The 113,603-nt window shown below is 62.6% G+C and carries 106 protein-coding genes, 1 other RNA gene and 1 pseudogene (2 of these 108 cut by a window edge); 42 read left to right on the top strand and 66 right to left on the bottom strand.

Annotated features, from left to right (window positions below):
• Positions 1-885: the 3' portion of an efflux RND transporter periplasmic adaptor subunit gene (locus tag ABOC32_RS08230; RefSeq protein ID WP_426810685.1), read on the top strand. Its footprint begins 264 nt before the window's first position; 885 of the gene's 1,149 nt are visible here — the last part of the coding sequence; its start codon lies beyond the left edge, outside the window; it ends in the stop codon at positions 883-885.
• A gap of 12 nt (positions 886-897) precedes the next feature.
• Positions 898-3,942: a multidrug efflux RND transporter permease subunit gene (locus tag ABOC32_RS08225; RefSeq protein WP_426810684.1), complete on the top strand. Its 3,045-nt coding sequence runs from the start codon at positions 898-900 to the stop codon at positions 3,940-3,942.
• A gap of 169 nt (positions 3,943-4,111) precedes the next feature.
• Here ABOC32_RS08225 and ABOC32_RS08220 read toward each other — a convergent pair whose 3' ends face one another.
• The 5 genes from ABOC32_RS08220 to colR form a co-directional block, all read right to left on the bottom strand.
• Positions 4,112-4,345, bottom strand: coding sequence for a hypothetical protein (locus tag ABOC32_RS08220; RefSeq protein WP_016498076.1), 234 nt, complete (start codon positions 4,343-4,345; stop codon positions 4,112-4,114).
• Complete coding sequence (locus ABOC32_RS08215) at positions 4,345-5,043, bottom strand: lipopolysaccharide kinase InaA family protein (RefSeq protein ID WP_016498075.1); 699 nt, start codon at positions 5,041-5,043, stop codon at positions 4,345-4,347. Before ABOC32_RS08215 ends, ABOC32_RS08220 begins: the two co-directional genes overlap by 1 nt.
• A 6-nt stretch (positions 5,044-5,049) precedes the next feature.
• The gene (locus ABOC32_RS08210) at positions 5,050-5,730 is read right to left on the bottom strand and encodes a class I SAM-dependent methyltransferase (RefSeq protein ID WP_426810683.1); all 681 of its coding nucleotides are present in this window, start codon (positions 5,728-5,730) and stop codon (positions 5,050-5,052) included.
• Between the two features lie 108 nt (positions 5,731-5,838).
• On the bottom strand, positions 5,839-7,149 hold the full coding sequence (locus ABOC32_RS08205; RefSeq protein WP_086975417.1) for a sensor histidine kinase: 1,311 nt from the start codon (positions 7,147-7,149) through the stop codon (positions 5,839-5,841).
• Positions 7,139-7,822, bottom strand: a complete 684-nt coding sequence (gene colR, locus ABOC32_RS08200) for a two-component system response regulator ColR (RefSeq protein WP_016488935.1) — start codon at positions 7,820-7,822, stop codon at positions 7,139-7,141. The genes ABOC32_RS08205 and colR overlap by 11 nt, the downstream gene beginning before the upstream one ends.
• Positions 7,823-8,005: 183 nt before the next feature.
• Here colR and ABOC32_RS08195 point away from each other — a divergent pair, with 183 nt between their 5' ends.
• A complete protein-coding gene (locus ABOC32_RS08195) occupies positions 8,006-8,734 on the top strand; it encodes a phosphatase PAP2 family protein (protein WP_426810682.1) in 729 nt (242 codons plus the stop codon).
• A 187-nt stretch (positions 8,735-8,921) separates the two neighbouring features.
• Here the strand turns inward: ABOC32_RS08195 and groL are convergent, their stop codons facing one another.
• From groL to ABOC32_RS08170, 5 genes are all read right to left on the bottom strand, one after another.
• A complete protein-coding gene (gene groL / locus ABOC32_RS08190) occupies positions 8,922-10,565 on the bottom strand; it encodes a chaperonin GroEL (RefSeq protein WP_016498071.1) in 1,644 nt (547 codons plus the stop codon).
• Positions 10,566-10,613: 48 nt separating this feature from the next.
• Positions 10,614-10,907, bottom strand: a complete 294-nt coding sequence (locus tag ABOC32_RS08185) for a co-chaperone GroES (RefSeq protein ID WP_003260750.1) — start codon at positions 10,905-10,907, stop codon at positions 10,614-10,616.
• 243 nt (positions 10,908-11,150) lie between these two features.
• On the bottom strand, positions 11,151-11,612 hold the full coding sequence (locus ABOC32_RS08180) for an FxsA family protein (protein ID WP_086975413.1): 462 nt from the start codon (positions 11,610-11,612) through the stop codon (positions 11,151-11,153).
• A 65-nt stretch (positions 11,613-11,677) separates the two neighbouring features.
• Positions 11,678-12,409, bottom strand: a complete 732-nt coding sequence (locus ABOC32_RS08175) for a HugZ family protein (RefSeq protein ID WP_019473888.1) — start codon at positions 12,407-12,409, stop codon at positions 11,678-11,680.
• A 202-nt stretch (positions 12,410-12,611) separates the two neighbouring features.
• On the bottom strand, positions 12,612-13,622 hold the full coding sequence (locus tag ABOC32_RS08170; RefSeq protein WP_426810681.1) for a DUF481 domain-containing protein: 1,011 nt from the start codon (positions 13,620-13,622) through the stop codon (positions 12,612-12,614).
• Positions 13,623-13,774: 152 nt separating this feature from the next.
• On the opposite strand from ABOC32_RS08170, the gene ABOC32_RS08165 reads away from it, so the two are divergent.
• Together ABOC32_RS08165 and ABOC32_RS08160 are read left to right on the top strand one after the other, a co-directional pair.
• A complete protein-coding gene (locus ABOC32_RS08165; protein WP_426810680.1) occupies positions 13,775-14,128 on the top strand; it encodes an MGMT family protein in 354 nt (117 codons plus the stop codon).
• A 43-nt stretch (positions 14,129-14,171) separates the two neighbouring features.
• Positions 14,172-15,719, top strand: coding sequence for an AmpG family muropeptide MFS transporter (locus tag ABOC32_RS08160; protein ID WP_016498066.1), 1,548 nt, complete (start codon positions 14,172-14,174; stop codon positions 15,717-15,719).
• A 135-nt stretch (positions 15,720-15,854) separates the two neighbouring features.
• On the opposite strand, the gene ABOC32_RS08155 is transcribed toward ABOC32_RS08160, so the two are convergent.
• The 3 genes from ABOC32_RS08155 to ABOC32_RS08145 form a co-directional block, all read right to left on the bottom strand.
• Positions 15,855-17,099: an MFS transporter gene (locus tag ABOC32_RS08155; protein ID WP_426810679.1), complete on the bottom strand. Its 1,245-nt coding sequence runs from the start codon at positions 17,097-17,099 to the stop codon at positions 15,855-15,857.
• A 227-nt stretch (positions 17,100-17,326) separates the two neighbouring features.
• Positions 17,327-18,169: a mechanosensitive ion channel family protein gene (locus ABOC32_RS08150; protein ID WP_234227685.1), complete on the bottom strand. Its 843-nt coding sequence runs from the start codon at positions 18,167-18,169 to the stop codon at positions 17,327-17,329.
• Between the two features lie 114 nt (positions 18,170-18,283).
• Positions 18,284-18,769, bottom strand: coding sequence for a YajQ family cyclic di-GMP-binding protein (locus ABOC32_RS08145; RefSeq protein ID WP_426810678.1), 486 nt, complete (start codon positions 18,767-18,769; stop codon positions 18,284-18,286).
• A gap of 100 nt (positions 18,770-18,869) precedes the next feature.
• Here ABOC32_RS08145 and ABOC32_RS08140 point away from each other — a divergent pair, with 100 nt between their 5' ends.
• From ABOC32_RS08140 to ABOC32_RS08130, 3 genes are read left to right on the top strand one after another with little or no spacing between them, the layout of a single operon-like run.
• The gene (locus tag ABOC32_RS08140; protein ID WP_426810677.1) at positions 18,870-19,787 is read left to right on the top strand and encodes a putative 2-dehydropantoate 2-reductase; all 918 of its coding nucleotides are present in this window, start codon (positions 18,870-18,872) and stop codon (positions 19,785-19,787) included.
• Between the two features lie 38 nt (positions 19,788-19,825).
• Positions 19,826-21,850 carry a sensor histidine kinase gene (locus ABOC32_RS08135; RefSeq protein WP_426810676.1) on the top strand — a complete coding sequence of 675 codons (2,025 nt, stop codon included), beginning with the start codon at positions 19,826-19,828 and terminating at the stop codon, positions 21,848-21,850.
• 1 nt (position 21,851) lies between these two features.
• Positions 21,852-22,418: a cob(I)yrinic acid a,c-diamide adenosyltransferase gene (locus tag ABOC32_RS08130; RefSeq protein WP_426810675.1), complete on the top strand. Its 567-nt coding sequence runs from the start codon at positions 21,852-21,854 to the stop codon at positions 22,416-22,418.
• A 139-nt stretch (positions 22,419-22,557) separates the two neighbouring features.
• On the opposite strand, the gene ABOC32_RS08125 is transcribed toward ABOC32_RS08130, so the two are convergent.
• The 4 genes from ABOC32_RS08125 to secA all read right to left on the bottom strand — a co-directional run bounded on the left by ABOC32_RS08125 (position 22,558) and on the right by secA (position 28,425).
• Positions 22,558-23,502, bottom strand: a complete 945-nt coding sequence (locus ABOC32_RS08125; RefSeq protein WP_426810674.1) for a Nudix family hydrolase — start codon at positions 23,500-23,502, stop codon at positions 22,558-22,560.
• Positions 23,499-24,131: a glutathione S-transferase family protein gene (locus ABOC32_RS08120; protein WP_426810673.1), complete on the bottom strand. Its 633-nt coding sequence runs from the start codon at positions 24,129-24,131 to the stop codon at positions 23,499-23,501. Before ABOC32_RS08120 ends, ABOC32_RS08125 begins: the two co-directional genes overlap by 4 nt.
• A 145-nt stretch (positions 24,132-24,276) precedes the next feature.
• Positions 24,277-25,494: a bifunctional glutamate N-acetyltransferase/amino-acid acetyltransferase ArgJ gene (gene argJ, locus ABOC32_RS08115; protein WP_043198048.1), complete on the bottom strand. Its 1,218-nt coding sequence runs from the start codon at positions 25,492-25,494 to the stop codon at positions 24,277-24,279.
• 195 nt (positions 25,495-25,689) lie between these two features.
• Positions 25,690-28,425 (bottom strand): preprotein translocase subunit SecA, encoded by a 2,736-nt coding sequence (gene secA / locus ABOC32_RS08110; protein WP_426810672.1) that lies wholly within the window; start codon positions 28,423-28,425, stop codon positions 25,690-25,692.
• A gap of 389 nt (positions 28,426-28,814) precedes the next feature.
• Here secA and ABOC32_RS08105 point away from each other — a divergent pair, with 389 nt between their 5' ends.
• Positions 28,815-29,270: a DUF721 domain-containing protein gene (locus ABOC32_RS08105; RefSeq protein ID WP_426810671.1), complete on the top strand. Its 456-nt coding sequence runs from the start codon at positions 28,815-28,817 to the stop codon at positions 29,268-29,270.
• A 52-nt stretch (positions 29,271-29,322) separates the two neighbouring features.
• Here ABOC32_RS08105 and lpxC read toward each other — a convergent pair whose 3' ends face one another.
• The 18 genes from lpxC to rsmI all read right to left on the bottom strand — a co-directional run bounded on the left by lpxC (position 29,323) and on the right by rsmI (position 48,772).
• Positions 29,323-30,234: a UDP-3-O-acyl-N-acetylglucosamine deacetylase gene (gene lpxC, locus ABOC32_RS08100; protein ID WP_016498054.1), complete on the bottom strand. Its 912-nt coding sequence runs from the start codon at positions 30,232-30,234 to the stop codon at positions 29,323-29,325.
• A 112-nt stretch (positions 30,235-30,346) separates the two neighbouring features.
• Positions 30,347-31,543 (bottom strand): cell division protein FtsZ, encoded by a 1,197-nt coding sequence (gene ftsZ / locus ABOC32_RS08095; RefSeq protein WP_016488958.1) that lies wholly within the window; start codon positions 31,541-31,543, stop codon positions 30,347-30,349.
• 55 nt (positions 31,544-31,598) lie between these two features.
• Positions 31,599-32,861, bottom strand: coding sequence for a cell division protein FtsA (ftsA, locus tag ABOC32_RS08090; protein ID WP_016488959.1), 1,263 nt, complete (start codon positions 32,859-32,861; stop codon positions 31,599-31,601).
• 14 nt (positions 32,862-32,875) lie between these two features.
• Positions 32,876-33,745 carry a cell division protein FtsQ/DivIB gene (locus ABOC32_RS08085; protein ID WP_016498051.1) on the bottom strand — a complete coding sequence of 290 codons (870 nt, stop codon included), beginning with the start codon at positions 33,743-33,745 and terminating at the stop codon, positions 32,876-32,878.
• Positions 33,746-33,750: 5 nt separating this feature from the next.
• Entirely contained in the window at positions 33,751-34,707 is a 957-nt protein-coding gene (locus tag ABOC32_RS08080; RefSeq protein WP_426810670.1) for a D-alanine--D-alanine ligase, read from the bottom strand.
• Complete coding sequence (gene murC, locus ABOC32_RS08075; RefSeq protein WP_426810669.1) at positions 34,704-36,152, bottom strand: UDP-N-acetylmuramate--L-alanine ligase; 1,449 nt, start codon at positions 36,150-36,152, stop codon at positions 34,704-34,706. The genes ABOC32_RS08080 and murC overlap by 4 nt, the downstream gene beginning before the upstream one ends.
• Entirely contained in the window at positions 36,145-37,224 is a 1,080-nt protein-coding gene (gene murG, locus ABOC32_RS08070; RefSeq protein WP_426810668.1) for an undecaprenyldiphospho-muramoylpentapeptide beta-N-acetylglucosaminyltransferase, read from the bottom strand. The genes murC and murG overlap by 8 nt, the downstream gene beginning before the upstream one ends.
• Positions 37,214-38,428, bottom strand: coding sequence for a putative lipid II flippase FtsW (ftsW, locus tag ABOC32_RS08065; RefSeq protein WP_016488963.1), 1,215 nt, complete (start codon positions 38,426-38,428; stop codon positions 37,214-37,216). The genes murG and ftsW overlap by 11 nt, the downstream gene beginning before the upstream one ends.
• Complete coding sequence (gene murD / locus ABOC32_RS08060; protein ID WP_426810667.1) at positions 38,425-39,771, bottom strand: UDP-N-acetylmuramoyl-L-alanine--D-glutamate ligase; 1,347 nt, start codon at positions 39,769-39,771, stop codon at positions 38,425-38,427. Before murD ends, ftsW begins: the two co-directional genes overlap by 4 nt.
• 6 nt (positions 39,772-39,777) lie before the next feature.
• Positions 39,778-40,860 (bottom strand): phospho-N-acetylmuramoyl-pentapeptide-transferase, encoded by a 1,083-nt coding sequence (gene mraY, locus ABOC32_RS08055; RefSeq protein WP_016498046.1) that lies wholly within the window; start codon positions 40,858-40,860, stop codon positions 39,778-39,780.
• Positions 40,860-42,227: a UDP-N-acetylmuramoyl-tripeptide--D-alanyl-D-alanine ligase gene (locus tag ABOC32_RS08050; protein ID WP_426810666.1), complete on the bottom strand. Its 1,368-nt coding sequence runs from the start codon at positions 42,225-42,227 to the stop codon at positions 40,860-40,862. Before ABOC32_RS08050 ends, mraY begins: the two co-directional genes overlap by 1 nt.
• Entirely contained in the window at positions 42,220-43,710 is a 1,491-nt protein-coding gene (locus ABOC32_RS08045) for a UDP-N-acetylmuramoyl-L-alanyl-D-glutamate--2,6-diaminopimelate ligase (RefSeq protein WP_426810665.1), read from the bottom strand. Before ABOC32_RS08045 ends, ABOC32_RS08050 begins: the two co-directional genes overlap by 8 nt.
• The gene (locus ABOC32_RS08040) at positions 43,707-45,455 is read right to left on the bottom strand and encodes a peptidoglycan D,D-transpeptidase FtsI family protein (protein WP_176393830.1); all 1,749 of its coding nucleotides are present in this window, start codon (positions 45,453-45,455) and stop codon (positions 43,707-43,709) included. The genes ABOC32_RS08045 and ABOC32_RS08040 overlap by 4 nt, the downstream gene beginning before the upstream one ends.
• Complete coding sequence (gene ftsL, locus ABOC32_RS08035) at positions 45,455-45,748, bottom strand: cell division protein FtsL (RefSeq protein ID WP_043198029.1); 294 nt, start codon at positions 45,746-45,748, stop codon at positions 45,455-45,457. Before ftsL ends, ABOC32_RS08040 begins: the two co-directional genes overlap by 1 nt.
• A complete protein-coding gene (gene rsmH / locus ABOC32_RS08030) occupies positions 45,745-46,692 on the bottom strand; it encodes a 16S rRNA (cytosine(1402)-N(4))-methyltransferase RsmH (protein WP_426810664.1) in 948 nt (315 codons plus the stop codon). Before rsmH ends, ftsL begins: the two co-directional genes overlap by 4 nt.
• A complete protein-coding gene (mraZ, locus tag ABOC32_RS08025) occupies positions 46,689-47,144 on the bottom strand; it encodes a division/cell wall cluster transcriptional repressor MraZ (RefSeq protein WP_019439042.1) in 456 nt (151 codons plus the stop codon). Before mraZ ends, rsmH begins: the two co-directional genes overlap by 4 nt.
• A gap of 309 nt (positions 47,145-47,453) precedes the next feature.
• Positions 47,454-47,829: RNase P RNA component class A (gene rnpB, locus ABOC32_RS08020), an RNA gene on the bottom strand.
• A 67-nt stretch (positions 47,830-47,896) separates the two neighbouring features.
• Entirely contained in the window at positions 47,897-48,772 is an 876-nt protein-coding gene (gene rsmI / locus ABOC32_RS08015; protein ID WP_306378438.1) for a 16S rRNA (cytidine(1402)-2'-O)-methyltransferase, read from the bottom strand.
• Between the two features lie 186 nt (positions 48,773-48,958).
• Between rsmI and ABOC32_RS08010 the strand changes: the two genes are divergently transcribed.
• The 5 genes from ABOC32_RS08010 (at position 48,959) to ABOC32_RS07990 (ending at position 52,784) form a co-directional block, all read left to right on the top strand.
• Positions 48,959-50,776, top strand: a complete 1,818-nt coding sequence (locus ABOC32_RS08010) for a penicillin-binding protein activator (RefSeq protein WP_426810663.1) — start codon at positions 48,959-48,961, stop codon at positions 50,774-50,776.
• Positions 50,776-51,147 (top strand): YraN family protein, encoded by a 372-nt coding sequence (locus ABOC32_RS08005; protein ID WP_426810662.1) that lies wholly within the window; start codon positions 50,776-50,778, stop codon positions 51,145-51,147. Before ABOC32_RS08010 ends, ABOC32_RS08005 begins: the two co-directional genes overlap by 1 nt.
• A gap of 86 nt (positions 51,148-51,233) precedes the next feature.
• Positions 51,234-51,827 (top strand): phosphoheptose isomerase, encoded by a 594-nt coding sequence (locus ABOC32_RS08000; RefSeq protein WP_012274070.1) that lies wholly within the window; start codon positions 51,234-51,236, stop codon positions 51,825-51,827.
• Entirely contained in the window at positions 51,824-52,402 is a 579-nt protein-coding gene (locus ABOC32_RS07995) for a BON domain-containing protein (RefSeq protein WP_197888787.1), read from the top strand. The genes ABOC32_RS08000 and ABOC32_RS07995 overlap by 4 nt, the downstream gene beginning before the upstream one ends.
• 163 nt (positions 52,403-52,565) lie before the next feature.
• Entirely contained in the window at positions 52,566-52,784 is a 219-nt protein-coding gene (locus tag ABOC32_RS07990) for a YgdI/YgdR family lipoprotein (protein WP_043198021.1), read from the top strand.
• 51 nt (positions 52,785-52,835) lie between these two features.
• Here the strand turns inward: ABOC32_RS07990 and ABOC32_RS07985 are convergent, their stop codons facing one another.
• The 7 genes from ABOC32_RS07985 to rplM form a co-directional block, all read right to left on the bottom strand.
• On the bottom strand, positions 52,836-53,264 hold the full coding sequence (locus ABOC32_RS07985; RefSeq protein WP_426810661.1) for a ClpXP protease specificity-enhancing factor: 429 nt from the start codon (positions 53,262-53,264) through the stop codon (positions 52,836-52,838).
• Positions 53,265-53,274: 10 nt separating this feature from the next.
• Complete coding sequence (locus tag ABOC32_RS07980) at positions 53,275-53,898, bottom strand: glutathione S-transferase N-terminal domain-containing protein (RefSeq protein ID WP_086975373.1); 624 nt, start codon at positions 53,896-53,898, stop codon at positions 53,275-53,277.
• A 117-nt stretch (positions 53,899-54,015) separates the two neighbouring features.
• Positions 54,016-54,795 (bottom strand): cytochrome c1, encoded by a 780-nt coding sequence (locus ABOC32_RS07975; RefSeq protein WP_426810660.1) that lies wholly within the window; start codon positions 54,793-54,795, stop codon positions 54,016-54,018.
• Positions 54,795-56,006 (bottom strand): cytochrome b, encoded by a 1,212-nt coding sequence (locus ABOC32_RS07970; RefSeq protein ID WP_003251825.1) that lies wholly within the window; start codon positions 56,004-56,006, stop codon positions 54,795-54,797. The genes ABOC32_RS07975 and ABOC32_RS07970 overlap by 1 nt, the downstream gene beginning before the upstream one ends.
• The gene (petA, locus tag ABOC32_RS07965) at positions 56,006-56,599 is read right to left on the bottom strand and encodes a ubiquinol-cytochrome c reductase iron-sulfur subunit (RefSeq protein WP_043198014.1); all 594 of its coding nucleotides are present in this window, start codon (positions 56,597-56,599) and stop codon (positions 56,006-56,008) included. The genes ABOC32_RS07970 and petA overlap by 1 nt, the downstream gene beginning before the upstream one ends.
• Before the next feature lie 262 nt (positions 56,600-56,861).
• Entirely contained in the window at positions 56,862-57,254 is a 393-nt protein-coding gene (gene rpsI / locus ABOC32_RS07960; RefSeq protein WP_003260797.1) for a 30S ribosomal protein S9, read from the bottom strand.
• Between the two features lie 14 nt (positions 57,255-57,268).
• Complete coding sequence (gene rplM / locus ABOC32_RS07955) at positions 57,269-57,697, bottom strand: 50S ribosomal protein L13 (RefSeq protein ID WP_003251819.1); 429 nt, start codon at positions 57,695-57,697, stop codon at positions 57,269-57,271.
• A gap of 258 nt (positions 57,698-57,955) precedes the next feature.
• On the opposite strand from rplM, the gene ABOC32_RS07950 reads away from it, so the two are divergent.
• Positions 57,956-58,996 carry an NADP(H)-dependent aldo-keto reductase gene (locus ABOC32_RS07950; RefSeq protein WP_426810659.1) on the top strand — a complete coding sequence of 347 codons (1,041 nt, stop codon included), beginning with the start codon at positions 57,956-57,958 and terminating at the stop codon, positions 58,994-58,996.
• 290 nt (positions 58,997-59,286) lie between these two features.
• Positions 59,287-60,207, top strand: coding sequence for a GlxA family transcriptional regulator (locus ABOC32_RS07945; RefSeq protein ID WP_169725191.1), 921 nt, complete (start codon positions 59,287-59,289; stop codon positions 60,205-60,207).
• 33 nt (positions 60,208-60,240) lie between these two features.
• Here ABOC32_RS07945 and zapE read toward each other — a convergent pair whose 3' ends face one another.
• The 3 genes from zapE to ABOC32_RS07930 all read right to left on the bottom strand — a co-directional run bounded on the left by zapE (position 60,241) and on the right by ABOC32_RS07930 (position 63,510).
• Entirely contained in the window at positions 60,241-61,335 is a 1,095-nt protein-coding gene (zapE, locus tag ABOC32_RS07940) for a cell division protein ZapE (RefSeq protein ID WP_016498030.1), read from the bottom strand.
• A gap of 164 nt (positions 61,336-61,499) precedes the next feature.
• Positions 61,500-62,849 (bottom strand): tryptophan--tRNA ligase, encoded by a 1,350-nt coding sequence (locus ABOC32_RS07935; RefSeq protein WP_426810658.1) that lies wholly within the window; start codon positions 62,847-62,849, stop codon positions 61,500-61,502.
• A 25-nt stretch (positions 62,850-62,874) separates the two neighbouring features.
• Positions 62,875-63,510 carry an alpha/beta hydrolase gene (locus ABOC32_RS07930; protein ID WP_426810657.1) on the bottom strand — a complete coding sequence of 212 codons (636 nt, stop codon included), beginning with the start codon at positions 63,508-63,510 and terminating at the stop codon, positions 62,875-62,877.
• 135 nt (positions 63,511-63,645) lie between these two features.
• Between ABOC32_RS07930 and ABOC32_RS07925 the strand changes: the two genes are divergently transcribed.
• Complete coding sequence (locus ABOC32_RS07925; RefSeq protein ID WP_234227703.1) at positions 63,646-64,083, top strand: ZapG family protein; 438 nt, start codon at positions 63,646-63,648, stop codon at positions 64,081-64,083.
• 57 nt (positions 64,084-64,140) lie between these two features.
• Here ABOC32_RS07925 and ABOC32_RS07920 read toward each other — a convergent pair.
• Both ABOC32_RS07920 and ABOC32_RS07915 read right to left on the bottom strand, forming a co-directional pair.
• Positions 64,141-65,360 (bottom strand): IS3 family transposase gene (locus ABOC32_RS07920; RefSeq protein WP_426809509.1). Its coding sequence is split into 2 segments (ribosomal slippage): positions 64,141-65,012 and positions 65,012-65,360, totalling 1,221 coding nucleotides; the frame shifts between segments, so codons are not numbered across the junction.
• 200 nt (positions 65,361-65,560) lie between these two features.
• Entirely contained in the window at positions 65,561-66,757 is a 1,197-nt protein-coding gene (locus ABOC32_RS07915; protein WP_426810656.1) for a methionine gamma-lyase, read from the bottom strand.
• Positions 66,758-66,884: 127 nt separating this feature from the next.
• Here ABOC32_RS07915 and ABOC32_RS07910 point away from each other — a divergent pair, with 127 nt between their 5' ends.
• The 4 genes from ABOC32_RS07910 (at position 66,885) to ABOC32_RS07895 (ending at position 68,716) form a co-directional block, all read left to right on the top strand.
• On the top strand, positions 66,885-67,364 hold the full coding sequence (locus ABOC32_RS07910; RefSeq protein ID WP_016488989.1) for an Lrp/AsnC family transcriptional regulator: 480 nt from the start codon (positions 66,885-66,887) through the stop codon (positions 67,362-67,364).
• A gap of 114 nt (positions 67,365-67,478) precedes the next feature.
• Entirely contained in the window at positions 67,479-67,799 is a 321-nt protein-coding gene (locus tag ABOC32_RS07905) for an S-type pyocin (protein WP_426810655.1), read from the top strand.
• Positions 67,793-68,059 (top strand): bacteriocin immunity protein, encoded by a 267-nt coding sequence (locus ABOC32_RS07900; RefSeq protein WP_426810654.1) that lies wholly within the window; start codon positions 67,793-67,795, stop codon positions 68,057-68,059. Before ABOC32_RS07905 ends, ABOC32_RS07900 begins: the two co-directional genes overlap by 7 nt.
• Before the next feature lie 12 nt (positions 68,060-68,071).
• Entirely contained in the window at positions 68,072-68,716 is a 645-nt protein-coding gene (locus ABOC32_RS07895; RefSeq protein WP_426810653.1) for an RES family NAD+ phosphorylase, read from the top strand.
• A gap of 30 nt (positions 68,717-68,746) precedes the next feature.
• Here the strand turns inward: ABOC32_RS07895 and ABOC32_RS07890 are convergent, their stop codons facing one another.
• The 4 genes from ABOC32_RS07890 to ABOC32_RS07875 form a co-directional block, all read right to left on the bottom strand.
• Positions 68,747-69,379 (bottom strand): hypothetical protein, encoded by a 633-nt coding sequence (locus ABOC32_RS07890; protein WP_426810652.1) that lies wholly within the window; start codon positions 69,377-69,379, stop codon positions 68,747-68,749.
• 191 nt (positions 69,380-69,570) lie between these two features.
• On the bottom strand, positions 69,571-71,472 hold the full coding sequence (gene cysN / locus ABOC32_RS07885) for a sulfate adenylyltransferase subunit CysN (protein ID WP_426810651.1): 1,902 nt from the start codon (positions 71,470-71,472) through the stop codon (positions 69,571-69,573).
• A 15-nt stretch (positions 71,473-71,487) separates the two neighbouring features.
• Positions 71,488-72,405 (bottom strand): sulfate adenylyltransferase subunit CysD, encoded by a 918-nt coding sequence (cysD, locus tag ABOC32_RS07880; protein ID WP_003251799.1) that lies wholly within the window; start codon positions 72,403-72,405, stop codon positions 71,488-71,490.
• A gap of 277 nt (positions 72,406-72,682) precedes the next feature.
• Positions 72,683-73,441: a Nif3-like dinuclear metal center hexameric protein gene (locus tag ABOC32_RS07875; protein ID WP_426810650.1), complete on the bottom strand. Its 759-nt coding sequence runs from the start codon at positions 73,439-73,441 to the stop codon at positions 72,683-72,685.
• Positions 73,442-73,609: 168 nt separating this feature from the next.
• Between ABOC32_RS07875 and algW the strand changes: the two genes are divergently transcribed.
• Positions 73,610-74,770 (top strand): Do family serine endopeptidase AlgW, encoded by a 1,161-nt coding sequence (gene algW / locus ABOC32_RS07870; protein ID WP_086975350.1) that lies wholly within the window; start codon positions 73,610-73,612, stop codon positions 74,768-74,770.
• Between the two features lie 119 nt (positions 74,771-74,889).
• On the opposite strand, the gene ABOC32_RS07865 is transcribed toward algW, so the two are convergent.
• From ABOC32_RS07865 to ABOC32_RS07850, 4 genes are all read right to left on the bottom strand, one after another.
• Positions 74,890-75,654, bottom strand: a complete 765-nt coding sequence (locus ABOC32_RS07865; RefSeq protein WP_016498022.1) for an amino acid ABC transporter ATP-binding protein — start codon at positions 75,652-75,654, stop codon at positions 74,890-74,892.
• Between the two features lie 10 nt (positions 75,655-75,664).
• Positions 75,665-76,762 carry an amino acid ABC transporter permease gene (locus ABOC32_RS07860; protein WP_426810649.1) on the bottom strand — a complete coding sequence of 366 codons (1,098 nt, stop codon included), beginning with the start codon at positions 76,760-76,762 and terminating at the stop codon, positions 75,665-75,667.
• Positions 76,763-76,772: 10 nt separating this feature from the next.
• Entirely contained in the window at positions 76,773-77,951 is a 1,179-nt protein-coding gene (locus ABOC32_RS07855) for an amino acid ABC transporter permease (RefSeq protein ID WP_426810648.1), read from the bottom strand.
• Between the two features lie 67 nt (positions 77,952-78,018).
• Positions 78,019-79,047 (bottom strand): amino acid ABC transporter substrate-binding protein, encoded by a 1,029-nt coding sequence (locus tag ABOC32_RS07850; protein WP_043197986.1) that lies wholly within the window; start codon positions 79,045-79,047, stop codon positions 78,019-78,021.
• A gap of 332 nt (positions 79,048-79,379) precedes the next feature.
• Between ABOC32_RS07850 and ABOC32_RS07845 the strand changes: the two genes are divergently transcribed.
• On the top strand, positions 79,380-80,036 hold the full coding sequence (locus tag ABOC32_RS07845; RefSeq protein ID WP_426810647.1) for an alpha/beta hydrolase: 657 nt from the start codon (positions 79,380-79,382) through the stop codon (positions 80,034-80,036).
• A 100-nt stretch (positions 80,037-80,136) separates the two neighbouring features.
• Positions 80,137-81,600: an ATP-dependent RNA helicase RhlB gene (gene rhlB / locus ABOC32_RS07840; RefSeq protein ID WP_426810646.1), complete on the top strand. Its 1,464-nt coding sequence runs from the start codon at positions 80,137-80,139 to the stop codon at positions 81,598-81,600.
• Positions 81,601-81,761: 161 nt separating this feature from the next.
• On the opposite strand, the gene moaE is transcribed toward rhlB, so the two are convergent.
• The 5 genes from moaE to ABOC32_RS07815 all read right to left on the bottom strand — a co-directional run bounded on the left by moaE (position 81,762) and on the right by ABOC32_RS07815 (position 85,980).
• Positions 81,762-82,208, bottom strand: coding sequence for a molybdopterin synthase catalytic subunit MoaE (gene moaE, locus ABOC32_RS07835; protein WP_426810645.1), 447 nt, complete (start codon positions 82,206-82,208; stop codon positions 81,762-81,764).
• Positions 82,209-82,210: 2 nt separating this feature from the next.
• On the bottom strand, positions 82,211-82,456 hold the full coding sequence (locus ABOC32_RS07830) for a MoaD/ThiS family protein (protein ID WP_426811580.1): 246 nt from the start codon (positions 82,454-82,456) through the stop codon (positions 82,211-82,213).
• Positions 82,456-82,926 (bottom strand): cyclic pyranopterin monophosphate synthase MoaC, encoded by a 471-nt coding sequence (moaC, locus tag ABOC32_RS07825; protein WP_426810644.1) that lies wholly within the window; start codon positions 82,924-82,926, stop codon positions 82,456-82,458. Before moaC ends, ABOC32_RS07830 begins: the two co-directional genes overlap by 1 nt.
• 251 nt (positions 82,927-83,177) lie before the next feature.
• Positions 83,178-84,572: a PhoH family protein gene (locus tag ABOC32_RS07820; RefSeq protein ID WP_234227717.1), complete on the bottom strand. Its 1,395-nt coding sequence runs from the start codon at positions 84,570-84,572 to the stop codon at positions 83,178-83,180.
• Positions 84,573-84,843: 271 nt separating this feature from the next.
• Positions 84,844-85,980, bottom strand: a complete 1,137-nt coding sequence (locus ABOC32_RS07815; RefSeq protein ID WP_426810643.1) for a polysaccharide deacetylase family protein — start codon at positions 85,978-85,980, stop codon at positions 84,844-84,846.
• Between the two features lie 137 nt (positions 85,981-86,117).
• Here ABOC32_RS07815 and yaaA point away from each other — a divergent pair, with 137 nt between their 5' ends.
• From yaaA to ABOC32_RS07740, 15 genes are all read left to right on the top strand, one after another.
• A complete protein-coding gene (yaaA, locus tag ABOC32_RS07810; RefSeq protein WP_426810642.1) occupies positions 86,118-86,897 on the top strand; it encodes a peroxide stress protein YaaA in 780 nt (259 codons plus the stop codon).
• Positions 86,898-87,992: 1,095 nt separating this feature from the next.
• Positions 87,993-89,309 (top strand): nucleotide sugar dehydrogenase, encoded by a 1,317-nt coding sequence (locus tag ABOC32_RS07805; RefSeq protein ID WP_426810641.1) that lies wholly within the window; start codon positions 87,993-87,995, stop codon positions 89,307-89,309.
• Between the two features lie 74 nt (positions 89,310-89,383).
• Positions 89,384-90,865 (top strand): glycosyltransferase family 2 protein, encoded by a 1,482-nt coding sequence (locus tag ABOC32_RS07800; RefSeq protein WP_426810640.1) that lies wholly within the window; start codon positions 89,384-89,386, stop codon positions 90,863-90,865.
• Between the two features lie 37 nt (positions 90,866-90,902).
• The gene (locus ABOC32_RS07795; RefSeq protein ID WP_426810639.1) at positions 90,903-92,069 is read left to right on the top strand and encodes a PilZ domain-containing protein; all 1,167 of its coding nucleotides are present in this window, start codon (positions 90,903-90,905) and stop codon (positions 92,067-92,069) included.
• Positions 92,070-92,081: 12 nt separating this feature from the next.
• Positions 92,082-93,614, top strand: a complete 1,533-nt coding sequence (gene algK / locus ABOC32_RS07790; RefSeq protein ID WP_426810638.1) for an alginate biosynthesis TPR repeat lipoprotein AlgK — start codon at positions 92,082-92,084, stop codon at positions 93,612-93,614.
• Positions 93,611-95,089 carry an alginate export family protein gene (locus tag ABOC32_RS07785; RefSeq protein ID WP_426810637.1) on the top strand — a complete coding sequence of 493 codons (1,479 nt, stop codon included), beginning with the start codon at positions 93,611-93,613 and terminating at the stop codon, positions 95,087-95,089. Before algK ends, ABOC32_RS07785 begins: the two co-directional genes overlap by 4 nt.
• Before the next feature lie 22 nt (positions 95,090-95,111).
• The gene (gene algG / locus ABOC32_RS07780) at positions 95,112-96,671 is read left to right on the top strand and encodes a mannuronan 5-epimerase AlgG (protein ID WP_426810636.1); all 1,560 of its coding nucleotides are present in this window, start codon (positions 95,112-95,114) and stop codon (positions 96,669-96,671) included.
• A gap of 13 nt (positions 96,672-96,684) precedes the next feature.
• Positions 96,685-98,124 (top strand): alginate O-acetyltransferase, encoded by a 1,440-nt coding sequence (locus ABOC32_RS07775; RefSeq protein WP_426810635.1) that lies wholly within the window; start codon positions 96,685-96,687, stop codon positions 98,122-98,124.
• 8 nt (positions 98,125-98,132) lie between these two features.
• Positions 98,133-99,236 (top strand): mannuronate-specific alginate lyase, encoded by a 1,104-nt coding sequence (locus ABOC32_RS07770; protein WP_426810634.1) that lies wholly within the window; start codon positions 98,133-98,135, stop codon positions 99,234-99,236.
• Positions 99,237-99,451: 215 nt separating this feature from the next.
• Complete coding sequence (locus ABOC32_RS07765) at positions 99,452-100,909, top strand: MBOAT family O-acyltransferase (RefSeq protein WP_426810633.1); 1,458 nt, start codon at positions 99,452-99,454, stop codon at positions 100,907-100,909.
• 10 nt (positions 100,910-100,919) lie between these two features.
• Positions 100,920-102,077, top strand: coding sequence for an alginate O-acetyltransferase (locus tag ABOC32_RS07760; RefSeq protein ID WP_426810632.1), 1,158 nt, complete (start codon positions 100,920-100,922; stop codon positions 102,075-102,077).
• Positions 102,078-102,097: 20 nt separating this feature from the next.
• Positions 102,098-102,745 (top strand): alginate O-acetyltransferase AlgF, encoded by a 648-nt coding sequence (locus tag ABOC32_RS07755; protein WP_426810631.1) that lies wholly within the window; start codon positions 102,098-102,100, stop codon positions 102,743-102,745.
• A 34-nt stretch (positions 102,746-102,779) separates the two neighbouring features.
• Positions 102,780-104,234, top strand: coding sequence for a mannose-1-phosphate guanylyltransferase/mannose-6-phosphate isomerase (locus ABOC32_RS07750; protein WP_426811579.1), 1,455 nt, complete (start codon positions 102,780-102,782; stop codon positions 104,232-104,234).
• 141 nt (positions 104,235-104,375) lie between these two features.
• Positions 104,376-104,840, top strand: coding sequence for a hypothetical protein (locus ABOC32_RS07745; protein ID WP_016489021.1), 465 nt, complete (start codon positions 104,376-104,378; stop codon positions 104,838-104,840).
• Positions 104,841-104,990: 150 nt separating this feature from the next.
• A complete protein-coding gene (locus ABOC32_RS07740; RefSeq protein ID WP_426810630.1) occupies positions 104,991-105,803 on the top strand; it encodes an SDR family oxidoreductase in 813 nt (270 codons plus the stop codon).
• Between the two features lie 130 nt (positions 105,804-105,933).
• Here ABOC32_RS07740 and ABOC32_RS07735 read toward each other — a convergent pair whose 3' ends face one another.
• The 4 genes from ABOC32_RS07735 to ABOC32_RS07720 form a co-directional block, all read right to left on the bottom strand.
• Positions 105,934-107,385, bottom strand: a complete 1,452-nt coding sequence (locus tag ABOC32_RS07735; protein ID WP_426810629.1) for an efflux transporter outer membrane subunit — start codon at positions 107,383-107,385, stop codon at positions 105,934-105,936.
• Positions 107,382-108,443, bottom strand: a complete 1,062-nt coding sequence (locus tag ABOC32_RS07730; protein ID WP_426810628.1) for an HlyD family secretion protein — start codon at positions 108,441-108,443, stop codon at positions 107,382-107,384. Before ABOC32_RS07730 ends, ABOC32_RS07735 begins: the two co-directional genes overlap by 4 nt.
• 28 nt (positions 108,444-108,471) lie before the next feature.
• Entirely contained in the window at positions 108,472-110,013 is a 1,542-nt protein-coding gene (locus ABOC32_RS07725) for an MFS transporter (protein WP_426810627.1), read from the bottom strand.
• A gap of 116 nt (positions 110,014-110,129) precedes the next feature.
• A complete protein-coding gene (locus ABOC32_RS07720; RefSeq protein ID WP_234227732.1) occupies positions 110,130-111,035 on the bottom strand; it encodes a LysR family transcriptional regulator in 906 nt (301 codons plus the stop codon).
• A gap of 269 nt (positions 111,036-111,304) precedes the next feature.
• Here ABOC32_RS07720 and ABOC32_RS07715 point away from each other — a divergent pair, with 269 nt between their 5' ends.
• A complete protein-coding gene (locus ABOC32_RS07715; protein WP_426810626.1) occupies positions 111,305-111,757 on the top strand; it encodes a universal stress protein in 453 nt (150 codons plus the stop codon).
• Between the two features lie 264 nt (positions 111,758-112,021).
• Here ABOC32_RS07715 and ABOC32_RS07710 read toward each other — a convergent pair.
• Positions 112,022-112,133, bottom strand: a pseudogene (locus ABOC32_RS07710) (efflux transporter periplasmic adaptor subunit); the annotation flags it as partial.
• Between the two features lie 109 nt (positions 112,134-112,242).
• On the opposite strand from ABOC32_RS07710, the gene ABOC32_RS07705 reads away from it, so the two are divergent.
• Together ABOC32_RS07705 and ABOC32_RS07700 are read left to right on the top strand one after the other, a co-directional pair.
• Entirely contained in the window at positions 112,243-112,569 is a 327-nt protein-coding gene (locus tag ABOC32_RS07705; RefSeq protein ID WP_014859917.1) for a type II toxin-antitoxin system PrlF family antitoxin, read from the top strand.
• Complete coding sequence (locus ABOC32_RS07700; RefSeq protein WP_232889195.1) at positions 112,566-113,033, top strand: type II toxin-antitoxin system YhaV family toxin; 468 nt, start codon at positions 112,566-112,568, stop codon at positions 113,031-113,033. The genes ABOC32_RS07705 and ABOC32_RS07700 overlap by 4 nt, the downstream gene beginning before the upstream one ends.
• Positions 113,034-113,082: 49 nt before the next feature.
• On the opposite strand, the gene ABOC32_RS07695 is transcribed toward ABOC32_RS07700, so the two are convergent.
• Positions 113,083-113,603: the 3' portion of an efflux RND transporter periplasmic adaptor subunit gene (locus ABOC32_RS07695; protein WP_234227734.1), read on the bottom strand. It continues 340 nt past the right edge of the window; 521 of the gene's 861 nt are visible here — the last part of the coding sequence; its start codon lies beyond the right edge, outside the window; the stop codon is at positions 113,083-113,085.

The following is a 113,603-nucleotide window of genomic DNA, read 5'->3' as shown; positions in this document are numbered from 1 at the left end:
CAGCAGGTCAAGGCCGGGCAACTGCTGCTGCAACTCAACGACGACCAGGAAACGGCCCTGCTTGGCACCGCCCAGGCCGACCTGGGCCTGGCCAAGGTCGATTTTGGTCGTGGCAGCCAACTGGTCGGCGACTCGGCCATCTCCCGGGGCGAGTTCGATCGCCTTAGCTCCCAGTACCGCCGAAACCAGGCGGTGGTCGAGCAGCTCAAGGCGCAGAAGATCAAGAAGAGCATCAACGCCCCGTTCAGCGGCACCATCGGCATCCGCCAGGTGGACATCGGCCAGTACCTGGCCGCCGGCACGATGATCGCCACCCTGCAGGACACCTCCAGCCTGTACGTGGACTTCAACGTACCGGAACAGGCCCTGCCGAAGTTGAGCCTGGGCCAGCAGGTGCTGTTGCAGGTAGCCGCCTACCCGGGCCAGACCTTCCCCGCCAGCCTCAGCGCCATCAACCCCAAGGTCGAAGAAACCACGCGCAACCTGCTGGTGCGTGCCACCTTGGCCAACCCCGACGGCAAGCTGCTGCCAGGCATGTTCGCCAACCTGCTGATCCTGCTGCCCAACCCGCAACCGCAAGTGGTAGTGCCGGAAAGCGCCATTACCTACACCCTGTACGGCAACTCGGTGTACGTCGCCGCGCCGAAGAAGGACAAGGACGGCAAGCCGGAAACCGACGACAAGGGCCAACCCCACCTGGTCGCCGAACAACGCACGGTGCAGACCGGCGAGCGCCGCGACGGCGTGGTGGTGGTCAGCAAGGGCCTGCAAGCCGGCGAACAGGTGGTTACCGCCGGGCAACTGAAGCTCACCCCGGGCGCCGCGATCCGCATCGGCCAGGACAAAGCCCTCAAGCCCGAACAGGGCGCGCCGGGCAAGGACTGACAGGAGGCTGGCATGGCGTTTACCGATCCGTTCATCCGTCGCCCGGTACTGGCCAGCGTGGTCAGCCTGCTGATCCTGCTGCTGGGCTTCCAGGCCTGGAACAAGCTGCAGATCCGCCAGTACCCACAAATGGAAAACGCCCTGATCACGGTAACCACCGCTTACCCCGGGGCCAACGCCGAGACGATCCAGGGCTACATCACCCAGCCGCTGCAGCAAAGCCTGGCCAGCGCCGAAGGCATCGACTACATGACCTCGGTGAGCCGGCAGAACTTCTCGATCATTTCCATCTACGCGCGCATCGGCGCCGACAGCGACCGGCTGTTCACCGAGCTGCTGGCCAAGGCCAACGAAGTGCGCAACAAACTCCCTCAGGACTCCGAAGACCCGGTGCTGAGCAAGGAGGCCGCCGATGCCTCGGCGCTGATGTACGTCAGCTTCTACAGCAAGGAAATGAGCAACCCGCAAATCACCGACTACCTGTCACGGGTCATCCAGCCCAAGCTGGCCACGTTGCCAGGCATGGCCGAGGCGGAGATTCTCGGCAACCAGGTGTTTGCCATGCGTATCTGGATCGACCCGGTGAAGCTGGCCGGCTTCGGCCTGTCGGCCACCGACGTGACCAATGCCGTACGCCGCTACAACTTCCTCTCTGCTGCCGGTGAGGTAAAAGGCGAATACGTGGTCACCAGTATCAACGCCAGTACCGAGCTGAAGTCGGCCGAAGCGTTCGCCGCCTTGCCGGTCAAGACCAGCGGTGACAGCCGCGTGCTGCTGGGCGATGTGGCGCGGGTAGAGATGGGCGCAGAAAACTACGACACGGTCAGCTCGTTCGACGGCACGCCATCGGTGTATATCGGTATAAAGGCCACCCCGGCCTCCAACCCGCTGGACGTGATCAAGGAAGTGCGGCGCATCATGCCCGAGCTGGAAAGCCAGCTGCCCTCGGCGCTGAAGGTGTCGATCGCCTACGACGCCACGCTGTTCATCCAGGCCTCCATCGACGAAGTGATCAAGACCCTCGGCGAAGCGGTGCTGATCGTCATCGTGGTGGTGTTCCTGTTTCTCGGGGCGCTGCGCTCGGTGCTGATCCCGGTGGTGACCATTCCGCTGTCGATGATCGGCGTGCTGTTCTTCATGCAGATGATGGGCTACTCGCTCAACCTGCTGACCCTGCTGGCCATGGTCCTGGCCATCGGCCTGGTGGTGGACGATGCCATTGTCGTGGTGGAGAACATCCACCGGCACATGGAAGAAGGCAAGTCGCCGTTCGATGCGGCCCTTGAGGGCGCCCGCGAGATCGCCATGCCGGTGGTGTCGATGACCATCACCCTGGCCGCCGTGTATGCCCCCATCGGCTTCCTCACCGGGCTCACAGGGGCGTTGTTCAAGGAGTTCGCCCTGACCTTGGCCGGGGCAGTGGTGATCTCCGGCATTGTAGCCCTCACCCTTTCACCGATGATGTGCGCCCTGCTGCTGCGGCAGGAGCAGAACCCCAGCGGCCTGGCCCATCGCCTGGACCAGATCTTCGAGCGCCTGAAGGTGCGCTACCAGCGCCTGCTGCACGCCACCCTCGACAGCCGGCCGGTGGTGTTGGTGTTTGCCGTGATCATCCTGTGCCTGATCCCGGTGCTGCTCAAGTTCACCCAGAACGAACTGGCGCCCAATGAGGACCAGGGCGTGATCTTCATGATGAGCAGCTCGCCGCAGCCGGCCAACCTCGATTACCTCAACGCCTATACCGACCAGTTCACGCCGCTGTTCAAGGCCTTCCCCGAATACTACTCATCGTTCCAGATCAACGGCTTCAATGGCGTGCAGACGGGTATTGGCGGCTTCCTGCTCAAACCCTGGAACGAACGCGAGCGCACGCAGATGGAGCTGTTGCCACTGGTGCAGGCCAAACTGGAAGAAATCGGCGGCCTGCAGATTTTCGGCTTCAACCTGCCCTCACTGCCCGGCACCGGTGAGGGCTTGCCGTTCCAGTTCGTGATCAATACCGCCGGCGACTACCCGGCACTGCTGGAAGTGGCCCAGCGCATCAAGACGCGTGCCCAGGAATCGGGCAAGTTCGCCTTCCTCGACATCGACCTGGCCTTCGACAAGCCCGAAGTGGTGGTCGATATCGACCGGGCCAAGGCGGCGCAGATGGGAGTGTCGATGGACGCCTTGGGCGGCACGCTGGCAACCTTGCTGGGCGAGGCGGAAATCAACCGGTTCACCCTGGAAGGACGCAGCTACAAGGTGATAGCCCAGGTCGAGCGGCTGTACCGTGACAACCCCGGCTGGCTGAACAACTACTACGTGAAGAACGACCAGGGCCAACTGCTGCCGCTGTCGACCCTGATCACCCTCACCGACCGCGCCCGCCCGCGCCAGCTCAACCAGTTTCAGCAGTTGAACTCGGCGATCATCCAGGGCGTGCCCATGGTCAGCCTGGGCGAAGCGCTGAAGACGGTGCAGGACATCGCCCGCGAAGAGGCCCCGGAAGGCTTCGCCTTCGACTACGCCGGCGTGGCCCGCCAGTACGTTCAGGAAGGCAGCGCGCTGTGGGTTACATTCGGCCTGGCACTGGCGATCATCTTCCTGGTGCTGGCAGCACAGTTCGAAAGCTTCCGCGACCCGTTGGTGATCCTGGTGACGGTGCCGTTGTCGATCTGCGGGGCGCTGCTGCCGCTGTTCCTGGGCATATCGAGCATGAACATCTACACCCAGGTCGGGCTGGTGACGTTGATCGGGCTGATCAGCAAGCACGGCATCCTCATCGTCGAGTTCGCCAACCAGCTGCGTGAGGAACGCGGCCTGAGCGTGCGCGAGGCGATCGAGGAAGCGGCGGCGATTCGCCTGCGGCCGGTGCTGATGACAACGGCGGCGATGGTGTTCGGCATGGTGCCGCTGATTCTGGCGACCGGCGCCGGGGCGGTCAGCCGTTTTGACATCGGGACGGTGATTGCCACCGGAATGTCGATTGGCACGCTGTTTACCTTGTTTGTGCTGCCCTGTATCTACACCCTGTTGGCACACAAGACGAAAGCCAAGGAGCCTGCCATAGCCTGAACCTGCCTCTTCGCGGGCTTGCCCGCTCCCACAGGTAGGGCACCGCCTCTGAAACGGGTGCAGTACCTGTGGGAGCGGGCAAGCCCGCGAAGAGGCCGGCGAGACAGGCACAAAAATGCCAGAGGCCCCGCGATTGCGGGGCCTCTGGCGTTTCTAGCTCACACCGGGTTCAACCAAATGGCCGCAACCCTTGACGCAGGCCGAACAGGAACAGCAAAAGGTCCTGGTCCGGCGCGACCTGTGCCTGCTGCTGCGGTTTCGCTTCCCGCGGCAACGCGCACTGGTCGGCCATCTCAGCCTTGCTGAACACGGTCGGCCTCGGCTCTTCCCACGCAGCCACCGCCACGGTGGTCACCGCCAGGCCTGCTACCAGGAACAAAGCTCGAGCTATTTCTAGTTTCATTACCCTAACCCTTTGACAGCGCTGCCAAACGCCATCTTGTAAAAGTAGAGCAGCGTCTGCCATTCCGCGTCATTGAGCGACGAATGGCGGCGCAGCTGGCGCAGGTCGTTACCTGCCGCACGCTGGCAGCTGATACGCCGCCGGCACTTTTCCAGGTCCAGCAGCGCCACTTCGACGCGCGCTTGCTCGCCTTCGCCAATCACCTTGATGAATACGTGCTTGCCATACAGGCAACCGTGCTGCCAGTGCCCCAGGTGCATGCGCGCCAGGTTGTCCGCCAGGTCCTTGAGCATGCGCTCATGCACCACCTGCGGATAACGCTCACGGGCACCTTCGGCATGCCAGTTGTCGAGCTCGATAAAGCCGTCCAGTGCTTCGCTCACCAGCAGCGCACGCCACTGGTGGTCGGCATCGCGTTCGGCACCACAGAAGACGATGCGCGGTACACGCACGCCCAGTTGCTCGAAGCTGTTCAGTGCATCGAGTTCACGCAATACGGTCGGCCGGCCAAAAGGGTGCAGCAGGCTGCGGTAGATATGCCCGACCTGACGCTTGGCATACAGCAGCTTGCCATTGGCATCGTTGAGGCGTTGCACACCACTTTCGCCACCACGGCGCTGGTTAGGTTCCTCGACCCACTCGCCTTGCTGGCGCCAGTAAAAATCGAACCGCGACTCCCCTTTCTGGGCTACAGCCATCAAACACTACCCCTTACGCAATACGTAAACCCGCCACATGGCATAGAACGGCAGGAAGTCGAGGCGTTCCTGGATTCTGAAGCCTGCGGCCCTGAATTCTTCTTCGACCGTTTCGGCCGGTAACACGAAACGGTTCTGGTAATTGTCCTGTTCGGCCTTGGCACTGCGACGCTCTTCCAGTTTTTTCCGGCGCCACGCCTTGAAGTTGCCATCCACCCACAGTGACAGAATCACACTATCACGGCTAACCCGCTGAAATTCCGAAAGAATGGTCTTTCTGTGGGCAGATTCGCCAATGTGGTGGAACAGGCGCATACAGAAAATGCTGTCCACCGAGTTGTCCGGCAGGTCGATGGCAAACGCAGAAGTCTGCAAAGGGCGTACCCGCGCCACCACTTCTGGCGGTTGCGCGGCGCACGCTGTCTCGATCATCGCTTCGGAGTTGTCGGCGCCGATGATGACCCGGTTGGGTTTTTCTGCCAGCAGCGGCCAGAAGCGGCCGGCACCGCAGGGCAGGTCCAGTACCAGGCCAGGCTCGCCAGCCAATGCCAGGGCGCGACGCGCCAATTGCTCATCTCGCTTGTGGGAAAGGCGTCGCGCCAGGCCGTCCTGGTGCTTGAGAAAGTACTCACGGGCATGGTCTTTGTCGTACTTCTCGGAAAATTCAAGCTTGATGGGGCTACGCATTGGGCATCTCCTGACTCCAGTGCCGCTCACCTTAGGTAAACAAGCGTTGGAATCAGGTCATGCCAATGTGAAAAAAATGTTGCGCGCCAATTGACCTGTTACAAACCATTACTCGGCCATGCCGTCCAGGTCGCCTTTGGCCGCGGTATTGCTCAGGTCGACCTGGAAGCGGCACCCATGCGGCAAGGTGGACGTGAGGGTAACGCGCCAGCCCTGGTCATCACAGATCCGCTGCACCAGCGAAAGCCCAAGCCCCAGGCCCTCGCCTCGCCGTTCATCGCCGCGTACGAACGGCTTGAACATCGCTTCGCGCTGCTCTTCGGGGATGCCTACGCCGCTGTCCTCCACACTGAAGCCGTTGGCTTCAAGGCTCAGGCGGATATAGCCGCCGTCTGTGTAGTGCGCAGCATTGCGCAGCAGGTTGCCCATCACCGATTGCAGGAACGTGGCGTTGTACAGCACCGGGCTCGCACTGATGCGGCCATCGAAGTACAGGGTAAGGCCCTTCTGCTCGATGGTGTCGCGCCACACGCCGATCAGTTCATCGGCCACTTCGCGAAGGGTCGCCTGCGAGGCCACCGCGCCCTCGTCACGCTGCGCCCGCGCCAGCATCAGGAACGTCTTGACCAGTTCGCGCATTTCTTCCGTGGCCCGCGCCACCCGCTCCACCTGGCTGCGCGCGCGGGTGTCGAGGTTGGGGTTTTCCATCAGCAGTTCGCAGGAGGTTGCCAGCACCATCAACGGTGTACGCAGCTCATGGCTGACGTCACTGGTGAACAGCCGCTCGCGGGTCAGCGCGTCGCGCAGGCGGCCCAGGGTGTCATCGAAGGCCACTGCCAGCTGGCCGACTTCGTCCGCGGCATAGTCCGGTGCCAACGGCGGGGCCAGGCCCAGCAGCTGGTCGCGGTGACGCACCTGGCGGGCCAGGCGGATCACCGGCGCCATCACCCGGCGCGCCACCAGCCAGCCGAGGATGACGGCCAGCACCAGGCTGAGCACGAAGCCCACCACGACCACCGCGAACAGCACCCGCTCACGCTCTTCGAAGTCGCTCTGGTCCTGCAGCAGCACATACCGGCGGCCATCGACGATCTCGACCATGGCGTGGTACGACAGCTGGTCGCGAAATACCTCATGGAAGCCGCGGTCGAGGTGGCGCAGGTCCTTGGGCAGCTCGAAGTCGTCACGCCCGCCGCTGAAGTAGAACAGCTGATCGGGACGGGGCCGGTGGCTCCAGTCACCGACGCTGTCCATGCGTAGCAGGCGCTGCAGGTCACCGCCCAATACCGAGGAAATCAACCGCTCTTCGACCAGGTGCACAGTGGCAACGATGCCGAAGGCGAACGCCCCGGCCACCAGCGCGCTCATCAAGGCAAAGGCGATGATGATGCGCTGGGCAAGGCTTTGCTTAAACTCCATCGCGGCCCTCGGCGAGGCGATAGCCGACGCCATGGACGGTATGCAGCAACGGTTTCTCAAACGGTTTGTCGATCACCTGGCGCAGCTGGTGCACATGGCTGCGCAGGCTGTCGCTGTCGGGGCAATCGTCGCCCCACAAGGCTTCTTCCAGCACTTCGCGGCGCAGCACGTGCGGGCTTTTCTGCATCAGCACTGCCAGCAGCTTGAGGCCGACCGGGTTGAGCTTGAGCAGGCGGCCCTGACGGGTAACCTCCAGGGTGTCGAGGTCGTAGCTGAGGTCGGACACCTGCAGCGTACGGCGCCCGCCGCCCTGGGCACGGCGCAGCACCGCTTCGATGCGCGCCGCCAGCTCCGACAGGGCGAACGGCTTGAGCAGGTAGTCGTCGGCACCGGAGCGGAAGCCTTGCAGGCGGTCGTCCAGCTGGTCGCGGGCGGTAAGCATGATCACCGGCGTGTCGCGGCGGGCGTCTTCACGCAGGCGCTTGCACAGGGTGTAGCCATCGATGCCGGGCAGCATGATGTCCAGCACGATCAGGTCGTAGTGTTCGGTGGCAGCCAGGTGCAGGCCGGACAAGCCATCCTGGGCGCAGTCGACGGTGTAGCCCTTCATGCCCAGGTAATCGGCCAGGTTGGCCAGGATATCGCGGTTGTCTTCAACCAAAAGAATGCGCATCGGTTTCTCCTGTGCGGCGCTTCTCGCTGTGGTGCGCGGCAGGCGCAGCTTAAGGCCTATGCCTGCACGGTGCCAGCCCCCGGAGAAATTCACCGCACTTGACGGTTTTTTCACTGATCCTTCACGGACACAGGATAGCGGGCAGCCGACAATGCCCGATCTTTTTCGTGCCCTGGAGCCGTCATGCAGCAACGAACCCGCCCTCGCCCAATCAACTACTGGCTGTACCTGGGCATCCCCTTGGCGACCGCGCTGGCCTTGATCCTGCTGGAGCTGACTTCGGTCGACATGGATGTGGCCAAGCTGTTCTTCGACCCCGCTGCCGGGCAGTTCATTGGCCGCCACAGCTACTTGCTGGAAAACATCCTGCACGACCGGGTCAAACAGGGGGTGATCTTGCTGGGGGTGTTGTCGCTGCTGACGTTTGCCGCCAGTTTCTTCTGGAAGCGCCTGTTCGGCTGGCGCCGCGAGCTGGGCTGCCTGGTGCTGGCACTGGGGCTGTCCACGGCGTTTGTCACGCCGCTGAAAAAGGTCACCCAGGTGCAGTGCCCGTGGAGCCTGACCCAGTTTGGCGGCACGGAAACCTACAGCAAGCTGCTGGAGCCACGGCCAGCTACCGACAAGGCCGGGCTGTGCTGGCCGGGTGGGCATGCAGCGACCGGGTTCTGCCTGTTCGGCCTGTTCTTCATGTTGCGTGATCGCAAGCCGCGTCTGGCACAGGTGGCGTTTGGGGTGGCGTTGATAGCGGGGTCGGTGCTGTCGGTAGGCAGGATGATGCAGGGCGCGCACTTCCTGTCGCACAACGTGTGGACGGCGGTGTTCTGCTGGTTGATCGGGTTGGGGTCGTATTACCTGGTTCTGTATCGCCGGGGCGTGGTGGAAGCGCCAGCTGTCGAACGTAGCGTCGCCTGACAGAGGGGCCGCTTTGCGGCCCATTCGCAGCACAAGGCTGCTCCTACAAGGGTACGCGTCGGTGCGGGACTGTACGCGATCCCTGTAGGAGCAGCCTTGTGCTGCGAAGAGGCCGCAACAGGAAAACAAAAAAAGCCCCGGTTCTCACGAACCGGGGCTTTTTGATGGTGCAGGGGGTAAGGCTGGCTTACATCATGCCGCCCATGCCACCCATGCCGCCCATGTCTGGCATGCCGCCGCCAGCTGGGGCTTCGCTCGGAGCGTCAGCAATCATGGCTTCGGTGGTGATCATCAGACCGCCGATCGAAGCAGCAGCTTGCAGGGCCGAACGGGTGACCTTGGCTGGGTCCAGGATGCCCATCTCGATCATGTCGCCGTATTCGCCGGTAGCAGCGTTGTAACCGAAGTTACCCGAACCTTGCTTGACCTTGTCAGCGACAACGCTTGGCTCGTCGCCGGCGTTGGCAGTGATCTGGCGCAGTGGCGCTTCAACAGCGCGACGCAGCAGGGCGATACCGACGTTCTGGTCTTCGTTGTCGCCTTTCAGGTCAACGATCGCGTTCAGGGCGCGAACCAGGGCAACACCACCGCCAGGCACCACGCCTTCTTCAACGGCTGCACGGGTAGCGTGCAGGGCGTCTTCAACGCGGGCTTTCTTCTCTTTCATTTCAACTTCGGTGCCGGCACCGACCTTGATCACGGCAACACCGCCAGCCAGCTTGGCCAGACGCTCTTGCAGCTTCTCACGGTCGTAGTCCGAGGAAGTCTCTTCGATCTGGGCACGGATCTGCTTGACGCGAGCCTGGATGTCATCTTCAACGCCAGCGCCGTCGATGATGGTGGTGTTTTCCTTGGACAGGATGACGCGCTTGGCGTTACCCAGGTGCTCCAGGGTAGCGGTTTCCAGGGACAGGCCGATTTCTTCGGAGATGACCTGGCCGCCGGTCAGGACAGCGATGTCCTGCAGCATGGCCTTGCGGCGGTCGCCGAAGCCTGGAGCCTTGACCGCTGCAACCTTGACGATGCCGCGCATGTTGTTGACTACCAGGGTAGCCAGCGCTTCACCTTCAACGTCCTCGGCAACGATCAGCAGTGGGCGGCCGGCCTTGGCAACGGCTTCCAGAACTGGCAGCAGCTCACGGATGTTGGAGATCTTCTTGTCGACCAGCAGCAGCAGCGGGCCTTCCAGCTCGGCAACCATGGTGTCCGGCTTGTTGACGAAGTATGGCGACAGGTAGCCACGGTCGAACTGCATGCCTTCTACGACGGACAGTTCGTTGTCCAGGCCCGAGCCTTCTTCAACGGTGATCACGCCTTCTTTACCGACTTTTTCCATGGCTTCGGCAATGATGTTGCCGATGGAATCGTCAGAGTTGGCGGAGATGGTGCCTACCTGGGCGATGGCCTTGGAGTCGGCGCATGGCTTGGACAGGTTCTTCAGCTCGGCGACAACAGCGGCGGTAGCCTTGTCGATGCCGCGCTTCAGGTCCATCGGGTTCATGCCGGCAGCGACGGCTTTCAGGCCTTCGTTGACGATGGCCTGAGCCAGAACGGTAGCGGTGGTGGTGCCGTCACCGGCAGCGTCGTTGGCCTTGGAAGCCACTTCCTTGACCAGCTGGGCGCCCATGTTTTCGAAGGCGTCTTTCAGCTCGATTTCTTTGGCGACGGAAACGCCGTCCTTGGTGATGGTTGGCGCGCCGAAGCTCTTGGCCAGTACCACGTTACGGCCTTTCGGGCCCAGGGTCGCTTTTACCGCGTCAGCCAGAACGTTGACGCCAACCAGCATTTTCTTACGAGCGGAATCGCCGAACTTTACGTCTTTAGCAGCCATGATCGTTTAATCCTTGGAATTCTTTGGAGTAACGGGAAGTCGGGGAAATCAGCCTTCGATGACGGCGAGGATTTCGTTCTCGGCCATGACCAGCAGGTCTTCGCCATCGACTTTCACGGTGTTGCTGCCCGAGTAAGGGCCGAATACCACTTTGTCACCCACTTTCACGGCCAGCGCGCGAACTTCGCCGTTGTCCAGGATGCGACCGGTGCCGACGGCAACAACTTCGCCGCGGTTTGGTTTTTCAGCGGCCGAACCCGGCAGGACGATACCGCCAGCGGTTTTCGATTCTTCTTCGCTGCGGCGGATAACGACGCGGTCATGCAGAGGACGAAGCTTCATTGTCGATCTCTCCCAAATTGTGGTTTTCATCGGCCGGTATCGACACCGGCGGGTTGATGCTGTCCGGCGTAGCCGGGAGGTGGCCCGCAATGGGCGAACCACCTGTGTCATGTCTGGCGTTGCCACCAGAAACCTTGCGGTGACCACATACATGAGGCCGCCATATTCAATTACAAGGCTTGATAGACAAAATTTTTGATCCGGCTGAAAAAGACCGGGGCCGCTTGCGCGGCCCCGGGGGTTTTACTTGTCGCGGCGCTCGTACTCGCCTTCGATCACGTTTGGACGGTGGCCACCCTCACGCGGCTGCGCCTGGAACGGGTCATCCTGAAAGGCTCGCTGGCGCATGGCCTGGGCCTCGGCACGCTCGCGCATCTTGCGCGCGGCCAGCCGGCGGGTGAACGGCAGCAGGCACAGCAGGCCCAGCACGTCGCTGATGAAGCCTGGCAGCAGCAGCAGGCCGCCACCGACGGCCAGCATCATGCCCTGGAACATGTCCTCGGCAGGCAACTCGCCGCGCTGCAGGCTTTCACGGGCGCGCAGTGCGGTGGCCAGGCCGGCCACCCGCATCACCAGCACACCCAGGGCGGAGCCAGCGATGATCAGCAGCAGTGCCGGGAAGAAACCGATTGCCGCGCTGACCTTGACGAAGACGAAAAGCTCCAGCACAGGAAAAATCAGAAACAGCAGTAGAAAAGCACGCATCAAGGGTTCCTCGACGGAAGATAACCTTCCAATAAGACCTCAAATGGATGCCGGCGCTCCGGATTTCAACCCTCGACTTGCGTCGCAACCGGCCATTGGTCGGCCCGAGCCAGCAATACCAAGGCTTCCCGGACTTGTGTCGGCGTGTTGCAAGTAGCCGGAAAAGGCAACCAGTGCACGGCCTGACCGATGCGCAGGTGCATGCCTTCGCTGTCCACCCCAGCCATCTGCGCCGGTGCATGCCGTGGCAGGTCGGTCAGTTCGACGTAGTGAGCAATGGCGTTGGCGTGATCGCTGTTCATGTGTTCGACCATGCTCGCCTCCGCCTTGCCGGCGAACGGGTTGGCCAAGGTCACCTGGTCGAGCCAGTGGATCGCGCCAAAGCCACCAATGTAGCGGTGACGTACTGGCTGCAGCACCCAGAAGTCGAAGTCGTGGGCCTTGTGGTAGTTGGCGGCGTCCGGGAAATAGCGGTAGTAGCGCTCGGCAGCCGCTTCGACAGCGGCCTCGTCGACCAGCTTGTGCGCTTCGGCCATCACGGTCAGGCGCCCTACGGCCTGCACATCTTCGGCCTCACGCTCACCCACCAGCAGCGAGCACTTGGGGTCTTTCTGCAGGTTGTGGGTGTGTTGGGCGATGCGGCTGATGAGGATCAGCGGGTTGCCGTTGGCATCGAGACAATACGGCACGACCGAGCCGAACGGGTAGCCGGGCATCGACTTGGAATGGGTCGAGAGCACGCCGCGGTATTCCTTGAGCAGCAGTTCCCGGGCTGGGCGGATGGCATTGGTACTCACTGAGAGCGCTCCTGGCGGCAGACTGGATGGATGACAAGATAAGCATTATCAGCTAGCTGTGCCACTAACCTGCATGTGCATCCAATCGCCTGTAGGAGCAGCCTTGTGCTGCGAAGAGGCCATCAGCCTCACAGAATGCAGTTTGCCGGGCCGGCCCTTTCGCAGCACAAGGCTGCTCCTACAGGAGTTTGCGCAAAACGCCTTACCAGGTAACGCCGAACCCTGCGGTGTAGCGGGTCTTGTCCAGGTCACTTTCACGCGTACCGGTGATGATGTCCTTCTCCGCCTTGAGGTTGAGCGAGGCCCACTCGGTGACCTTGTAGCGCAGGCCAACCTCGGCATCCAGCGAGTAGTCGGCCACGCCGCCCAGCGGCTTGGCGAACTCGCCGTTGGTGAACAGCTGCACGTTCTTGCCGATCAGGTAACGGGTGTAATCCCACTTCACCGCTGCGGAATAGAAGTTGTCCTTGCCGCCGTCCTGGTATTCGAAGTCGGTGCGGTTGATCAGCGAACCCAGCGAGAACGCCCCCAGCTCATCGTCCCAGAACTGGTAACCCGGGCCGGTACCGACAGTGCGCTGGCGGGCCAGGTCTTCGATGCGGTCACGCTTGTATTCCGCACGCCCCTGCCAGAACCACTTCTCGGTGATGAAGCGGTCCAGGGCGTACTCGGCGCTCCAGTTGTCGGTGGTGGTGACGTCGTCCTTGGTCTCGCGGTTGTATTCGCCTTCGGCATTGTGCCGCCAGCGGCCATGGCGGGCGGTGGTCTTGAAGCCTACGTCGTAATCGTCGGTGTCGTTCTCGGCGCGCTTGTAGTCCAGCGCCACATCGACGTTGCCTTTCCACACGAAGTCCTCCACCAGGGGCCTGGGCTTCATGATCTGCTCGATGCTGGCCAGCTCCACGGTCTTGGGCGCTTCGCCATTGGCCAGGGTTACCTTGCCAGGCTCGGCAGCTTTCAGGGACTTGGCTTTTTCACCGGTGTAGGCGTCTTGCTTGACCAGCATTTCCTGGTCGCTTTCCAAGGTCTGGACCTGTTTCCAGTCCAGCGCGATGGACCCGCCATAGGGGGTTTCCAACAGCAGCTTGCCGCCGTCGAAGACTTTGATCTTGCCGCTAAGCCGGTCACCGTTCTTCATCCACACGGTATCGGCCAACACCGGGGAGGCACACAAGGAAGCAGCTAGCAGGCACAACAAGGATCTAGAATACATAGGCGGACTACGGGTTCGATTTGACAAAAAAGCCGGGCATTATCCAGATACCGACGACCAGAGCAAGGACAGACCGAGCACATGCCATTGAGTTCAACTCTCATTTGCCCTCACCTCCGGTCCGGTTTCATCTACAGCCCAAGGGGGGCGTGATGTCTGATGGATATGAGCACGTGCTTGATTCCGCCGAGGGCCGACGAACGGCGCTATATTCAGTATTGGGGCAGGTCCCGCCGGGCAAGGTGGTCAGTTATGGCCAACTGGCCGAACTGGCGGGGCTTGGCCGTGCGGCGCGCTGGGTTGGGCGAACGCTCGGTCAGTTGCCTGCGGACACACGCCTGCCTTGGCACCGGGTGCTCGGCGCGGGTGGTCGGTTGAGCCTTGGACTGGGCACCCGATCAGGGGATGAACAACGAGCGCGACTGCGCGCGGAGGGTGTGAATGTAACCAACAATCGTGTGGATATGACGCGCCATGGCTGGCGCCCAATGGAGCACAGCGGTTAGAGTGCGCGCTTTGTTTTCGCAAACTTGAGGCAGATGTTGGCCCATGCCCCGTAAAACCTGGCGCGCTGCGCTTGCTGCCTATGCCAGCCCGTCAACCTTGGTACTTTTGCTGCTTGGTTTCGCCGCCGGCCTGCCCTACATGCTGGTGTTCTCGACCCTGTCCGTGTGGTTGCGCGAAGCCGGCGTTGCCCGCGAGACCATTGGTTATGCCAGCCTGATCGGCCTGGCCTACGCCTTCAAGTGGGTGTGGTCGCCGCTGCTCGACCAATGGCGCCTGCCGCTGCTCGGCGGCCTGGGGCGCCGGCGTTCGTGGTTGCTGCTGTCGCAAGCGCTGGTGGTGGTCGGGCTGGTGGGCATGAGCCTGTGCGACCCGCAACAGCATCTGTCGTGGTTGATCGCCATGGCGGTACTCGTAGCGTTCGCCTCTGCCACCCAGGATATCGCCGTCGACGCCTATCGCCTGGAAATCGCCGACGACCAACGCCAGGCCGCGCTTGCCGCCAGCTACATGGCCGGCTACCGGGTGGCTGCGTTGCTCGCAACGGCCGGCGCACTGTTCTTCGCCGAGTGGTTCGGCTCCACCGGTTTCAGCTACCTGCACAAAGCCTGGGCCGGCACCTATGTGATGTTCGGGGTGATGATGCTGCCCGCCCTGTTCACCACGCTGGTCATGCGCGAGCCGCCAGTGCCGATGCGCACCCAGTTGTCGGCAGCCCGCTATGGCCTGGTGCACCAGCTGGCGTCGGTGTTCGTGCTGATCATCCTGCTGGTGTCGGTACCGGCCAGCTTTACCCAGATGTTCAATACCGGCTGGTCCAGCGTCATTTCCGGTGATGCCACACCGCTCGACCTGCTACTGGAAGACCGCGCCTTCCTGCGCCTGATCCTCTATGTGCTGCTGAGCTGGGCGTGCCTGTCCAGCCTGGGCCGCCGCGGCCTGGCCCCGGTGCTGACCCCGGTCAACGACTTCATCACCCGCTACCGCTGGCAGGCCCTGCTGCTGCTTGGCCTGATCGCCACGTATCGCATGTCGGACACCGTGATGGGCGTGATGGCCAACGTGTTCTACATCGACATGGGCTTCACCAAGGACCAGATCGCCAGTGTCAGCAAGATCTTCGGCCTGATCATGACCCTGGTCGGCGCCGGGGTCGGCGGGCTGCTGATCGTGCGCTTCGGCATCATGCCGATCCTGTTCATCGGCGGTGTGGCCTCGGCCGGCACCAACATCCTGTTCCTGATGCTGGCCGACATGGGGCCGAACCTGGAAATGCTGGTGGTGACCATCTCGCTGGACAACTTCAGCTCCGGCATGGCCACGTCGGCCTTTGTGGCCTACCTGTCGAGCCTGACCAACCTGAAGTTCTCGGCGACGCAGTACGCGCTGCTCAGCTCGATCATGCTGCTGTTGCCGCGGCTGATCGGCGGGTATTCAGGGGTGATGGTGGAGAAGTTCGGCTACCACGACTTCTTCCTGATCACCGCATTGCTCGGCGTGCCTACGCTGATTCTGATCGCCCTGCAGTGGCGTCAGGAGGCTGGCCGGGGTACGCCGGTGGCAGAGGATAGTTCAGCGGCCGAGCGGCCCTGAGAGGCTTCTATAGCCTGTACCGGCCTCTTCGCAGCACAAGGCTGCTCCTACAGGTACACCACAGCGTTCAGAACCTGTGATGTGCTTGTAGGAGCAGCCTTGCGCTGCGAAGAGGCCGGTACAGGCAATCAAGGATTACTGAGCAACAGCCCCCTCATCAGGCCGCCCACCTACGACAAACCACAGCGGCCACAACGCCAAAGCCCCCGCCACACCAGCCGCCAAGGCAAAGTGCAACAAGCTGGCCCCGGCGCCGATCATCGCCAGCACCGCCCCGCCCAACCCCAGCAAGGCAATGGTGATCATCCCCAGCATGGCCGAGACCAGGCCTTTGCTCTGCTCGCTGGAGAACAGCGTCATGCGGTACAGCACCGCGTTGGCCACACCCAGCCCCAGCGCGTACAGCGACATGCCCGCCACCACACTGGTAACGCTCGGCCAGTACCAGGTCGCCAGCACCATCAGGCACAGGCCGGCCAGGTAGGGCCACAGCGCACCCCGCACCAGGGCCGGCAGCGGGTAGCGGTCGGCGATGCGGTTGATGATCAGGTTACCGAGAATCAGCCCGCCAAACACCGGCAGCTGCCACAAGGCGTACGCCATCGTGCTCAGCCCCTCATCGTGGATGAGCAACACCGGCGACAGGCCGATCCAGCCAATCAACGGCAAACCGACCAGGCCCAAGGCAGCGCTGCCAGCGACAAAGCGGCGGTTGGCCAGCAACTGTGCGTAACCTGCCAGCAGTGGCATCAGGTGAATCGGCGTGAACGCCAGGCGCGAGCCGTCTCGGCGTTCCACACCAAGGGTTTCCGGCATCAGGCGGTACAACAGCCCCCAGACCAGCACTGCGCCGATGGCAAAGGCCACGAACAGCCAGCGCCAGTCCAGCCACTGCAGCAGCAAGGTGCCCACCAGCGGCCCGAGCAGCGGTGACAGCAAGGCGATGTTGGCCAGCAAGGCCATCATGCGCACGGCGTCAGCCTCGCTGAAGGCTTCGTTCAGGGCGGGATAGCTGACGGTGACCACAAAGCCCAGGCCGATGCCCTGCAGCAGACGCAGCAGGTTGAACAGGCCAATGTCGTGGGCCCAGAAGCTGGCCAGGCAAGCCAGGCCGAAGAATGCGCAGCCAACCAGCAGCAGCGGGCGCCGCCCATAACGGTCGGCCAACGGGCCGATCAACCATTGCAGTACCACGCCCCCCAGCAGGTACAGGTTGAGGGCATGGGGAATGTATTCGGGGCTGGCGTTCAGGTCGCCGACCACCACCGGCATGGCCGGCATGACGGCGTCGCTGGCCAGGTAGGTGAGCAGCTCGAACAGGGCCAGGGTCAGGCCGAACAGCAAGGCGCGCAGGGGGGTGATGTACAGCAGTGGTTTCATGATGGGGGTATCGGGTGTGGCAGGTGGGGTCAGGCTATATGCCAGAAATGGCCAGGGTTTGCTGTGAACAAGTGTAAATAGGGCTGGAAAAGCCGGGGCCGCGCTGCGCCCCTTCGCGGGCTTGCCCGCTCCCACAAGTCCTGCACCGTTCTCGGGTTCGGCGCTTGACCTGTGGGAGCGGGCAAGCCCGCGAAGGGGCGCAAAGCGGCCCCGGCCACACGACGGAATTACTGCGCTGCAGTCTCCTGCACCACACGGATCACCCGCTGCGGAAACGGAATGTCGATCCCTTCGGCCTTCAACCGGTCACGCGCATGCTCGTTGAGCATGAACATCACGTCCCAGTAATCGGACGTCTTGGTCCACAAACGCAGCGAGACGGTAATCGAGCTGTCGCCCAGCGTCGCCACGACCGCCTGCGGTGCCGGGTCTGGCAGAACACGCGGGTCCTTGGCCAGCTCCAGCAACACGTTGCGGGCCTTTTGCAGGTCGGCCTCGTAGTCCACGCCCACGTCGAACACCACCTTGCGCGTCGGCTGGCGGTTGGTGTTGGTGATGATGCCGTTGGACAGGCTGCCGTTAGGCATGATCACCGTCTTGTTGTCACCGGTACGCAACACGGTGTGGAAGATCTGGATGCTGTCTACAGTACCGGACACACCCTGCGCTTCGATCCAGTCACCGATGCGGAACGGGCGGAACATCAGAATCAGCACACCGCCGGCGAAGTTCGCCAGGCTGCCCTGCAAGGCCAGGCCGATGGCCAGGCCAGCGGCACCGATTGCGGCGACGAACGAAGTGGTCTCGATGCCGATCATCGATGCCACGCTGACCATCAGCAGCACCTTCAGCACGATGTTCGCCAGGGTGCTGATGAAGCCCTGCAGCGCCAGGTCGGCGTTGCGCAGGCCAACCAGCTTGCCGAGGCGGGCGCTGACCCTGTTGATGATCCACCAGCCGACCGCCAGGGTCAGCAGCGCCAGCAGCACACGGCTGCCGTATTCCATGATCAAAGGGATCCAGGTTTGCGATTGGCGGACCAGCTGATCGACTTCAGCGTTCAAATCCATGTTCATCTCCTGATGCCGAACGGCATGTACTCGGTAAAACTGGCCGCAGGCATTTCACCGGCCATGGACCCCATGGACATCATTAGGCCATTGGGGTTCCGGGCGGTCCCTGCATCAGTCGCGGAAGTTGTTGAACTGCAGCGGCATGTCGAATTCCTTGGTGCGCAGCAGGGCAATGGCTTCCTGCAGGTCGTCACGCTTCTTGCCGGTTACACGCACCTGCTCGCCCTGGATGGCGGCCTGTACTTTCAGCTTGCCATCCTTGATGGTGGCAACGATCTTTTTCGCCAGGTCCTTGTCGATGCCTTCGCGGAACTTGGCTTCCTGCTTCTTTTCCTTGCCGGAAGGGTACGGGTCCTTGGTTTCCAGGCATTTCACGTCGATCTTGCGCTTGACGAGCGCCAGGCGCAGGATCTCCAGCATCGCTTCGAGCTGGAACTCTTCCTCGGCGGTAAGCAGAACGGTCTGATCCTTGTCCTTGAACTCGAAGGTGCCCTTGCCCTTCAGGTCGTAACGGCGATCAAGTTCCTTGATGGCGTTATCAACGGCGTTCTGCACTTCGTGCTTGTCCAGTTCCGATACCACGTCGAACGAAGGCATGGTTGTTCTCCAAAAAATAAAGCGCGCTCGGTCTGAAGATGGAGCACGCTGAGTTAGACGGTTAAAATGCGGGCTCATTATAACGGGTTGCGAAACGCATATGAGCAGCACCTGGCATATTCTCGGCGCCGGCAGCCTCGGCAGCCTGTGGGCCTGCCGCCTGGCGCGCGCGGGCAAGGCCGTGCGCGTGATACTGCGTGACGGGCAACGCCTGCAGGCCTATCAGCAGGCCGGCGGCCTGACCCTGGTCGAACAGGACCAGCCCCGCCACTACGCCATCCCCGCCGAAACCGCACAGGCGCAGGGCCCCATCCATCGCCTGCTGGTGGCCTGCAAGGCCTACGACGCGGCGCCGGCCATTGCCGGCGTGGCACCGCGGCTGGCCGAGGGCGCCGAAGTGCTGTTGCTGCAGAACGGCCTGGGCAGCCAGGACCAAGTGGCCGACCTGGTGCCCCACGCACGCTGCATCTTCGCCTCCAGCACCGAAGGGGCCTTTCGCGAGGGAGACTGGCAGGTGCGCTTTGCCGGCCACGGTTTCAACTGGCTGGGCGACCCACGCAACCCTGCAATGCCCGCCTGGTTCGATGACCTGCACGAAGCCGGCATCCCTGCCGAATGGACCGTGGATATCCTCACCCGCCTATGGCGCAAGCTGGCCCTCAATTGCGCCATCAACCCGCTGACCGTGCTGCACGAATGCCAGAACGGCGGGCTGCTGGGGCACCTGGGTGAAGTCGATGCGTTGTGCGCCGAACTGGTCCAGTTGCTGCGGCGCTGTGGCCAGCCGGAAGCGGCAGATGAGTTGAGCGAAGAAGTACAGCGGGTGATCCTTGCCACCGCAGCCAACTACTCTTCCATGTACCAGGACGTGCGCGCGGGCCGACGCACCGAGGTGCACTACCTGCTCGGCCATGCCTGCCGTGCGGCCGGGCGCCATGGCCTGCAAGTGCCACTACTGGAACGCTTGCACCAGCGCCTGGTCGATAACTTGCGCACGCGTGGCTTGCCCTGCGACTGACGCGGCCCTTTCAACCGGATACGGACATTGCCTAGCCCATGACCTTGCGCCAACGCCTGGAAAACCTCCCGGTCGGGCAGAAACTGCTGGCGGCCCTGCTGGTGTTGCTGGTGACCATCCTGCTGGTGGCCAACCTCACCTTCATCAGCGCCGCCTACTGGATCACCCAGGAGAGCATGGCGCCGCAGGCACTGCAGACCATTGGCCGGCTGGTGGCCAACCCACAGCTTGCGGCCCGCGCCGGCGACACCCCGGAAACCGCCACCGCCCTGCTCAAGGAACTGGACAGCTACACGCCGCTGCGCGCCGCCGCCGTCTACGGTGGCGATGGGCGCCTGCTGGCGCAGTTGCAGCATGGCGAGCCGCTGGCCCTGCCCAAGCGTTTTCGCAACATCGACGGCTGGCGCCTGATGGAGTTTCGCAGTACCCAGCTGATCCGCATACCGCGCGACGCCAACCCGCCGGCGCACTTGCTGCTGGTGGCCAGCAGCGAGCTGCCCACGGCGTTCTACACCGGCACGCTCAGCGCCAGCCTGGGCATCCTGGTGTTCAGCATCCTGCTGTGGATTGTGGTCGCCCGGCAGATCAAACGCCTGATCACCCAGCCGATCAACCAGCTCGAAGAGCTCAGCCGCCAGGTCACCCGCGAAGAGAGCTATGCCTTGCGCGCCAGGCGCGGCAACGACGATGAAATCGGCAGCTTGGCCGAAGCCTTCAACACCATGCTCACGCGCATTGAGGGCCGCGAGCAGCAGCTAAAGCGCGCGCGCGACGAATTCCAGAGCGCCTACGACCAAGCCCAGGGCCTGGCCGAAGAAACCCGTCACACCAACCGCAAGCTTGAGCTGGAAGTGCAGGTACGCAGCAAGATCGAGAAAAAACTCACAGGCTTCCAGAACTACCTCAACAGCATCATCGACTCGATGCCCTCGGCGCTGATCGCCCTCGACGAACAGCTTTATGTGACCCAGTGGAACAACGAAGCCACGGTACTTTCCGGTACACCACTGGACGAAGCGCTGAACCAGCCGGTGTTCATCGCCTTCGAGCCGCTCAAGCCGTTCTTGCCGCAGTTGAAGGAAACCGTGGAAAAGCACCGGGTGGCGAAGATCGAGCGGGTCACATGGCCCAAGGACGACGACCTGCGCCACTACGCCCTGACCTTCTACCCGCTGACCGGCGGTGGCGGGCGCGGCGTGGTCATCCGCATCGACGACATTACCCAGCGCCTGTCGCTGGAAGAGATGATGGTGCAATCCGAGAAGATGCTCTCGGTCGGTGGCCTGGCGGCGGGCATGGCCCACGAGATCAACAACCCGCTGGGCGCCATCCTGCACAACGTGCAAAACATTCGCCGGCGCCTGTCGCCCGAGCTGCCGCGCAACCAGGAGCAGGCCGAAGAACTGGACATCGACCTGGCCACGGTCAACCGCTACCTGGAAAGCCGCGAGGTACCCCAGCTGCTCGATGGTATTCAGCAGGCCGGCGCCAGGGCAGCGAAAATCGTCACCCACATGCTCAGCTTCAGCCGCCGCAGCAACCGCCAGCTGGCGCCGTGCGACCTGCCGGCACTGATCGACCAGGCGGTGGACATTGCCGGCAATGACTTTGACCTGACCATCGGCTTCGACTTCAAGGGCCAGGCCATCGTGCGCCAGTTCGACCCGGAACTGGGCCCCGTGCCCTGCACCGCCAACGAACTGGAACAGGTACTGCTGAACCTGCTGAAAAACGCGGCGCAGGCCATCCACGTGCGGCCACAGCCCAGCGAGCCCGGGCGCATCACCCTGCGCACCCGGCTAAACCCGCCATGGGCGGAAATCCAGGTCGAGGACAACGGCGTCGGCATGCCCGAGGCCGTGCGCAAGCGCACCTTCGAGCCGTTCTTCACCACCAAGGAAATCGGCCAGGGCACTGGCCTGGGGCTGTCAGTTTCGTATTTCATCATCACCAACAACCACAAGGGGCAGATGGAAGTGCAGTCCACGCCCGGCCAGGGCACCTGCTTTACCCTGCGCCTGCCCCTCGTCCAGCCGGCGACGCCGGCCAACACGGAGAAGTGACATGGGCTATCGCCTGTCGAAGATCTACACACGCACCGGCGACAAGGGCGAAACCGGCCTGGGCGACGGACGCCGGGTGCCCAAGGACCACCCGCGGATCGAGGCGATTGGCGAGGTGGACAGCCTGAACAGCCAGTTGGGCCTGCTGCTGGCGGGCCTGGACGAGCAAGGCCTGGACGAGGTGAGCGCCGTGCTGGTGCCGTGCCAGCACCGCTTGTTCGACCTGGGCGGTGAGCTGGCGATGCCGAGTTACCAGGCGTTGACCCTGGCAGAGGTGGAGCGCCTGGAGGCGGCCATCGATGTGTGGAACGAAGAGCTGGGGCCGTTGAAGAACTTCATCTTGCCCAGTGGTTCGGCGCTGGTGGCGCAGGCGCATGTGTGCCGCAGCCTGGCGCGCAGTGCCGAGCGGCGGTGCCAGCAGCTGAATGCCGTGGAGCCACTGGAAGGCGTTGGGTTGGCGTATATCAACCGGCTTTCGGATCTGCTGTTTGTGGCGGCGCGGATCATCGGACGGCGCCAAGGGGTGGCTGAGGTTTTGTGGCAGCCTGCCGAGAAACCGAAAGGCTGATATTTCTGGGGCTGCTTTGCAGCCCATTCGCGGGCTCGCCCGCTCCCACAGGTACTGCGCAGGCTTAGAGCTTGTGAGTTTCCTGTGGGAGCGGGCAAGCCCGCGAATGGGCCGCGCAGCGGCCCCTGTTACAGGCGACTCAGGCCTCGGGCCAGAACGCCCGGATCCCGGCTACACCCTGCGCCCCGGCTTCCCAGGCCTGCTGGCGCTCACCCGGCCCTACCCCACCCAGCAGGTAAACCGGCTGGTTGAACCCGGCAATCAACCGCTGCGCCTCATCCCACCCCAGCGGCACCGCCTCGGGGTGAGTCTGGGTTGCCTGCACCGGCGACAAGGTGACAAAGTCCACGCCCATCTGCTCGGCCAGCGCCAGCTCCTCGGCGCTATGGCAGGACGCCGCCAGCCAGCGCTCCTTGGGGAACGGCCTGCCCTTGGCAGCGTACTTGCGCAGTTGCGCGGCCGTCAGGTGCCAACCGGCCGACGGGAAATCTCCCAGCCATTCCAGCGGCCCCTTGAGCATCAGTTGCGCTTTGCCCCCACACAGCCCTACGGCATCCACCGCCACATCGCGGTACTTGGGGTCGTACATGTCCGGCGCGCGCAACTGGATCAGGCGAATACCACTGGCCACCGCCTTCTGGATGCCCTTGAGCATCTGCGGCACTTCCAGGCCATCCGGAGTAATCAGGTATTGGTCCGGCAGACGCGCCGCAGCCACGATCGGCTTGTTGGCCTCGGGGAACTCGAATTGCGCCAGGTCCCGTGGCGACACCCATTCCAGCGGCTGCCCTTCTGCGCCATGAGGTTCGCCCGTGAACGCGTCGACCTCGCGCACGTCCAGCAGCACCTGTTTGTCCGGGTAGTCATGGCTGACCTTGATCAGCGCACGCGAGCGGGTCACCTCGATGCCCAGTTCCTCGCGCAGCTCACGGGCCAGCGCCGCTTCCACGCCTTCGCCCTCTTCCACCTTGCCACCGGGAAACTCCCACAGGCCGCCCTGGTGCTGGGTATCGGCCCGGCGTGCAATCAGAATGCGCCCGTCAGTACCGCGAATGACTGCCGCTACAACATGTATCCGTTTCACCCTTCACGCTCCGCCAGGCCGGCCTGCTGCCAAGCCTTGAAGGCTGGCCACTGATAAATGGTTTCGATGTAGGCTGCCGCCTCTGCCGGCACCTCCACGCGGTAAGTGCGCAGGCGCACGGCCACCGGGGCGAAGAAGGCGTCGGCCAGGCTCGGTTTGCCGAACAGGAACGGGCCGCTGTCCTTGGCCACCACGCGGCATTCGGACCACAGCGCGACGATACGGTCGATGTCGACCTGCACGTCCAGCGGCACATCGTCCAGGGCCTGGTCACGCGACAGGTCGAACGGCATGGCACCGCGCAGGGCAAAGAAACCGCTGTGCATCTGTGCACACGCCGAACGGGCCTGGGCGCGGGCGGCTACGTCGACAGGCCACAGCTGGGCATCGGGGTGCTGTTCGTTGAGGTATTCGGCGATGGCCAGGGAATCGGCGATCACACCGTGCCCGGTCTTGAGCAACGGCACCTTGCCGGTGGAGGAAAAAGCGAGCATGCGCTGACGGGTATCAGGCTGATTGAGCTTGATCAGGGTTTCTTCGTAGGCCACGCCGGCCAGCTCGAGGGCCAGGGCGCCACGCAGCGACCAGGAGGAATACAGCTTGTCGCCGATGATCAGGTGATAGCTCATGGTTCGGCTCCATGGGTTTGGAATTTTGGGGCTGCTTTGCAGCCCAATCGCGACACAAGGCCGCTCCCACAAGGTCCTGCGAACACCGCCCCATGTGGGAGCGGCCTTGTGTCGCGATTGGGCCGCAACGCGGCCCCATTTTCGATCAGGTACGGTACTCGGCGTTGATCTTCACGTACTCGTGGGACAGGTCGGTGGTCCAGATGGTTTCGCTGCACTGGCCACGGCCCAACTCGATGCGGATGGTGATCTCTTCCTGGGCCATCACGGCCGAGCCCTGTGCTTCGGTGTAGCTCGGGTCACGGCCGCCTTTGCTGGCGATGCACACGCTGTCCAGGTACACGTCGATCAGGCTTACATCCAGTTCCGGCACACCAGCACGGCCAACGGCGGCCAGGATGCGGCCCCAGTTCGGGTCGGAGGCGAACAGTGCGGTCTTGATCAGTGGCGAGTGGGCCACGGCGTAGCCGACGTCCAGGCATTCCTGGTGGTTGCCACCACCGTTGACCTGCACGGTCACGAACTTGGTGGCGCCTTCGCCGTCACGGACGATGGCCTGGGCCACTTCCATGCACACTTCGAACACGGCCTTTTTCAGCGCTTCGAACAGCGCACCGCTGGCTTCGGTCACTTCCGGCAGGTTGGCCTTGCCAGTAGCGATCAACATGCAGCAGTCGTTGGTCGAGGTGTCGCCATCGATGGTGATGCGGTTGAACGACTTGTTGGCGCCGTCCAGCATCAGGTCCTTGAGCACCGCCGGGGCAACCTTGGCGTCGGTGGCGATGTAGCCGAGCATGGTGGCCATGTTCGGGCGGATCATGCCTGCACCCTTGCTGATGCCGGTGACGGTAACAGTCACGCCATCGTGCTGAAACTGACGGCTGGCGCCCTTGGGCAGGGTATCGGTGGTCATGATGCCGGTAGCGGCTTCAGCCCAGTGGTTTTCCGACAGGTTGTCGAGGGCGGCCTGCAGTGCACCTTCGATCTTCTCGACCGGCAGTGGCTCGCCGATCACGCCGGTGGAGAACGGCAGTACCGACTCGGCTGGCACGCCAGTCAGCTCGGCCAGCTTGGCGCAGGTACGTTCGGCAGCGGCCAGGCCTGGCGCGCCGGTACCGGCGTTGGCGTTACCGGTGTTGGTCAGCAGGTAGCGCACGGTGCCCTGTACACGTTGCTTGGACAGGATCACCGGCGCTGCGCAGAAGGCGTTGAGGGTGAACACGCCAGCCACGCTGGAGCCTTCGGCACAGCGCATGACCACCACATCCTTGCGCCCCGGGCGCTTGATGCCGGCAGAAGCGATGCCGAGTTCAAAACCCGGAACCGGGTGCAGGGTGGGCAAAGGACCAAGACCAACAGCCATTAGAGCGCTCCTAGAAAAACGGTGAAATGATGATGGAAGAGCGGGGCCGCTTCGCGCCCCATTCGCGGCACAAGGCCGCTCCTACAGGGACATCGCAACCATTGGGTCGGGCGCGGTCCCTGTAGGAGCGGCCTTGTGCCGCGAATGGGCCGCAAAGCGGCCCCCGGTTTGTCACGTTACAGCCAATGAATCAGATCACTCGATCTGCCCGTGGCAATGCTTGAACTTCTTGCCCGAACCACACCAGCACGGCTCGTTGCGGCCCAGCTTCTGGTCGTTGCGCACTGGCGCTGCGGCGACCGCCACTTCGACGCCCTCCTCGCTCAGTTGCTCGCTTTCCAGGCCCGGTGCTGGGGCATGCTGGAACTGCATGCGGCTGGCCAGTTCCTCGGCCTCGCGACGCAGGCGGGCTTCTTCTTCGATCGGATCTTCGCGGCGAACCTGAACGTGGGACAGCACGCGGATGGTGTCGCGCTTGATCGACTCGAGCAGCTCCTGGAACAGGCTGAACGACTCGCGCTTGTACTCCTGCTTCGGGTTCTTCTGCGCATAGCCACGCAGGTGAATACCATGACGCAGGTGGTCCATGGTCGACAGGTGGTCTTTCCACAGGTCGTCCAGCACGCGCAGCAGGATCTGCTTCTCGAAGGTCCGCAGGGCGTCGATACCGGCCTGGTCTTCCTTCTCGGTGTAGGCGGTGGTGATCTCGTTCAGCAGCTTCTCGCGCAGGGTTTCCTCGTAGAGGTGATCGTCCTCGTCGAGCCACTGCTGGATCGGCAGCTTCATGGCGAAATCGCTGGCCAATGCCGCTTCCAGGCCGACCACATCCCACTGCTCGGGCAGCGACTGCGGCGGGATGTGCTGGCTGATGGTAGCGTCCAGTACTTCCTGGCGGAATTCGGCGATGGTGTCGCCGATGTTCTCGGCGGCCAGCAGGCTGTTGCGCATGTGGTAGATCACCTTGCGCTGCTCGTTGGCCACGTCGTCGTATTCGAGCAATTGCTTACGGATGTCGAAGTTGCGGCCTTCGACCTTGCGCTGGGCCTTCTCGATGGCGTTGGTGACCATGCGGTGTTCGATGGCCTCGCCCGATTGCATGCCCAGTGCCTTCATGAAGTTCTTCACCCGGTCAGAGGCGAAGATACGCATCAGGCTGTCTTCCAGCGACAGGTAGAAGCGGCTGGAACCCGGGTCACCCTGACGGCCCGAACGGCCACGCAGCTGGTTGTCGATACGGCGCGATTCATGGCGCTCGGAAGCGATCACGTGCAAGCCGCCCGACTCGATCACTTGCTGGTGACGTTTTTGCCAGTCGGACTTGATCTGGGCGATCTGTTCGGGGGTCGGGTTTTCCAGGGTGGCCACTTCGGCTTCCCAGTTACCGCCCAACAGAATGTCCGTACCACGGCCGGCCATGTTGGTGGCGATGGTCAGTGCGCCTGGGGCACCGGCCTGCGCGATGATCTCGGCTTCCTTCTCGTGGTACTTGGCGTTCAGTACCTTGTGCTCGATGCCTTCCTTGAGCAGCAGGTTCGACATGTGCTCGGAGGTTTCGATGGTGGCAGTACCCACCAGCACCGGGCGGCCGTGGGTCATGCTTTCCTTGATGTCGGCAATGATCGCGGCGTATTTCTCATCGGCGGTCAGGTACACCAGGTCGTTGAAGTCTTTACGTGCCAGCGGCTTGTTCGGCGGGATCACCATCACGTTGAGGCCGTAGATGGACTGGAACTCGAACGCTTCGGTGTCGGCGGTGCCGGTCATGCCGGACAGCTTGGTGTACAGGCGGAAGTAGTTCTGGAAGGTGGTCGACGCCAGGGTCTGGCTCTCGGCCTGGATATTCAGGTTCTCTTTCGCTTCGATGGCCTGGTGCAGGCCCTCGGACAGGCGACGGCCCGGCATGGTACGGCCGGTGTGCTCGTCGATCAGCAGGACCTGGCCGTCCTGGACGATGTACTCGACGTTGCGGTGGAACAGCTTGTGCGCGCGCAGGCCAGCGTAAACGTGGGTCAGCAGGCCCAGGTTGTGCGAGGAGTACAGGCTCTCGCCCTCGGCCAGCAGGCCGGCCTGGGTGAGCATTTCTTCGATGAACTGGTGACCGGCTTCGTTGAGCTCGACCTGGCGGCTCTTCTCGTCGATGGTGAAGTGGCCTTCCTGGGTGACCTGGCCTTCGACCTCTTCGATGTGCTGGGTCAGGCGCGGGATCAGGCGGTTGATCTCGATGTACAGCTTGGAGCTGTCCTCGGCCTGGCCGGAGATGATCAGCGGGGTACGCGCTTCATCGATGAGGATGGAGTCGACTTCGTCGATGACCGAGAAGTTGAGCTCACGCTGGAACTTCTCTTCCTGGCTGAACGCCATGTTGTCGCGCAGGTAGTCGAAACCGAATTCGTTGTTGGTGCCGTAGGTAATGTCGGACGCATAGGCGGCGCGCTTTTCCTCAGGCGGCTGGAAGGCCGAAACGATACCGACCGACAGGCCGAGGAACTCGTACAGCGGGCGCATCCAGTTGGCGTCACGGCGGGCCAGGTAGTCGTTGACGGTGACCACGTGCACGCCCTTGCCGGACAGTGCGTTGAGGTACACGGCCAAGGTACCGACCAAGGTCTTGCCTTCACCGGTGCGCATTTCTGCGATCATACCCTCGTGCAGGGTCATGCCACCGATCAGCTGCACATCGAAGTGGCGCATGCCCATTACGCGCTTGCCGGCCTCTCGGGCCACGGCGAAGGCTTCAGGCAGCAATTGGTCCAGTGTCTCGCCTTTGGCCAAGCGCTCCTTGAACTCTGCGGTCTTGCCCCGCAGTTGCTCGTCGGAGAGGGCCACCATCTTCTCTTCGAAGGCATTGACGATACTCACCGTCTTGAGCATGCGTTTCACTTCACGCTCGTTCTTGCTTCCAAAAAGTTTTTTTAACAAAGGCGCAAACATATCGGCAGGATCTTCCACACGTAGGGATGGAGGGCGGCCCCATGAGTCGCCCGTGCAGCCCTGAGGCCGCATGCGAACGAGCATTCTACCCGGAAACGATGGTGAGGAAAGTGGTGGATTTCCACGATGCTATTACAGCGTTTTGGCAGGGGCCTGTCTTAGATAGGGGCATTTTCCCTGAGTTCAAGGCTTGGCAACATGAAAGCTATCGAGAACCAGTCTTATCTTCTGTTGCCTGTGCCGGCCTCTTCGCGGGTGAACCCGCTCCCACAGGTTACCTCTGTCTTCAAGGTAGCGCCGTACCTGTGGGAGCGGGTTTACCCGCGAAGAGGCCAGTGCAGGCTATAAGAGGTGTTAAACTGCCAACTTGTAACTGCTTGCGTACCCCCATGGCCTACAAACCCTCCCCTGCCCAGCCGCCCTCCGCATTGCTGCGCCAGGTGCGCCCGCTGCGCCTGCTGCTGAACCAGGCCGAGCGCCTGGAGCACCTGCAGCGCCTGCTGGAAAGCCAGCTGCAACCGGCTGCCCGCGAACACTGCCATGTGGCGTCGTGGCGCGATGGCACTTTGTTGCTGGTGGTTACCGACGGCCATTGGGCAACCCGCCTGCGCTACCAGCAGAAGCGCCTGCTGGCCGCATTGCAGGCCATGGAGGCATTCGGCAATCTCAGGCGCATCCTGTACAAGGTGCAGCCACCGCTGGTACCAGCCAAGCGAGGTGGGCATGCGGCAGAGTTGTCGATCAGCGCCGCCGAAAGCCTGCGCGACACCGCCGAGGGCATCACCGACCCCAAGCTGCGCGCAGCGCTGGAACGGTTAGCCGCCCACGCCAGAAGCAAGCCATAAAAAAGGCCACCCGAAGGTGGCCTTGATACAACACTAGAGAGAGTGTTCGAACTTACACGGCCGCAACAGGGCGCATGTACGAGATCGGTGCCGTGCTGGCATCTTCGAAAGTAACCACTTCCCAGGCATCGGTTTCAGCAATCAGCTTGCGCAGCAGCTGGTTGTTCAGCGCGTGGCCGGACTTGTAGCCCTTGAACTCGCCGATCAGGCTGTTGCCCAGCAGATAAAGGTCGCCGATGGCGTCGAGGATCTTGTGCTTGACGAATTCGTCATCGGAACGAAGGCCGTCCGCGTTAAGCACACCGGTCTCGTCGACCACGATGGCGTTCTCGACACTGCCACCCAGCGCAAGGTTGTGCTTGCGCAGGTACTCGATGTCACGCATGAAACCGAAGGTACGCGCGCGGCTGACTTCCTTCACGAACGAGGTGCTGGAGAAGTCGACGACCGCACTCTGGGTCTGGCCCTTGAGGACCGGGTGATCGAAGTCGATCTCGAAGCTCACCTTGAACCCTTCGAAAGGCAGGAACGTGGCGCGCTTGTCGCCCTCTTCCACGGTTACCTCACGCAGGATGCGGATGAACTTCTTGGCTGCGTCCTGCTCTTCCAGGCCGGCAGACTGAATCAGGAATACAAAGGGTCCGGCGCTGCCATCCATGATCGGCACTTCCGAGGCGGAGAGCTCGACGTAGGCGTTATCGATGCCCAGGCCCGCCATGGCGGAGAGCAGGTGCTCGACCGTATCGACCTTGACGTCACCGTTGACCAGCGTCGTCGACATGGTTGTCTCGCCGACGTTGGCCGCACGCGCAGGGATTTCGACCACAGGGTCGAGATCGGCGCGGCGGAAGACGATGCCGGTGTCCACAGGTGCAGGCTTGAGGGTCAGGTAAACCTTCTCCCCAGAGTGCAGACCGATACCTGTGGCACGGATGGTATTCTTCAGGGTGCGTTGTTTAATCATGGCATTGGCCGCTTCAGCGCAAATTGCGAACAGGTATCAACAAAGGCTGGGGATGATAACAGACCCAACCTTTGATGAATACCAATCACCTTTATACCCCTGATAAATTCCATTAATCAGCCTGACGACGCAGGAAAGCCGGGATATCGAGGTAGTCCAGGTCATCCTGAGGGTTCAGTTTAGCGGCTGCAGCAGCACCTGCATGGGCCTGGTTGCGCATCACGGTCGGGCGCTCCAGGTCACGGTAGTTGACCGCTGGCTGCTCCTGGCGAACCGGGGCAGGGTTGGACGCTTCGTACGCCTGCTGGGCGGTCTGCAGGGTGTTGTCGACCACTTTGACCGGCTTCTCGATGCGCGCACCCAGGCCAGTGGCCACCACGGTCACGTGCAGTTCGTCGCGCATGTCCGGGTCGATCACGGTGCCGACCTTGACCATGGCGTGGTCAGAGGCGAAGGCTTCGATGATGCTACCCACATCGGAGTACTCACCCAGCGACAGGTCCGGGCCTGCGGTGATGTTCACCAGGATGCCACGGGCGCCCTGCAGGTTGACGTCTTCCAGCAACGGGTTGCGGATCGCAGCTTCAGTGGCTTCACGCGCACGGTTCGGGCCGCTGGCACAGCCAGTACCCATCATCGCCATGCCCATTTCACCCATCACGGTACGCACGTCGGCGAAGTCGACGTTGATCATGCCCGGGCGCTTGATGATGTCGGAGATACCGCGAACGGCACCGGCCAGTACATCGTCGGCCTTGGCGAAGGCGGACAGCAGGCTGGCATCCTTGCCCAGGATGGTCAGCAGCTTCTCGTTGGGAATGGTGATCAACGAGTCGACGCTTTCAGCCAGCATGCGGATGCCTTCATCGGCGATCTGCATACGTTTGCGGCCTTCGAACGGGAACGGACGGGTCACCACGGCTACGGTGAGAATGCCCATTTCCTTGGCCACTTCGGCAATGATCGGCGCTGCACCGGTACCGGTACCGCCACCCATGCCCGTGGTGATGAACACCATGTTGGTGCCCTGCAGCACTTCGGCGATGCGCTCACGGTCTTCCAGCGCCGCCTGACGGCCGACTTCCGGGTTGGCACCGGCACCCAGGCCCTTGGTCACGCCAGTGCCCAATTGCAGGATGGTGCGCGCGCCAATGCTTTTCAGCGCCTGGGCATCGGTGTTGGCGCAGATGAATTCCACGCCTTCGATGCTGCTCTTGACCATGTGGTTGACGGCGTTGCCGCCACCACCACCAACGCCGATCACCTTGATGACCGGACTTTGCGGGACGTTGTCTACGAGCTCGAACATTTTCCCTCTCCTTACAGTTCTCTAGTTGTTGCGCCTACCACTACTGCTTTGAAACTTAGAAATTGCCCTGGACCCACTTCTTGAAACGCTCAAGCACTGGGGCCTTCGGTTCATCGCCATAGCTGTTGTTGCTGCTGTTGGTGTTACCGGTCAGGATCAGGTCCTCGGACTGCTTCAGCAGGCCGTAGGTGAGCAAGCCCACGCCGGTGGAATAGATCGGGTTGCGAACCACGTCGCTCAGCCCCCGAACGCTGTGCGGTACGCCCAGGCGTACCGGCATGTGGAAGATTTCCTCGGCCAGTTCCACGGCACCTTCCATCTTCGCGGTGCCGCCGGTGAGGACGATGCCGGCTGGCACCAGGTCCTCGTAGCCGCTGCGGCGCAGCTCGGCCTGGATCAGGGTGAAGAGCTCGTCGTAACGTGGCTCCACCACCTCGGCCAGGGCCTGGCGCGACAGCTCGCGCGGTGGGCGGTCGCCCACGCTCGGCACCTTGATGGTCTCGCCGGCGCCAGCCAGTTTGGCCAGGGCGCAGGCGTAGCGGATCTTGATTTCTTCGGCGTACTGGGTAGGGGTACGCAGGGCCATGGCGATGTCGTTGGTCACCTGGTCGCCGGCAATCGGGATGACCGCGGTGTGACGGATGGCGCCTTCGGTGAAGATGGCGATGTCGGTGGTGCCGCCACCGATGTCCACCAGGCACACGCCCAGCTCTTTTTCATCGTCGGTCAGCACCGAGTAGGCCGAGGCCAGCTGCTCAAGGATGATGTCGTCGATTTCCAGGCCGCAGCGGCGAACGCACTTCTCGATGTTCTGCGCCGCGTTGACCGCGCAGGTGACCACGTGGACCTTGGCTTCCAGGCGCACGCCGGACATGCCCAGCGGCTCGCGCACACCTTCCTGGTTGTCGATCACGTAGTCCTGCGGCAGGGTGTGCAGCACGCGCTGGTCAGCCGGAATCGCCACGGCCTGGGCGGCGTCGAGTACACGCTCCAGGTCGGCCAGGCTGACCTCGCGGTCGCGGATGGCGACGATGCCGTGGGAGTTCAGGCTGCGGATGTGGTTACCGGCTACCCCGACGAAGGCCGAGTGGATACGACAGCCGGCCATCAGCTGCGCTTCTTCGACGGCGCGCTGGATCGACTGCACGGTGGACTCGATGTTCACCACCACGCCTTTCTTCAGGCCGCGGGACGGATGGGTACCGATCCCGACGATTTCCAGGGTGCCGTCTTCGCCCACTTCGCCCACCAGCGCCACCACCTTGGAGGTGCCAATGTCCAGCCCGACGATCATTTTGCCGCTATGCGCGTTTGCCATGGTCCTGCCTCTCTCTAATTCTTCGCAACGGCGGGTTGGGCCGTCGTCGGTGCAATCGGTTCCCGCCAACCAACGGCAAGTCCGTTGGAATAACGCAGATCAATGCGGGCGATAGTGGTGATCTGGTCTTTGAGTGTCTTGTCGTAAATGGCAATGAAACGGCGCATCTTCTCCACCAGATGGTCGCGCCCCAACAGCAGCTCGATGCCTGGCCCGGCGCTGCTTGCACCGGTGGTCAGGAACCAGCTGCCTCGCTCGCGCAGCTCCAGGCGAGCGATGGAAAAGCCCATGGGGCGCAGCATCTGGCTCAATACCTGATACTGCTGCATGACTTGTTGCTGAGCACGCTGGGGCCCGGCCAGCTGCGGCAGGTGCTCGTAGTTGGCCAGTTCGCGCGGGGTGAAGGCCTGGCCCTGGTTGTTGAGCAAGGCTTCGTCACCCCAGCGCGCCACCGGCAGCTGTTCTTCCAGGCGGATCACCACCTCGTCAGGCCACACCCGGCGCACTTCGGCGTGGGCGATCCAGGGCATCTGCTCGAGCTCCGCACGCATCGCCGGCAGGTCGACGCTGAAGAAGCTCGCCGCCACGTAGGGCGCGATGCGCTGCTGCACCGACTGCTGGCTGATGTAGCTGAGGTCGCCCTGCACGTCGATCTTGGTGATCGGCCGGTCGGCATACGGCATCAGGCGAATGGCACCCTCGTAGGCACCAAAGCCGGCCGCCACCAGCAGCACCGGCCACAGCAGGCGCTTGAGGCCTCCCAGGCTTGGCCGCGGCAGGCGCGCCGATACGGGCTCGTCGGCCACCAGCCGGCTGGCACCACGCGGCACCGGCTTGCTACGGCCGGTAACGGGTTGCTGCTGACGTATCATCGCGCCTTGCATGGTTGTTAACCTCGCGTCGTCACGCTTTCAGCCAGGATTGCCAGCACCAGTTGCTGGAAGTCCAGGCCGGCCGCGCGGGCCGCCATTGGCACCAGGCTATGATCAGTCATGCCCGGTGCGGTGTTGACTTCGAGCAGCCAGAACCGGCCCTGCTCGTCCTGCATCACGTCCAGACGCCCCCAGCCTTCGATGCCGATGGCATCACAGGCGCGGGCGGTCAGGTCGATCAGTTCCTGTTCCTTGACGCTATCCAGGCCGCACGGGATGCGGTACTGGGTATCGTTGGCGATGTACTTGGCGTCGTAGTCGTAGAACACGTGCGGCGTACCCAGGGCGATCGGCGGCAGCACCTGGCCGCGCAAGACCGCGATGGTGAACTCCGGGCCGTGGATCCACTGTTCCACCAGTACCTGGGAATCGTATTGGGCGGCGTCCTGCCAGGCGGCGACCAGTTCCTGGGCGCTGTTCACCTTGGCCATGCCGATGCTAGAGCCTTCATGGGCGGGTTTGACGATAAGCGGGAAGCCCAGTTCCGTACTGGCCAACAAACAATCGTTTTCGCTCGCCAACACCGCGTGGCGCGGGGTCGGAATACCCAGGCTCTGCCACACCTGCTTGGTGCGCAGTTTGTCCATGGCCAGCGCCGAGGCAAGGATGCCACTGCCGGTGTAAGGGATGCCCAGGCACTCCAGCAGGCCTTGCATGCTGCCGTCTTCACCGCCACGGCCGTGCAGGATGATGAAGGCGCGGTCGATCTTCTCGCTTTGCAGGCGGTCGAGCAGGTCATCACCCACGTCGATGGCGACCACGTCGACACCGGCAGTGGTCAGCGCGTCGATCACCGCAGCGCCGGACTTCAGCGACACTTCACGCTCGGCGCTTTTGCCACCGTACAACACGGCGACACGGCCGAACGCCTTGACGTCCAGGGTCGAGTGCAGTTTTTCGTAGGCGCTGGTCATTTCGACTTCTCCTGCTTGGCGCCAGCGAACAGCGGGCTTTTCATCAATTGCGGGGCTAGGCCGCCGACATCACCGGCACCCTGGCAGATCAGGATGTCGCCAGCGCGCAGCAGTGGCTTGACCAGCGGTGCCAGCTCGGCGCCGCGCTCGATGTAGATCGGGTCCAGCTTGCCGCGCTGGCGAATGCTGTGGCACAGCTGGCGGCTGTCGGCACCCGGGATCGGCTCTTCGCCCGCCGGGTAGACCTCCATCAGCAGCAGCACGTTGGCATCGCCCAGCACCTGGACGAAATCGTCGTACAGGTCACGGGTGCGGCTGTAGCGGTGCGGCTGGTACACGATCACCAGGCGGCGGCTTGGCCAGCCACCGCGCACGGCCTTGATCACCGCCGCCACTTCGGTCGGGTGGTGGCCGTAGTCGTCGACCAGCATCACGCTGCCGCCTTCGACCGGCAGTTCGCCGTACACCTGGAAGCGTCGGCCGACACCCTGGAAGCCGGACAGGCCCTGGACGATGGCTTCGTCGCTGATGCCTTCGTCGGTAGCGATGGCGATGGTGGCCAGCGCGTTGAGCACGTTGTGGTTGCCGGGCATGTTCACCGACACTTCCAGCGGCTCGCAGTCACGGCGCAGCACGGTGAAGTGGGTCTGCATGCCCTGCTGGCGCACGTTGATGGCGCGGATGTCGGCTTCTTCGCTGAAGCCGTAGGTCACCGTCGGGCGTTTCACCTGAGGCAGGATTTCGCGCACCACCGGGTCGTCCAGGCACATCACCGCCAGGCCGTAGAACGGCAGGTTGTGCAGGAACTCGACGAAGGTTTTCTTCAGCTTGTTGAAGTCACCTTCGTAGGTCGCCATGTGGTCGGCGTCGATGTTGGTGACCACGGCTACCATCGGCTGCAGGTGCAGGAAGCTGGCGTCGCTTTCGTCTGCTTCGGCGATCAGGTAGCGGCTGGTGCCCAGCTGGGCATTGGTACCGGCAGCGGTCAGGCGGCCACCGATCACGAAGGTCGGGTCCAGGCCACCGGCGGCGAACACCGAAGCCAGCAGGCTGGTGGTGGTGGTCTTGCCGTGGGTACCGGCAACGGCCACACCATGACGGTAGCGCATCAGCTCGGCGAGCATTTCGGCACGCGGCACCACCGGAATGCGCCGCTCAAGGGCGGTGGCAACTTCCGGGTTTTCCGGGTTGATGGCGCTGGACACCACCAACACGTCGGCAGTGGCGGCGTTCTCGGCGCGGTGGCCGACGAAGATCTCGGCGCCGAACGATTCCAGGCGCTCGGTCACCGGCGAAGCTTTCAGGTCCGAACCGGACACTTCATAGCCCAGGTTCAGCAACACTTCGGCAATGCCGCACATGCCCACGCCGCCGATACCGACGAAGTGGATACGGCGGATACGGCCCATCTTCGGCTGGGGCATGGCTTTCTGGCTTTCAACCATGGGCCACCTCCAGGCAGATATCGACCACGGTGCTGGTTGCAGCAGGTTTGGCCAGGCGCCGTGCGGTGCCTGCCATGACGTTGAGTTTCTCGGGTTGCATCAGCACCTCGTTCAGGCGTTCAGCGAGCTGCGCTGCGCCAGTTGTCGCTTGTGGCATCAGGAAGGCAGCGCCTTCGCGGGCCAGATATTGGGCGTTGTGGGTCTGGTGGTCGTCGATGGCGTGGGGCAAAGGCACCAGCATCGAAGGCAGGCCTGCTGCCGCCAGCTCGCTGACGGTCAGGGCACCGGCCCGGCACACCACCATGTCGGCCCAGCCATAGGCTTGGGCCATGTCCTTGATGAAGGGCTCTACCTGAGCCTCGACGCCCGCCTCGTGATAACGCTCGGCGGTGATTGGCGCGTGTTGCTTGCCGGCCTGGTGGAACACCTCTGGCCGCAGCGCGGCAGGGACTTCGGACAGGGCCTTAGGCAACAATTTGTTCAATGGTTCCGCACCCAGGCTGCCACCGAGCACCAGCAGGCGCGCACGGCGCTCGGCCAGGGGCGCGCGTTGTGCATCCATGAACAGCTCCGGGCGCACCGGGTTGCCGGTGGTACGACGCTTGTCGCTGGCCTCGAAGGTGTTCGGGAAAGCTTCGCAGACCCGCGCAGAGAGGGGCACCAGCAACCGATTGGCGGTACCGGCACGGGCGTTCTGCTCGTGAATCACCAGTGGCACGCCGCACAGCCGCGCGGCCACACCGCCGGGGCCGGTCACGTAGCCGCCAAAACCCAGTACGCATACCGGCTTGAGCTGGCGAATGATGCGTCGCGCCTGCAGCACGGCCTTGACCAGGGTGAACGGCGCCTTGAGCAATGACAGCTTGCCTTTGCCACGCAGGCCGCTGACCTGGATCAGGTGCAGTGGCAGGCCGGCCTGTGGCACCAGCTCGTTCTCGATGCCACGCGGCGTGCCCAGCCAGTGCACGGTAAAACCACGTGCCTGGAACTCACGGGCGCAGGCCAGGGCCGGGAACACGTGGCCCCCGGTGCCGCCCGCCATGATCAGTATGTTCTTGCCGTCAGCGGCCATGACTGGTCTCCTCGGCAAAATCGCTCTCGCTGAATTCGTGTTCCTCGCTGCCCAGGTGCGTTCGGCTCTCCCACTCGATACGCAGCAACAGGCCTACGCAGGCGCAACAGATCACCAGCGAACTGCCCCCGTAACTGAGGAACGGCAGGGTCAGGCCCTTGGTTGGCAGCAGGCCGACGTTCACCCCGATGTTGATCAGGAACTGGCCGATCCACAGGAACGCCAGGCCGAAGGCCACATAGGCGGCAAAGAACTGCTTGGCCTTCTCGGCCCACAGGCCGATGTACAGGGCACGCACGGTCACGAACACGAACAGTGCAATGGTCAGCAGCGAGCCGACCACGCCCAGCTCTTCGGCCAGTACCGAGAACACGAAGTCGGTGTGCGCTTCGGGCAGGTAGAACTGTTTCTGCACGCTGTTGCCCAGGCCTACGCCCAGCCACTCGCCACGGCCGAAAGCGATCAGTGCCTGGGTCAGCTGGTAGCCCGAGCCGAACTGGTCGGACCACGGGTCGGTGAAGGTGATAAGCCGCGCCATCCGGTAGGGCTGCGCCTGTACCAGCACAAACACCGCCAGCACCGCCAACACCACCATGAGGCTGAAGCGGAACAGCCCCACCCCGCCGAGGAACAGCATGGCCGCCGCCGCGCCCATCATCACCACGGTGGCACCGAAGTCCGGCTCCATCAGCAACAGGGCGGCCATGGGCAGCAGCACGATGAACGGCTTGAAGAAGCCCATCCAGGTTTCGCGTACCTCGGTCTGCCGGCGTACCAGGTAACCTGCCAGGTAGACGACCACGAACACCTTGGCGATTTCCGAAGGCTGGACGTTGAAGAAGCTGAAGCCGATCCAGCGCATGGAGCCGTTCACTTCACGGCCGATACCCGGCACCAGCACCAGCACCAGCAAGCCGAAGGCGCCCAGCAGCATCATGAAGCCCATGCGCTGCCAGGTGGCGATCGGCACCAGCATGGTCGCGCCACAGGCCACCAGCCCGAGGAACACGTACACCAGGTGGCGGAACATGTGGTAAAGCGGGTTGCCCGACTGCACCGCGGCCACTTCCGAGGACGCCGAGGTGATCATCACCAGGCCCAGGCCCAGCAAGGCCAGGCAGCCGGCGAGCATCGGGAAGTCGAGGTCGATGCCACGGCCGCTGATCAGCGGCGACGGGTAGGGCTTGAAGATGCCGAAGATCATGCAAGCCCTCCCGCTGCCTGGGCGAACAGGCGCCCGCGCTCTTCAAAGTTCTTGAACATGTCGAGGCTGGCGCACGCCGGCGACAGCAGCACCGCATCGCCGGCCTGGGCCAGTTCGGCACACTGCTGCACGGCGTCGTCGAGGGTCTTGACCCGTACCAGCGGCACGTCATCACCCAGGGCCTCGGCCAGGCGCTCGGCATCACGACCAAGCAAGACCACGGCGCGGCAGAAGCGCTTGACGGGCTCGCGCAGCGCAGTGAACTCGGCACCTTTGCCATCGCCACCGGCGATCAGTACCAACTTGCCTTCGATATCGGCACCCAGGCCTTCGATGGCGGCCAGGGCGGCACCGACGTTGGTGGCCTTGGAATCGTCGTACCAGTTCACGCCGTTGCGCTCGCGCACCCACTGGCAACGGTGGGCCAGGCCACCGAACTCGCGCAAGGCTTCGAGCATGGGCTCGAACGGCAGGCCTGCGGCATGCCCCAGGGCCAGTGCCGCCAAGGCGTTGCTCTGGTTGTGGGCACCACGCACCTTCAGCTCGCGCGCGGGCATCAGCGCCTGGAACTCGAACGCCAGGTATTTCTCACCGTCCACTTCACGCAGGCCGAAGGCCTTGAAGTCCGGTTGGTTGAGGCCGAAGGTCCAGCATGGGCGGCCTTCCACCGGCAGTGGCCGGCTCAGGGCGTCCTGGCGGTTGACCACCACCTGGCGGGCACCGCGGAAAATCCGGTGCTTGGCCAGGTGATAGGCCGGCAGGCCGCTGTAGCGGTCCATGTGGTCTTCGCTGATGTTCAGCACGGTGGCCACTTCGGCGTTGAGCTGGTCAGTAGTTTCCAGTTGGAAACTGGACAGCTCCAGCACGTACAGCTCGACGTCATCCGCCAGCAAGTCCAGCGCCGGGGTACCGAGGTTGCCGCCCACGGCCACACGCTTGCCGGCCTTGGCGGCCATTTCGCCGACCAGGGTGGTAACGGTGCTCTTGGCGTTGGAACCGCTGATGGCAACAATCGGCGCCTTGGCGTGCTGGGCGAACAGCTCGATGTCACCGGACAGCTTCACGCCACGCGCGGCCGCCTGCTGCAGGGCCGGGGTGGCCAGGGCCAGGCCGGGGCTCACGTACAGCTCGTTGGCGCGGCACAGGAAGTCCACGTCCAGCTCGCCACAGCGCACTTCCACCTGCGGGTAATCACGGCGCAGGGTGTCCAGTTCCGGCGGTTGCTCGCGGGTGTCGGCGACCGCAAAGGCAATGCCCCGGCTCGCCAGGAAGCGAACCAGGGACATGCCGCTCTTGCCGAGGCCGACAACGATGCGGAATTGGTCGGAAGCGATCAAAGACACGCTCATCTACCTCAGTTTCAGGGTTGCAAGGCCAATCAGCACCAGAATCACGGTGATGATCCAGAAGCGGACGATCACCCGAGGCTCTGGCCAGCCCTTGAGTTCAAAATGGTGGTGGATCGGCGCCATGCGGAACACGCGCTTGCCGGTCAGCTTGAAGGAGGCGACCTGGATCACCACCGACAGGGTTTCCACAACGAAGATGCCGCCCATGATGAACAGCACGATTTCCTGGCGGACGATCACGGCGATGGTGCCCAGCGCGGCGCCCAGCGCCAGCGCGCCGACGTCACCCATGAAGACTTGTGCCGGGTAGGTGTTGAACCACAGGAAGCCCAGGCCGGCACCGATCAGCGCGCCACAGAACACGATCAGCTCGCCCGAGCCCGGGACGTAAGGGATCAACAGGTATTCGGCGAACTTCACGTTACCCGACAGGTAGCAGAAGATGCCCAGGGCGCCGCCGACCATCACCGTCGGCATGATTGCCAGGCCGTCGAGGCCATCGGTAAGGTTGACCGCGTTGCTGGAGCCGACGATGACGAAGTAGGTCAATACGACGAAGCCGACGCCCAGCGGGATGGTGACATCCTTGATGAACGGCAGGATCAGCGTGGTTTCGACACTGGTCGGCGCGGTCTTGTACAGGAACACGGCCGCAGCCAGGCCGAACACCGACTGCCAGAAGTACTTCCAGCGGCTTGGCAGCCCACGGGAGTTCTTTTCGATCACCTTGCGGTAGTCGTCAACCCAGCCGATCGCGCCGAATGCCAGGGTAACGATCAGCACCACCCACACGTAGCGGTTGGACAGATCAGCCCACAGCAGCGTGCTGATGGCGATGGCCGACAGAATCAGTGCACCACCCATGGTCGGGGTGCCGGACTTGGACAGGTGCGATTGCGGGCCGTCGTTACGTACGGCTTGGCCGATCTGGCGAATTTGCAGGGTACGGATCATCCACGGCCCCAGCCACAGCGCCAGGGACAACGCGGTCAGTACACCAAGAATCCCGCGCAGGGACAGGTACTGGAAGACCGCGAAGCCTTTGTGGAACTGTTGCAGATACTCGGCCAACAGCAGCAGCATTAATGTTTCTCCCCGCTGGCACCGCACAATGCCGCCACGACGTTTTCCATCGCAGCGCTGCGCGAGCCCTTGATCAAGATAGTGGTGTCGCTGGCATTTTCGGCGCTAACCGCGTCGATCAGCTCAGCTTGAGTAGCGAAATGACGGCCATTGGCGCCGAACGCCTTGACCGCATGTGTCATGTTGGAACCCACTGCGTACAGGGCGTCGACCTTGCCACGCGCGTAATCACCCACCTGACGGTGGCCTTCTTCCGCCCATTGCCCCAATTCGCCGATATCCCCAAGCACCAGGACGGTGCGTCCGGAAAAGCCGGCGAGTATATCAATGGCCGCGCACATGGAGGTGGGATTTGCGTTGTAACTGTCGTCAATTACCCGCACACCATTCGGCGCGATCTGTGCCACGGTGCGGCCCTTGACCGGCTGCACGGCAGCCAGGCCGGCAGCAATGCCACTCAGGCTCAGACCAACGGCATGCGCAGCGGCGGCGGCAGCCAGGGCGTTGCTGACGTTGTGGGTACCCAGCAGGTTCAGCTGCACCGGTACGCTGCCATCAGGCCCGTGCAGGGTGAACGATGGGCAGCCCCGGGCGTCGCGACCGATATCGCTGGCGTGGAAATCCGCCTGCGGGTTATCCAGTGCAAACGTAAAGATGCGGTGGCTGCCGGCACGTTTGTGCCAGACATCGAACGCCTTGTCGGCCAGGTTGAGGATGGCGATACCGCCCTCGCCCAGCCCTTCGAGAATCTCGCCCTTGGCTTCGACGATTTTCTCCGGGCCGCCGAATTCGCCAACGTGGGCGGTACCGGCGTTATTGATGATGACCACCTGAGGTTGGGTCAGGCCGACGGTGTAGCGGATTTCGCCAATGCGCGAAGCGCCCAGCTCGATCACTGCGGCGCTGTGCTCCGGGGCGATCTCCAGCAAGGTCAGCGGCGCGCCGAGGTCGTTGTTCAGGTTGCCGCGGGTGGCGTGCACCAGGCCACGGGTACGCAGGATGCTGGCAAGCATTTCCTTGACCGTGGTCTTGCCACTGGAACCGGTAATGGCCACCACGGGCTTGTCGAAAGCGGCGCGGTTCAGTGCGCCGAGCTGCCCCAGTGCCACCCGGCAATCCTTGACCAGCAGTTGCGGCAGGTCGACACCGGCCACTTCTCGCTCGACCAGCGCAGCAGCTGCGCCATTGGCTTTAACGTCAGCCAGGTAGTCATGGCCATCGAAACGCGGGCCGGCCAAGGCAACGAACAGTTGCCCGGCGCTGACGCTGCGGCTGTCGATGCTGACACCGGTGAAGGTGGCGTCGGCACCGATTTGCTGACCACTCAGTGCTGTGGTCAGCTGGCTGAGTGTCATCGGCTTAAGCATGTGGAGCCTCCCAGGCTGCAAGGGCCTTCTCGGCTTCGATCAGGTCGGAGAAGTCATGGCGCTCGCCATTGATCTCCTGGTAATCCTCATGCCCCTTGCCGGCCAGCACGATCACGTCGTTGGCAGCGGCGCAGGCGATCAGATGCGCAATGGCTTCGCCACGGCCGGCGACGAACTCGACGTCGTCAGGCTTGGTGAAACCGGGGCGGATGTCATCGAAGATGTGCAGCGGGTCTTCGGTGCGCGGGTTGTCGTCGGTGACCAACACGCGGTCGGCCAGACGCTCGGCCACTTCGGCCATCAATGGACGCTTGCCGCGGTCACGGTCGCCGCCGCAGCCGAACAGGCACAGCAGTTTGCCGTGAGCATGCGGGCGCAGGGCTTCAAGTACTTTTTCCAGGGCGTCCGGGGTGTGCGCGTAGTCGACCACCACCAGCGGCTTTTTGCCGCCACCCAGGCGCTGCATGCGGCCTACCGGCCCTTGCAGTCGCGGGGTGACCTCCAGGATTTCGTCCAGCGCGTAATCCAGCGCCAGCAGGGTTGCCACGGCAGCCAGCATGTTGCTCAGGTTGAAGCGGCCCAGCAGCTGGCTGCGCAGGGTGCGCTCCCCTTGAGCGGTGACCAGCGTGGCGCGCACGCCATCGTCGCTGAACTCGGCTTCGCGGCAGAACAGCGAGGCATCCGGGTTTTCCAGGCTGTAGCTGAGCAGCCGGGTTTCGACAAGATCGACACTCGGGCGGCGAGCAAAGTCTTCGGCCAGGCGACGACCAAAGTCGTCATCCAGGTTGACCACCTGGCAACGCAGGTTCGGCCAGGCGAACAGCTTGGCCTTGGCCGCTTCATAGGCCTGCATGCTGCCGTGGTAGTCCAGGTGATCACGGGACAGGTTGGTCATGACCGCGATGTCGAACGCCAATGCGGCGACACGCCCTTGCTCCAGGGCGTGGGAGGAAACCTCCATGGCCACGGCCTTGGCGCCCTGCTTTTTCAGATCGTAAAGGGTCGACTGTACGGCAATCGGGTCTGGCGTGGTTAGCCGACCGCTCTGCAGGTCACCGTAGAAACCGGTACCCAAGGTGCCAATAAGGCCGCAGCGCTGGCCGAGCACGTCAAGCGCCTGGGCCACCAATTGGGTAACGCTGGTCTTGCCGTTGGTACCGGTCACACCCACCAGGTTCAACTGGCGGCTAGGTTCGCCATAAAAACGGCCAGCGATGTCCGACAGCTGGGCGATCAGGCCTTTGACCGGAATCAGCGGCACGTCGGTCAGCGGCAGCACGTTGGCGCCCTGCTCTTCATAAGCCACAGCGGCAGCGCCACGGGCCAAGGCGTCGGCGATATGCTCGCGGCCATCGACCTTGGCACCCGGCACGGCCAGGAACAGATCGCCCGGGCGTACATTACGGCTGTCCAGGGTCAGTTCACGAATCAGCGGGTCACGGCTGGCGTGAGCGAAAAGTTTGCTTAATGGCATTGTCATCATCCACGCCCTCCCTTGGCGGCTGCTGCATTGACCTGTGATTGCACGGCGGGTGCTGCGGGTGCTGGTGGCGGCAGGTTGTCTGGCGGCACGTTCATCAAACGCAGGGTGCCGGACATGACCTTGCTGAAGACCGGCGCCGAAACCAGGCCACCGAAGTAACCGCCCTTGCCCGGCTCGTCGATGACCACGACGATCGCGTAGCGCGGGTCGCTCATTGGCCCGAAGCCGGCAAACAGCGAGCGGTAGGCGTTTTCGGTGTAACCCTTGGAACCCACGGTGGCTTTACGCGCGGTACCGGACTTGCCGGCCACGTGATAGAACGGCACCTGGGCACGGAACACGCCACGCGGCGCTTCAATCACCTGCTGCAGCATGCCCTGTACGGTTTCGGCGGTTTCCTTCGGGATGGCCTGCACGGCTTCCGGCGCCTTGTCGACCTTGATGATCGACAGCGGCACCATCTTGCCGTCGTTGGCCAGCGCCGCGTAGGCATGCACCAGCTGCAGGGCGGTCACCGACAGGCCGTAACCGTACGAAAGGGTCGCGGTCTCGGCCTTGCGCCACTCGCGGTGGTTGGGCAGGTTGCCGACACGCTCGCCCGGGAAGCCAAGGCCGGTGTACTGACCCAGGCCGACCTGGGACATGACCCGGTAGATGGCCTCGCCGCCGATGTCGAAGGCGATCTTGCTCATGCCGACGTTACTGGAGTTGATCAGGATGCCGGTCAGGTCGAGGATCGGGCCCTCGCTGCGCGACACGTCCTTGATGGTGTAGCGGCCGATCTGCAGGCTGCCCGGGTACACCTCGACCTTGTCGGTCGGCTTCCAGCGGCCGCTCTGCAATGCCGCACTCATGGAAATCGGCTTTACAGTGGAACCGGGTTCGAACACGTCGATGATCGCCCGGTTGCGCATGGCTGCCGGGAACATGCTGCGGCGGTTGTTCGGGTTGTAGGTTGGCTGGTTGACCATGGCCAACACTTCACCGGTCTTGACGTCCATGATCACCAGGCTGCCAGCCTTGGCGTCCTGTTCGGCAATGGCGTTGCGCAGCTCGCGGGTAGCCAGGTATTGCAGGCGCAGGTCTATCGACAACGCCAAGGTCTTGCCGGCCTTGGCGTTCTTGGTTACCTGGATGTCCTTGATCAGCCGGCCACGCCGGTCCTTGATCACCTGGCGCTTGCCGGGCACGCCGGCCAGCCATTCGTCATAGGCCAGCTCCACCCCTTCGCGACCGTGGTCGTCGAGGTCGGTGAAGCCGACCATGTGCGCGGTGACATCACCCGCCGGGTAGAAGCGGCGGAATTCTTCCAGGCCGTACACACCGGGCACTTTCAGGTCGAGCACGTGCTGGCCCTGCTCCGGGGTCAGGCCGCGGACCAGGTAGATGAATTCCTTGCTGGCCTGCGCGGTCAGGCGCTCGACCAGTTGCTGCGGGTTCTGCCCCAACGCTGCTGCCAGCTGTGGCCAGCGGTCTTTGGACGCCTGCATTTCCTTGGGGTTGGCCCACAGGGTGGTGACCGGGGTACTCACGGCCAATGGCTCACCGTTGCGATCGGTAATCAGGCCGCGGTGCGCCGGGATAGGGATGTGACGCAGGCTGCGCGCATCGCCCTGGCCCTTGAGGAAGTCACGGTCTACCACCTGCAGGTCGATGATGCGCCAGCAGATGGCGCCGACCATGATGGCCAGCAAGCCGATCACCACGCGGAAGCGCCACGGGTAGAGTGCGCCTTCGAGCTTCATCATGGCGCCACCATCCGCACTTCGTCAGCCGAAGGCACGCGCATCTTCAACTGCTCGGAAGCCAGGTTTTCGATACGGCTGGCGGCGGTCCAGGTGCTCTGCTCGAGAATCAGCCGGCCCCACTCGGCCTGGGCCTTGTCACGTTCGCTCAACTCGCCGTAAAGGGTGTTGAGCAACTGACGGTTCCAGTGCGCGCTATAGGACACGGCGACGGCCGAAACCAGCACGCCGACAAACAGCAGAAGCATCAGGAAGCTTCCGCCTGGCAAAGGCTTGGCGAACAGCCTGCTCACCGCAGCTTCTCCGCCACACGCATCACGGCGCTACGCGACCGCGGGTTGGCCTTGAGCTCGGCTTCGGAGGCGAACTGGGCCTTGCCGATGAGCTTGATTTTCGGTTCGAAGACCTTGTGCTGTACCGGCAGGTTGCGTGGCAGGTTGTCGGCCTCACCCTTGACCAGCTTGCGCATGAACAGCTTGACGATACGGTCCTCGAGCGAGTGGAAACTGATCACTGCCAGGCGACCACCGACCTCGAGTGCATCGAGTGCGGCCTCGAGGCCAGCCTCCAGGTCACCCAGTTCGTTGTTGACATGGATCCGCAGCCCCTGGAAGGCGCGGGTAGCCGGGTTCTTGCCTTTTTCCCAGGCAGGGTTGGCAACCTTCAGCACTTCCGCCAGGTCGGCGGTACGGGTGAACGGCTCCTTTTCACGGCGCTCGACCACGGCACGCGCCATGCGGCCGGAGAAGCGCTCTTCACCGTACTCTTTGAAGACGCGGGCGATTTCTTCCACAGGCGCCGTGGCGATGAACTCGGCGGCACTGATGCCCTGGTCCGGGTTCATGCGCATGTCCAGCGGGCCATCATTGAGGAAGCTGAAGCCACGCTCGGGGTCATCCAGTTGCGGGGAGGACACGCCCAGGTCCAGCAGTACACCGCTGACCTTGCCGTGCAGGCCGCGCTCGGCCACTTCTGCACCCAGCTCGGCAAAGCTGCGCTGCACAATGACAAAGCGGCCGTCTTCGGCCGCCAGCGCTTGCCCCGTGGCAATCGCCTGTGGATCTTTGTCGAAGCCCAGCAGCCGCCCTTGCGGCCCGAGCTTGCTGAGAATCAGCCGGCTGTGTCCGCCACGGCCGAAGGTGCCGTCCAGATAGCAACCGTCGGCGCGCATGGCCAATGCCTCGACAGCTTCGTCGAGCAGGACGGTAATGTGGTTGAAGCCGCTATCTATGGTCACAGGATCAGGTCACGCAATTCGTCGGGCATGGCGCCCGGTTGTTGAATAGCTGCAAGGTCGGCTGCCGAAACCGTGTTCCAGGCATCTTCATCCCACAGCTGGAATTTGTTCAGTTGCCCCACCAGCATCGCCTTCTTGTCGAGCTTGGCGTACTCACGCAGGCGGGGCGGCACCAGGAAACGCCCACTGCCATCGAGCTCCAGGTCAACCGCATTACCGATCAGCAAGCGCTGCAAACGGCGGTTTTCCTCACGCAACGATGGCAAGGCACGCAACTTGGCTTCTATCTGTTCCCACTCATCGAGGGGGTATACGCACAAGCAGGGGTCAACGGCGTCAATGGTCACGATCAGCTGGCCATTGCAACGCGAATCGAGCTCGTCACGGTACCGGCTCGGCATGGCGAGACGTCCCTTGGCATCGAGGCTGACGGCGTTGGCTCCGCGGAACACGGCTGCGATTCCCCACAATGTTAGCTTTTTTGTGCCAGAAAACCCACTTCATCCCACTTTCTGCCACTTGCGCACACTATAGGAATCCGCCCGCAGCACCGTCAAGGCACGTTCATAAGGAAAAGCCTTACAGGACCGAGATTTAGCGCGATAAGGGAATGTGGAACGATTACCGAGGGGAAGAAAACACGAGAAAAATCAAACCCACGCAAGCACATGGAGTTCGAAGTTAAAGTGATTTATGAAGAGTAAGATTTTTTCGGTATTACCAGAGAGGATCTGCTATCGAATCTAGCAGGGGAGGAAAAGGTGGAGAGTCGATCTGTAAGCCGGGTTTTGTCGAGGACAGTCATTCCTCTACGACGGCCATCACTGGACGCCTCTAGCAACCTACCCGGTTCCGACGCGGGCCACGCCTGATGAAACCCTATTTGGTCTTGCTCCGAGTGGGGTTTACCTAGCCACGAACTGTTGCCAGCCGTGCGGTGCGCTCTTACCGCACCTTTTCACCCTTACCGGCACCGAAGTGCTTAGGCGGTTATTTTCTGTGGCACTTTCCGTAGGCTCGCGCCTCCCAGGCGTTACCTGGCACTCTGCCCTATGGAGCCCGGACTTTCCTCCCCCTGCTGCTCGCACAACAAAAAGTTGCGGAACAAAAACAGGCAGCGACTGTCCGATCGACTCTCCGCCGCCAAGGTTACCGGCACACGCTCACAAGAACAAGCAATACCGGCATTTATATCAAACTGCCACTATTCGGTTTTCTGCTTTTCCAGGGCAAGTTGATACAACAGGTTCTTGCGCACCCCGGTAATTTCCGCCGCCAGCGCCGCCGCCCGTTTCAATGGTAACTCGGCCAATAGCAGGTCGAGTACGCGCTGGGCCTCGGCACTGATGGCCTGCTCGCCCTCCGGCGCGCTCCAGCCGCCCACCAGCACCACGCACTCACCGCGCTGCTGGTTGCTGTCGCCGGCAACGAACGCACGCAGTTCGGCCAGCGGCAGGCCCTTTAGGGTCTCGAAGGTCTTGGTCAGCTCACGCGCCAGCAGTGCCGGGCGCTCGCCACCAAATACCAGCTCCATGTCTTCAAGGCATTCCAGGATACGGTGCGGGGCTTCATAGAAAATCAACGTACGCGGCTCTTCCTTCACCTGCTCGAGGCGCGCCCGGCGCCCTGCCTGCTTGGCCGGCAGGAAGCCTTCGAAGATGAAACGGTCCGACGGCAGGCCGGCCGCCGACAGCGCGGCGATCAACGCGCAGGCGCCCGGCACCGGCACTACGCTCACCCCCGCGGCCCGCGCCTGGCGCACCAGGTGGTAGCCCGGATCGGAAATCAGCGGCGTGCCGGCATCGGAAACCAGTGCCACGTTTTCGCCAGCCAGCAGCTTGGTGAGAAACCGCCCGCCCTCGTCACGCTCGTTGTGTTCATGACAGGCCGCCAGCGGCGTGTCGATGCCAAAGTGTTGCAGCAGGCGGATCGAATGGCGGGTGTCTTCGGCAGCGATCAGCGCCACATCCGCCAGCACCTTCAGCGCCCGGGCGCTCATGTCGTCGAGGTTGCCGATGGGGGTTGCCACCACATACAGCGTCCCCACCGTGGATTTCGAAGCCCCTGCCACATCAGTCACTACGCACACCTGTCATTCGGATCAAAGGCGCCATTGTAGCCCGAGCGCCTGCAACAGGGCGCAAAGAACTTCGCCGGCGATCAGCCGCAAGCCACCTATAGTGAAGGATCAGCACAGCAACATCGCGCCCCGGCCAGTGCTTGGGTACAATTGCCGGCCAACTTGATCGAGTAACAGGACCTTTACATGATCGCTTGCCTGCGGCTGCTCACAGCCCTCTGCCTCGCTGCCCTGCTGGCAGCTTGCGCCAGCTCGCCCTCATCCAGCCTGGGCGAACTGCCGCGCACCCCGGACGCCAGCATCGAGCAACTGCTCGAAAAGGCCGCTTCCAGCAAGTCTGCGGAAGACGCTGCCCTGCTGCGCCTGAGCGCGGCCGACCTGGCCTACAAGCAGAAGGACTTCCCACGCGCCGCACGCATTCTTGAGCAAGTCCCGCTGGACACGCTCAAGCCGGCCCAGCAAGTGTTCGGCAGCACCCTCGCGGCTGAGCTGGCCATGAGCCGCAACCAGCCCAAGGCGGCCCTCACCGCCCTGGCCCACCCCAGCCTGCAACGCGTAGCAGAGCTGCCGGCAGAGCAGCAAGTGCGCACCTACAGTGTGCACGCCGCCGCCCTTGAAGCCGACGGCCAGGCCCTGGCTGCAGCGCAACAGCGCATGCTGCTGGCCCCGCTACTCAGCGGCCAGGCTGCCAGCGCCAACAACGATGCCATCTGGGCCTTGGTCGCCTCGTTGCCGGCAGAGCAACTGCAGCAGCCCACCAACGACCAGACCCTCGCCGGCTGGACCAGCCTTGCCTTCGCCGTGAAAAGCGCCGGTACCCTGGAACAGCAGCAAGCGGCCATCGACACGTGGGTCAAGCAGCACCCGGACCACCCTGCCGCCCAGCAACTGCCGCTGGCCCTGACCAAGCTCAAGGAACTGGCCAGCCAACCGCTGACCAAGATCGCCCTGCTGCTGCCTCAGGAAGGCCCACTGGCCGGTGTTGCCCGCGCCTTGCGTGACGGCTTCATGGCTGCCCACTTCCAGGCCCAGCAAACCGGTCAGCCGGCGCCTGCGGTGCAGGTGTTCGACAGCTCGCGCATCGGCTCGCTGGACGATTTCTATCGCCAGGCCCAGGCCGCCGGCGTGCAACTGGTCATCGGCCCGCTTGAAAAGCCACTGGTCAAACAACTGGCCGCCAAGCCACAACTGCCGATCACCACCCTGGCCCTGAACTACGCCGACGCCGGCCAGAAGGCCCCGCCGCAACTGTTCCAGTTCGGCCTGGCTGCCGAAGACGAAGCGCGCGAAGTCGCCCGCCGCGCCCGCGCCGATGGCATGGTCCGCGCCGTGGCCCTGGTGCCGAGTGGCGAATGGGGTGACCGCGTGCTGGCCGCCTTCCGCCAGGACTGGGAAGGCAATGGCGGCACCCTGCTCGCCGCCGAGCGTATCGCCCAGCCGGTTGCCCTGGCCCAGCAGATCGCCGACCTGTTCCAGCTGCGCCAGAGCGAAGGCCGCGCCAAGAGCCTGCAAAGCACGGTAGGCGGCAGCATCGCTGCACAACCGTCGCGCCGCCAGGATATCGATTTCATCTTCCTGGCCTCGACCCCGCAACAGGCCCAGCAGATCAAGCCGACCCTGAACTTCCAGTACGCCGGTGACGTACCGGTCTACGCCACCTCGAACCTGTACAGCGCCAGCGGTGACGTCAACCAGTACAACGACATGAACGGCATCCGCTTCTGCGAAACGCCTTGGCTGCTCGACACCAGCAACAGCCTGCGCCAGCAGGTGGTACAGCAATGGCCGCAAGCCGCTGGCAGCCTGGGCCGCCTGTATGCCATGGGCGTCGATGCCTACAGCCTGGCGCCGCGCCTGGGCCAGCTCAAAGCGCTGCCGGACAACCGCGTCCAGGGCCTTTCGGGCAGCCTGAGCATCAACGCCAACCAGCGTATCGAGCGCCAGCTGCCATGGGCCGAGTTCGCCGGCGGCCAGGTGAAGCGCCTGCCTGACACTGCACGCTGATGGCAAAAGCGTCGCCCACCAGCGCCGGGCAAGCAGCAGAAACCCAAGCCCTTGAGTACCTTCAAGGGCAGGGCCTGCAGCTGCTGGCGCGCAATTGGCGATGCAAAGGCGGTGAGCTTGATCTGGTCATGCTTGACGCCGATACAGTAGTATTCGTCGAAGTCCGCTACCGGTTGCACGCGAGCTTCGGTGGCGCCCTCGACAGCATCGACGGGCGCAAGCAGAAACGGCTGGTGCTCGCCGCCAGCCTGTACCTGCAGAAGGCGCCCCACTGGGGCAACCACCCCTGCCGCTTCGACGTAGTCGCCCTGCAGGGCAGCCACCATGCAGGCAGACCGCTTCAATGGCTGAAAAACGCCTTCGAATGCTGAACCCACTTCGTTTTTTTTGCTCTATGTTTCGCGGGCTGGTCGTTGATGCGCGCAGCAAAGGCCACCGCCCCACTTAAGGTCACCAGATGGACATGCAATCCCGAATTCGCCGGCTGTTCCAGGCCAGCATCGATACCAAGCAACAGGCAATGGACATCCTGGCACCGCACATCGAGCAGGCCAGCCTGGTCATGGTCAATGCGCTGCTCAACGAGGGCAAGATGCTCGCCTGTGGCAACGGCGGCTCGGCCGGCGATGCCCAGCACTTTTCGTCGGAACTGCTCAACCGTTTCGAGCGCGAGCGCCCGAGCCTGCCAGCCATCGCGCTGACCACCGACAGCTCGACCCTGACCTCGATCGCCAACGACTACAGCTACAACGAAGTCTTTTCCAAGCAGATTCGCGCCCTGGGCCAGCCCGGCGACGTACTGCTGGCGATCTCCACCAGCGGCAATTCGGCCAACGTGATCCAGGCGATCCAGGCCGCACATGACCGCGAAATGATTGTCGTAGCATTGACTGGCCGCGACGGCGGCGGCATGGCTTCGCTGCTGCTGCCCGAAGACGTGGAAATCCGCGTACCGTCGACGGTTACCGCACGCATCCAGGAAGTCCACCTGCTGGCGATCCACTGCCTGTGCGATCTGATCGACAGCCAACTGTTCGGGAGTGAAGAATGACCCCTATGCGCCTCGGCCTGATGGCCCTGACCCTGTGCCTGAGCGTCACCGGTTGCAGCTCGGTACTCACCTCTACCCGCAATTCGCCGATCGAAGACGATCGCGGTACGCGTACCATTGGCAGCAAGATCGACGATTCGCTGATCGAGACCAAGGCCTCGGTGAACATTTCCAAGGCAAGCCCTGACCTGGACAAGGGCTCGCACATTGTTGTCAGCAGCTACAACGGCATCGTCCTGCTGGCCGGCCAGACCCCACGCGCCGACCTCAAGAGCCTCGCCGAGCAGACCGCCGGCCAGGTGCAGCGCGTCAAGAAAGTGCACAACGAGCTGCAGGTGATGCAGCCCTCCTCCATCCTGGCACGCAACAACGACGCCTGGCTGACCACCAAGATCAAGACCCAGATGCTGGGGGACAGCGCCGTACCCAGCTCGCGCATCAAGGTGATCACCGAGAACGGTATCGTCTACCTGCTCGGCCTGGTGACCCAGCAGGAGGCCAACTCGGCCACCGCAGTGGTGCAGGGTGTGTCGGGCGTGCAGAAGATCGTCAAGCTGTTCGAGTACATCGACTAATAGTGATTGCCTGTGCCGGCCTCTTCGCGGGCCCGCCCGCTCCTACAGGGATACCAAAGGCCTCGAAACCTGCGCGATACCTGTGGGAGCGGGCAAGCCCGCGAAGAGGCCGGCACCGCCCCGCACAACCCTCTGTCTTCCCAGAAAACCCAGGAAACACCGCATGTCTAAGCTTCTGCTGCCTGCCCTGCTGATCGGCACTTTCGCCACCCTGGCCGGCTGCTCCACCCCAAGCCTGATTACCCTCAACGATGGCCGTGAAATCCAGGCTGTCGACGCACCGAAGTACGACCGCGACGCCGGCTTCTACGAGTTCCAGCAACTCGACGGCAAGCGCACCCGCATCAACAAGGACCAGGTACGCACCATCAGCGACCTGTAACCTGAAGCTGGCGGCAAAGAAAAAGGCGATCCGGTTGGATCGCCTTTTTTGTTACTTGACCACCTTCAGGCTTGGTCGACCAGTTGGGCGCGGCGGCTGGCCACCCCCTTCTGGCGGGCCATCGTCGTCCGGCTGCACATCATCGTCTTCCAGCTCGTCGTCATCCATCGACGACTCAAGCTCGAAGACCATGCCCTGGCCATTTTCACGGGCATAGATGCCCAGGATGGCGCCAACCGGCACAAACAGCGAATGGGCCACGCCACTGAAGCGGCCCTCGAAACTGACCGCCTCGTTATCCATGTGCAGGCTGCGCACGGCACTTGGCGAGATATTCAGGACGATCTGGCCATCGCTGGCGAAACCATCCGGCACCTGCACTTTCGGGTATTCGGCATTGACCAGCATATGGGGCGTGCAATCGTTGTCGACGATCCACTCATACAGTGCTCGAACCAGATAGGGGCGACTGGAGTTCATCAACAGCTCCTTAAAGCTTGCGCATTTCACGTTCTACGGAGGACAGGCTCGCCAGGAAAGGCTCGCGGGCAAACTGCCGCTCCATGTAATCCAGCAGCGGCTTGGCTTGCCGCGGCAATTCGATACCCAACACCGGCAAACGCCAGAGTATGGGCAATAGACAGCAATCGACCAGGCTTTGATCCTCACTCATGAAACAGGCGTACTCACCGAACAATGGCGAGACGCCGGTGAGGCTTTCGCGCAGGGCCTTGCGCGCCTCGGCACGGGCGGCCTCGGTGCTGCGCGAGTCCAGCACGGTGTCGGCCAAGGCACACCAGTCGCGCTGGATGCGGTGCATCAGCAAACGGCTGTTACCCCGTGCAACCGGGTACACCGGCATCAGCGGCGGGTGCGGGTAACGCTCCTCGAGGTATTCCATCACCACGGTCGATTCATACAACGCCAGGTCACGGTCGACCAGGGTTGGCACACTGCCGTAAGGGTTCACTTCGGCCAACTTGGCCGGCAGGCGACTGGGGTCGACATCGATGACCTGCACGCTGACACCCTTCTCGGCCAGTACCAGGCGTACCCGATGAGAGTAGTGATCAGCGGGATCGGAATAGCAGGCTAACCTGTTGGTTGCGCCCATTTAGCGCCTCCTCGCACGGGATGCTTGTGAAACTGTAAATGAAAACGCGCCCGGGGCACCCTAGCTGTTTTGCTAGGGCGCCCCGGGCGCGTTCAACAACCAGAAATTACTGCGTGATCAGTGCACGTCCTTCCAGTATTCACGCTTGAGCAAATAGGCGAATACGAAGAAGAAAGCCAGGTACAGCAACACGTAGGTACCAATGCGCTGGCTTTCCAGTTTGACCGGGTTGGCCGAATAGGCCAGGAAGGTCACCAGGTTCTTGACCTTCTCGTCGAACTGCTCGGTGGTCAGGGTACCGGATTTCGGCGTGACGGTCAGCTGGTCACAGGCTTCGTGGGTGATCGGGCTGCCGGTCAATGGGTCAAATTGCTTCTTGCCATCCGACACGGTCTGCACCTGCTTGCAGCCAATAACCTGGTTACCCTGCAAGCCAACCAGCACGTTAGGCATGCCGACGTTCGGGAATACCTTGTTGTTCACCCCGTAAGGCCGCGATGGGTCCTCGTAGAAGCTGCGCAGGTAGGTGTACAGCCAATCGGTACCACGCACACGGGCGACCAGGGTAAGGTCGGGCGGTGCAGCCCCGAACCAGGTCTTGGCGTCACTGGGCTTCATGCCGATCTGCATGTGGTCACCGATCTTGGCACCGGTGAACACCAGCTTCTCGAGCATCAGCTCGTGGGGGATGCCCAGGTCATCGGCCACCCGCTCGTAACGCTGGAACTTGGCACTGTGGCAGCCCATGCAATAGTTGGCGAACGTGCGCGCACCGTCCTGCATGGCGGCCTTGTCGCTCAGGTCGATATCGGCCTTGTCCAGCTCCAGGCCGTGTTCGGCTGCGAAGGAAATGGCAGGCATCAATGCCAGCAAAAATACTGCAATCAACTTTTTCATCAGCCAGTCACCCTTTCCGGAACCGGTTTGGTCTTCTCGAGCCTTGTGTAGAACGGCATCAGCAGGAAGTAGGCGAAGTACAACACCGTGCACACCTGCGACAGCAAGGTACGCCCAGGTGTCGGCGCCAGTACGCCCAGCACGCCGAGGATGACGAAGGCCACGCAGAACACCAGCAGGAAGACCTTGCTGATCCAGCCCTTGTAACGCATGGAACGCACCGGGCTGCGGTCGAGCCAGGGCAGTACGAACAGCACGGCGATGGCCGCGCCCATGGCAATGACGCCCATCAGCTTGTCAGGCACCGCACGCAAGATGGCGTAGAACGGTGTGAAGTACCACACCGGCGCGATGTGCTCTGGCGTCTTGAAGGCGTTGGCCTGTTCGAAGTTCGGTTTTTCCAGGAAATAACCGCCCATTTCCGGGAAGAAGAACACCACGGCGCAGAACACGAAGAGGAACACCACCACACCGACGATATCCTTGACGGTGTAGTAAGGGTGGAACGGAATGCCGTCCAGCGGAATGCCGTTTTCGTCCTTTTTCTTCTTGATGTCGACACCATCGGGGTTGTTCGAACCCACTTCGTGCAGGGCAAGAATGTGCAGCACGACCAGGCCGAGAATCACGATTGGCAGGGCGACCACATGCAGGGCGAAGAAGCGGTTCAGGGTGATGCCCGAAATCAGATAGTCACCACGTATCCACTGGGTGAGGTCGTCACCGATCACCGGGATGGCACCGAACAGCGAGATGATCACCTGGGCACCCCAGTACGACATCTGGCCCCACGGCAGCAGGTAGCCCATGAATGCTTCGGCCATCAGCGCCAGGTAGATCAGCATGCCGAACAGCCACACCAGCTCGCGCGGCTTCTGGTAGGAGCCGTAGAGCAGCCCGCGGAACATGTGCAGGTAGACCACGATGAAGAACGCCGACGCACCGGTGGAGTGCAGGTAGCGCAGGATCCAGCCGTATTCCACGTCACGCATGATGTACTCGACCGAGGCGAACGCCTCTTCCGCCGAGGGCGTGAAGCTCATGGTCAGCCATACACCGGTGACGATCTGATTGACCAGCACCAGCAATGCCAGTGAACCGAAGAAGTACAGGAAGTTGAAGTTCTTGGGCGCGTAATACTTGCTCAGATGGTCTTCCCACATCTTGGTGGCGGGGAAGCGAGCATCAATCCAGTCCATGAACTTGCTCATCATGCGTTCTCCTGATCGACGCCGATGACAATGATGTCGTCCGTCTCGTAAGAGTGCGGCGGCACTGGCAGGTTGAGAGGTGCCGGCTGCGATTTATAGACACGACCAGCCAGGTCGTAGTGGGAGCCGTGGCACGGGCAGAAATAGCCACCTACCCACTTCGGACCAAGGTCAGCAGGCGCAACTTCCGGGCGGAAGGTGGGCGAACAGCCCAGGTGCGTGCACAGGCCGACGAGAATGAGGATTTCCGGCTTGATCGAGCGAACCTCAGGGTCGACGTAGGTCGGCTGCACCGAGGCCTTGGACTCGGGGTCAGAAAGGTCACCCGTGATTTTTTTCAGGTTGCCGAGGATTTCCTCCGTTCGCCGCACGATGAATACCGGCTGGCCACGCCACTCGGCCACCATCTGCTGCCCGGCCTCGACCTTGGCGATATTGACCTTCACCGGTGCACCCGCGGCTTTCGCCTTGGCACTGGGAAACCATGACCCCACGAACGGTACCGCAGCCCCCACTGCCCCCGCCGCCCCGACCACGGATGTCGCGGCTACGAGGAAGCGGCGCCGGCCTGCGTTGACGCCGTCATTGCTCATTCAGTCCTCTCCCATCAGCTTGCTTGGCCTGTTGAACCAGGCTCGTACTTAGGTTGTGTCAATGGCACTAAAATTTGGCCGTCATGGTAAGAAACAAATCCACACACTGACAAGGTGATTACCCTGGCAAGGGCGACAACCCGCGCTTTGCTTGATCTGCGTCTATGCGACAAGCGGCCACTGACATGCTGACAGGTTAGTTCAAGCCAAAAAAAAAGCCCGGTTCCAAGGAACCGGGCTTTTTTCGACTGCCGAAGCGGTATTAACGCTTGGAGTACTGAGGACGCTTACGCGCTTTACGCAGACCCACTTTCTTACGCTCGACTTCACGAGCGTCGCGGGTGACGTAGCCAGCACGACGCAGAGCGCCACGCAGGGTTTCGTCGTATTCCATCAGAGCGCGGGTGATACCGTGACGGATCGCACCGGCTTGACCGCTGACACCACCACCGGAAACGGTGACGTAGATGTCGAACTTCTCAACGGTTTCGGTCAGCTCGAGTGGCTGACGAACAACCATGCGAGCGGTTTCGCGACCGAAGAACACGTCCAGAGAACGGTTGTTGATGGAGATGTTACCAGTACCCGGACGCAGGAATACGCGAGCGGTTGCGGTCTTGCGACGGCCAGTGCCGTAATTTTGAGTCGCCGACATAATGAACTATCCCGTTAGATCTTCAGTTCTTGAGGCTGCTGAGCAGTGTGTGGGTGAGCAGCACCCGCGTACACTTTCAGCTTGCGGTACATGTCGCGACCCAGCGGGTTCTTAGGCAGCATGCCTTTGACCGCGGTTTCGATAACACGCTCAGGGGCCTTGGCGATCAACTTCTCGAAGTTGATTTCCTTGATACCGCCCGGGAAGCCGGAGTGGGAGTAGTACATTTTGTCGGAAGACTTGGCACCAGTCACACGAACCTGCTCGGCATTGATAACGACGATGTAGTCGCCGGTGTCAACGTGAGGGGTGTATTCTGGTTTGTGTTTGCCACGCAGACGGGTAGCGATTTCAGTAGCCAGACGACCCAGGGTCTGGCCAGCGGCGTCGACTACGAACCACTCGCGCTTTACTGTTTCCGGTTTAGCAGTAAAAGTTTTCATTCTCTAAAGCCTCAGAGGCCGCCCAGCGAAAAATAGACGGCGAATCTTACTGGATAGTGCACACCTTGCCAAGGGCAAGCGCGCAGCCGAACACGGACGCTTTTGGGGGCTCGGGTCGGGCACGCCAATGTTCGACGGGGTTCTTCCTGCGTGATGGTGCATCACTTCCGCCACGCGGAGAGGGGCTGAATTATCCAGATTGCGAGAAAAATTTCAACCTGCTTTGATAGGTATCTATTGCCAAGGAGTGTCTAACCGATGGAATACCGCCAGCTCGGCCGTACCGACCTCAATGTCAGCGCCCTGTGCCTGGGCACCATGACCTGGGGCGAACAGAACGTTCAGGCCGAAGCCTTCGAACAGATTGCCCGGGCCAAGGCCGCCGGGGTCAACTTCATCGACACCGCCGAGATGTACCCGGTGCCGCCCCGCCCGGAAACCTACGCGGCCACCGAGCGCATCATCGGCAACTGGTTCCGCGACAACGGTGATCGCGACGACTGGGTGCTGGCCAGCAAGGTCGCAGGCCCAGGCAACGGCATCAGCCACATCCGTGACGGCCAGCTCAAGCACAACCGCCAGCACATCGTCGCGGCGCTGGAGGAGAGCCTGAAGCGCCTGCAGACCGACCGTATCGACCTGTACCAGCTGCACTGGCCGGAACGCAGCACCAACTTCTTCGGCAAGCTGGGCTACCAGCACCTGCCCCAGGACCACTTCACCCCGCTGGAAGAAACCCTCGAGGTACTCGACGAGCAGGTGCGTGCGGGCAAGATCCGCCACATCGGCCTGTCCAACGAAACGCCGTGGGGCACCATGAGGTTTCTGCAGCTGGCTGATAGCAGAGGCTGGCCGCGGGCGGTGTCGATCCAGAACCCGTACAACCTGCTCAACCGCAGCTTCGAGGTGGGCCTGGCGGAAGTGGCCATCCGCGAGCAGTGCGGCCTGCTGGCCTATTCGCCGCTGGCGTTCGGCATGCTCTCGGGCAAATACGAGAACGGCGCACGGCCGGGCAACGCGCGCCTGACCCTGTTCAGCCGCTTTGCCCGCTATTCCAACCCGCAGACCGTGGCAGCCTGCAGCCGTTACGTGCAACTGGCCCGCGAGCACGGCCTGGACCCGGCACAAATGGCCCTGGCGTTCGTCACCCGGCAACCGTTCGTGACCAGCAACATCATTGGCGCGACCAGCCTGCAACAGCTGGACAGCAACCTGGCGAGCCTTGATCTGAACCTGAGCGACGAGCTGCTGGCAGTTATCGAGGCAATTCACCAAGAGCAGCCCAACCCGGCGCCTTGAGCTGAAAAGGGGCCGCCGCGCGGCCCAATCGCCGGCAAGCCAGCTCCCACAGGACGGCGTCGCACATGCGGCCTGTGGAGTACTTGTGGGAGCTGGCTTGCCGGCGATTGGGCTGCAGAGCAGCCCCGCTGTTACACGGGGTAGACACAATCGCCAAAAAATAAGACGATCCAGCCGGTGATTGACCACTCTACCCTATAAGAACAATGACAATGATGTTTACCCAACCCTCCGCGTCGCTGCGGCGCGTCAGCATCCTGGCCATTGACAAGGTATTTGCTTCGACCTTGATGCAGGCCAAGGACTTCTTCCACCTCGCCAGCCTGCGTTACAGCAAGCAGCTGGGCCTGGGCTTGCAGCCCATGTTCGAGATCCACCTGGTGAGCCCCGACGGCCAGCCCGTGGACAGCTTCAGCAATGTGCAGCTACCGGTCGACGGTGGCCTGGACGACGCCGATGTGATCATCCTCCCGGCCTACTGGGACGACTTCGACAACCTCCTGCAACGTTATCCACAGGTGCTGCCGTGGCTGCGTGAACAGCATGCCCGCGGTGCGGTGCTGTGCGCCGAGGCCAGTGGCGTGTTCTGGCTGGCCGAGTCCGGCCTGCTTGATGGCAAGGAGGCGACGACCTACTGGCGCTTCTTCACCAGCTTTGCCGAGCGCTTTCCGAAGATCCGGCTGAACCAGGACAAGCACCTGACCGACGCCGACAATATCTATTGCGCCGGCGGCGCCACGTCGGCCTGCGACCTGTACATCTACCTGATCGAGCGCTTCTGCGGGGCCAACGTGGCCCGCGCCGTGGCCCGCGACATCCTGTATGAAGTGCAGCGCAACTACACCCCGGGGCGCATGGGCTTTGGCGGGCAGAAGCTGCATCAGGACCTGATCATCCTGCAGATCCAGCATTGGCTGGAGGAACACTTCGCCGACAAGTTCCGCTTCGAGGATGTGGCCCGCAACCACGGCATGAGCATCCGCAACTTCATGCGCCGCTTCCAGGGCGCCACGGGTGACAAGCCGCTGCACTACCTGCAACGGCTGCGGATCGAGACCGCCAAGGGGTTGCTGTCGAGCACGCGCAAGAGCATCAAGACCATCAGCTACGAAGTCGGCTATGACGATGCGAGTTTCTTTGCGCGGTTGTTCCGCCAGCACACCGAGCTGTCGCCGAATCAGTATCGACAGCAGTTCATGCAAGAGGCTTGAGTGCCATGGGGCTGCAACGCAGCCCCAAAAATCTTACGGTTTGTGTGCGCGCGACAGGAATTCGTGCGACTGCATCTCCAGCAACCGGCTGAGGGTGCGCTGGAACTCGAAGCTCAGGCGCCCACCGGTGTACAGGTCTTTCAGCTCCACCTCGGCCGAGATGATCAGCTTGACGTTGCGGTCGTAGAACTCGTCCACCATGTTGATGAAGCGGCGGGCGATGTCGTCGGTGGCGACACCCATCTGCTCCACATTGCTCAGCAGCACGGCATGGAAGATCTTGCCCAGTTCGATGTAATCGTTCTGGCTGCGTGGCCCATCGCACAGGGCGCGGAAGTCGAACCAGGCGACATCGTCGCAGGTACGCAGGGCATTGATCGGCCGGTTCTCGATCATCAGCACATCGTTCTCGACCGCCTGGGTGCACTCCGGCGTCAGCGCCTTGAAGCTGGCACGCATGCTCTGGTGCGCCGCATCGTTGAGCGGGTAGTGGAACAGTTCGGCCTGCTCCAGGTGGCGCAGCCGGTAGTCGACCCCACTGTCAACGTTCACCACGTCGGTGAACTGCTTGATCATGGCAATGGCAGGCAGGAAGCGGGCGCGTTGCAGGCCGTCCTTGTACAAGCCATCCGGCACGATGTTGGAGGTGGCCACCAGCGACACGCCGTTCTTGAACAGCTCTTCCATCAGGGTGCCGAGGATCATGGCGTCGGTAATGTCCGACACGAAGAACTCGTCGAAGCAGATCACCCTGGCTTCGTCGCTGAAGCGCTTGGCGATGATGGTCAGCGGGTTCTTCTCACCCTTGAGGGTTTTCATTTCCTCGTGCACACGCTTCATGAAGCGGTGGAAGTGTGTACGCATCTTCTGCTTGAAGGGCAGCGCTTCGTAGAAGGTGTCGACCAGGTAGGTCTTGCCTCGCCCTACCCCACCCCAGAAGTACAGGCCCTTGACCGGGGTCTGCTCCTTCTTGCCGAACAGCTTGCCGAACACGCCCGGCTTGTTGTTCTGCGCCTGGACCAGGTCGTCGTACAGGCGCTGCAGGTGACGCACCGCAGTTTCCTGCGCCGCGTCATGGAAGAAGTCGGGACGTTTCAGATCTGCTTGATAGCGTTCTAAGGGAGTCATGATTCGTTAGCGAGGCAACAAAAAACGGGCCGTCACTGTAGCGACAGGCCCGCTTAATGGCAATGAGACTTGCGTCAATATGCCTCATCCAGCACAGCTATTCGCTGGATGGCACCGGCTTTGCCGGTGTTCGCGAGTAAACTCGCTCCTACAGGTGAAATGCCTCAGTCCTGCTGTGGTGCCAGGGCATCACGCAGGCTTTGAATGGCCGCATCACGGGCTTCGGCGCTGTCGAACTGTGGCCCGTCGGCGACCTGCTCGCCATTCAGCCACAGGCCGAAGCTCAGGCCTTCGACCCGTACATCGGCCTCGCCACCCTGCTGCAGCTGCTTGCTTACGGCGCCGGCGCTCTTGCCGTCGGCGAAGCTGCGCGACAGCAGCAGTTGCTCGCCGTCAGCGGCCAGCAGGCGGAAGCGGAAGCTGCCGTCTTCGTCGCGGAAGCTGACAAAGCGTGCGCTCTTGGCAGCCTTCTTCTTCACCTCGGTGCCGGCTTGCACACCGCTACGGAACGAACGCAGGCCAACGGCTTCGCGCAGTTGCTCGAGGAACGGCGTGGCAATCTTGCGGGCCTTGGCGGCGCCGGCCAGCAGGATGTCTTCCAGGTCCGCCGGGCGGGCGATCAGCTGGTGGTAGTACTCGCGCTTTTCGGCCAGTTGGCCATCCAGCAACTGGAACAGGCGCTGCTTGGCATCACCCCAGCCCAGCCCCTGCAACAGCTCTTCGCGGAATTCGGTGCATTGCTCCGGGGTCGAGAAGGCCTGGTACAGGGTAAACAGGTGCGAATTGTCCGGGTCTTTCGCTTCGCCTGGCGCGCGCGAGTCGGTGACGATGCGCGAGATGGCGTCTTTCATGTCCTTGGCGCTGGTGAACAACGGGATGGTGTTGTCATAGCTCTTGGACATCTTGCGCCCGTCCAGGCCTGGCAGCGTGGCCACGCTTTCTTCGATCACCGCCTCCGGCAGGGCGAAGAAGTCCCGGCCCTGGCCGAACAGGTGGTTGAAGCGCTGACCGATGTCGCGGGCCATTTCCACGTGCTGGATCTGGTCACGGCCGACCGGCACCTTGTGGGCGTTGAACATCAGGATGTCGGCGGCCATCAGTACCGGGTAGCTGAACAGGCCCATGGTCACGCCGGCGTCCGGGTCTTCGCCGTTCTCGACGTTCTTGTCCACCGAGGCCTTGTAGGCATGCGCGCGGTTCAGCAGGCCCTTGGCGGCAACGCAGGTCAGCAGCCAGGTCAGCTCGGGGATTTCCGGGATGTCGGACTGGCGGTAGAAGGTCACCTTGTCCGGGTCCAGGCCACCGGCCAGCCAGGTGGCGGCGATTTCCAGGCGCGAACGCTGGATACGCAGCGGGTCGTCGCACTTGATCAGGGCGTGGTAGTCGGCCAGGAAGTAGAACGAGTCGGCACCGGGCTGCTCGCTGGCACGGATCGCAGGGCGAATGGCGCCGGCGTAGTTGCCCAGGTGCGGAGTGCCGGTGGTGGTGATACCGGTAAGAATGCGCGTGGTCATGGGTGTTCGCTTATTCAGGCTTGGCTCAGTTCGAAAGGCGCGGCAGCAGCAGATCCTTCAGATCGGTCAGCTTGCCATGGAAGAAGTGTCCGCATTCTGCCACTTTCAGCAGCTCATGGGGGCGCGACAGGCTGTCGGACCATTCGTAAACCAGCTGCGGCGCGACCACTTCGTCGGCATCTGGCTGCACCACGGTGATCGGGCAGTGCTGTGGCAGCTGGAATTCGGCGGTCAGGCGCATGACTGCCGGGGCAATCATGAACAGGTGTTGCAGCGTTACCCCGGCGGCTTCCAGGCGGCCGGCCAGGCTCGTCGCGACAAAGCCGCCGAACGAGAAGCCCATCAACACCAGCGGCAGCTCGGGGTGGCTGGCACGCAGCCAGGCGGCGGCGGCCTCGGCATCGGCCACTTCGCCAGCCCCCATGTCATGGCTGCCGGCGCTCTGGCCGACGCCACGGTAGTTGAAACGCAGGGTCACATAGCCGGCATCGCGCGCGGTGCGTTGCAGGGTCGAGACCACCTTGTTGAGCATGGTGCCGCCCTGGACCGGGTTGGGGTGGCAGATCAGCACCGCGCCACGGGCCTCGGCCACGTCCAGGTACAAGGCTTCCAGCTGGCCGCTGGGGCCATCGATGAACAAGGGGGTTTCGCGGACAAGCAAGGTACTACTCCGTGACCTCGGGAAGGGTCGATTCGTCTAGGTGAGGAATTCTGTTCTGATTTGCGATCGCTCGCGGTATACAGCGCAGGTCTGAGCCGTTAACGTAAAGCAAAGCCGTTTATAGAGGAAGGACTCGTGGAACTCTCGCTCCTTGTTTGGTTGTTGCCAACCCTGGCCCTGGTCATCGGTGTGGCGGTCGGTTTCATTGTTGCCCGCCTGCTGCCCAACGCGGCGCCGAGCAATACCCAGCGCCAACTGGATGACATCCAGAAGCGCTTCGACAGCTACCAGAACGAAGTGGTCACCCACTTCAACAGCACCGCCATGCTGGTCAAGAAACTGACCCAGAGCTACCAGGACGTACAGGATCACCTGGCCGAAGGCGCCAACAGCCTGGCCCTCGATGAAGTCACTCGCCAGCGCCTGCTGGCTGCACTGCATTCCGAAGCGCCACAAGGCCCGCGTGACCGCCTGACCCCGCCGAAAGACACCGCCGAAGTGCCGCGCGACTATGCGCCAAAATCGCCGAACTCGCCGGGCATGCTCGACGAGAGCTACGGGCTCAAGCGTTGATCTGCTGATGTCTAGTCCTGAAATAGGTTTACACCTGTTCAGGTAGGCCGACAGGCCTCAAAACGCCCGATGCACTGCATCGGGCGTTTTGTTTTTCAGGGCCATATGGGGCCGTTCTGTGTTGTAGATCTGCACTGCCTCGTCAACCATCTGCCTCGCCTGCTCAAGATCTTCAGGGCTGCTCAACAGCAGCTCCATCTTGAGGATTCCGTTGATTCGCTCGGCCAGCGCGTTCTGGTAGCAGTCATACCCATCAGTCATGGAGCACTGAACATCGTGCCGTTGGTGCAGTGACTGGTACAGCGCCGAGCAATATTGGATGCCTCGATCCGAATGGTGGACTAATGGCTGGCGACGACGTCGCTTTCGTAATGCCTGCTTGAAGGCTTGCGCCACTGACTCGGCATGCAGGCTTTCATGGACATGGTGGCCAACAATTTTCCTGGAGTACGCATCCGTTACCAGGCTCAGGTACAGCGGGCCGTTACGTGCGGGCAGGTAAGTAATATCGGCAACCCAGACGTGCTCTGGCCTTGTCGGAACGACTTGGCTTGGGCCCGGCTTGAGTAAGTTGGGATGGCGGTAAAAGCGATGAAAGCTTTGTGTTGTCTTGTGGTAGGCCCGCTTAGGCAGCACTAGCAAACGGCGCTCTCCCAAAACCTGGAACAGCCTATCTCGGCCGACTTGGAATCGTTTGTCAGGTTGGCAATGCAGCAGATAGTGCAATTTGCGTGTACCCAGACGAGGCTGGCGCATCCGGACTTGCTGAACAAACTCAACCACCCGATCAGCCTGGCGCTCTTTGCCATCAGCCGCTCGGTTGCGCTTGTAGTAAGCCTGTCGACTGATGCCTAGAAACTGACAAGCCCTGGCAATGCTCAGTCCTACGACTTGACCTTGCGAGAGGACTTGCCGGATCGCTTTTTTACGACCGAGACACCATAGTCATTTTTCAGAACATCAACGACCGTCTCAAAAAACTGGGCCTTCTGGCTCATCAGTTCAAGCTGTTGCTCAAGCTCTTTGATCCGCTGCTCTGGAGTGAGCGTTTTCGGGTCAGACATCGCGCAGCTCCTCTCGTCTCGGATCGAGGCCCCTTGGCTCCAATCCTGGCGACCATGCTTACGCAACCATACCAGAACCGTCGACCGACCCTGGATGCCATACCGCACCTGGGCCTGCTTGTAGGTAAGTTCGCCTTTTTCGATCTGATCAACGACGGCCAGTTTAAAAGACAGCGAGTAATCTCGCTGCGTGCGCTTTACACCTTGCTCCATCTGCTTCTCCGGAAATTCGGGATGGGAGGTGTAAACCTTATTCAGGACGGGACATGAACATGAAAAAGGCCTCGCAAGAGGCCTTTTTTGTGGGTTGCCTGTGCCGGCCTCTTCGCGGGTAAACCCGCTCCCACAGTCCTTCAGGCCTGCGCTGTACCTGTGGGAGCGGGTTTACCCGCGAAGAGGCCGGTACAGGCTACCTAGCAGCAAGCCTGCAATGCCTGCTCGACATCCGCCAGCAGGTCTTCCACATCCTCCAGCCCCACCGACAACCTCACCAACCCCTCCGATATCCCGTGATGCGCCCGCTCCTGCGGCGTGTAACTGGAGTGCGTCATGCTCGCCGGGTGCTGCGCCAGCGATTCGGCATCGCCCAGGCTCACTGCCCGGGCAAACAGCTGCAGAGCATTCATGAAACGCCGCCCGGCCTCGATCCCACCCTTTAGCTCAAAGGCAATCATCCCGCCCGGCAGAAGCATCTGCCGCTGCGCCAACTCGTACTGGGCAAACGACGGCAACCCCGGATAGTGAATCAGCTCCACCTGCGGCTGCCGAGCCAGGAACTGCGCCACCTGCTGTGCATTGGCGCAGTGGCGGTCCATGCGCAGCGCAAGGGTCTTGATACCGCGCATCAATAGCGAAGCGTCATGCGGCGACAGCACAGCCCCGGTCATGTCTTTCAGCCCTTCCAGGCGAATGCGGTCCACCAGCGCCTTGCGCCCCACCACCAGGCCGGCGGTGATGTCGCCGTGGCCACTGAGGTACTTGGTCGCCGAATGCACCACCAGGTCCGCCCCCAGTTCCAGTGGCCGTTGCAGGTAAGGCGTGCAGTAGGTGTTGTCGACCACCACAAGCACATCATGCCCTCGCACCGCCTCGACGACCGCAGGTATGTCTACCAGTTGCATATTGGGGTTGGCCGGTGTTTCGAAGTAGATCATTCGCGTTTTACTGTTGATCGCCGCTTTCAGTGCCTTGGCATCGTTAAGGTCGACATGGTGAATCCTGACCCCAAACTCGCCGATGCCATGGTGCAGGAATGCAAAGGTGCAGCCATACAAAGTACGCCCGACGATCAGCTCATCACCAGGCCGCAGCAGGGTCCAGATGGTCGAAGTAATGGCCCCCATCCCCGACGCCAGCGCCAACCCCGCCTCGCCGCCCTCCAGCGAGGCCATGCGTTGCTCAAGCAAGGCAAGGGTGGGGTTGGAGATGCGGCTGTAGAAGTGCCCCGCTTCCTCCCCGGCAAAGCAGGCAGCGCCGTATTCGACAGTCGGGAAGGCATAGGTAGCGGTCTGGTACACCGGTGGCACCAAGGCACCACCGTGGGAAAGCGGGTCGTAACCATGGTGAATGGCCCGAGTGGAAAAACCGGTGTTGTTATGGGAGTCGCGCATGGCAACAGCCTCTTGTGGTTTGTTATAAGCTTATGCCACCGAGCTGCCCGATTTTTTCCAAAATAGCCCACGCATCTGCGTGCCTGCTGGAACAAAAACAACAATTAACGGACCAGGAGGGCAAAACATGCCTTCAAGCCTCGACCGCACCGACCGCGCCCTGCTGGCTGCCTTGCAGGACAACGCCCGCCTCACCGTCGCTGAACTCGCCGACCAGGTTGCACTGACCACCTCGCCCTGCTGGCGACGGGTCAAGCTGCTGGAAGACAACGGCTACATCACCGGCTACCAGGCCATCCTTTCGCCCAAGTCGCTGGGGTTTGGCGTGACAGCCTTCGTCAGCATCATGATGGACTCGCACACCAAGGACATGGCGCTGGCGTTCGAGCAGCGGCTGATGGAAATCCCCGAAATCGTCGCCTGCCACAACATCTCCGGGCGCTATGACTTTTTGCTGGAGATTCTGGCGCGGGACCTGGAGTCGTTTGGCGAATTTACCCGGGAAGTGCTGCAACGGCTGCCGGGTGTGAAGGAGATCTATTCGAGCTTTTCCTACAAGGCGGTGAAGGAGAAAAGGGTAATACCCGTGTCGGAAAAACACATCTAAGGCAGATCTTTCCAATCAGTAGGAACGCTCCTACTGGTAGACAGCCTGCCTCTGACATACAGAGAGCTCATCCCCGGGTACCCTTTCCGTGCCTTTCACCCCAGGGACGACTCCATGGCCAGCTTTCTTCCAGAGTTCATCACCCAAAAACTCGCAGGTCGAACATTCAACAGCTTCGACCACTTCTCCCGTTCCTTCTGGCTAGCAATTGCAGAAGACCCGATCTACAGCCAGCAATTCATCCCCGCACAACTAAACCGCCTCAAGAAAGGCTGGCCCCCTCGCGCGCCATTCCATGAAACGGTAATGGGACTGCGCTCCTATCAGATATGCCACCTAGACCCACCCGAGTGGGGTGGACTGATGTACGACGCTGAAAACCTGCGGATCATGAGCGCCATGCACTACACGCTTTCATCGGAGATGCCATGGTGATCAGCCTGAAGCACAGCCTGGCAGACTATTCATATAGCGAGTTCCGGTCGATTGTTGACGCGTTGATTCAGGCGACAGGCTCTCAGGACTGGCAGGACAGACTGCTGGAGCATTTTATCGAGCTGGTTGCGCACCCGGATGGTTCTGACCTGATCTATTACACCGGGGGTAAGCCGGGAGACTGCGCCGAGCAGGTCATGGCCCGCATCGTGGCCTGGAGGCAATCGAAGGGCGTTTCCGTGTTCAGGGATTTGCCATGAGCACATCCATCCGTGAATGAAATAACCGATCAAGTTCTCGACGCACTGAACAAGTATCCGGAGCTGCTGAAACAGCTCCCGGCAAACACGTTGTTCCACAGGGTTCAACCTTGTCGCTACGACGCCAACCCCGTGAACTACCGCGCCGATTCCGATACCCGCTACGCCGCCCCGTCCAAACGTGTCGGCGTTTACTACCTGGGTTGTTCCGCAGAGGTTGCCGTGGCCGAGTCGTTCCAGCCAGGCCAAGGTGTCGATGATCAACCGGTGCGTTTCTCGCAACTGGAACAGGCCTCGCTACACCTGCTAAAGGCGGCGCGCAAATTGTGCCTGGTGGACGTAGCTGCCCTGGCAAACCGGGCTACTCATCACAAAATCCGGCACATTGTTCAGACCAAGGGTCAAGGCAAAGAAGGTTACGCCCTCACGCGCAAAATCAGCCAGGTGTGCATGAGCCAAGACCATGTTGATGGCCTGCTCTATCTGTCTGCAGTCTATACCGTCACCGGCGCCATGGAAGGTTGCAACATTGTATTATTCGAAGGTCGCTCAACCCAGATCCAAGCAATAAGCCATCAGCCTGTGAGCATTGCAGGGCTGCCGAACGGTGAAACGGTAGTAGAGTTTCTGAGCAGTCTGGGCGTAGCGCTGGAATAGCTGCAGAACCCAACTCTCCCTGGAAGATCTTCACTGTCCTGCTTCAAATGCGTTCACAAAATCGCGCTTGATGATTTCCATGGCCGCATTGTCATCCAGCAACTCGAAGCGTGGCACTACATTACGTGGTTCTCCGGGCTCGGAATAATCCATGTTGCCAACCAGGTGCTGAACCAGAAAATTCATCGCTTCGGTATCTACCGGGTCCACAGCGAGCGACCAAAACAGTGCCTCTACAACCGGCCTGGGCTTGTTGTCGGCGAATTGAAACGACGGATAGAATTTCCTGCGATTGCCAGTATTGGTATAGGCGAGCAGCTTCCCTGCCTTTGTCTTCTGACTCAGGGCCTGTTTGGTAATCCCCAGAATTTCACAAGCGGCCTTGGCGTCCAGCAGTTCACAACGGCTGGCCACACGCTCGAATGCACGTGCTTTCATCCTGGCCATAGCCTCTTGGTTACGTGTTGCAACACTGCGCTTCGCTTCGATATCTCCTTTGGCAAGCGCAGCAAAAGCCTTCTCGTCCGCAAGGCCAAGTGCTTTGAGCACCACTGCTTCCGAAGCGCGCGCAAGATGCTCTTCAAAGCGCTGCCGTAGCGCAGCTTTGGCAGCTTCAAGGTGCGCGAGTGCAGGGTGAGTCGCTTCGTGGGTAGCGGTTGCCATCGGTTCTCCTCCAGCCTGAACAGGCTACTTGCCTATCAAGGTAGGCTCCCACCTTCAGCCTGTCAACTTGTCAACCAGTCAATATGTAAATAAAGACTGACACTGCCGCGCAGCCCATCGCGACCGCGCAAGCCGATTGGGACGGAAACAAAAAACCCCGCCGAAGCGGGGTTTTCCTTGCACGCTAGCGCTTAGATCGCGCCGCGCTGACGCAGCACGTCCAGCACCAGTTTCACACCTTCGTCCACGCTAGTGGCCTGGGTGTCGATCACAAGGTCTGCATCCAGTGGCACATCGAACGGGAAGCTTTCGCCCGGGATGTTTTCGCCGCCGGCCGCGTACAGGCCTTGCGGGTCACGCTCGCGGCAAGCCAGCGGCGAGGCCTGGACGTAAACAGTCACCAGGCGCTCTTTGCCGATCAGGGCCTTGGCCTGTTCGCGGCCTTCGGCATCCGGGGCCACGAACGCAGCCAGGGTCAGCAGGCCGGCTTCGTTGAACTGGCGCGCCACATGGGCGGCGCGGCGCCAGTTTTCGGTGCGACCGGCGCGGTCCTGCGGCAGGCCCTTGTTCAGGTCGTGGCGCAGGTTCTGGCCGTCCAGCACGTATACCGCACGGCCCATGTCGAACAGCTTGCGCTCCACGGCATAGGCCAGGGTGCTCTTGCCAGCGCCGGACAGGCCGCTGAACAGTACGGTGGCAGGCTGCTGGCCGAAACGCAGGGCGCGCTCTTCGGTCGACACGTGGGCCTGCTTGCCATGCTGGCCGGTGCTGCCGTGTGGCAGAACCGGCGGCGCGATGATCATGCCGGCGCCAACGGTGCCGTTGGTCAGGCGGTCGATGACAATGAACGCACCGGTGGTGCGGTTGCTGTCGTAGCCGTCCAGGGCGATCGAGGCGTCCAGCGCAACCTTCACGCGGCCGATCTCGTTCAGTTGCAGTGCGCTGGCAGCGCCCTGCTCCAGGGTGTTCACATCGACCTTGTGGGTGATGCTGGCAATCGAACCCGGCACATAGCTGGTGGCGCGTTTGATGTCGTACTTCTTGCCCGGCAGCATCGGCTCTTCGGCCATCCACACCAGCATGGCGTCGAACTGGTCGGTCACCGGCGGTACGTTGTCGGCGTGTACCAGCAGGTCGCCACGGGAGATGTCGATCTCGTCTTCCATGGTCAGGGTCACGGCCTGGCCTGGGCCGGCGTTTTCCAGCTCACCTTCGTAGGTGACGATGGACTTGACGCGGCTGCTCTTGCCCGACGGCAGCACGACGATTTCGTCGCCCTTGTGCACCACGCCGCTGGCGATGGTGCCGGCGAAGCCGCGGAAGTTCAGGTTCGGGCGGTTCACGTACTGCACCGAGAAGCGCAGGTCGGTGAAGTTGCGGTCGGCCGAAACCTCGACGGTTTCGAGGATCTCCATCAGCGTCGGGCCGGCGTACCACGGCGAACGCTCGCTGTGGTTGACCACGTTGTCACCCTTGAGCGCCGACATCGGCACGAACTGCAGGCTGCTCGGGGTCAGGTTGATGGCCTCGGCGAACTGCAGGTAATCGGCCTTGATCGACTCGAACACGCCCTCATCGAAGCCCTTGAGGTCCATCTTGTTGACCGCGACCACGATGTGCTTGATGCCCAGCAGCGAGGCAATGTAGCTGTGGCGGCGGGTCTGGGTCTGCACGCCGTAGCGGGCATCGACCAGGATGATCGCCAGGTCACAGGTGGACGCACCGGTGGCCATGTTGCGGGTGTACTGCTCGTGGCCCGGGGTGTCGGCGATGATGAACTTGCGCTTGGCGGTGGAGAAGTAGCGGTAGGCGACATCGATGGTGATGCCCTGCTCGCGCTCGGCCTGCAGGCCGTCTACCAGCAGCGCCAGGTCGACTTCTTCGCCGGTGGTGCCGACTTTCTTCGAATCACGGGTGATGGCCTCGAGGTGGTCCTCGTAGATCATCTTCGAATCGTGCAGCAGGCGCCCGATCAGGGTGCTCTTGCCGTCGTCAACGTTGCCGCAGGTCAGGAAGCGCAGCAGTTCCTTGCGCTCGTGCTGGGCCAGGTAGGCGAGGATGTCCTCGCTGATCAGATCAGATTGGTGCGACATGGAGTAACCCTGAAATTAGAAGTAGCCTTGGCGTTTCTTGTCTTCCATGGAACCGGCGCCATCGTGGTCGATGACACGGCCCTGGCGTTCGGACGTTCGGGTCAGGAGCATTTCCTGAATGATGTCCGTCAGGGTCTCGGCTTCCGACTCGACAGCGCCCGTCAGCGGGTAGCAGCCGAGGGTACGGAAACGCACCTTCTTCTTGACGATACGGGCTTTCTCTTCCTCGGAGAGGTGCTCGAGGATGCGCTCGTCGTCGATCATGATCAGGGTGCCGTTCTTCTCGATGACTTCACGCTCGGCGGCGAAGTACAGCGGGACGATCGGGATGCCTTCAAGGTAGATGTACTGCCAGATGTCCAGCTCGGTCCAGTTCGACAGCGGGAAGACGCGGATCGACTCGCCCTTGTTGACCTTGCCGTTGTACACGTTCCACAGCTCGGGGCGCTGGTTCTTAGGGTCCCAGCGGTGCTTGCTGTCGCGGAACGAGTACACGCGTTCCTTGGCCCGCGACTTCTCTTCGTCGCGGCGCGCGCCACCGAAGGCGGCGTCGAAACCATGCTTGTCCAGTGCCTGTTTCAGGCCCTGGGTCTTCATGATGTCGGTGTGCTTGGAGCTGCCATGGGTGAACGGGTTGATGCCCTGCGCCACACCCTCGGGGTTGACGTGGGTGATCAGTTCCAGGCCCATTTCCTCGACCATCTTGTCGCGGAAGCTGTACATCTCCTGGAATTTCCACTGGGTGTCGACGTGCATCACCGGGAACGGCAGCTTGCCCGGGAAGAAGGCCTTGCGCGCCAGGTGCAGCATCACGGCGGAATCCTTGCCGATCGAGTACAGCATCACCGGGTTGTCGAACTCGGCGGCCACCTCGCGGATAATGTGGATGCTTTCCGCCTCCAGCTGTTTCAAGTGCGTCAGTTTGTCGACCATGGCTACTCACGAAAAACGATCTTATGGACGGCCTGCGGGCCGTGTTCGAGCGAGCCACTTTATCACAGCGGGTGCTTCTATTTAGGAGGCGGGCTAGATCGAAAAGGTCTAACGATATGACTGGGGGTTTGGGCTCTGCCTGCCCATCACCGAACCCTGTAGGAGCAGCCTTGTGCTGCGAAGAGGCCGGTACAGCAGATAGGGATCTATTGCCTGCTTCGGCCTCTTCGCAGCACAAGGCTGCTCCTACAACGAACCGCATGCAGCTCCGAAAGCCTCAGATGGGGTTCGGGCAATCGATGAACAGGTGCTCCACGGCAAACCGTCGCGCCAGGTAGTCACCCAGCGCCTGCACCCCGTATCGCTCGGTGGCATGGTGCCCGGCAGCGATGAAGCTGACGCCGTTTTCGCGCGCACTGTGGTAGGTCTGCTCCGACGCCTCGCCGGTAAGGTACAGGTCCACCCCGGCCGCAATCGCCGTGTCGATGTACCCCTGCCCGCCACCAGTGCACCAGCCGACCCGACGGATCATCTGCTCCCCCTCCACCAGAAGCGGCTCACGCCCCAGCACTTCCTGTACCCGCCGGGCAAAATCGCGCGCGGTCACTGGTTCCGCCAGCGAGCCGACCAACCCGACCACCTTGGCGTTTTCCGGGTCCAGTGGCCCTTCGACGGTGATGTCCAGTTGCCGCGCCAGCTGCACGTTGTTGCCCACCTCCGGGTGCACATCCAGCGGCAGGTGAAACGCCAGCAGGCTGATGTCGTTGTTCAGCAGGGTCTTCAGCCGACGCTGGCGGATCCCGGTAATACACGGGTTCTCACCCTTCCAGAAGTAACCATGATGCACCAGCACCAGGTCGGCCTGGGCCTCGACTGCGGCATCCAGCAACGCCTGGCTGGCGGTAACGCCGCTGACGATACGGCTGACCTGTGGCCGGCCCTCCACTTGCAGGCCATTGGGGCAATAATCCTGGATCTTCGCGCTGCCGAGGTAACGCTCGGCTTCCTCGACCAGGGTATTTAGAGCGACGGCCATGAAAATCTCCTCGAAAACTGCGCTTTTCTCGGGCACAACGCCAATGGAACGCCCGTATAATGCCGGCCATTATGGGCCGTCGCCGGCACTGGGGGAACCGGTGTATGATCCCGCGCGCTCATGCCCCACCGCGCGGCCACTGGCCCTCGCTCTCTCCAGGATTCGTTCATGTTCAAGGCTTTGCGTTACTTTGGCTGGCCCCTGCTTACCGGCGTACTGATCGCCATGCTGATCATCCAGCGTTTCCCGGAATGGGTCGGCCTGCCCAGCCAGGACGTCAACCTGCAGCAGGCGCCGCAGACCACGCGGATCATGCAAGGCCCGGTGTCGTATGCCGACGCCGTGACGCTGGCTGCCCCCGCCGTGGTCAACCTGTACACCACCAAGGTGGTGAACAAGAGCGCCCATCCGCTGTTCGAAGACCCGCAGTTCCGCCGTTTCTTCGGTGACAACCTGCCCAAGCAGCGCCGTTGGGAGTCGAGCCTGGGTTCGGCGGTGATCATGAGCCCCGAGGGCTACCTGCTGACCAACAACCACGTCACCAGCGGCGCCGACCAGATCGTCGTGGCCCTGAAAGATGGCCGCGAAACCCTGGCCCGCGTGATCGGCAGCGACCCGGAAACCGACCTGGCGGTGCTGAAGATCGACCTGAAGAACCTGCCGGCGATCACCATCGGCCGTTCCGACACCATTCACATCGGCGACGTGTCGCTGGCCATCGGCAACCCGTTCGGTGTCGGCCAGACCGTGACCATGGGTATCATCAGCGCTACCGGCCGTAACCAGCTGGGCCTGAACAACTACGAAGACTTCATCCAGACCGACGCGGCGATCAACCCGGGCAACTCGGGCGGCGCGCTGGTCGATGCCAATGGCAACCTGGTGGGCATCAACACCGCGATCTTCTCCAAGTCCGGTGGTTCGCAGGGCATCGGCTTCGCCATCCCGGTGAAACTGGCACTGGAGGTGATGAAGTCGATCGTCGAGCACGGCCAGGTGATCCGTGGCTGGCTGGGCATCGAAGTGCAGCCGCTGAGCCAGGAACTGGCCGAATCGTTCGGCATGAAGGACCGCCCGGGTATCGTGGTGGCCGGTATCTTCCGCGAAGGGCCGGCGGCCAAGGCCGGGTTGCAACTGGGTGACGTGATCCTGAGCATCAACGGCGAACCGGCCGGTGACGGGCGCAAGTCGATGAACCAGGTGGCGCGGATCAAGCCCACCGACAAGATCACCATCGAGGTGATGCGCAATGGGCAGCAGCTGAAGCTGATTGCCGAAGTGGGGCTGCGGCCGCCGCCGGCACCGGCTGCCAACCCGGAAGAGAAATGAGTTGAATTCTGGGGCTGCTTTGCAGCCCATTCGCAGCACAAGGCTGCTCCTACAAGGGACGCGGTCTCCTGTAGGAGCAGCCTTGTGCTGCGAATGGGCCGCAAAGCGGCCCCGGTTCCTCAGTGCAGGATCTGGCTCAGGAACAACCGGGTCCGGTCACTGCGAGGCCGGTCGAAGAAGTCATCCGGCGCCGCCTGCTCCACAATCTCGCCTTTGTCCATGAAGATCACCCGGTTCGCCACGGTGCGGGCGAAGCCCATCTCGTGGGTCACGCAGAGCATGGTCATGCCGTCTTCGGCCAGGCCCACCATGGTATCGAGCACTTCCTTGACCATTTCCGGGTCCAGCGCCGAGGTGGGCTCGTCGAACAGCATGATTTTCGGCTTCATGCACAACGCACGGGCAATCGCCACACGCTGCTGCTGGCCACCGGACAACTGCCCCGGGTACTTGTGCGCCTGCTCGGGAATACGCACCCGCTCCAGATAATGCATGGCAATTTCCTCGGCCTTGCGCCGTGGCATCTTGCGCACCCACATCGGCGCCAGGGTGCAGTTTTCCAGAATGCTCAGGTGCGGGAACAGGTTGAAGTGCTGGAACACCATGCCCACTTCGCGGCGGATGGCCTCGATCTGCTTGAGGTCGTTGGTCAGCTCGACGCCATCGACCACGATGCGCCCCTGCTGGTGCTCCTCCAGGCGGTTGAGGCAACGGATGGTGGTGGACTTGCCCGAACCGGACGGCCCACACAACACGATGCGCTCGCCCTGGCGCACGTTCAGGTTGATGTCCTTGAGCACATGGAACTGGCCGTACCACTTGTTCACACCCTGCATCTGGATGATGCCTTCGGGGCCGGCAGGCTGCTTGATCGCTTCACTCATTTCGAAACTCCTAACGCTTGTGGCCAGTGTCCAGCTTGCGCTCCAGGTGCATGGAGTAGCGGGACATACCGAAACAGAAAATCCAGAACACCAGGGCGGCGAACACATAGCCCTCGGTAGCCATGCCCAGCCAGGCCGGATCGGCGGCCGCTTGCTTGACGCTGTTCAGCAGGTCGAACAGGCCGATGATGATCACCAGGCTGGTGTCCTTGAACAGGGCAATGAAGGTGTTGACGATGCCGGGGATCACCAGCTTGAGCGCCTGCGGCAGAATCACCAGGCCCATCGAGCGCCAGTAGCCCAGGCCCATGGCCGCAGCGGCTTCGTACTGGCCCTTGGGGATGGCCTGCAGGCCGCCGCGCACCACCTCGGCGATGTACGCCGACTGGAACAGGATCACGCCGATCATTGCCCGCAGCAGCTTGTCGAAGCTCATGCCTTCGGGCAGGAACAACGGCAGCATCACCGACGACATGAACAGCACGGTGATCAACGGCACGCCACGCCAGAACTCGATGAAGGTCACGCACACCACCTTCACGGCCGGCATCCTCGAACGCCGGCCCAGGGCCAGCAGGATGCCCAGCGGCAAGGCGCCGACGATACCCACGGTGGCGATCACCAGGGTCAGCATCAGCCCGCCCCACTGGCTGGTCGGTACGTTTTCCAGGCCCAGGTACCCGCCATGCAGCAGGGTGTAGGCCAGGATCGGGTACAGCACCAGGAAGCCCAGGCCGTAGAGGACCTTGCGCGGGAAGCGCTTGATGAACAGCGGCGCAGCGCCGATGACGGCAAGCCACACGGTCAGGTCCACGCGCCAACGCAGCTCGGTCGGGTAGTAGCCATACATGAACTGGCCGAAACGCTGCTGCACGAACACCCAGCAGGCGCCATCCTTGGTGCAGTCGGCACGGGTTGTGCCGACCCAGTTGGCGTCGATCAACGCCCACTGGATAAGCGGCGGCACGATCAGCCACACCAGGTAGATGGCGAGCAGGGTCAACAGCGTGTTGAGCCAGCTGGAGAACAGATTGGCACGCATCCATGCGAGCACGCCGACGGTTTTCACCGGTGGCGGCATATCGGGTTTGAAAACATGGGCATTCACGGGCGTATCCTCACCGCTCGATCAGCGCAATGCGCTTGTTGTACCAGTTCATCAGCAGCGAAATGCTGATGCTGATGGCGAGATAGACACTCATGGTGATCGCAATCACCTCGATGGCCTGGCCGGTCTGGTTGAGCACGGTGCCGGCGAACAGCGAGACCATCTCCGGGTAGCCGATACCGGCCGCCAGCGACGAGTTCTTCGCCAGGTTCAGGTACTGGCTGGTCAGCGGCGGAATGATCACCCGCAGTGCCTGGGGGATGATCACCTTGCGCAGGGTCGGGCCCTCGCGCAGGCCCAGCGAGCGCGCGGCCTCGGTCTGGCCATGGCTGACCGAACGGATGCCCGAACGCACGATTTCAGCGATGAAGGCTGCCGTATAGATCGTCAGCGCCAAGGTCAGCGCCAGCAGTTCGGGGATCAGCACCCAGCCACCGACAAAGTTGAAGCCCTTGAGCTGCGGCACTTCCCAGCTTACCGGGCTGCCGAACAACAGTACGCTCAGGCCCGGGATGACGATGAACAGCGCCAGCCCCACCCAGAACTTGTGGAACGGCACGCCGGTTTCGTTGAAGCGCTTGTTGGCCAGGCGCACCATCACGACAATGGCGGCAATGGCCACCACCAAGGCAACCACGAACGGCCAGAAGCCATCGGCCGTGGACGCGCCCGGCATGTTCAGGCCACGGTTGCTGATGAAGAACATGTCGTCGATGTTGATGCTGCCCCGCGGTCCCGGCAGGGTCAGGAACACGGCGAAGTACCAGAACAGGATCTGCAGCAGCGGCGGAATGTTGCGGAAGGTTTCCACATACACGGTCGCCAGCTTGTTGATCATCCAGTTCGGTGACAACCGCGCCACACCGATGATGAAGCCCAGAATCGTCGCCAGGATGACGCCGATGAAGGTCACCAGCAGGGTATTGAGCAGGCCGATGACGAACACCCGCGCATAGCTGTCGGATTCCACATAGGGGATCAGGTGCTGGGCGATGCCGAAGCCGGCACTGCGGTCGAGGAAGTCGAAGCCCGAGGTGATACCCCGGTGTTGCAGGTTGGTTTGCGTGTTGTGGAACAGGTACCAGCCCAGCCCCACCACGAAGACGATCGTGAGGACCTGGAACAGCCACGCGCGCACACGCGGATCGTTAAGGGACAAGCCCTTGGGTGCGCCGATTAGATTTTGCATGAAGTGCCCCGGACAGTAGGGATTCGAACAGCCTGCGGCGGCGGGATGCCGCCGCAGGGTGCAACCATCAGCGCACAGGTGGCGCGTACTGGATGCCGCCGTTGTTCCACAGGGCGTTCATGCCACGGTCGATCTTCAGGTCGGTGCTCTGGCCCAGGTTCTTCTCGAACACTTCGCCGTAGTTGCCGACTTGTTTCACGATTTGCACTACCCAGTCTTTGGGCAGCTTGAGGTCCTTGCCGTACTCACCGTCCGCACCCAGCAGGCGGGCGACGTCCGGGTTTTTGGTGCCTTTGGCTTCGGCCTCGACATTCTTCGAGGTGACGCCCGCCTCTTCGGCGTTGAGCATGGCGAACAGGGTCCACTTGACGATGCTGAACCACTCCTCGTCGCCTTTACGCACCACCGGGCCCAGCGGCTCCTTGGAGATGGTTTCCGGCAGTACCACGTAGTCGGTCGGCGCGGCCAGCTTGGAACGCTGGGCGAACAACTGCGACTTGTCCGAGGTCAGCACGTCGCAACGGCCCGACTCCAGCGACTTGGCGCTTTCGTCCGAAGTGTCGAAGGTGATCGGCGTGTACTTGAGGTTATTGGCGCGGAAGAAGTCCGACACGTTCAGCTCGGTGGTGGTACCGGCCTGGATACAGATGGTTGCGCCGTCGAGCTCCTTGGCGCTGGAGACACCCAGCTTCTTGTTGACCAAAAAGCCTACGCCGTCGTAGTAGGTGACGCCGGCGAACACCAGGCCCATGCCGGCATCGCGCGAGCTGGTCCAGGTGGTGTTGCGCGACAGCACGTCGACCTCGCCCGATTGCAGGGCGGTGAAGCGTTCCTTGGCGTTGAGCTGGCTGAACTTGACCTTGGTCGCGTCGCCGAACACGGCGGCGGCCACGGCGCGGCAGACATCGGCGTCGATACCGACGATCTTGCCTTGCGCATCAGGTACCGAGAAGCCCGGAAGACCGTCGCTCACGCCACACTGGACGAAGCCCTTCTTCTTTACCGCATCGAGGGTGGCGCCGGCCTGGGCAGTGCTCACGGCGCCCAGTGCGGCGGCAGCGGTCAGGACTGCCAGGGTGGTTTTCAACATCTTCATTCACAACCTCCAAATCGCTCTTGTTGTATCGAGCCGGAATTGCACCGCACCCTTTTGAGGCGTATCCGACCCGTATTGGCTTGTTATTGGGTCAATTGGCGCAATGGACTGTTCTGTGACAGCCTTCGCGTGCAAAGGGTGTTACCGTCAAGGCCTGCCCTTTGCATCACAGGTTGAACTGCAAAGCGCGTACCAGATTCGTTGGCTGTAGCGTTTAAGCGCTCGTCAAGTAGGGAAAGTTGTATCGTTGCGACATTCTTTTTCCGACAATCATTTCCAGCGCCTTCTTTTCACGCACGCCATAACAAGACCCGCACATTTTCGGAGCAGTCATGACCAACCCGCTGATTCTCGAACCACAGAAAACCGCTGACGCCTGTGTGATCTGGTTGCACGGTCTGGGGGCCGACCGTTACGACTTCCTACCTGTGGCCGAATTCATGCAGGAGCGTCTGCTCAGCACCCGCTTCATCATGCCCCAGGCCCCGACCCGTCCAGTCACCATAAATGGCGGGTATGCCATGCCCAGCTGGTATGACATCAAGGCCATGACCCCGGCCCGCGCCATTGACGAAGCGCAGCTGGAAGCGTCGGCCGAGCAAGTGGTTGCCCTGATCAAGGCCGAGCAGGCCAAAGGCATCAACCTGTCGCGGATCTTCCTGGCCGGCTTCTCCCAGGGTGGCGCGGTGGTGCTGCACACTGCCTATATAAAGTGGCAAGAAGCACTGGGCGGGGTAATTGCCCTGTCCACCTATGCCCCCACCTTCAATGACCAGCACCAGTTGAGTGCCTGCCAGCAGCGCACCCCGGCCCTGTGCCTGCATGGCGTGCATGACCCGGTGGTGATCCCGTCCATGGGCCGCACCGCCTTCGAGTACCTGAACACCTGGGGTGTCGCCGCCCGCTGGTACGAATACCCCATGGAACACGAAGTGGTGGTCGAAGAACTGAACGACATTCACAACTGGCTGAGCGAGCAACTGCAATAGGCTGGCTCTCTTGTAGTTGTGGGAGTATTCCGCTACGCCGCGCCCGGATCTTGCATTACACTGCCCGGCGTACATTCCTTAATCAGTTGATGAGACGATCGTGCTCAAAGCACTCAAGAAAATATTCGGCAAGGGAGACGCCGCGCCTCAAGCCGTCGCTCCTGCTGCCAGCGTGATGCCGCCTGCGCCCGCACCCGCCAGCGAGGCCCGGCCCGCAGCAAAACCGGCCGTACCGCGTGCCACCCCCGCCCCCAAGGCTGAACAACCCGCTACTGCTACGCCACCTGCCGACAAAGCGGCCAAGGACAAACCGCGTCGCGAGCGCAAGCCCAAGCCGCAGGCCAGCCTGTGGAAGCCGGAAGACTTCGTGGTCGAGCCGCAGGAAGGCAAGACCCGCTTCCACGACTTCAAGCTGTCCAACGAGCTGATGCACGCCATCCACGACCTGGGCTTCCCGTACTGCACGCCGATCCAGGCGCAGGTGCTGGGTTATACCCTGCGTGGCCAGGACGCCATCGGCCGGGCGCAGACCGGTACCGGCAAGACCGCAGCGTTTTTGATCTCGATCATTTCCCAGCTGCAGCAGACGCCACCGCCCAAGGAACGCTACATGGGCGAACCGCGCGCGCTGATCATCGCGCCTACCCGCGAGCTGGTGGTGCAGATCGCCAAGGACGCCGCTGCGCTTACCAAGTACACCGGCCTGAACGTCATGAGCTTCGTCGGCGGCATGGACTTCGACAAGCAGCTGAAGGCCCTTGAAGCACGCCACTGCGACATCCTGGTAGCCACCCCGGGCCGCCTGCTGGACTTCAACCAGCGCGGCGAGGTGCACCTGGACATGGTCGAGGTGATGGTGCTGGACGAAGCCGACCGCATGCTCGACATGGGCTTCATCCCCCAGGTGCGCCAGATCATTCGCCAGACGCCGCCGAAAAGCGAGCGCCAGACCCTGCTGTTCTCCGCCACCTTCACCGACGACGTGATGAACCTGGCCAAGCAGTGGACCACCAACCCGGCCATCGTCGAGATCGAGCCGGAAAACGTGGCCAGCGAAACGGTCGAGCAGCACGTGTATGCAGTGGCTGGCAGCGACAAGTACAAGCTGCTGTACAACCTGGTAACCCAGAACAACTGGGAACGGGTGATGGTGTTTGCCAACCGCAAGGACGAAGTGCGGCGCATCGAGGAAAAACTGGTGCGCGACGGCATCAATGCCGCCCAGCTGTCGGGCGACGTGCCGCAGCACAAGCGCATCCGCACCCTGGAAAACTTCCGCGAAGGGCGCATCACCGTGCTGGTGGCCACCGACGTGGCCGGGCGTGGCATCCATATCGATGGCATCAGCCACGTGATCAACTTCACCCTGCCAGAAGACCCGGACGACTACGTGCACCGCATTGGCCGTACTGGCCGTGCCGGGGCCAGTGGCGTGTCGATCAGCTTTGCCGGGGAGGATGACTCGTATCAGCTGCCGGCGATCGAGGAACTGCTGGGGCGCAAGATCAAGTGCGAAATGCCACCGGATGAGCTGTTGAAGCCGGTGCCGCGCAAGCACCACTGATTGCCCGAATGCTGACGCCGCCCTTGTAGGAGCGGCCTTGTGCCGCGAAAGGGCCGCAAAGCGGCCCCATCATTTTTTGCATCAACGCTAAAATCCTGGGGCCGCTTCGCGGCCCTTTCGCGACACAAGGCCGCTCCCACAGGGGGCCAATACTGCCTTGACTACCAGCGCCCCGCCGCATCCTGATCACTCTGCTTGCCTTCAACCCACCGCGGTCCTTCCTGGGTATTCTCCTTCTTCCAGAACGGCGCCCGGGTCTTCAGGTAGTCCATGATGAAGTTGCAGGCATCGAACGCCGCCTGCCGATGGGCACTGGCCACACCGACAAACACGATCGGCTCGCCCGGCTCCAGCGCCCCGATGCGGTGCAACACCTCCACCTTGAGCAACGGCCAGCGCTGCTCGGCCTCGACCACGATCTTGGCCAGGGCCTTTTCGGTCATGCCCGGGTAGTGTTCAAGGAACATCCCCGCCACTTCGCGGCCATCGTTGAAATCCCGCACATAGCCGACAAAACCGACCACCGCGCCCACGCCAACGTTGGCCGCGTGCATGGCATTCACCTCGGCGCCCGGGTCGAACGCGTCCTGCTGCACTCGCACTGCCATGTTCAGCCTCCGGTTACCGGCGGGAAGAACGCCACTTCATCACCCTCTTCCAGCGGCTCATCGAGCTTGCACAGCTCTTCGTTGCGCGCGCACATCAGGTTCTGCTCGGCCAGGACCGCATAGTGCCCGCCCTTGGCCACCAGGGCCTGGCGTACGTCGTCCAGCACCTTGAACGCGCCTTCAACACGCTCGCCATCCACGCCAAGCCGTTCGCGGTAGCGGGCGAAGTACATCACCTTGACCTTCATCATGCCTGCACCTTGTAGTGGCCGCTCTTGCCGCCGAGCTTTTCCAGCAGGCGCACCTGTTCGATGACCATGCCCTTGTCCACGGCCTTGCACATGTCATAGATCGTCAGCGCGGCAACGCTGGCAGCGGTCAGCGCCTCCATCTCGACACCGGTCTGCCCGGCCAGCTTGCAACGGGCGACGATACGCACGGCGTCCTTGCCCTCCGCGCTGAGTTCGACCTTGACGCTGGTCAGCATCAGCGGGTGGCACAGCGGGATCAGGTCGCTGGTCTTCTTCGCCGCCTGGATCCCGGCAATGCGCGCCACGGCGAACACGTCGCCCTTGGGGTGGTCACCGTCGACGATCATCTGCAAGGTCTGCGGCAACATGCGCACCCGCGCCTCGGCGGTGGCCTCGCGCTCGGTCACGGCCTTTTCAGTGACGTCGACCATGTTGGCCCGCCCCTGGGAATCAAGATGTGTCAGCACTGCTCTGCTCCTGTGAAGGGAACAGCCAGTGTAAACCTGTGGGTCAGGTTTGAGCAGAGGTATGTGTCGCCCCACATCGGCTTCAAGGCATGCCCATCACCTGTAGGAGCAGCCTTGTGCTGCGAAAGGGCCGGCATGACTGGAAGATAGCTATGCCTGTAATGGCCTCTTCGCAGCACAAGGCTGCTCCTACAGAACGCAAGGGAGGCTGGCAGGCAAGGCCGGGCAGTAATCTGCCCGGCCCAACAGCTTTACAGATGCGACTCGGCGTACTCGGCCAGCACCGAGCGTGGCACGCCCTGCAGGGTGATGTGCACGCCGTGGGGGAAGTCCTTGAAGCGCTCGGTCAGGTAGGTAAGGCCCGAGCTGGTCGCGGACAGGTAGGGGGTGTCGATCTGCGCCAGGTTGCCCAGGCAGACCACCTTGGAACCGGAGCCGGCACGGGTGATGATGGTTTTCATCTGGTGCGGCGTCAGGTTCTGGCACTCGTCGATCAGGATCAGGCTTTGCTGGAAACTACGGCCTCGGATGTAGTTCAGCGACTTGAACTGCAACGGCACGCGCTCAAGGATGTACTCGACGCTGCCATGGGTGCTCTCGTCATCCATGTGCAAGGCTTCGAGGTTGTCGGTGATGGCGCCCAGCCAAGGCTCCATCTTCTCGGCCTCGGTGCCCGGCAGGAAGCCGATCTCCTGGTCCAGCCCCTGCACGCTGCGGGTAGCAATGATGCGCCGGTAGCGCTTGCTGACCATGGTCTGCTCGATGGCTGCGGCCAGGGCCAGGATGGTCTTGCCGGAGCCAGCCGCGCCGGTCAGGTTGACCAGGTGGATATCCGGGTCGAGCAGGGCGAACAGCGCCAGGCTCTGGTGGATGTCGCGTGGTTTCAGCCCCCAGGCTTCCTGGTGCAGCAGTGGCTCCTGGTGCAGGTCGAGCAGCAGCAGCTCATCGTTGCGGATACCCTTGATCCAGCCGACAAAGCCCTGTTCATCGATGATGAACTCGTTGATGTGTACCGCAGGCAGGTTGTCGATCATCTGCACCCTATGCCAGGTGCGGCCGCGCTCCTGACGGGTATCCACCTTGCTGACGCGGTCCCAGAACGAGCCGGTGACCGAATGGTAGCCCTTGGACAGCAAGGACACGTCATCCACCAGCTGGTCGGTGCTGTAGTCCTCGGCCGCAATGCCACAGGCGCGCGCCTTCAGGCGCATGTTGATGTCTTTGGTAACCAGCACAACATCCAGGTCGGCGCGCCGGCTACGTACGTCGAGCAGGGTGTTGATGATGATGTTGTCGTTGAGGTTTTCCGGCAGCAACTTGCTGGGTTCGTTGCGCGGGCTCATCAGGATCGACAAGAAGCCCTTCGGCCCACTCTTGTTACGCTGGATCGGCACGCCCTGCTCGACATCGCTGGGCGAAGCGTCGCCGAGGGTCTGGTCGATCAGGCGGATGGCCTGGCGACATTCGGCAGCGATGGTCTGTTTGCCAGTCTTGAGCTTGTCGAGTTCCTCCAGCACCGTCATCGGGATGGCGACATGGTGCTCCTCGAAGTTCAGTAACGCGTTGGGGTCGTGAATCAGGACGTTGGTATCGAGCACATACAGGATTGGCTTGCTGGAGGAAGGGTTGCGTCCTTGGTCATCCATACTCGGTCACCTTATGTCGAAGCCACACGGCGCGGTCTGTTGCGCCGCAGAGTGACTACCGGTCTCCCCGGCGCCGCGTTGTTACGGGCGGGAAGCGAACCTGGCTAGGTGGGCCTGGATGACGCCACCTGTGCTGCAGGAATCGGCTGTCTGGTTTCTTCATACCGCAAAAACGATGAACGAAAAAAGTATTTTTATGTGTTTTGAAGTTTATTTTTCAGATTGATGAAGAGGCCTTGGCGGCGAAGCCAGAGGGGACTACGCTCAGAAGTCATACCCCCTCTTCGCGATAAGCATATTCCCGGCAATCCGCCCAGCCAATGCCGCTCTGGGCCGTGTTGCGCAGCAACCACTCCACCGCTGGCTGGGCCTTGGGCAAGCTGTCATGGAGCTGGATCACACCCTTGCGCCACAGCAGCATCAGGGTCAGCACCCGCTGCGCAGAGGCCTCTGCGCTCAGTGCGCCATCGTCCAGGGCATCGATATCCCACAACGACACCCGCAGCTGCTGGCTGGCCATGAACGCCTCACCATCGGCCCGACGCTGCCCGTAGGGTGGCCGGAACAACGGCACATACTCTGCCGGCAGGTCGGCCTGTACCCTTGCCTGGCTGCGCCGCAGCGAATCCTGCCAGTCGGTCCATTGGGCATGGGAGCGGTATTCCCAACCCTGAATGCCCACACACTGGCCGCGGTAGAGCTGGCGCAAGGCATTTGCCGCCCCGGCGTCACGGCGCTGCTGCAAGCGGTTGCCCAACACGAAGAACGTACCTTCAAGCTTCTGCCGGCGCAGGTAGTCGGCAAGCTGATCGGTATTGCCGCCCTCTGGCCCGGGGCCGCCGACGAAGGTCAGCAGGAACATCCGGTCGTTCAGTTCATCACCACTGCGTTCGCGCGGCGACAGCCGCTCAACCTCGCTGCTGGTCTGCGGCAGCAATGCCGCCTTGCGCAGTTGTTCGTCCAGGTAACGCACATGAAACTGATGGCTCGGCTCAATCCAGCTTTCATAAAACGTGCCGACATCGGCAGCGAACGTCGCGGCTTGCATGCGCAAATCCGCCATTGATGTCACCGGATAGCAGAACGAGGCATCCTGCTCGCAGCTGCGCTGCGCCTGTTCATACCCTTGCCACAGCCGCTGCCACATGCGCGCACGCACAAGGCGTACCTTCTGCAGGTTGATCTGCCGCAACCCCAGCCGCGCCGCCAGCGCTGCGTCGTCGAGCAACTCGCTTTCGTGCAGTACCTGAGCGAACGAGAGAATCTCGGCCCGCGAGGCCACATCGAACAGCGCCGGGCTGTTCAGTTGCTCGGGCCACAGGCTGCGGTCCAGGCTCACCTGGGGTAATGGGGCGGCTTGCACGGCCAGGCTCAGCAGAGCGGCCAGCAAGGCAAAGGCAATGCGCACGGTGGATGGCTCCGCAACGGCAAAACGCGAACTATAGCGCCTGCACCGGCCATGGTCTGTGACTATCGTCGCCATAGTTTGGACTTGCACCGCCCAGCCCGTAGAATCTGTGGCCAACGATGCCAGGAGCCGACCCGATGCTGACGGTGATTTCCCCCGCCAAGACCCTCGACTACGACACCAAACCTGTGACCGAGCGTTTCACCCTGCCCCAGTACCTGGACGACTCCCAGGAACTGATCCTGCAACTGCGCGAACTGTCGCCCGCACAGATCAGCGAACTGATGCACCTGTCCGACAAGCTCGCCGGCCTGAACGCCGCCCGCTTCGGCAGCTGGACCCCGGACTTCACCCCAGCCAATGCCAAGCAGGCACTGCTGGCGTTCAAGGGTGACGTGTACACCGGCCTCGACGCCGAAAGCCTGGGCGAGAACGACTTCAGCTACGCGCAAGACCACCTGCGCATGCTTTCGGGCCTGTACGGCCTGCTGCGCCCGCTCGACCTGATGCAACCGTATCGCCTGGAAATGGGCACCAAGCTGGCCAACGCCCGCGGCAAAGACCTGTACGCCTTCTGGGGCACACGCATCAGCGAATGGCTGAACCAGGCCCTGGCCGAACAAGGCGATGACGTGCTGCTGAACCTGGCCAGCAACGAGTACTTCAGTGCGGTGAAACGCAGCGCGCTGAAGGCTCGGGTGATCAACGTCGACTTCAAGGACCTGAAAAACGGCCAGTACAAGATCATCAGCTTCTACGCCAAGAAAGCCCGGGGCATGATGAGCCGCTTCGTCATCCAGCAGCGCATCAGCGACCCGGAGCAGCTCAAGCAGTTCGACGTGCAGGGCTACTACTACAGTGCCGAGCAGTCCAAGCCAGACCATCTGGTGTACCTGCGCGATCATCCTGCCGACTAGGCCTATCATGACGGAGGGGCTGCCCGGTCAGACCAACAGTTCCCTCTCACATGGCCACGCAACTCTTCAATTGACCGGACCTACCCTTGGCGACAGTCCAGCAAATCAGGGTAAGAGACTGCTTGGATTACTCAGGCCAAGTCATAAGCCGAAAGTTGTGATATCGAGCACCGCTCACTCCTACTGACCATCATCGTCTACGACGCATCCACAAGACCTGTAGGAGCAGCCTTGTGCTGCGAAGAGGCCGTTTCAGCCACAGAAAATGTGTTGCCCAACTGGCCTCTTCGCAGCACAAGGCTGCTCCTACAGATCCCCCACTGGCCTTGATAGCGGTGAGGCACCTGTGACATCCCCTTCCCCCGCAACAGGGCCCGATTCAAATCGCCACTACGTCACGATTCCGGCGCCAGAAAACCACCACAGCTATCCTTATCGCCAAACGCCATAAGACCGCTCATACCTTTTTTGACGTTTTTTGAAAAAAATTTCCCGATGCTGGCATAAAAATATCTCGTAACAGTTTCACCCTTTATATACGGGGGTGAAACATCCGCGTGCCATCAAATTGAAACTGCCCACAACTGAATAAATATTTAGAAAACTTTCATCCCGACCAAATCGGCTCAGGAACTTCCACACCGGCTAATCGCTCATAGTGCCGTAACGAATTTCCTGCCCACGGGCTGTGAGAGATGACTTACAGATGACAAGGGCAGGTATCCACGACCGCCTTGATAACTTCGGCAGGTATGACGGGATCCCCCGAAAACCCTGTCAACGCAGGAGAGACGCGCCCTTATAATTCGTCCTAGTGGTTGATTTCAAAGGATTTTTCCACTTGAAAAAACAAGCACAGCAACGCGCCAAGTAGCGCTTTGCAATAAAGACGGCTGCATTTCAAGGCACGTTTTTAATAGATGGCTTTTTACTGTCAACTTTGAGCGCATAACTTTCTGCGCTCCACATTTATTTGGCCTGCGCTCGGCGAAGTGTGCATTCGTCATGGATCCGTGCGCCCAAAAACTGTTGTTAATCAACCCAGCTTGGCTCTCTGCGGAGGTGCCGGCGTGATAAACACATGAGGTGATAGCGATGCGTATCAGCATCTTTGGTTTGGGTTATGTGGGTGCAGTCTGTGCAGGCTGCCTGACGGCGCGAGGCCATGACGTGATCGGTGTGGACGTGTCCAGCACCAAGATCGACCTGATCAACCAGGGCAAGTCGCCCATCGTCGAACCTGGCCTGGAAGCACTGCTGCAACAGGGCATCGCCAATGGCCGCCTGCGTGGCACCACCGACTTCGCCGAGGCCATCCGCGCCAGCGACGTGTCGATGATCTGCGTGGGGACGCCCAGCAAGAAGAACGGCGACCTGGGCCTGGAGTACATCGAGGCTGTGTGCCGCGAAATTGGCTATGTGCTGCGTGACACCACCCGCCGCCACACCATCGTGGTACGCAGCACCGTGCTGCCGGGCACCGTCAAGAACGTGGTCATTCCGATTCTCGAAGACTGCTCGGGCAAGAAGGCCGGTGTCGACTTCGGCGTCGCGGTCAACCCGGAGTTCCTGCGTGAAAGCACCGCGATCAAGGACTACGACCACCCACCGATGACCGTCATCGGTGAACTGGACAGCGCCAGCGGCGACGTGCTGCAGAGCTTGTACGAAGAACTCGACGCGCCGGTCATTCGCAAGCCGATCGAAGTGGCCGAGATGATCAAGTACACCTGCAACGTCTGGCACGCCACCAAGGTCACCTTCGCCAACGAAATCGGCAACATCGCCAAGGCCGTCGGTGTCGATGGTCGCGATGTGATGGACGTGGTCTGCCAGGACAAGGTGCTGAACCTGTCGCAGTACTACATGCGCCCAGGTTTCGCCTTCGGTGGCTCGTGCCTGCCCAAGGATGTACGCGCCCTCACCTACCGCGCTGCCAGCCTCGACGTCCGGGCGCCGCTGCTCGATTCGCTGATGCTCAGCAACGAGTCGCAGGTGCAGAACGCCTTCGAGCTGATCGAAGCCCACGACAAGCGCAAGGTCGCCCTGCTCGGCCTGAGCTTCAAGGCCGGCACCGACGACCTGCGCGAAAGCCCCCTGGTAGAACTGGCCGAGCGCCTGATCGGCAAGGGCTACCAACTGGACATCTACGACGAGAACGTCGAGTACGCCCGCGTTCACGGGGCGAACAAAGAGTACATCGAGTCGAAGATCCCTCACGTGTCCTCGCTGCTCAACGCCAACTTCCAGAAGGTCATCGACAACGCCGACATCATCGTCCTGGGCAACCGTGACGAGCAGTTCCGCGCCCTCGCAGAGCAAGCCCCGGCCGGCAAGCAAGTGATCGACCTGGTGGGCTTCATGGGCAAACCGACCTGCTCGACCAGCCGTACCGAAGGCATCTGCTGGTAAGCCCTCGGCCGGGCGATGCAGGCGTCACAGCCTGCGTCGCCCACCCTTTCCCGAATTCTCGACGGATGCTGAACATGCAAAGGCTCCAGACCCTGCTGTTGCAGTGCGCCGGGTGGCTGCTCTACATGAGCCTGCTCATGCTGATCGCCCTGGCCCTGCCAGCCGATATCTTCGACTCGCAATCGAAGCACTTCATCTTCCTGGTCGGCGCAGTCGGCATCTGGCGCTATTCCATGGGCGCCACCCATTTCATCCGCGGCATGATCTTCCTTTACGGCGTGTACCCGTACCTGCGCCGCAAGGTGCAGAAAATGGGCAATGCTGCCGACCCGTCGCACGTTTACCTGATGGTCACCAGCTTCCGTATCGAGGCACTGACCACTGCCCAGGTGTACAGCTCGGTAATCCGCGAGGCGATCAACTGCGGCTTCCCCACCACCGTGGTCTGCTCGCTGGTGGAAATGTCCGATGAACTGCTGGTGAAGAGCCTGTGGGCCAAGTACAACCCGCCGGCCCACGTGAAGCTGGACATCGTGCGCATTGCCGGTACCGGCAAGCGCGATGGCCTGGCCTACGGCTTCCGCGCCATCTCGCGCATGCTGCCAGACGAGAACGCCGTGGTGGCAGTGATCGACGGCGACACGGTGCTGGCCGATGGCGTGGTCCGCAAGACCGTGCCGTGGTTCAAGCTGTTCCCCAACGTCGGTGGCCTGACCACCAACGAGTTCTGCGAAGTACGTGGCGGCTACATCATGAGCGAGTGGCACAAGCTGCGCTTCGCCCAGCGCCACATCAACATGTGCTCGATGGCACTAAGCAAGCGCGTGCTGACCATGACCGGGCGCATGTCGATGTTCCGCGCCAGCGTGGTGACCAACCCCGAATTCATTGCCGACGTCGAAAGCGACTCGCTGATGCACTGGCGCCTGGGCCGCTTCAAGTTCCTGACCGGTGACGACAAATCCAGCTGGTTCAGCCTGATGCGCCTGGGCTACGACACCTTCTACGTGCCGGACGCCGCCATCAACACGGTCGAGCACCCGCCAGAAAAGAGTTTCTTCAAGGCCAGCCGCAAGCTGATGTACCGCTGGTACGGCAACAACCTGCGGCAGAACTCCCGTGCGCTGGGTCTGGGCCTGGGCCGTCTGGGGCTGTTCACCAGCATCGTGCTGTTCGACCAGCGCGTGTCGATGTGGACCAGCCTGCTGGGGCTGACCGTAGCAGTGATCGCCAGCCTCAAGTTCGGCCTGGCCTTCCTGCTGGTGTACCTGCTGTGGATCGGCATCACCCGCCTGATCCTCACCATCATGCTGCTGTGCTCCGGCCACAACGTAGGCCCGGCCTACCCGCTGATTCTCTATTACAACCAGATCATCGGCGCGCTGATGAAGATCTACGTGTTCTTCCGCCTCGACAAGCAGTCGTGGACGCGTCAGCCCACTGCCCTCAAGCGTGACCTCGCCAGCTTTCAACAATGGTTCAACACCTGGTCCTCGCGGACCATGACCTTCTCGGCTGCCAGCATCTTCGTTGCTGTGCTGTTCATGGTCGTGTGAGCCCAACCCGGATCGGATCTAACAGGAACAAACCACCATGAATACCGCCGTGAACGTCAATGTCGTGCATGAGTCCGAAGCCCAGCGCCAACACGCCCGGGTGCGCATTCCCGCCAAGCTGCGTTTCCTGGACGCCCAGCGCCAAACCCACGAAGTGAAGGTCGATGACCTTTCCGCCGGTGGCCTGAGCTTCCACACCAAGCAGCCACTGTCGGTGGGCGATGTGCTGCGCGGGCGCCTGCAGTTCGTGGTCGACAACCTGGGCCTGTCGATCGACATCGAGTTCCAGGTGCGCTCGTACAACCCGGGCAGCGGCCGTACCGGTGCGCAGTTCCAGAACCTTGAACCCCGCGACATCGCCACGCTGCGGCACATCATCACCAGCCACCTGTCGGGTGAGCTGATCAGCATCGGCGATGTGCTCAGCACCCTGCAGCGCGACAACTTCACCAAGGCACGCAAGCAGAAGGACGGCGGTTCGGGCCTCAGCGCCTTCGGCCGGCTCAAGGCCGTCACCGTCACCCTCGGCGTGTTCGTGGTCGGCGTCGCGGCGTTCGGCTTCGTCGCCAAGTCGCTGTACGGCATGTACTTCGTCAGCCATGCCGAAGCCGGCGTGGTCGCGGTACCGACCACCACGGTCACCATGCCGCGCGACGGCACAGTAAGCAGCCTGGTCGAAAGCGGTGGGCAGATCGCCAAGGGCGCGCCACTGGCCAGCTTCACCACCAGCATGCTGGACATGCTCAAGGGCAACCTGGACGACGCGCAGCTGGAGCCGGCGAAGATCGAGGAACTGTTCGGCAAGCAGCTGTCCGGCACCCTCACCAGCCCCTGCGATTGCGTGATCGCCCGCCAGCTGGTGGACGATGGCCAGTACGCAGCCAAGGGCCAGGCGATTTTCCAGCTGATCCCGCGCACCACCACGCCGATGGTCGAGGCGCGCTTCAGCTACCGCCAGTTCGATGAGGTCAAGCCAGGTACCCGGGTCAACTTCCAGGTCGCCGGCGAAGACGAAGTGCGCACCGGCCAGATCGTCAGCAGCACCAGCCTCAACAGCGAAGACCTGTCTTCCGACATCCGCGTGCAGATCAAGCCCGACAGTGGCATGCCCGCCGAACTGGCCGGCCGCCCGGCAGCGGTCAACAGCGACCGTGGCCCGTCTATGAACTGGCTGATCGACAAAGCCGTGGCCCGTGGGCTGTAAGAGGACAAGCCGATGACTAGCAGACACCTCGATACCTGTGGGAGCTGGCTTGCCGGCGATCGAGTGCGCAGCACTCGCCCAGCAGATGTATCGCCTGCACTGGCCTCTCGCCGGCAAGCCAGCTCCCACAGGGTCCGCGTGAACCTTGGTCTTTGTGCCCTGGCTGTTGCCATCACCCTGGCCGGCTGTGCCGGCCTGCCTGACCAGCGCCTGGCCAACGAAGCCATGAAGCGCGGCGACACGGCATTGGCCGAGCGCAACTACAAGGCCCTGGCCGACCTGGGCTACAGCGAAGCGCAAGTGGGCCTGGCAGACATCAAGGTGGCCACCCGCGACCCGTCGCAAATCAAGGAAGCCGAGGCCACCTACCGCGCCGCGGCCGCCACCTCGCCCCGTGCCCAGGCGCGCCTTGGCCGCCTGCTGGTGGCCAAGCCCGACAGCACCCAGGCCGAACGCGAGGAAGCCGAAACCCTGCTCAAGCAGGCCGCGAAACAGGGCGAAAGCAACACCCTGATTCCGCTGGCCATGCTCTACCTCAGCTACCCGCAGAGCTTCCCCAAGGTCAACGCGCAGCAGCAGATCGACCAGTGGCGCGCCGCCGGCAACCCCGAAGCGGGCCTGGCCCAGGTGCTGCTGTACCGCACCCAGGCCACCTACGACCAGCACCTGGGCGACGTGGAAAAGATCTGCAAGGCCGCGCTGAATACCACCGACATCTGCTACGTCGAACTGGCCACCGTCTACCAGAAGCGTGGCCTGGCCGACCAGCAAGCCGCCCTGCTCGGCCAGCTGAAGTCCGCCTACGCCCGTGGCGCCGTACCGGCCACCCGGGTCGACAGCGTTGCCCGGGTACTGGCTGACCGCAGCCTGGGCCAGACCGACGAGAAAACCGCCAAGGACCTGCTGGAGCAGGTGGCCCCGGCCAACCCGGCATCCTGGGTCAGCCTGGCGCAACTGCTGTACGACTTCCCCGAACTGGGCGACACCGACCAGTTGCTGGCCTACATCGACAAGGGCCGCGAAGCCGAACAGCCACGCGCCGAACTGTTGCTGGGCCGCCTGTACTACGAGGGCAAGACCCTGCCGGCCGACGCCAAAAAAGCCGAGCAGCACCTGCAAACTGCCGCCGACGGCGGTGAAATCAGCGCCCATTACTACCTGGGCCAGCTGTACCGCCGCGGTTACCTGGGCAATGTCGAGCCGCAGAAGGCCGTCGACAACCTGCTGGCCGCCGCCCGTGGCGGGCAGAACAGCGCCGACTATGCCCTGGCCCAGCTGTTCAGCGAAGGCCACGGCATCCGCCCGCAACCGGGCAACGCCTGGGTGTTCGCCCAGCTGTCGCAGGTCAACCCGACGCCGCAATCGGCTGAGCTGCTGCAACAGCTCGACCAGCAACTCACGCCTGACCAGCGCAGCCAGGCCCAGCAACTGCTGGCGCAAGAAAAGCAGGCGCGCGGCAGCATGGCGCAGGGGGCCAACAGCACCCTGGCCATCGAAGCCCTGCAAGACGACGAAAAAGAAGTAGACGGTGAGGACTCGCTATGACGCTTAATCCCTTCGTGAAAGCTGGCATCGGCCTGAGCTTCGCCCTGCTGTGGTCCTGCCCGACCCTGGCGGAAATGACCGCCGAGAAAAACTTCGGCCTGGACGTGAAAATCACCGGCCAGTCGGAAGACGACCGTGACCTGGGCACCCGCCCTGGCGGCGACGTCAACGGCCTGGGCCTGGACCTGCGCCCCTGGGTGTACGGCGAGCGCGGTAACTGGAGTGCTTACGCCATGGGCCAGGCAGTCGCCGCCACCGACACCATCGAAACCGACACCCTGCGCCAGAACGACGACGGCACCAGCACCGAAACCGGTGACGACAGCCGCCAACCCGACAAAAGCTACCTGGCCATGCGCGAGTTCTGGGTCGGCTACAGCGGCCTCACCGCCTACCCGGGCGAGCAACTGCGCCTGGGTCGCCAACGCCTGCGCAGCGACGACGGCATGTGGCGCGACACCAACATCGAAGCGCTGAACTGGACCTTCGACACCACCCTGCTCAAGGCCGACCTGGGCGTGGCCCAGCGCTTCAGCGAGTACCGCACCGACCTCACCGAGCTGGCCCCGGAAGACAAGGACCGCACGCACCTCTACGGCAACGTCGCCACGCAGTGGACCCCTGGCCACTGGGTAGGCGTACGCGCCCACCACACCCATGACAGCGGCAGCCTGAAGAACCCCGGCGAAACCGTCGATGCGCTGGACAAGACCCGCACCGGCGACCTGACCTGGCTGGGCCTTGAAGCCAACAGCGACGCCTACAACTGGCGCAACGACCACACCGTCAACTACTGGGGCAGCGTCACCTGGCTGACCGGTGACCGCGACACCCTCAGCAGCCAGGCCGTAGGCAACGAACAGGTTGCCACCGGCAAGCAGAGCGGGGACGTCAATGCCTGGGCCACCGACCTCGGCATCCGCCTGCGCCTGGACCCGCAATGGCAGGTCGGCGCGGCCTACGCCCGTGGCAGCGGCGGCGGTGGCGACGACGGCTCGAACAACTTCGAGCAGACCGGCCTCGAGAGCAACCGCTCCAACTTCACCGGCACCCGTTCGCGTGTGCACCGCTTCGGCGAAGCCTTCCGCGGCGAGCTGGGCAACTTGCAGGCAGCCACCCTGTTCGCTTCCTGGCAGCTGCGCGACGACTACGACGCCAGCCTGATCTACCACAAGTTCTGGCGTGTCGACGGCAACCAGAACATCGGTTCCAGCGGCATCAACGCGGTGGTCAACGACAACGGCGTGAACCGCCCGCTGGTCGATGGCGAAAAAGACCTTGGCCAAGAGATGGACGTGGTCGTGACCAAGTACTTCAAGCAAGGCCTGCTGCCCGCTTCGATGAGCCAGGCCATCGACGAACCGTCCGCGCTCGTGCGCTTGCGTGCCGGTGTGTTCAAGCCGGGCGACGCCTACGGCAAGGAAGCGGACTCGTACATGCACCGCGCCTTCGTCGATGTGATCTGGCGCTTCTGAGGCCGGTAGGGGACTGACCGTTATGAACCTTCACCCGCACTTACGTCACAGCCTGTTGGCCAGCGCCTTGCTGCTGGCCAGCGGCCTGGCCGCTGCCGCACAACCTCAGGTGATCGCCAAGGAGCTGCAGCAGGCCAAGACCTACACCGTGGCCAGCGCACCGATCGAGCCGCTGCAGATGGACCCGCCGAAGCTGCCCGACCTGACCGGCTACACCTTTGATGCGGTGCAGAAAAAGATCGACCGCCGCCACAAAGGCAAGGTCAGCCTGCGCCGCATGTTCCAGGAGGACACCCTCAAGGAGTTCGTCGGCGGCGACAACAAGGCAGCCGAGTGGGTGCAGCGCCAGCACGGCATCCCGCAGGCGATCTTCATCGATGACGGCCATGTCGACCTGGTCGAGCTGAGCAAGAAGGTACCCAGGCAGTACCTCAGCGAGGTCGAGCCTGGGGTTTACCTGGCACGCCTGCCAATCGTGGTCGGGCAAAAGGGCATCCTTGAGATCGACGGTAAGGTCAAGCAGCTGCGCCTGTCCCAGGAAGGCGGTTCGTTCCTGGTCAATGACGGCAAGCTGTTCGTCACCGACACCCAGGTGACCGGCTGGCGGGAAAAGGACAACGGCCCGGCGACCTTCCGCTCGCCCAAGGAATTCCGCCCGTTCCTGCTGTCGTGGGGCGGTACCGAGACCTACATCGTCAACACGAAGATGGCCAGCTTCGGCTACGCCAAATCCAAGTCGTACGGCGTGAGCATTTCGCAGTACACGCCGAACATGGCCAAGCGCATGGGCCGCCCGGAACCCACCGGCTGGATCATCGGCTCGGAGTTCAGCGACATGTGGTACGGCTTCTACTGCTACGAGACCCAGGACTTCGTGGTCAAGGACAGCACCTACCGCGACAACATCGTCTACGGCATCGACCCGCACGACCGTTCGCACCGCCTGATCATCGCCGGCAACACCGTGTACGGCACCAGGAAGAAGCACGGCATCATCGTGTCGCGTGAGGTGAACGACAGCTGGATCATCAACAACAAGAGCTACGACAACAAGCTCTCTGGCGTGGTGATCGACCGTAACAGCATCAACAACCTGATCGCCTACAACCAGATCTACCGCAACCACACCGACGGCATCACCCTGTACGAAAGCGGCGACAACCTGATCTGGGGCAACAAGCTGATCAACAACCGCCGCCACGGCATCCGCGTGCGTAACAGCGTGAACATTCGCCTGTACGAAAACGTCGCCATGGCCAACGGCCTGGTGGGCGTGTACGGCCACATCAAGGACCTGTCCGACACCGACCGCGACATCGCCCTCGACCCGTTCGACACCAAGGTGTCGCTGATCGTGGTGGGTGGCGAGCTGGCGGCCAATGGCTCCGGCCCGCTGTCGATCGACTCGCCGCTGTCGGTCGAGCTGTACAAGGTGTCGATGCTCGCCCCGCGCAAGGCCAGCGGCATCAGCCTCAACGGCATCCTCGGCGAGCGCCAGGACGAAATCCTCGACCTGCTGGTGCGCCAGCAAAAGGCTGTGCTGATCGACCCGGTCGAACGCCAGACCGAAATGATCGATTAAGGAAGCCCAGACCATGACCCCACACCTGATGAAACTGCTGGGCCTGTCCGCCGCCCTTCTGGCGATCAGCCAAGGCGTGCGCGCCGACGAAATGAAGGCCCCCACCTTCAGCGCCGAGCCCTGCTGCCAGCTGTGCCCCGAAGCGCACGACGCCAGCCGCTACACCACCCGTTACCAGCAGAACTTCACCACGCTGGTACAGGCCCACGGTGACTGGCTGTTCCGTACCCGCGAAGACCTGCGCACCGAGTTCAACACCACCCCGGCCGGCTACAAGCGCCTGCAGCAAGTGCACGACGCGTTCAAGAAGCGTGGCGTGGAACTGGTGGTGGTGTACCAGCCGACCCGTGGCCTGGTGAACCGCAACATGCTCAACCCGGCCGAGAAAGCCGCGTTCGACTACCAGAAGGCCCTGGGCAACTACCAGGCCATGCTCAAGCGCTTCGCCAGCATGGGCTACAACGTGCCCGACCTGTCGCCGCTGACCAACGAGCAACTGGCCGCCGCCGACCAGGGCAAGGACTTCTACTTCCGCGGCGACCAGCACTGGACGCCGTATGGCGCCGAGCGCGCTGCCAAAATCGTGGCCGACACCGTGCACAAGATGCCGGCCTTCGAAGGCATCCCGCGCAAGGAATTCGAGACGAAGAAATCCGGGCGCATGGGCAAGACCGGCACCCTGCACAACGTTGCCGGCCAGCTGTGCGGCACCAGCTACGCCGTGCAGTACATGGACCAGTTCGCCACCGAGCCGAAAGGCTCCAGCGGCGGCGACGACCTGTTCGGTGACGGCGGCAACGCGCAGATCACCCTGGTCGGCACCAGCCACAGTGGCAAGAACTACAACTTCTCGGGTTTCCTCGAGCAATACATCGGCGCCGACGTGCTCAACGTCGCCTTCCCGGGCGGTGGCCTTGAAGGCTCGATGATCCAGTACCTGGGCAGCGAGGAATTCCAGAAGAACCCGCCGAAGATCCTGGTGTGGGAATTCTCCCCGCTGTACCGCCTGGACCAGGAAACCATCTGGCGGCAAATCCTTGGCCTGCTGGATGACGGCTGCGACGACCGCCCGGCCCTGATGAGCGCCAGCACCACCCTCAAGCCCGGCAAGAACGAACTGATGGTCAACGGCAAGGGCGGCGTGATCAAAGACCTGATCAACCGCAACCTGCAGATGGACGTGAAGTTCGAAGACCCGTCGGTGAAGGTGTTGCAAGCCACCCTGTGGTACCTCAACGGCCGCCACGAGGACATCAAGCTGGAAAAACCGGAAACCTCCGACACCGATGGCCGCTTTGTCTTCCAGATGCGCGAAGACGAAGACTGGGCCAGCCAGAGCCTGCTGGCGTTCGAGGTACAGGGGCCGGAAAACGGCACCCAGAAGGTCGAGGCCAAGCTCTGCAAACGCAACAACTTCGCCGTGCCTGCGCAAACCGCGCAGGCCGGCCAGTGAGGCGACCCATGACCCATCCGAAACACATCTTTCGCCCTGCCCTTCTCGCTTTGGCCCTGTTCGGCGGTGCCGCGCACGCCGCGCTGGTACCGCCTCAGGGTTACTACGAGGGGATCGAAAAGCTCAAGACCGGCGATGGCAACTTCCGCTGTGAAGCGGCGCCCAAGCCGTACACCGGCGCGCTGCAGTTCCGCAGTAAATACGAAGGCTCGGACAAGGCACGGGCAACGCTCAACGCGGCCTCGGAAAAGGCCTTTCGCAAGTCGACCGAAGACATCACCACCCTTGAGAAAGGCGTGAGCAAGATGGTGGGCCAGTACATGCGCGACGGCCGCCCGGCGCAGCTCGACTGCACCCTGGCGTGGCTGGGCACCTGGGCGCGCGCCGATGCGCTGTTGTCCACCGACTACAACCACACCGGCAAGTCGATGCGCAAATGGGCGCTGGGCAGCATGAGCGGTTCGTGGCTGCGCCTGAAGTTCTCCAACTCGCAGCCACTGGCCGCGCACCAGGCCGAGGCCGAGCTGATCGAAAAATGGTTCGCCCGCCTGGCCGAACAGACCGTGCGCGACTGGAGCGACCTGCCGCTGGAGAAGATCAACAACCACAGCTACTGGGCGGCCTGGTCGGTCATGGCAACCGCCGTGGCCACCGACCGCCACGACCTGTTCGACTGGGCCGTGAAGGAATACAAGGTGGGCGCCAACCAGATCGATGACCAGGGCTTCTTGCCCAACGAAATCAAGCGCAAGCAGCGCGCGCTGGCCTACCACAACTACGCCCTGCCGCCGCTGGCGATGATTGCCAGCTTCGCCCAGGCCAACAACGTCGACCTGCGCAGCGAGAACAACTTCGCCCTGCAGCGCCTGGGCGAAGGGGTACTGGCCGGCGCTCGCGACCCTAGCCACTTCAAGGCGCGCGCGGGTGAGAAACAGGACATGACCGACCTCAAGGTCGACGGCAAGTACGCCTGGCTCGAACCCTGGTGCGCGCTTTATCACTGCGTCGGCAACACGCTCGATCGCAAGCAGCACATGCAGCCGTTCAACAGCTTCCGGCTGGGTGGCGACCTGACCCGGGTCTACGACCCGAACGCAGAAAGCAAGAAATAGGTGTCGCCTGGATTAGGGCCGCTTTGCGGCCCATCGCGACACAAGGCCGCTCCCACAAGGGAAACGCGGTACCTGTGGGAGCGGCCTTGTGTCGCGAAACGAGGGCGAAGCCCTCGCCAACAGGAATGAAGTGACAACGGTTTCCTCCAGCTTTTCGCTGGGGGGTTTGGGGGGCGCTTTGCCCTGGATGCTGTGAACAAATTAGGAGAACCGGGATGGTCTTCTCGTCCAACGTGTTCCTGTTCCTGTTCTTGCCGATCTTCCTCGGCCTGTACTACCTGAGCGGGCAACGCTATCGCAACCTGCTGCTGCTGGTCGCCAGCTACATCTTCTATGCCTGGTGGCGGGTGGACTTCCTGGCCCTGTTCGCCGGGGTCACCCTGTGGAACTACTGGATCGGCCTGAAAGTGGGTGCCGCCGGCGTGCGCACCAAACCCGCCCAGCGCTGGCTGCTGCTCGGCGTGGGCGTCGACCTGGCCATCCTCGGTTACTTCAAGTACGCCAACTTCGGCGTCGACAGCCTGAACGCGATCGTCGCTTCGTTTGGCCTGGAGCCGTTCATCCTCACCCACGTGCTGCTGCCGATCGGTATCTCGTTCTACATCTTCGAGTCGATCAGCTACATCATCGACGTGTACCGCGGCGACACCCCGGCTACCCGCAACCTGATCGACTTCGCAGCGTTCGTGGCGATCTTCCCGCACCTGATCGCCGGCCCCGTGCTGCGCTTCAAGGACCTGGTCGACCAGTTCAACAACCGCACGCACACCCTGGACAAGTTCTCCGAAGGCTGCACCCGCTTCATGCAGGGCTTCATCAAGAAAGTGTTCATCGCCGACACCCTGGCAGTGGTCGCCGACCACTGCTTCGCCCTGCAAAACCCGACCACGGGTGACGCCTGGCTGGGCGCGCTGGCCTACACCGCGCAGCTGTACTTCGACTTCAGCGGCTACAGCGACATGGCCATCGGCCTGGGCCTGATGATGGGTTTCCGCTTCATGGAGAACTTCAAGCAGCCGTACATCAGCCAGTCGATCACCGAGTTCTGGCGTCGCTGGCACATCAGTCTGTCGACCTGGCTGCGCGACTACCTGTACATCACCCTGGGCGGTAACCGCAAAGGCACCTTCAACACCTACCGCAACCTGTTCCTGACCATGCTGCTGGGCGGCCTGTGGCACGGTGCCAACTTCACCTACATCATCTGGGGTGCCTGGCACGGCATGTGGCTGGCGATCGAACGTGCGCTGGGCCTGGACACCAACCCGCAGCGCTTCAACCCGGTCAAATGGGCCTTCACCTTCCTGCTGGTGGTGGTCGGCTGGGTGATCTTCCGCGCCGAAAACCTGCACGTGGCCGGCCGTATGTATGGCGCCATGTTCAGCTTCGGCGACTGGCAGCTGTCGGAGCTCAACCGCGCCAACCTCACCGGCCTGCAAGTGGCAACCCTGATCATTGCCTACATCACGTTGGCGTACTTCGGCCTGCGCGACTTCTACCGCAACGCCAAGCCGACGCCCAGGGCGACCCCGGTGCAGGTCAACGCTGACGGCTCGATCGGCCTGGACTGGGCCCGGGTGATGACCCGCGCCCTGGTGCTGCTGCTGTTCGTGGCCTCGATCCTCAAACTTTCGGCGCAGAGCTACTCGCCGTTCCTGTACTTCCAGTTCTGAGGCCGATGACATGAACCGCACATTACGCATCACTTATTCCCTGTCGTTCCTCGGCCTGCTGGTGGGCATGGGCGTTTGGTCCACCGGTGGCCTGCAAAGCTTTCAGCGCACCGAGCAGATGACCGTGCTAAACGGCAAGCTGGCCAAGGCCGCCGAGACCCACTACGACGCCGAGTTCCCGATCAAGCGCCTGGGCACCAACCTCTGGGCCGCGCTGGACTTCAAGCTGTTCAACGAAGGCCGCCCCGGTGTGGTGCTGGGCCGCGACCAGTGGCTGTTCAGCGACGAAGAGTTCAAGCCCACTGCCGGCGCCGAGCAACTGATGCAGGAAAACCTGGCGCTGATCCGTGGCGTGCGCGACACCTTGCAGCAGCACGGCAGCCAGCTGGTGCTGGCGATCATCCCAGCCAAGGCGCGCCTCTATTCGGAATACCTGGGCAAGGAGCAGCCGGCCAGCCTGCACGATGACCTGTACAACCGGTTCCATGCCCAGGTGCGCCAGGCCAACGTGTTCGCCCCGGACCTGCAAGCGGCCATGGAACAAGCCAAGGCGCGTGGCCAAGTGTTCCTGCGCACCGACACCCACTGGACACCGATGGGCGCCGAAGTCGCCGCCCAGGCGTTGGCCGAGGCCGTGAGCCGGCAGAACCTGCTCAACGGTGACCCGCAAACCTTCGTCACCGAAGCTGGCAGCACCGCGCCCTACAAAGGCGACCTGACCAACTTCCTGCCACTGGACCCGCTGTTCAGCAACCTGCTGCCGGCCCCGGACAATCTGCAACAACGCAGCACCCGCCCGGCGCAAGCCGAGGGTGAAGGTGACGACGCGCTGTTCGCCAACAACGAGATTCCGGTCGCGCTGGTGGGTACCAGCTACAGCGCCAACCCGCACTGGAACTTCCTCGGCGCGCTGCAGCAGGCACTGCGCAGCGACGTCGCCAACTACGCCGAAGACGGCCACGGCCCGTTGCTGCCGATGCTCAAGTACCTGCAAAGCGATGCCTTCAAGAACGCCGCACCGCAAGTGGTGGTGTGGGAATTCCCCGAACGTTATCTGCCCATGAAAAACGACCTCAGCAGCTTCGATCCGCAGTGGATCGCCCAGCTGAAAAACACCCGTAAATCCGAAGAAAACCTGGCCTTGTCGTCCACCCGGACGAACCACTGAACGATAGAGAGGAAATGCACATGACTACCAAGACTTCCATTGCCAAAGCCCTCACCCTCGCGGCCGGCCTTTCCCTTGCTTCGATGCAGGCCTTCGCCGGGGCCGACGCCGCCCTGTACGGCCCAAGCGCGCCGAAAGGCTCGACCTTCGTGCGCCTGTACAACGCAGCCAGCGCACCGGCTGCGGCGTCGGTCGGCAACACGCAGATCAAGCAGGTTGGCGCCCAGGCCAGCAGCGACTTCAGCTTCCTGCCAGGCGGCGATTACACCGCCCAGGTCGGCGGCAAGAGCGTGCCGGTGAAGCTGGCCTCGGACAAGTACTACACCCTGGTCAACAGCGGCAGCGGCAACCCGCTGCTGATCGAAGAACCGCCGTTCAAGAACAAGCAGAAAGCCCTGGTGCGCGTGCAGAACCTGAGCGACCAGCCGCTGACCCTGAAAACCGCCGACGGCAAGACCGAAGTGGTCAAGCCGGTGGCTGCCAACGGCCGGGGCGAACGCGAAATCAACCCGGTCAAGGTCAACCTGGCGCTGTACCAAGGTGACAAGAAAGTGGGCGACGTGAAACCCGTCGCCCTGGAGCGCGGCGAAGCCGCCGTGCTGTACGTAACCGGTTCCGGCAACAGCTTGTCGCCGGTGTGGGTAACTCGCCCCGTGGCTAGCAACTGATCCCCCTGCCTTTAACGACTATTGGAGAAACATGATGATCCCGGTAATTCTTTCTGGTGGTAGCGGTTCGCGTCTGTGGCCTCTGTCGCGCAAGCAGTTCCCCAAGCAGTTCCTGGCCCTGACCGGCGAACACACCCTGTTCCAGCAAACCATCGAGCGCCTGGCGTTCGAAGGCATGGACACGCCAATCGTGGTCTGCAACAAGGACCACAAGTTCATCGTCCAGGAACAACTGGCGGCGCTGACGCTGGAAACCCAAGGCATCCTGATGGAGCCCTTCGGCCGCAATACCGCGCCCGCGGTGACCATCGCCGCCATGAAACTGGTCAACGAAGGCCGCGACGAGCTGATGCTGGTGCTGCCCGCCGACCACGTGATCGACGACCAGAAGGCCCTGCAGCGCGCCCTGGCCCTGGCCACCGTCGCCGCCGAGCGTGGCGAAATGGTGCTGTTCGGCGTGCCGGCCACCAAGCCGGAAACCGGCTACGGCTATATCCGCTCCAGCCAGGACGCCCTGCTGCCTGAAGGCGTGGCACGCGTGGCGCAGTTTGTTGAAAAACCCGATGAGAAACGCGCCGCCGAGTTCGTCCAGGCCGGTGGCTACTTCTGGAACAGCGGCATGTTCCTGTTCCGCGCCAGCCGCTTTCTCGAAGAGCTGAAAAAGCATGATCCGGATATCTACGATACCTGCGTGCTGGCCCTGGAGCGCAGCGAGGAACATGGCGATGCACTGAGCATCGATGAAGCCACCTTCGCCTGCTGCCCGGACAATTCCATCGACTACGCGGTGATGGAAAAAACCCAGCGCGCCTGCGTGGTGCCGATGTCGGCCGGCTGGAGCGACGTGGGCTGCTGGTCGTCGCTGTGGGAAGTGCACGAGAAGGACGACAACGGCAACGTCACCAAGGGCGATGTGGTGGTGCAGGACAGCCGCAACTGCATGATCCACGGCAACGGCAAGCTGGTGTCGGTGATCGGCCTGGAGAACATCGTGGTGGTCGAGACCAAGGACGCCATGATGATTGCCCACAAGGACAAGGTGCAGGGCGTCAAGCAGATGGTCAAGACCCTCGACGAGCAGGGCCGTACTGAAACCCAGAACCACCTGGAAGTGTATCGCCCTTGGGGTTCGTACGACTCGGTGGACATGGGCGGCCGCTTCCAGGTCAAGCACATCACCGTCAAGCCGGGTGCCAGCCTGTCGCTGCAGATGCACCACCACCGTGCCGAGCACTGGATCGTGGTGTCGGGTACTGCCGAGGTCACCTGTGACGAGAACGTGTTCCTGCTGACCGAGAACCAGTCGACCTACATCCCGATCGCCTCGATCCACCGCCTGCGCAACCCGGGCAAGATCCCGCTGGAGATCATCGAGGTACAGTCCGGCAGCTACCTGGGCGAGGATGATATCGAGCGCTTCGAGGATGTGTATGGGCGCACTTCCACGCCGGTCGAGCGTGGGGTATCGGTCAAGACCATTGCGCAATAAGTGAAACCCCGGGGCCGCTTCGCGGCCCCTGTGGGAGCGGGCTTGTCCCGCGAATGGAGGGCGCAGCCCTCCTGCTTTTGAGCCCTCCCCCATTTCAGGCTACGATGGTCAGACCCCGCGCAACCAAGGTCTGCAACCCTCATGATCATCGGTGCCTTCCTCATCCTCACCTGGCTGGTGCTGCTGCTGCGCTACCCGGCCAAGGCCCTGCCGATCTCCCTGGCGGCCGTATGTGGCCTGGGCCTGGTAGCCCTGTTCGTTGCCTGGCAGGAAACCCGCGAAGCCTCGCAACTGGCCCGCCTGGACCTGCGCCTTGCCTATGCCCCCGAACAATGCCCGGCCGATCGTGCATTGCAGGTACACATGAAAAACGGCAACAAGGCCCCGCTGACCGAACTGCGCTGGCGAGTGGCGGCGTATGCACCAGGCGACACCGTGAACCTGGCCGAAAGCACCTACAACGCCCCGCGCTACCGGGGCCCAGGTGATTTACAGCCGGGGGCCGAGTGGAAGGACTGCCTGCCGCTGCCCCCCCTGCGCGCCGGGTACCGGCCACAGACCCTGGAGTTTCGCGCCGAGCACCTGCAAGGTACATTCGCCAATTAATGCTTTGCCTGCTCCGGCCTCTTCGCGGGTAAACCCGCTCCCACAGGTACCCCACAGTATTCAAAGCCTGTGCGATACCTGTGGGAGCGGGTTTACCCGCGAAGAGGCCGGCACAGGAAAACCAATCCTCCCAGACAACAGGCCCCAACCATGCCCACCGTCCTGATCACCGGTTGTTCCAGCGGCATCGGCCGCGCCCTGGCCGACGCCTTTCGCGATGCCGGCCACCACGTCTGGGCCACTGCTCGCAAGGCAGAGGATGTTGAAGTGCTGAACGCCGCCGGCTTCACCGCCCGGCAACTGGATGTGAACGACACCGAGGCCCTCGCCCGCCTGGCCGAAGAGCTCGAAACCCTGGATATCCTGATCAACAACGCCGGCTACGGCGCCATGGGCCCGTTGCTGGACGGTGGTGTGGATGCCCTGCGCCAACAGTTCGAAACCAACGTGTTCGCCGTGGTCGGCGTTACCCGCGCGCTGTTCCCGCTGCTGCGCCGCTCACGCGCAACGGTGGTGAACATCGGCAGTGTTTCCGGTGTGCTGGTCACGCCATTCGCCGGTGCCTACTGCGCCTCGAAGGCGGCCGTGCATGCGCTGAGCGATGCCTTGCGCCTGGAACTGGCGCCGTTCGGTGTGCAGGTGATGGAAGTGCAGCCGGGGGCGATTGACACACAGTTCGCCAACAATGCCCAGCGCCAGGCCGAGCAGGTACTGGCGGCGGATTCGCCGTGGTGGCCGTTGCGTGAACATGTGCAGGCGCGGGCGCGGGCTTCGCAGGACAGGCCGACGTCGGCGGCGGTGTTTGCCCAAGGGGTACTGGCGGCAGTCGGCAAGTCGCCGGTGCCGGCGGTGGTGCGGTTGGGCAATGGCAGTACCGCGTTGCCGTTGATGGCCCGGTTGCTGCCACGGCGGTTGCTGGATTGGGCGTTGCGCAAGCGCTTTGGCCTGCTGCGCCCGCTCTGAGATTTCGTCTGCCTGTACCGGCCCTATCGCCGGCAAGCCAGCTCCCACAGGTACAGCGTAGTTCTCAGGTCCGGTGCAATACCTGTGGGAGCTGGCTTGCCTGCGATGGGCCGCAAAGCGGCCCCCGCCTTCAGGCTTTTCTTGCCGGCTGTTCGTCAAACGCCTGCCAGCCACCACCCAAGGCTTTATACAGTCCCACCAACGCCTGCGACACCGCCGCCGAGCTGTCGATCCACTGCTCCTCGCTGGCCAGCAATGCACCCTGCACCGTCAGCACATTGAGAAAGTCCACGGCCCCTTCCACATACTGGCGCTGGGCAGTTTCCAGGGCGATGCGGTTCTGCCGCACCGCCTCGGCCAAGTGGTCACGGCGCAACTGGCTGGCGTTGTACAGGCGAAGCACATCGTCAATTTCATGCCAGGCCCCCAGCACCACCTTGCGGTAGTTCAGCGCCGCTTCCTGCTGCTGCGCCTCGCGCAGTTCCAGGGTGCCCTTGAGCCGGCCGCCCTCGAAGATCGGCAGCGACAGCTGCGGCCCAAAAGCAAAACGGCGCGAATCCCAGCCACCGAAATCAGACAGCTGCATGGCCTGGAAGCCGACACTGCCTGACAGCCGGATGCTCGGGTAGAAGTCCGCCTTGGCCACGCCGATGCTGGCGGTGACGGCGTGCAGGCGGGCTTCGGCCTGGCGGATGTCTGGCCGGCGCTCGGCCAGTTCGGACGGCAAGCCAATGGCGAACTTCTGCTGCGGCGCGGGCAGTTCGCCGCCCTGCAGCAATTCGGCCTGCAGGCTGCGCGGCGGTTCGGCAGCGAGCAGGCTGAGGGCGTTGATCAGGTCATCGCGCCGGGCTTCCAGGCTTGGCAAGCGGGCCTCGATCGACGCGACCTGGGCGCTGGCCTGGGCCACGTCCAGGCGTGTGGCGACGCCCTCGGCCTGGCGGTTTTCAGACAGCTTCAGGCTGTGCCGGGCAACCTTCAGGTTGTCCTGCGTCACATCAATCGTGTGCTGCACCGCGCGCAACTGGAAGTAGTTGCCGGCGGTTTCCGACAGCAAGGCCAGCAGCACCCCGCGGCGGTCGTTCTCGGCCACCTCGACGGTAGCGTCGGCTGCCTCGACCTGGCGCCGCACCCGGCCCCACAGGTCCAGCTCCCAACCGGCCACCAGGTCGCCTTGCCAAAGGTTGTACGCCTCTTTACCCGCCCTGCCAGACGGGTCGCTCAGGCCTTCGGCGCTGTTGCGGGCACGGCTGTAGCCGGCGCTTGCATCCACCGACGGCATTTCATCGGCGGCCACCGTGCTGCGCAGTGCACGGCTTTGCAGCAACCGCGCACTGGCCATTTGCAGGTCGAGGTTGCGTTCGGCAACACGCTGGATCAAGGCGCTCAGCTGGGCATCGTGAAAGGCTTCCCACCAGCGCAGTTCCAGCGGTTCGGCCTGCGGCTGGCTGGCTGCCGCCTCGCCTTGCAGCGGCGCCCACTGTTGCGGTGCCTGGCTGTCGGGGCGCAGGAAGTCCGGGCCCATGGTGCAGCCGGCCATCAATACCGCCAGCAGCAACGGGCTCAAGCGTAATGCCGGTTTCATCGTGCGCTCACCTCTTTGCCGTCCAGCTTGTCGCCACGGGTATCGATGGTCGCTTCCACCGACATGCCCACACGCAGGCGGGTAAGCAGCGGCTGGCCATCATCGAAGACGATCTTCACCGGAATGCGCTGCACCACCTTGGTGAAGTTGCCAGTGGCGTTGTCCGGTTTGACGGCGGCAAACGTCACACCGGTGGCCGGGGCGATGCTTTCCACATGGCCTTGCAGCGTTTCGCCAGAGAAGGTGTCGACGCTGATACTGACGGGCTGGCCAGGCTGCACGTGGGTCAGTTGGGTTTCCTGGAAGTTGCCGACCACATACGCCTGTTGCAACGGCACCACCGACAGCAGGCGGGCACCCGGGTTGACGTAGGCGCCAATACGCAGTGCGCGCTCGCCGACCATGCCGTCCACCGGCGCAGTGATGCGTGTGTAGGACAGGTCGAGCTGGGCCTTTTCCACGCCGGCTTCGGCACGTTTCAGTTGGCCATCGGCGCTGGCCACCTGGGCGGTCAGAATATCCACCTGCTTGCGCGTGGCCACCAACGCCGCCTGGGCATTCGCCAGGCGCGCACGGGCCTGGTCGACGCCGCTGCGCGCCTGCTGGGCGTTCTGCACGGTACCGGCGCCCTGCTCGGCCAGGCGGCTGTAGCGGTTGACTTCATGGTCGGCGAACGCCGCTTCGGCCTGGGCGGCTTTCACCGCGGCCTCGGCCTGGGCAATCAACGAGGCCTGGCGCTCCAGGGTGGCGCGGGCATCGGCGCTTTGCGCCTGGGCCACCAGCAACTGCGCCTGTGCGGCGTCCAGGGCGGCCTGGTAATCGCGGGGGTCGATGGTCGCCAGCAACTGGCCGGCCGTAACCTGCTGGTTGTCCTCAACCAGCACTTCCTTGATAAAGCCGGCCACCTTGGGCGCGACCACGGTGTAATCGGCGATCACATAGGCGTCGTTGGTGCTCTGGCGGTGGTCGCTGCCAAACATCCAGGGGCCGACGATGCCAGCCAGCACGGCCACGGCCAGCACCGAGCCGATGAACAGGGTTTTGCGGTTGTTGGTCATTTCAGGTGTTCTCGAATTCATCCAGGGTTCAGGCCACCGCACGCGGCGGATAGACCCGGGTAGGCACGAAAGGAATCAGGCAGATCAGGGCCACGGCAATGCAGGCCATGACCAGGTACAGGTCGGCGGAGGTGAGTACCAGCGCCTGGTCGTGGATGCGCCTTGCCAGGCCGGCGGCGCTGTCGTCAACCAGCGGGGCATTGCCCAGGCTGTCCACCAGGTGGTTGGAATGGAAGTGCCGGCGCAGGGTGCCAAGGGCATCCAGCAGGCCACCGGCGATCACTGCGGCCAGGCCTTTCACGGTGTTGAACCAGCTGGAGGCGAATGGGCCTTCCTGCGGGGTCATGCCATTGGTGGACAGCATCAGCAACGGCAGCACCGCCATCGGCTGGCCGAACACCTGCAGCAGGTAGAACGGGTAGAAGTCGCCACGGATCCACTCGCTGGTCAGCAGGCTGCTGCCGACACAGGACACCGCCAGCATCGCCAGGCCGATACCCAGCACCCAGCGGCAGTCCACCGCACGGATGTTGCACAGCGCTGCGGTCAGCGGCAGGGCGATCAGCTGCGGCATGGCCACCAGCATCATCAGCGGGCTGGTCTGCGCCGGGCGGTAGCCCTGGATCTGCGCCAGGTAGGCCGAGGGTATGCTGCCCACACCCGAGAGCACGATCAGCACACCGGCCAGGGTCACCAGGGCAAAACTCAGGTTGCGCCGCTGCAACATGCGCAACTGGAAGAACGGCAGCGGTTCGGACCACTCGTTGAACATGAACAGCACCAGCAACACCAGGCCACCGCCCAGCAGCCAGCAGATCAGCGGCGAATCGAACCAGCCCCAGCGGTCGCCCAGCGACAGGCCCAGCACGATGCAGCTGATCGCCGGCAGCCCGAGCAGCACACCACGCCAGTCGAACTGTTTGAAACGCTCCAGGCGCAGCGGGTCTTGCGGCAGGCCCCAGCCGACGCAGACGATGGCCAGCAGCGAGGGCAGAATGATCTGCCAGAACGCCCATTGCCAGCCGACGTACTCGGTCCACAGCCCCGCCAGCGGCGTGCCAAGGTTGGGGCCGAAGGTGGCGGTCAGGGCATAGCAGGCCAGGCCGTAAACCTTGATACCCGGCGGCAGGAAGCGCAGGGCCACGCTCATCAGCATCGGCGGCAAGGCACCCGAGGCAAAGCCCTGCAGCACACGCAGCAGCATCAGGCTGTGCAGGTTGGGAGCGAACGGTTGCAACAGGCCGAGCACGGCGAACAGGCCAACGGCACTCATGGTGAAGCGCCGCAGCGAGAAGGTGGTGGCCAGCCACGGCGCAAAGGCCATGGCCGAGACCGACGCGGCGCTGTATACCGCCAGCAGCCAGGCACCTTCGTCGGCACCGATGCCCATGGCACCGCGGATATCGGCGAGGGAAATCTTGGTGACCGACTCGTTGAGGCCTGCACACAGCACGGCCAGCAACACACCGAACAGCCCGACCACCACCTGCAGGCCAAACGCCGTCTGCGCAGGCGCGGCCGGCGCGGGGGCGGCGGCCAGCGCCGCAGAGGGCGCGGTCAGGGAACTCATGGGAATACATCTCCAGCAACAATTTCAGGGCTGGGGCAAGTTTAAGAAGGTCGAATGCTGACGAAAACTGACTTGTTGGTAGTTGTATATTGCGTCAGACGCAATCGATGTCGAAATCACGGGTCAATACGGCCACACGCTTTCAACGTCTGGCGCAACCAGCGGTGCGCGGGGTCGTTGTCGAAACGCGGGTGCCACGCCTGCATCACATTGACCTTCTCCAACGGCACCGGGATCTCGAACGAGCGCAATGGCAGCTTCAGCCGCTGCACACTGTTGAGGATATTGGCGGGTATCGGCAGGATCAGGTCCGAATCCGGCAGCGAGAACATCGCCGAGTGGAAGCTGGTGGTGATCAGGGCCACGCGCCGCTCCACCTTGTGGTTGGCCAACGCCACATCGATCGGCCCATTGGCACGGCCGCGGCGAGACACGCTGATCTGCGGGTAGGCGGCAAAACGCTCAGGGGTGATCGGGGCGTCGAAGATCGGGTGCCCCACACGCGCAAGGCCCACGAAGTAGGTGTTGAACAGGCTCTGCACCTTGATTTCCGGGCCCAGCTCCACGGCCGAGCTGATGATCAGGTCAATTTGCCCATTGCGCAGCACCGCATCATCGTCACCACTGCCCTCCGGGACGAACCGCAACACCGTTCGCGGCGCCTGGGCCAGCATCATGCTCAGCAATTGGGCGCCATACAGGGCTATGAACAGGTCATTGGTGCGGATGTTGAAGGCACGGTCCAGGTTGACCAGATCGACATCATCACGGCTGCGGAACACCTGCCCGGCCTGCTCCACCAGGCCATGCACCTGCTCGCGCAGGGCCAACGCACGCGGCGTCGGCACCAGGCCACGGCCGGCGCGCACCAGGATCGGGTCGCCCAAGGCATCACGGATACGCCCAAGGGTCCGGCTCATCGCTGCCGGGCTCAGGTTCATGCGCTGCGCGGCGCCCACCACACTGCCCTCATCGAGCAGGGCATCGAGGGCGACAAGCAGGTTCATGTCCGGGAGTTGCATGGCCGTTTTCCGTTACAGCTGTGGGAAACGCGATGGTAGCAGGTTGCTGGATTGCATCAGACGCAATGCGCTCTTGCGTGGTGGGGCATTTATTCATTGAGTGGACTGAGCCAAGAATGGGGCATGGCAGGTTCGCCCTCTTCGCGGGTGAACCCGCTCCCACAGGAACCCCACCATGCCCGCGGGGTGTGCAGTACCTGTGGGAGCGGGCGTGCCCGCGAAAGGGCCGATCCTGCAGATACATCAGCCAGCCATTGCCAAGGATCCCCATGCCCAGCCCCGTCCTGATCGCCATCGACGCCTCCCCCGCTTCCGGCGCCCTGCTCACCCTCGCCCGCCGCTACTGCCGCCCCAACGACCACGAACTGCACATACTGCTGGCCATCGACTCCACCTTCGCCGTCCACGACCAGCCCGCGCCCTACACCGCCGAAGAACTGGAAGAATACCCCGCCGCCTGCGAAGAACAGCAGCACGCCGACCACGCCGTAGCCGAAGCCGTGCGCGACCTGCAGCAAGCCGGTTTCACCAGTCAGGGCTGCATGGTAGCGGGGCAACCGGTCGAGGCAATCGTGGCCAAGGCGCAGGAATTGAACGCCGAACTGATCATCATGGGCCACCGCCACCTGTCGCGGCTGGGGCGGATGCTCGACCCGTCGATCAGCGCGAAGGTGATTGATCGGGTTAAGGTGCCGGTATTGGTGGGGGCTGCGGGGGAATGACTTGAGAGGTGTACCGCCTGGTAGATCGAGCGCCGCCCGCGCGGCGCATCGCGAGCTACGCTCGCTCCTACGTTTGTTTAAGGCCAATTTATCCTGTGGGATTTGCACGCGAACGCCTTGGTGAATGGCTCGATATTGAGTTGTACAAACAAGGCGGTCGCGCTCACCTGCAACTGAATTGACTGGCCCGAAATAAACGTAGGAGCGAGCGTAGCTCGCGATGCGCCGCGCGGGCGGCGCTCGATCTTCCACGTTACATATCTCTCAAGGCGTATTCGGCTTCACCACCACCGTACACGTCGTCCTCCCCCGCCAGCAGAAATCCTTCCGGCCCTTCATCAATGTGAATACGCTCCGATAACCGCTGTGCCAGCCTTGCTGGGGTCTGCCTGACCGCTCATCACTGTGGTAATGCACCTGCATTGACCTGGCAATGCAGTCGCATTACCTTAGGTCGTATCGTTGTGACCTACAGGACATTGCCAATGGCTGCCACCTTCGACGTCGAGTCCACGCTGACCGATCGCTATCAGACCACCGTGCCCGAAACGGTGCGGCGCGCCTTGGGTTTGAAAAAACGTGACAAGATCCATTACTCGATTCGCCCTGACGGTGGGGTGATACTCACCCGGGCAGAGGCAACCGAGGACGATCCGGTGCTGGGAAAATTTCTGGATTTTCTGGCTCACGACATCGCTACCAATCCTCAACGGCTGCAGGTTGTCGATGCAGGCCTCATCGCTCGTCTCGACAAGCTTGTCGGCGACGCGGAGGTCGACCTGGATCAACCTCTGTCGGCGGATGATGAATGAGTGATGCGAACAGGAAGCCTCTGGTTATTCATGGATGGACTGTAATTGCCCACCCGCTGTTCCTGGCCAAACTGGAGGCGCTGAGCGCTCAAGTGCAGGCTCAGATGCACAAGGACCCAACGGGTTACACGCGCAGAAATGCCTATAAACGGCTGGCGGCCATCAAGCGACTGGCCTTCGATGTAATCCCTCAAGACCCGACCAAGCCTGAATACCGGCAGGGGGCCACACTGGGTGGTGACCACAAGCACTGGTTCAGGGCAAAGTTCTTCCAGCAGTACCGGTTGTTCTTCCGCTACCACACCCCCAGCAGGATCATTGTGCTGGCCTGGGTCAATGACGAGTCGAGCAAGCGGGCCTACGAAAGTAGCGACGATGCTTACAAGGTCTTTCAGAAGATGCTGCATACCGGCCACCCGCCGGACGATTGGGAGCAGCTACTGCGAGAAGCTGCAGCCGAATGAGTCGACTGGCTCCCACAGATGATGCGTGAGCCCGGGATGGCTCCGAGGCTCACCCCTCGCTCGGCTTCACCACCACCGTACACGTCGTCCCCGCCGCCAGCAAAAACCCTTCCGGCACTTCATCGATGTGAATGCGCACCGGCACCCGCTGTGCCAGCCGCACCCAGTTGAAGGTGGGGTTCACATCGGCGATCAGCTCGCGGCTTTGTGGGTTGTCGCGGTCGTAGATGCCGCGGGCGATGCTCTCCACATGCCCTTTGATGCGCTCGCCGCTCATCATCTGCAGCTCGGCCTGGTCGCCCACCTTCACGTGGGGCAGCTTGGTCTCTTCGAAGAACCCGTACACCCAGAACGAGTTCTCGTCGACCACCGCCATCACCGCTTCACCGGTGCGCGCATAGTCGCCCTTGTGGATATTCAGGTTGGTCACGTACCCGTCCACCGTGGCCACGATGTGCGTGCGCTTGAGGTTCAGCTCGGCTGCAGCCAGTTCGGCAAGGGCTTGCTGGTAATCGGCCTGGGCGGAGTTGGCGATGTTGCTGGCGTCGTCGCGGTTTTCCTTGGAGATCA

It is taken from the genome of Pseudomonas sp. WOUb67 (assembly GCF_050058005.1).
In the GTDB taxonomy this organism is placed as follows: domain Bacteria; phylum Pseudomonadota; class Gammaproteobacteria; order Pseudomonadales; family Pseudomonadaceae; genus Aquipseudomonas; species Aquipseudomonas putida_R.
The sequence above is the reverse complement of the archived record's forward strand: the minus strand, read 5'-3'. Positions and strand labels throughout refer to the sequence as shown.

Bases quoted from the DNA above. Each gene is read 5' to 3' on its own strand.
- ABOC32_RS07750 (WP_426811579.1), top strand. From the start codon at position 102,780: ATGATCCCGGTAATTCTTTCTGGTGGTAGCGGTTCGCGTCTGTGGCCT.
- ABOC32_RS08045 (WP_426810665.1), bottom strand. From the start codon at position 43,710: ATGATGACAATGCCATTAAGCAAACTTTTCGCTCACGCCAGCCGTGAC.
- yaaA (WP_426810642.1), top strand. From the start codon at position 86,118: ATGCTGACGGTGATTTCCCCCGCCAAGACCCTCGACTACGACACCAAA.
- ABOC32_RS08000 (WP_012274070.1), top strand. From the start codon at position 51,234: ATGGACATGCAATCCCGAATTCGCCGGCTGTTCCAGGCCAGCATCGAT.
- ftsW (WP_016488963.1), bottom strand. From the start codon at position 38,428: ATGATCTTCGGCATCTTCAAGCCCTACCCGTCGCCGCTGATCAGCGGC.
- ABOC32_RS07770 (WP_426810634.1), top strand. From the start codon at position 98,133: ATGACCCATCCGAAACACATCTTTCGCCCTGCCCTTCTCGCTTTGGCC.
- ABOC32_RS07995 (WP_197888787.1), top strand. From the start codon at position 51,824: ATGACCCCTATGCGCCTCGGCCTGATGGCCCTGACCCTGTGCCTGAGC.
- murC (WP_426810669.1), bottom strand. From the start codon at position 36,152: ATGGTTGAAAGCCAGAAAGCCATGCCCCAGCCGAAGATGGGCCGTATC.
- ABOC32_RS07720 (WP_234227732.1), bottom strand. From the start codon at position 111,035: ATGCAACTCCCGGACATGAACCTGCTTGTCGCCCTCGATGCCCTGCTC.
- colR (WP_016488935.1), bottom strand. From the start codon at position 7,822: ATGCGCATTCTTTTGGTTGAAGACAACCGCGATATCCTGGCCAACCTG.
- ABOC32_RS07795 (WP_426810639.1), top strand. From the start codon at position 90,903: ATGAATACCGCCGTGAACGTCAATGTCGTGCATGAGTCCGAAGCCCAG.
- ABOC32_RS07915 (WP_426810656.1), bottom strand. From the start codon at position 66,757: ATGCGCGACTCCCATAACAACACCGGTTTTTCCACTCGGGCCATTCAC.
- ABOC32_RS08215 (WP_016498075.1), bottom strand. From the start codon at position 5,043: ATGGCTGTAGCCCAGAAAGGGGAGTCGCGGTTCGATTTTTACTGGCGC.
- algW (WP_086975350.1), top strand. From the start codon at position 73,610: ATGTTCAAGGCTTTGCGTTACTTTGGCTGGCCCCTGCTTACCGGCGTA.
- ABOC32_RS07725 (WP_426810627.1), bottom strand. From the start codon at position 110,013: ATGAGTTCCCTGACCGCGCCCTCTGCGGCGCTGGCCGCCGCCCCCGCG.
- rplM (WP_003251819.1), bottom strand. From the start codon at position 57,697: ATGAAAACTTTTACTGCTAAACCGGAAACAGTAAAGCGCGAGTGGTTC.
- ABOC32_RS07715 (WP_426810626.1), top strand. From the start codon at position 111,305: ATGCCCAGCCCCGTCCTGATCGCCATCGACGCCTCCCCCGCTTCCGGC.
- ABOC32_RS08170 (WP_426810681.1), bottom strand. From the start codon at position 13,622: ATGTATTCTAGATCCTTGTTGTGCCTGCTAGCTGCTTCCTTGTGTGCC.
- ABOC32_RS08080 (WP_426810670.1), bottom strand. From the start codon at position 34,707: ATGACCAGCGCCTACGAAAAACTGCACTCGACCCTGGACGTCAAGGCG.
- cysD (WP_003251799.1), bottom strand. From the start codon at position 72,405: ATGGTCGACAAACTGACGCACTTGAAACAGCTGGAGGCGGAAAGCATC.
- ABOC32_RS07735 (WP_426810629.1), bottom strand. From the start codon at position 107,385: ATGAAACCGGCATTACGCTTGAGCCCGTTGCTGCTGGCGGTATTGATG.
- ABOC32_RS08220 (WP_016498076.1), bottom strand. From the start codon at position 4,345: ATGAAACTAGAAATAGCTCGAGCTTTGTTCCTGGTAGCAGGCCTGGCG.
- murG (WP_426810668.1), bottom strand. From the start codon at position 37,224: ATGGCCGCTGACGGCAAGAACATACTGATCATGGCGGGCGGCACCGGG.
- ABOC32_RS08210 (WP_426810683.1), bottom strand. From the start codon at position 5,730: ATGCGTAGCCCCATCAAGCTTGAATTTTCCGAGAAGTACGACAAAGAC.
- moaE (WP_426810645.1), bottom strand. From the start codon at position 82,208: ATGGCAGTGCGAGTGCAGCAGGACGCGTTCGACCCGGGCGCCGAGGTG.
- ABOC32_RS08010 (WP_426810663.1), top strand. From the start codon at position 48,959: ATGATCGCTTGCCTGCGGCTGCTCACAGCCCTCTGCCTCGCTGCCCTG.
- zapE (WP_016498030.1), bottom strand. From the start codon at position 61,335: ATGACTCCCTTAGAACGCTATCAAGCAGATCTGAAACGTCCCGACTTC.
- ABOC32_RS07760 (WP_426810632.1), top strand. From the start codon at position 100,920: ATGAACCGCACATTACGCATCACTTATTCCCTGTCGTTCCTCGGCCTG.
- petA (WP_043198014.1), bottom strand. From the start codon at position 56,599: ATGAGCAATGACGGCGTCAACGCAGGCCGGCGCCGCTTCCTCGTAGCC.
- ABOC32_RS07950 (WP_426810659.1), top strand. From the start codon at position 57,956: ATGGAATACCGCCAGCTCGGCCGTACCGACCTCAATGTCAGCGCCCTG.
- ABOC32_RS07865 (WP_016498022.1), bottom strand. From the start codon at position 75,654: ATGAGTGAAGCGATCAAGCAGCCTGCCGGCCCCGAAGGCATCATCCAG.
- ABOC32_RS08185 (WP_003260750.1), bottom strand. From the start codon at position 10,907: ATGAAGCTTCGTCCTCTGCATGACCGCGTCGTTATCCGCCGCAGCGAA.
- ftsA (WP_016488959.1), bottom strand. From the start codon at position 32,861: ATGGCAAACGCGCATAGCGGCAAAATGATCGTCGGGCTGGACATTGGC.
- ABOC32_RS07985 (WP_426810661.1), bottom strand. From the start codon at position 53,264: ATGAACTCCAGTCGCCCCTATCTGGTTCGAGCACTGTATGAGTGGATC.
- ABOC32_RS07765 (WP_426810633.1), top strand. From the start codon at position 99,452: ATGGTCTTCTCGTCCAACGTGTTCCTGTTCCTGTTCTTGCCGATCTTC.
- ABOC32_RS08150 (WP_234227685.1), bottom strand. From the start codon at position 18,169: ATGGATTTGAACGCTGAAGTCGATCAGCTGGTCCGCCAATCGCAAACC.
- ABOC32_RS08005 (WP_426810662.1), top strand. From the start codon at position 50,776: ATGGCAAAAGCGTCGCCCACCAGCGCCGGGCAAGCAGCAGAAACCCAA.
- ABOC32_RS07890 (WP_426810652.1), bottom strand. From the start codon at position 69,379: ATGGCAACCGCTACCCACGAAGCGACTCACCCTGCACTCGCGCACCTT.
- ABOC32_RS08195 (WP_426810682.1), top strand. From the start codon at position 8,006: ATGCAGCAACGAACCCGCCCTCGCCCAATCAACTACTGGCTGTACCTG.
- ABOC32_RS07800 (WP_426810640.1), top strand. From the start codon at position 89,384: ATGCAAAGGCTCCAGACCCTGCTGTTGCAGTGCGCCGGGTGGCTGCTC.
- ABOC32_RS07775 (WP_426810635.1), top strand. From the start codon at position 96,685: ATGACCCCACACCTGATGAAACTGCTGGGCCTGTCCGCCGCCCTTCTG.
- algK (WP_426810638.1), top strand. From the start codon at position 92,082: ATGACTAGCAGACACCTCGATACCTGTGGGAGCTGGCTTGCCGGCGAT.
- ABOC32_RS07805 (WP_426810641.1), top strand. From the start codon at position 87,993: ATGCGTATCAGCATCTTTGGTTTGGGTTATGTGGGTGCAGTCTGTGCA.
- ABOC32_RS07945 (WP_169725191.1), top strand. From the start codon at position 59,287: ATGCAGGCCAAGGACTTCTTCCACCTCGCCAGCCTGCGTTACAGCAAG.
- ABOC32_RS07830 (WP_426811580.1), bottom strand. From the start codon at position 82,456: ATGAAGGTCAAGGTGATGTACTTCGCCCGCTACCGCGAACGGCTTGGC.
- ABOC32_RS07745 (WP_016489021.1), top strand. From the start codon at position 104,376: ATGATCATCGGTGCCTTCCTCATCCTCACCTGGCTGGTGCTGCTGCTG.
- ABOC32_RS07820 (WP_234227717.1), bottom strand. From the start codon at position 84,572: ATGGATGACCAAGGACGCAACCCTTCCTCCAGCAAGCCAATCCTGTAT.
- algG (WP_426810636.1), top strand. From the start codon at position 95,112: ATGAACCTTCACCCGCACTTACGTCACAGCCTGTTGGCCAGCGCCTTG.
- ABOC32_RS08120 (WP_426810673.1), bottom strand. From the start codon at position 24,131: ATGAGCTATCACCTGATCATCGGCGACAAGCTGTATTCCTCCTGGTCG.
- ABOC32_RS07990 (WP_043198021.1), top strand. From the start codon at position 52,566: ATGTCTAAGCTTCTGCTGCCTGCCCTGCTGATCGGCACTTTCGCCACC.
- cysN (WP_426810651.1), bottom strand. From the start codon at position 71,472: ATGTCGCACCAATCTGATCTGATCAGCGAGGACATCCTCGCCTACCTG.
- ABOC32_RS07700 (WP_232889195.1), top strand. From the start codon at position 112,566: ATGAGTGATGCGAACAGGAAGCCTCTGGTTATTCATGGATGGACTGTA.
- lpxC (WP_016498054.1), bottom strand. From the start codon at position 30,234: ATGATTAAACAACGCACCCTGAAGAATACCATCCGTGCCACAGGTATC.
- ABOC32_RS07730 (WP_426810628.1), bottom strand. From the start codon at position 108,443: ATGACCAACAACCGCAAAACCCTGTTCATCGGCTCGGTGCTGGCCGTG.
- ABOC32_RS08105 (WP_426810671.1), top strand. From the start codon at position 28,815: ATGGCCTACAAACCCTCCCCTGCCCAGCCGCCCTCCGCATTGCTGCGC.
- ABOC32_RS08155 (WP_426810679.1), bottom strand. From the start codon at position 17,099: ATGAAACCACTGCTGTACATCACCCCCCTGCGCGCCTTGCTGTTCGGC.
- ABOC32_RS07705 (WP_014859917.1), top strand. From the start codon at position 112,243: ATGGCTGCCACCTTCGACGTCGAGTCCACGCTGACCGATCGCTATCAG.
- ABOC32_RS08205 (WP_086975417.1), bottom strand. From the start codon at position 7,149: ATGGAGTTTAAGCAAAGCCTTGCCCAGCGCATCATCATCGCCTTTGCC.
- ABOC32_RS07755 (WP_426810631.1), top strand. From the start codon at position 102,098: ATGACTACCAAGACTTCCATTGCCAAAGCCCTCACCCTCGCGGCCGGC.
- ABOC32_RS07855 (WP_426810648.1), bottom strand. From the start codon at position 77,951: ATGCAAAATCTAATCGGCGCACCCAAGGGCTTGTCCCTTAACGATCCG.
- ABOC32_RS07740 (WP_426810630.1), top strand. From the start codon at position 104,991: ATGCCCACCGTCCTGATCACCGGTTGTTCCAGCGGCATCGGCCGCGCC.
- rpsI (WP_003260797.1), bottom strand. From the start codon at position 57,254: ATGTCGGCGACTCAAAATTACGGCACTGGCCGTCGCAAGACCGCAACC.
- secA (WP_426810672.1), bottom strand. From the start codon at position 28,425: ATGTTTGCGCCTTTGTTAAAAAAACTTTTTGGAAGCAAGAACGAGCGT.
- ABOC32_RS08135 (WP_426810676.1), top strand. From the start codon at position 19,826: ATGACCTTGCGCCAACGCCTGGAAAACCTCCCGGTCGGGCAGAAACTG.
- ABOC32_RS07850 (WP_043197986.1), bottom strand. From the start codon at position 79,047: ATGAAGATGTTGAAAACCACCCTGGCAGTCCTGACCGCTGCCGCCGCA.
- ABOC32_RS07970 (WP_003251825.1), bottom strand. From the start codon at position 56,006: ATGAGCAAGTTCATGGACTGGATTGATGCTCGCTTCCCCGCCACCAAG.
- ABOC32_RS08050 (WP_426810666.1), bottom strand. From the start codon at position 42,227: ATGCTTAAGCCGATGACACTCAGCCAGCTGACCACAGCACTGAGTGGT.
- ABOC32_RS07910 (WP_016488989.1), top strand. From the start codon at position 66,885: ATGCCTTCAAGCCTCGACCGCACCGACCGCGCCCTGCTGGCTGCCTTG.
- ABOC32_RS07900 (WP_426810654.1), top strand. From the start codon at position 67,793: ATGGTGATCAGCCTGAAGCACAGCCTGGCAGACTATTCATATAGCGAG.
- ABOC32_RS07785 (WP_426810637.1), top strand. From the start codon at position 93,611: ATGACGCTTAATCCCTTCGTGAAAGCTGGCATCGGCCTGAGCTTCGCC.
- ABOC32_RS07975 (WP_426810660.1), bottom strand. From the start codon at position 54,795: ATGAAAAAGTTGATTGCAGTATTTTTGCTGGCATTGATGCCTGCCATT.
- ABOC32_RS08130 (WP_426810675.1), top strand. From the start codon at position 21,852: ATGGGCTATCGCCTGTCGAAGATCTACACACGCACCGGCGACAAGGGC.
- groL (WP_016498071.1), bottom strand. From the start codon at position 10,565: ATGGCTGCTAAAGACGTAAAGTTCGGCGATTCCGCTCGTAAGAAAATG.
- ABOC32_RS07845 (WP_426810647.1), top strand. From the start codon at position 79,380: ATGACCAACCCGCTGATTCTCGAACCACAGAAAACCGCTGACGCCTGT.
- argJ (WP_043198048.1), bottom strand. From the start codon at position 25,494: ATGGCTGTTGGTCTTGGTCCTTTGCCCACCCTGCACCCGGTTCCGGGT.
- ABOC32_RS08180 (WP_086975413.1), bottom strand. From the start codon at position 11,612: ATGCGTGCTTTTCTACTGCTGTTTCTGATTTTTCCTGTGCTGGAGCTT.
- ABOC32_RS08165 (WP_426810680.1), top strand. From the start codon at position 13,775: ATGTCTGATGGATATGAGCACGTGCTTGATTCCGCCGAGGGCCGACGA.
- ftsZ (WP_016488958.1), bottom strand. From the start codon at position 31,543: ATGTTCGAGCTCGTAGACAACGTCCCGCAAAGTCCGGTCATCAAGGTG.
- ABOC32_RS08085 (WP_016498051.1), bottom strand. From the start codon at position 33,745: ATGCAAGGCGCGATGATACGTCAGCAGCAACCCGTTACCGGCCGTAGC.
- ABOC32_RS07980 (WP_086975373.1), bottom strand. From the start codon at position 53,898: ATGGGCGCAACCAACAGGTTAGCCTGCTATTCCGATCCCGCTGATCAC.
- ABOC32_RS08160 (WP_016498066.1), top strand. From the start codon at position 14,172: ATGCCCCGTAAAACCTGGCGCGCTGCGCTTGCTGCCTATGCCAGCCCG.
- mraY (WP_016498046.1), bottom strand. From the start codon at position 40,860: ATGCTGCTGCTGTTGGCCGAGTATCTGCAACAGTTCCACAAAGGCTTC.
- ABOC32_RS08145 (WP_426810678.1), bottom strand. From the start codon at position 18,769: ATGCCTTCGTTCGACGTGGTATCGGAACTGGACAAGCACGAAGTGCAG.
- ABOC32_RS07905 (WP_426810655.1), top strand. From the start codon at position 67,479: ATGGCCAGCTTTCTTCCAGAGTTCATCACCCAAAAACTCGCAGGTCGA.
- ABOC32_RS07935 (WP_426810658.1), bottom strand. From the start codon at position 62,849: ATGACCACGCGCATTCTTACCGGTATCACCACCACCGGCACTCCGCAC.
- ABOC32_RS08140 (WP_426810677.1), top strand. From the start codon at position 18,870: ATGAGCAGCACCTGGCATATTCTCGGCGCCGGCAGCCTCGGCAGCCTG.
- ABOC32_RS07875 (WP_426810650.1), bottom strand. From the start codon at position 73,441: ATGGCCGTCGCTCTAAATACCCTGGTCGAGGAAGCCGAGCGTTACCTC.
- ABOC32_RS08225 (WP_426810684.1), top strand. From the start codon at position 898: ATGGCGTTTACCGATCCGTTCATCCGTCGCCCGGTACTGGCCAGCGTG.
- ABOC32_RS08040 (WP_176393830.1), bottom strand. From the start codon at position 45,455: ATGAAGCTCGAAGGCGCACTCTACCCGTGGCGCTTCCGCGTGGTGATC.